93 protein-coding genes and 4 tRNA genes (1 of these 97 only partly in view) are annotated in these 115343 nt (G+C 63.1%); 37 read left to right on the plus strand and 60 right to left on the minus strand.

From position 1 onward, the window contains the following. Nucleotides 1-329: 329 nt before the first annotated feature. The 12 genes from rplT to galE all read right to left on the minus strand — a co-directional run bounded on the left by rplT (nucleotide 330) and on the right by galE (nucleotide 13360). Nucleotides 330-683 carry a 50S ribosomal protein L20 gene (gene rplT / locus HXS65_RS05375; RefSeq protein WP_043335644.1) on the minus strand — a complete coding sequence of 118 codons (354 nt, stop codon included), beginning with the start codon at nucleotides 681-683 and terminating at the stop codon, nucleotides 330-332. A gap of 45 nt (nucleotides 684-728) precedes the next feature. Then, nucleotides 729-923, minus strand: coding sequence for a 50S ribosomal protein L35 (rpmI, locus tag HXS65_RS05380; protein WP_043335648.1), 195 nt, complete (start codon nucleotides 921-923; stop codon nucleotides 729-731). 100 nt (nucleotides 924-1023) lie between these two features. Beyond that, entirely contained in the window at nucleotides 1024-1563 is a 540-nt protein-coding gene (gene infC, locus HXS65_RS05385; RefSeq protein ID WP_077374638.1) for a translation initiation factor IF-3, read from the minus strand. A gap of 34 nt (nucleotides 1564-1597) precedes the next feature. Continuing rightward, a complete protein-coding gene (gene thrS, locus HXS65_RS05390; RefSeq protein ID WP_176493408.1) occupies nucleotides 1598-3496 on the minus strand; it encodes a threonine--tRNA ligase in 1899 nt (632 codons plus the stop codon). Between the two features lie 344 nt (nucleotides 3497-3840). Further along, entirely contained in the window at nucleotides 3841-4716 is an 876-nt protein-coding gene (locus tag HXS65_RS05395) for an OmpA family protein (protein ID WP_065392602.1), read from the minus strand. 278 nt (nucleotides 4717-4994) lie between these two features. After that, on the minus strand, nucleotides 4995-6149 hold the full coding sequence (locus HXS65_RS05400; protein ID WP_084208126.1) for an amidohydrolase: 1155 nt from the start codon (nucleotides 6147-6149) through the stop codon (nucleotides 4995-4997). A gap of 111 nt (nucleotides 6150-6260) precedes the next feature. Then, the gene (locus tag HXS65_RS05405; RefSeq protein WP_077374644.1) at nucleotides 6261-6773 is read right to left on the minus strand and encodes a DUF2489 domain-containing protein; all 513 of its coding nucleotides are present in this window, start codon (nucleotides 6771-6773) and stop codon (nucleotides 6261-6263) included. Between the two features lie 155 nt (nucleotides 6774-6928). Next, a complete protein-coding gene (locus tag HXS65_RS05410) occupies nucleotides 6929-8071 on the minus strand; it encodes a glycosyltransferase family 4 protein (protein ID WP_077374646.1) in 1143 nt (380 codons plus the stop codon). Continuing rightward, nucleotides 8068-9420 carry a UDP-glucose/GDP-mannose dehydrogenase family protein gene (locus tag HXS65_RS05415; RefSeq protein ID WP_176493409.1) on the minus strand — a complete coding sequence of 451 codons (1353 nt, stop codon included), beginning with the start codon at nucleotides 9418-9420 and terminating at the stop codon, nucleotides 8068-8070. The genes HXS65_RS05410 and HXS65_RS05415 overlap by 4 nt, the downstream gene beginning before the upstream one ends. Before the next feature lies 1 nt (nucleotide 9421). Continuing rightward, nucleotides 9422-11317: a phosphoethanolamine transferase gene (locus tag HXS65_RS05420; RefSeq protein ID WP_176493410.1), complete on the minus strand. Its 1896-nt coding sequence runs from the start codon at nucleotides 11315-11317 to the stop codon at nucleotides 9422-9424. 25 nt (nucleotides 11318-11342) lie between these two features. Beyond that, the gene (cysQ, locus tag HXS65_RS05425) at nucleotides 11343-12173 is read right to left on the minus strand and encodes a 3'(2'),5'-bisphosphate nucleotidase CysQ (RefSeq protein WP_176493411.1); all 831 of its coding nucleotides are present in this window, start codon (nucleotides 12171-12173) and stop codon (nucleotides 11343-11345) included. Nucleotides 12174-12340: 167 nt separating this feature from the next. Further along, nucleotides 12341-13360: a UDP-glucose 4-epimerase GalE gene (galE, locus tag HXS65_RS05430; RefSeq protein WP_077374660.1), complete on the minus strand. Its 1020-nt coding sequence runs from the start codon at nucleotides 13358-13360 to the stop codon at nucleotides 12341-12343. Nucleotides 13361-13886: 526 nt separating this feature from the next. Here galE and HXS65_RS05435 point away from each other — a divergent pair. Further along, on the plus strand, nucleotides 13887-15383 hold the full coding sequence (locus HXS65_RS05435; protein WP_077374662.1) for a DASS family sodium-coupled anion symporter: 1497 nt from the start codon (nucleotides 13887-13889) through the stop codon (nucleotides 15381-15383). A gap of 144 nt (nucleotides 15384-15527) precedes the next feature. Here the strand turns inward: HXS65_RS05435 and gltS are convergent, their stop codons facing one another. Further along, a complete protein-coding gene (gene gltS, locus HXS65_RS05440; RefSeq protein ID WP_077374665.1) occupies nucleotides 15528-16718 on the minus strand; it encodes a sodium/glutamate symporter in 1191 nt (396 codons plus the stop codon). A gap of 458 nt (nucleotides 16719-17176) precedes the next feature. Next, nucleotides 17177-18901, minus strand: a complete 1725-nt coding sequence (leuA, locus tag HXS65_RS05445; protein ID WP_077374668.1) for a 2-isopropylmalate synthase — start codon at nucleotides 18899-18901, stop codon at nucleotides 17177-17179. A 511-nt stretch (nucleotides 18902-19412) separates the two neighbouring features. On the opposite strand from leuA, the gene HXS65_RS05450 reads away from it, so the two are divergent. After that, entirely contained in the window at nucleotides 19413-19898 is a 486-nt protein-coding gene (locus tag HXS65_RS05450; protein ID WP_077374671.1) for an Lrp/AsnC family transcriptional regulator, read from the plus strand. A gap of 170 nt (nucleotides 19899-20068) precedes the next feature. Here the strand turns inward: HXS65_RS05450 and hppD are convergent, their stop codons facing one another. Next, nucleotides 20069-21151 (minus strand): 4-hydroxyphenylpyruvate dioxygenase, encoded by a 1083-nt coding sequence (gene hppD / locus HXS65_RS05455; RefSeq protein ID WP_176493412.1) that lies wholly within the window; start codon nucleotides 21149-21151, stop codon nucleotides 20069-20071. A 355-nt stretch (nucleotides 21152-21506) separates the two neighbouring features. Beyond that, the gene (locus HXS65_RS05460; RefSeq protein WP_176493413.1) at nucleotides 21507-22112 is read right to left on the minus strand and encodes a LysE/ArgO family amino acid transporter; all 606 of its coding nucleotides are present in this window, start codon (nucleotides 22110-22112) and stop codon (nucleotides 21507-21509) included. Nucleotides 22113-22273: 161 nt separating this feature from the next. On the opposite strand from HXS65_RS05460, the gene HXS65_RS05465 reads away from it, so the two are divergent. After that, nucleotides 22274-23212, plus strand: a complete 939-nt coding sequence (locus HXS65_RS05465) for a LysR family transcriptional regulator ArgP (RefSeq protein ID WP_077374680.1) — start codon at nucleotides 22274-22276, stop codon at nucleotides 23210-23212. A gap of 46 nt (nucleotides 23213-23258) precedes the next feature. Here the strand turns inward: HXS65_RS05465 and argE are convergent, their stop codons facing one another. Further along, nucleotides 23259-24497, minus strand: coding sequence for an acetylornithine deacetylase (argE, locus tag HXS65_RS05470; RefSeq protein ID WP_308478074.1), 1239 nt, complete (start codon nucleotides 24495-24497; stop codon nucleotides 23259-23261). A gap of 140 nt (nucleotides 24498-24637) precedes the next feature. Then, nucleotides 24638-25516 (minus strand): EamA family transporter, encoded by an 879-nt coding sequence (locus HXS65_RS05475; RefSeq protein WP_077374683.1) that lies wholly within the window; start codon nucleotides 25514-25516, stop codon nucleotides 24638-24640. Nucleotides 25517-25681: 165 nt separating this feature from the next. Between HXS65_RS05475 and HXS65_RS05480 the strand changes: the two genes are divergently transcribed. After that, complete coding sequence (locus HXS65_RS05480) at nucleotides 25682-27058, plus strand: PLP-dependent aminotransferase family protein (RefSeq protein ID WP_176493414.1); 1377 nt, start codon at nucleotides 25682-25684, stop codon at nucleotides 27056-27058. 126 nt (nucleotides 27059-27184) lie between these two features. Here the strand turns inward: HXS65_RS05480 and fdhA are convergent, their stop codons facing one another. Then, nucleotides 27185-28393, minus strand: coding sequence for a formaldehyde dehydrogenase, glutathione-independent (fdhA, locus tag HXS65_RS05485; RefSeq protein ID WP_176493415.1), 1209 nt, complete (start codon nucleotides 28391-28393; stop codon nucleotides 27185-27187). A 419-nt stretch (nucleotides 28394-28812) separates the two neighbouring features. Between fdhA and HXS65_RS05490 the strand changes: the two genes are divergently transcribed. Next, nucleotides 28813-29190, plus strand: a complete 378-nt coding sequence (locus HXS65_RS05490) for a hypothetical protein (protein ID WP_176493416.1) — start codon at nucleotides 28813-28815, stop codon at nucleotides 29188-29190. 451 nt (nucleotides 29191-29641) lie between these two features. Next, nucleotides 29642-30820, plus strand: coding sequence for a cyclopropane fatty acyl phospholipid synthase (gene cfa / locus HXS65_RS05495; RefSeq protein ID WP_077374696.1), 1179 nt, complete (start codon nucleotides 29642-29644; stop codon nucleotides 30818-30820). A 99-nt stretch (nucleotides 30821-30919) separates the two neighbouring features. Here the strand turns inward: cfa and HXS65_RS05500 are convergent, their stop codons facing one another. Next, complete coding sequence (locus tag HXS65_RS05500) at nucleotides 30920-31519, minus strand: MarR family transcriptional regulator (RefSeq protein WP_255304431.1); 600 nt, start codon at nucleotides 31517-31519, stop codon at nucleotides 30920-30922. 232 nt (nucleotides 31520-31751) lie between these two features. Next, a complete protein-coding gene (locus HXS65_RS05505) occupies nucleotides 31752-33311 on the minus strand; it encodes a sigma-54-dependent transcriptional regulator (protein ID WP_084208116.1) in 1560 nt (519 codons plus the stop codon). Between the two features lie 461 nt (nucleotides 33312-33772). Here HXS65_RS05505 and phhA point away from each other — a divergent pair, with 461 nt between their 5' ends. From phhA to HXS65_RS05520, 3 genes are all read left to right on the plus strand, one after another. Further along, nucleotides 33773-34654, plus strand: a complete 882-nt coding sequence (gene phhA / locus HXS65_RS05510) for a phenylalanine 4-monooxygenase (RefSeq protein WP_176493417.1) — start codon at nucleotides 33773-33775, stop codon at nucleotides 34652-34654. Nucleotides 34655-34720: 66 nt separating this feature from the next. Further along, complete coding sequence (locus HXS65_RS05515; RefSeq protein ID WP_077374704.1) at nucleotides 34721-35059, plus strand: 4a-hydroxytetrahydrobiopterin dehydratase; 339 nt, start codon at nucleotides 34721-34723, stop codon at nucleotides 35057-35059. Nucleotide 35060: 1 nt separating this feature from the next. Further along, nucleotides 35061-36254 (plus strand): amino acid aminotransferase, encoded by a 1194-nt coding sequence (locus HXS65_RS05520; RefSeq protein WP_077374706.1) that lies wholly within the window; start codon nucleotides 35061-35063, stop codon nucleotides 36252-36254. Nucleotides 36255-36371: 117 nt separating this feature from the next. Here HXS65_RS05520 and HXS65_RS05525 read toward each other — a convergent pair whose 3' ends face one another. The 4 genes from HXS65_RS05525 to HXS65_RS05540 all read right to left on the minus strand — a co-directional run bounded on the left by HXS65_RS05525 (nucleotide 36372) and on the right by HXS65_RS05540 (nucleotide 41345). Beyond that, nucleotides 36372-37625 (minus strand): LysR family transcriptional regulator, encoded by a 1254-nt coding sequence (locus HXS65_RS05525; protein ID WP_176493418.1) that lies wholly within the window; start codon nucleotides 37623-37625, stop codon nucleotides 36372-36374. 262 nt (nucleotides 37626-37887) lie between these two features. Next, on the minus strand, nucleotides 37888-38271 hold the full coding sequence (locus HXS65_RS05530) for a RidA family protein (protein ID WP_077374712.1): 384 nt from the start codon (nucleotides 38269-38271) through the stop codon (nucleotides 37888-37890). Nucleotides 38272-38431: 160 nt separating this feature from the next. Continuing rightward, nucleotides 38432-39691, minus strand: coding sequence for a D-amino acid dehydrogenase (locus tag HXS65_RS05535; protein WP_136938700.1), 1260 nt, complete (start codon nucleotides 39689-39691; stop codon nucleotides 38432-38434). A 322-nt stretch (nucleotides 39692-40013) separates the two neighbouring features. After that, entirely contained in the window at nucleotides 40014-41345 is a 1332-nt protein-coding gene (locus HXS65_RS05540) for an MATE family efflux transporter (RefSeq protein WP_176493419.1), read from the minus strand. 436 nt (nucleotides 41346-41781) lie between these two features. On the opposite strand from HXS65_RS05540, the gene HXS65_RS05545 reads away from it, so the two are divergent. Then, nucleotides 41782-42741 carry a LysR family transcriptional regulator gene (locus HXS65_RS05545; protein ID WP_077374722.1) on the plus strand — a complete coding sequence of 320 codons (960 nt, stop codon included), beginning with the start codon at nucleotides 41782-41784 and terminating at the stop codon, nucleotides 42739-42741. A 131-nt stretch (nucleotides 42742-42872) separates the two neighbouring features. Here HXS65_RS05545 and HXS65_RS05550 read toward each other — a convergent pair whose 3' ends face one another. Beyond that, complete coding sequence (locus HXS65_RS05550; protein WP_136938702.1) at nucleotides 42873-44597, minus strand: bifunctional diguanylate cyclase/phosphodiesterase; 1725 nt, start codon at nucleotides 44595-44597, stop codon at nucleotides 42873-42875. A 403-nt stretch (nucleotides 44598-45000) separates the two neighbouring features. On the opposite strand from HXS65_RS05550, the gene queC reads away from it, so the two are divergent. The 4 genes from queC to HXS65_RS05570 are packed head-to-tail and all read left to right on the plus strand — an operon-like array spanning nucleotide 45001 to nucleotide 47628. Beyond that, nucleotides 45001-45744, plus strand: coding sequence for a 7-cyano-7-deazaguanine synthase QueC (gene queC / locus HXS65_RS05555; RefSeq protein WP_077374729.1), 744 nt, complete (start codon nucleotides 45001-45003; stop codon nucleotides 45742-45744). Beyond that, on the plus strand, nucleotides 45744-46436 hold the full coding sequence (gene queE / locus HXS65_RS05560) for a 7-carboxy-7-deazaguanine synthase (protein WP_141392331.1): 693 nt from the start codon (nucleotides 45744-45746) through the stop codon (nucleotides 46434-46436). The genes queC and queE overlap by 1 nt, the downstream gene beginning before the upstream one ends. A gap of 8 nt (nucleotides 46437-46444) precedes the next feature. Beyond that, the gene (locus HXS65_RS05565; protein ID WP_176493420.1) at nucleotides 46445-47344 is read left to right on the plus strand and encodes a 6-carboxytetrahydropterin synthase; all 900 of its coding nucleotides are present in this window, start codon (nucleotides 46445-46447) and stop codon (nucleotides 47342-47344) included. Then, on the plus strand, nucleotides 47341-47628 hold the full coding sequence (locus HXS65_RS05570; RefSeq protein ID WP_084208108.1) for a YkgJ family cysteine cluster protein: 288 nt from the start codon (nucleotides 47341-47343) through the stop codon (nucleotides 47626-47628). The genes HXS65_RS05565 and HXS65_RS05570 overlap by 4 nt, the downstream gene beginning before the upstream one ends. Nucleotides 47629-47657: 29 nt before the next feature. On the opposite strand, the gene HXS65_RS05575 is transcribed toward HXS65_RS05570, so the two are convergent. The 3 genes from HXS65_RS05575 to HXS65_RS05585 all read right to left on the minus strand — a co-directional run bounded on the left by HXS65_RS05575 (nucleotide 47658) and on the right by HXS65_RS05585 (nucleotide 51642). Then, nucleotides 47658-48914, minus strand: coding sequence for a GTP-binding protein (locus HXS65_RS05575; RefSeq protein WP_176493421.1), 1257 nt, complete (start codon nucleotides 48912-48914; stop codon nucleotides 47658-47660). Between the two features lie 178 nt (nucleotides 48915-49092). Further along, nucleotides 49093-50244 (minus strand): iron-containing alcohol dehydrogenase, encoded by a 1152-nt coding sequence (locus HXS65_RS05580; RefSeq protein WP_084208106.1) that lies wholly within the window; start codon nucleotides 50242-50244, stop codon nucleotides 49093-49095. A 399-nt stretch (nucleotides 50245-50643) separates the two neighbouring features. Next, entirely contained in the window at nucleotides 50644-51642 is a 999-nt protein-coding gene (locus tag HXS65_RS05585; protein ID WP_077374747.1) for an NADP-dependent oxidoreductase, read from the minus strand. A 264-nt stretch (nucleotides 51643-51906) separates the two neighbouring features. On the opposite strand from HXS65_RS05585, the gene HXS65_RS05590 reads away from it, so the two are divergent. Then, entirely contained in the window at nucleotides 51907-52863 is a 957-nt protein-coding gene (locus HXS65_RS05590) for a LysR family transcriptional regulator (RefSeq protein WP_167592974.1), read from the plus strand. A gap of 191 nt (nucleotides 52864-53054) precedes the next feature. Here HXS65_RS05590 and HXS65_RS05595 read toward each other — a convergent pair whose 3' ends face one another. From HXS65_RS05595 to HXS65_RS05640, 10 genes are all read right to left on the minus strand, one after another. Continuing rightward, nucleotides 53055-54869 (minus strand): SurA N-terminal domain-containing protein, encoded by a 1815-nt coding sequence (locus HXS65_RS05595; protein ID WP_176493422.1) that lies wholly within the window; start codon nucleotides 54867-54869, stop codon nucleotides 53055-53057. A 259-nt stretch (nucleotides 54870-55128) separates the two neighbouring features. Further along, nucleotides 55129-55401: an HU family DNA-binding protein gene (locus HXS65_RS05600; RefSeq protein ID WP_065392603.1), complete on the minus strand. Its 273-nt coding sequence runs from the start codon at nucleotides 55399-55401 to the stop codon at nucleotides 55129-55131. A 178-nt stretch (nucleotides 55402-55579) separates the two neighbouring features. Beyond that, entirely contained in the window at nucleotides 55580-57988 is a 2409-nt protein-coding gene (lon, locus tag HXS65_RS05605) for an endopeptidase La (RefSeq protein WP_084208104.1), read from the minus strand. Nucleotides 57989-58222: 234 nt separating this feature from the next. Further along, the gene (gene clpX, locus HXS65_RS05610) at nucleotides 58223-59515 is read right to left on the minus strand and encodes an ATP-dependent Clp protease ATP-binding subunit ClpX (protein WP_077374762.1); all 1293 of its coding nucleotides are present in this window, start codon (nucleotides 59513-59515) and stop codon (nucleotides 58223-58225) included. Between the two features lie 84 nt (nucleotides 59516-59599). After that, on the minus strand, nucleotides 59600-60220 hold the full coding sequence (gene clpP / locus HXS65_RS05615) for an ATP-dependent Clp endopeptidase proteolytic subunit ClpP (RefSeq protein ID WP_065392597.1): 621 nt from the start codon (nucleotides 60218-60220) through the stop codon (nucleotides 59600-59602). A 136-nt stretch (nucleotides 60221-60356) separates the two neighbouring features. Next, the gene (gene tig, locus HXS65_RS05620; protein WP_077374765.1) at nucleotides 60357-61706 is read right to left on the minus strand and encodes a trigger factor; all 1350 of its coding nucleotides are present in this window, start codon (nucleotides 61704-61706) and stop codon (nucleotides 60357-60359) included. Between the two features lie 314 nt (nucleotides 61707-62020). Then, nucleotides 62021-62095, minus strand: a tRNA-His gene (locus HXS65_RS05625). A 68-nt stretch (nucleotides 62096-62163) separates the two neighbouring features. Beyond that, a tRNA-His gene (locus HXS65_RS05630) sits at nucleotides 62164-62238 on the minus strand. Nucleotides 62239-62331: 93 nt separating this feature from the next. Continuing rightward, nucleotides 62332-62408: transfer RNA gene (locus HXS65_RS05635), tRNA-Arg, on the minus strand. Nucleotides 62409-62495: 87 nt separating this feature from the next. Further along, a tRNA-Pro gene (locus HXS65_RS05640) sits at nucleotides 62496-62572 on the minus strand. A gap of 694 nt (nucleotides 62573-63266) precedes the next feature. Here HXS65_RS05640 and folD point away from each other — a divergent pair. Together folD and mtnN are read left to right on the plus strand one after the other, a co-directional pair. Then, nucleotides 63267-64136 (plus strand): bifunctional methylenetetrahydrofolate dehydrogenase/methenyltetrahydrofolate cyclohydrolase FolD, encoded by an 870-nt coding sequence (gene folD, locus HXS65_RS05645; RefSeq protein WP_176493423.1) that lies wholly within the window; start codon nucleotides 63267-63269, stop codon nucleotides 64134-64136. 79 nt (nucleotides 64137-64215) lie between these two features. Next, nucleotides 64216-64926: a 5'-methylthioadenosine/S-adenosylhomocysteine nucleosidase gene (gene mtnN, locus HXS65_RS05650; protein ID WP_176493424.1), complete on the plus strand. Its 711-nt coding sequence runs from the start codon at nucleotides 64216-64218 to the stop codon at nucleotides 64924-64926. A 104-nt stretch (nucleotides 64927-65030) separates the two neighbouring features. On the opposite strand, the gene cysS is transcribed toward mtnN, so the two are convergent. Continuing rightward, nucleotides 65031-66413 carry a cysteine--tRNA ligase gene (gene cysS, locus HXS65_RS05655; protein WP_077375600.1) on the minus strand — a complete coding sequence of 461 codons (1383 nt, stop codon included), beginning with the start codon at nucleotides 66411-66413 and terminating at the stop codon, nucleotides 65031-65033. Nucleotides 66414-66615: 202 nt separating this feature from the next. Further along, nucleotides 66616-68295, minus strand: coding sequence for a glutamine--tRNA ligase/YqeY domain fusion protein (locus HXS65_RS05660; RefSeq protein WP_077374771.1), 1680 nt, complete (start codon nucleotides 68293-68295; stop codon nucleotides 66616-66618). 236 nt (nucleotides 68296-68531) lie between these two features. On the opposite strand from HXS65_RS05660, the gene HXS65_RS05665 reads away from it, so the two are divergent. Further along, nucleotides 68532-69026, plus strand: a complete 495-nt coding sequence (locus HXS65_RS05665) for a peptidylprolyl isomerase (RefSeq protein WP_043331309.1) — start codon at nucleotides 68532-68534, stop codon at nucleotides 69024-69026. A gap of 156 nt (nucleotides 69027-69182) precedes the next feature. Further along, complete coding sequence (locus tag HXS65_RS05670; protein ID WP_176493425.1) at nucleotides 69183-69950, plus strand: UDP-2,3-diacylglucosamine diphosphatase; 768 nt, start codon at nucleotides 69183-69185, stop codon at nucleotides 69948-69950. A gap of 131 nt (nucleotides 69951-70081) precedes the next feature. Here HXS65_RS05670 and HXS65_RS05675 read toward each other — a convergent pair whose 3' ends face one another. From HXS65_RS05675 to HXS65_RS05685, 3 genes are all read right to left on the minus strand, one after another. Beyond that, nucleotides 70082-73996 carry an AAA family ATPase gene (locus HXS65_RS05675; RefSeq protein WP_176493426.1) on the minus strand — a complete coding sequence of 1305 codons (3915 nt, stop codon included), beginning with the start codon at nucleotides 73994-73996 and terminating at the stop codon, nucleotides 70082-70084. A gap of 94 nt (nucleotides 73997-74090) precedes the next feature. Further along, nucleotides 74091-74792: a tRNA-(ms[2]io[6]A)-hydroxylase gene (locus tag HXS65_RS05680; protein ID WP_176493576.1), complete on the minus strand. Its 702-nt coding sequence runs from the start codon at nucleotides 74790-74792 to the stop codon at nucleotides 74091-74093. A gap of 70 nt (nucleotides 74793-74862) precedes the next feature. Further along, a complete protein-coding gene (locus tag HXS65_RS05685; protein ID WP_375782204.1) occupies nucleotides 74863-75306 on the minus strand; it encodes a DUF1289 domain-containing protein in 444 nt (147 codons plus the stop codon). A 450-nt stretch (nucleotides 75307-75756) separates the two neighbouring features. Between HXS65_RS05685 and acnB the strand changes: the two genes are divergently transcribed. After that, a complete protein-coding gene (acnB, locus tag HXS65_RS05690; RefSeq protein ID WP_077375609.1) occupies nucleotides 75757-78360 on the plus strand; it encodes a bifunctional aconitate hydratase 2/2-methylisocitrate dehydratase in 2604 nt (867 codons plus the stop codon). A gap of 172 nt (nucleotides 78361-78532) precedes the next feature. Here acnB and HXS65_RS05695 read toward each other — a convergent pair whose 3' ends face one another. Further along, a complete protein-coding gene (locus HXS65_RS05695; protein ID WP_077374780.1) occupies nucleotides 78533-79153 on the minus strand; it encodes a porin family protein in 621 nt (206 codons plus the stop codon). Between the two features lie 332 nt (nucleotides 79154-79485). Here HXS65_RS05695 and rraA point away from each other — a divergent pair, with 332 nt between their 5' ends. Next, complete coding sequence (rraA, locus tag HXS65_RS05700; protein ID WP_077374783.1) at nucleotides 79486-79986, plus strand: ribonuclease E activity regulator RraA; 501 nt, start codon at nucleotides 79486-79488, stop codon at nucleotides 79984-79986. A 100-nt stretch (nucleotides 79987-80086) separates the two neighbouring features. On the opposite strand, the gene HXS65_RS05705 is transcribed toward rraA, so the two are convergent. Further along, on the minus strand, nucleotides 80087-81352 hold the full coding sequence (locus HXS65_RS05705) for a dicarboxylate/amino acid:cation symporter (RefSeq protein ID WP_218015057.1): 1266 nt from the start codon (nucleotides 81350-81352) through the stop codon (nucleotides 80087-80089). Nucleotides 81353-81814: 462 nt separating this feature from the next. Beyond that, on the minus strand, nucleotides 81815-84202 hold the full coding sequence (gene ppsA, locus HXS65_RS05710) for a phosphoenolpyruvate synthase (RefSeq protein ID WP_255304432.1): 2388 nt from the start codon (nucleotides 84200-84202) through the stop codon (nucleotides 81815-81817). A 394-nt stretch (nucleotides 84203-84596) separates the two neighbouring features. Between ppsA and HXS65_RS05715 the strand changes: the two genes are divergently transcribed. Both HXS65_RS05715 and HXS65_RS05720 read left to right on the plus strand, forming a co-directional pair. Next, nucleotides 84597-85430, plus strand: coding sequence for a pyruvate, water dikinase regulatory protein (locus HXS65_RS05715; RefSeq protein ID WP_077374789.1), 834 nt, complete (start codon nucleotides 84597-84599; stop codon nucleotides 85428-85430). A gap of 102 nt (nucleotides 85431-85532) precedes the next feature. Next, on the plus strand, nucleotides 85533-85820 hold the full coding sequence (locus HXS65_RS05720; RefSeq protein ID WP_176493428.1) for a pyrimidine/purine nucleoside phosphorylase: 288 nt from the start codon (nucleotides 85533-85535) through the stop codon (nucleotides 85818-85820). 111 nt (nucleotides 85821-85931) lie between these two features. Here the strand turns inward: HXS65_RS05720 and HXS65_RS05725 are convergent, their stop codons facing one another. From HXS65_RS05725 to HXS65_RS05755, 7 genes are all read right to left on the minus strand, one after another. Continuing rightward, entirely contained in the window at nucleotides 85932-87317 is a 1386-nt protein-coding gene (locus HXS65_RS05725; RefSeq protein ID WP_176493429.1) for an MATE family efflux transporter, read from the minus strand. Nucleotides 87318-87483: 166 nt separating this feature from the next. Then, on the minus strand, nucleotides 87484-87897 hold the full coding sequence (locus HXS65_RS05730) for a rhodanese-like domain-containing protein (RefSeq protein WP_077375616.1): 414 nt from the start codon (nucleotides 87895-87897) through the stop codon (nucleotides 87484-87486). Nucleotides 87898-87960: 63 nt separating this feature from the next. Further along, nucleotides 87961-88875: a 3-hydroxyisobutyrate dehydrogenase gene (mmsB, locus tag HXS65_RS05735; protein ID WP_084208097.1), complete on the minus strand. Its 915-nt coding sequence runs from the start codon at nucleotides 88873-88875 to the stop codon at nucleotides 87961-87963. Between the two features lie 85 nt (nucleotides 88876-88960). Continuing rightward, complete coding sequence (locus tag HXS65_RS05740) at nucleotides 88961-90145, minus strand: enoyl-CoA hydratase/isomerase family protein (RefSeq protein ID WP_077374801.1); 1185 nt, start codon at nucleotides 90143-90145, stop codon at nucleotides 88961-88963. Further along, nucleotides 90142-90960: an enoyl-CoA hydratase gene (locus tag HXS65_RS05745; protein WP_176493430.1), complete on the minus strand. Its 819-nt coding sequence runs from the start codon at nucleotides 90958-90960 to the stop codon at nucleotides 90142-90144. Before HXS65_RS05745 ends, HXS65_RS05740 begins: the two co-directional genes overlap by 4 nt. Before the next feature lie 53 nt (nucleotides 90961-91013). Then, entirely contained in the window at nucleotides 91014-92180 is a 1167-nt protein-coding gene (locus HXS65_RS05750) for an acyl-CoA dehydrogenase family protein (protein ID WP_176493431.1), read from the minus strand. Nucleotides 92181-92320: 140 nt separating this feature from the next. Beyond that, nucleotides 92321-93901: a CoA-acylating methylmalonate-semialdehyde dehydrogenase gene (locus tag HXS65_RS05755; protein ID WP_176493432.1), complete on the minus strand. Its 1581-nt coding sequence runs from the start codon at nucleotides 93899-93901 to the stop codon at nucleotides 92321-92323. A gap of 355 nt (nucleotides 93902-94256) precedes the next feature. Between HXS65_RS05755 and HXS65_RS05760 the strand changes: the two genes are divergently transcribed. The 3 genes from HXS65_RS05760 to HXS65_RS05770 all read left to right on the plus strand — a co-directional run bounded on the left by HXS65_RS05760 (nucleotide 94257) and on the right by HXS65_RS05770 (nucleotide 97594). Further along, on the plus strand, nucleotides 94257-94694 hold the full coding sequence (locus HXS65_RS05760) for a MerR family DNA-binding transcriptional regulator (RefSeq protein WP_077375619.1): 438 nt from the start codon (nucleotides 94257-94259) through the stop codon (nucleotides 94692-94694). Nucleotides 94695-94875: 181 nt separating this feature from the next. Beyond that, a complete protein-coding gene (locus tag HXS65_RS05765) occupies nucleotides 94876-96585 on the plus strand; it encodes an AMP-binding protein (protein ID WP_176493433.1) in 1710 nt (569 codons plus the stop codon). Between the two features lie 34 nt (nucleotides 96586-96619). Next, nucleotides 96620-97594: a cyclopropane-fatty-acyl-phospholipid synthase family protein gene (locus HXS65_RS05770; RefSeq protein ID WP_176493434.1), complete on the plus strand. Its 975-nt coding sequence runs from the start codon at nucleotides 96620-96622 to the stop codon at nucleotides 97592-97594. A 489-nt stretch (nucleotides 97595-98083) separates the two neighbouring features. Here HXS65_RS05770 and HXS65_RS05775 read toward each other — a convergent pair whose 3' ends face one another. From HXS65_RS05775 to HXS65_RS05785, 3 genes are read right to left on the minus strand one after another with little or no spacing between them, the layout of a single operon-like run. Continuing rightward, nucleotides 98084-99049: a biotin-dependent carboxyltransferase family protein gene (locus HXS65_RS05775; RefSeq protein ID WP_218015058.1), complete on the minus strand. Its 966-nt coding sequence runs from the start codon at nucleotides 99047-99049 to the stop codon at nucleotides 98084-98086. Further along, nucleotides 99046-99792 (minus strand): allophanate hydrolase subunit 1, encoded by a 747-nt coding sequence (locus tag HXS65_RS05780; protein WP_176493435.1) that lies wholly within the window; start codon nucleotides 99790-99792, stop codon nucleotides 99046-99048. Before HXS65_RS05780 ends, HXS65_RS05775 begins: the two co-directional genes overlap by 4 nt. Next, the gene (locus HXS65_RS05785) at nucleotides 99792-100559 is read right to left on the minus strand and encodes a 5-oxoprolinase subunit PxpA (RefSeq protein ID WP_084208091.1); all 768 of its coding nucleotides are present in this window, start codon (nucleotides 100557-100559) and stop codon (nucleotides 99792-99794) included. The genes HXS65_RS05780 and HXS65_RS05785 overlap by 1 nt, the downstream gene beginning before the upstream one ends. Nucleotides 100560-100848: 289 nt before the next feature. Here HXS65_RS05785 and HXS65_RS05790 point away from each other — a divergent pair, with 289 nt between their 5' ends. The 7 genes from HXS65_RS05790 (at nucleotide 100849) to HXS65_RS05820 (ending at nucleotide 107736) form a co-directional block, all read left to right on the plus strand. After that, nucleotides 100849-101289: a VOC family protein gene (locus HXS65_RS05790; protein WP_077374827.1), complete on the plus strand. Its 441-nt coding sequence runs from the start codon at nucleotides 100849-100851 to the stop codon at nucleotides 101287-101289. A gap of 109 nt (nucleotides 101290-101398) precedes the next feature. Beyond that, entirely contained in the window at nucleotides 101399-102310 is a 912-nt protein-coding gene (locus HXS65_RS05795; RefSeq protein WP_176493436.1) for a LysR family transcriptional regulator, read from the plus strand. Nucleotides 102311-102523: 213 nt separating this feature from the next. Beyond that, entirely contained in the window at nucleotides 102524-103543 is a 1020-nt protein-coding gene (locus tag HXS65_RS05800; protein ID WP_176493437.1) for a TRAP transporter substrate-binding protein, read from the plus strand. A gap of 186 nt (nucleotides 103544-103729) precedes the next feature. Next, nucleotides 103730-104287 (plus strand): TRAP transporter small permease, encoded by a 558-nt coding sequence (locus HXS65_RS05805; protein WP_077374836.1) that lies wholly within the window; start codon nucleotides 103730-103732, stop codon nucleotides 104285-104287. 1 nt (nucleotide 104288) lies between these two features. Then, nucleotides 104289-105593: a TRAP transporter large permease gene (locus tag HXS65_RS05810; protein WP_077374839.1), complete on the plus strand. Its 1305-nt coding sequence runs from the start codon at nucleotides 104289-104291 to the stop codon at nucleotides 105591-105593. Nucleotides 105594-105754: 161 nt separating this feature from the next. Continuing rightward, entirely contained in the window at nucleotides 105755-106882 is a 1128-nt protein-coding gene (locus HXS65_RS05815) for an iron ABC transporter permease (RefSeq protein ID WP_240499675.1), read from the plus strand. After that, nucleotides 106879-107736: an ABC transporter ATP-binding protein gene (locus HXS65_RS05820; protein ID WP_176493438.1), complete on the plus strand. Its 858-nt coding sequence runs from the start codon at nucleotides 106879-106881 to the stop codon at nucleotides 107734-107736. Before HXS65_RS05815 ends, HXS65_RS05820 begins: the two co-directional genes overlap by 4 nt. 196 nt (nucleotides 107737-107932) lie before the next feature. Here the strand turns inward: HXS65_RS05820 and HXS65_RS05825 are convergent, their stop codons facing one another. From HXS65_RS05825 to HXS65_RS05835, 3 genes are all read right to left on the minus strand, one after another. Next, nucleotides 107933-108097, minus strand: coding sequence for a hypothetical protein (locus HXS65_RS05825; RefSeq protein ID WP_167592973.1), 165 nt, complete (start codon nucleotides 108095-108097; stop codon nucleotides 107933-107935). A 181-nt stretch (nucleotides 108098-108278) separates the two neighbouring features. Next, complete coding sequence (locus tag HXS65_RS05830) at nucleotides 108279-109844, minus strand: glycine betaine ABC transporter substrate-binding protein (protein ID WP_218015059.1); 1566 nt, start codon at nucleotides 109842-109844, stop codon at nucleotides 108279-108281. A gap of 8 nt (nucleotides 109845-109852) precedes the next feature. After that, complete coding sequence (locus HXS65_RS05835; protein WP_077374845.1) at nucleotides 109853-110593, minus strand: ATP-binding cassette domain-containing protein; 741 nt, start codon at nucleotides 110591-110593, stop codon at nucleotides 109853-109855. A 396-nt stretch (nucleotides 110594-110989) separates the two neighbouring features. Between HXS65_RS05835 and HXS65_RS05840 the strand changes: the two genes are divergently transcribed. The 4 genes from HXS65_RS05840 to HXS65_RS05855 form a co-directional block, all read left to right on the plus strand. Next, a complete protein-coding gene (locus tag HXS65_RS05840; protein WP_077374848.1) occupies nucleotides 110990-112159 on the plus strand; it encodes an isovaleryl-CoA dehydrogenase in 1170 nt (389 codons plus the stop codon). 42 nt (nucleotides 112160-112201) lie between these two features. Next, nucleotides 112202-113809, plus strand: a complete 1608-nt coding sequence (locus tag HXS65_RS05845; RefSeq protein WP_176493439.1) for a carboxyl transferase domain-containing protein — start codon at nucleotides 112202-112204, stop codon at nucleotides 113807-113809. 83 nt (nucleotides 113810-113892) lie between these two features. Next, complete coding sequence (locus HXS65_RS05850) at nucleotides 113893-114711, plus strand: enoyl-CoA hydratase-related protein (protein ID WP_176493440.1); 819 nt, start codon at nucleotides 113893-113895, stop codon at nucleotides 114709-114711. A gap of 106 nt (nucleotides 114712-114817) precedes the next feature. Next, on the plus strand, nucleotides 114818-115343 hold the start of the coding sequence (locus tag HXS65_RS05855) for a biotin carboxylase N-terminal domain-containing protein (protein ID WP_176493441.1). The gene runs 1736 nt beyond the window's last position; only the first 526 of its 2262 coding nucleotides appear in the window; it begins with the start codon at nucleotides 114818-114820; its stop codon lies beyond the right edge, outside the window.

Below are 115343 nucleotides of genomic sequence, written 5' to 3' on the forward strand. Positions count from 1 at the left end.
ACGTGGTAGAGCCCACGTCAATGGAAGTCGCGCCGACCCGAGGGTCGGCAGGGAGAACGCTCCGTCCGCGGTGAGTCACACAGACGGTCGCGCCCTTGCCAGAGACCGGCCCACAACGCGGCCAGCCTCATTCATGTTCACGCTGGCACCTCTCCCGAAATCCGAGGGAGACACCAAACAAAAACAGGGGAAGAGCGGCTGCTCTTCCCCTGTGACGTAACACGTCATCTCGATGCCACCTGAGCTGTCCAATGCAAGCATTCGACAGTCGCGCCTCGACTCACCACTCGCGTGGCTGGCCGGTGCCGGGCGACATCTGATCCGGTCACTTACTGAGCAGCCTTGGCCTTCTCGACGATGGCAGCAAAGGCAGCTTTTTCGTGAACCGCGATATCGGCGAGGACCTTGCGGTCGATCTCGATATTGGCCTTCTTCAGGCCAGCGATGAAGCGGCTGTAAGACATGCCATTGATGCGGGCCGCAGCGTTGATACGCGCGATCCACAGGGCACGGAACTGACGCTTGCGGACACGACGGTCACGGTAAGCGTACTGGCCGGCCTTGATGACAGCCTGCTTGGCTACGCGGAAGACGCGTGAACGCGCTCCGTAGTAACCCTTGGCCTGCTTCATGATCTTCTTGTGACGGCGACGTGCGACGACGCCACGCTTGACGCGGGACATAGCGTACTCCTGATATTAAGAAAGTTGGACCGAGGTAAGGACGGCTTACAGGTTCGGCAGCATGCGCTGGATCAGCGCCTTGTCTGCAGCGTGAACCTGCTTCATGCCACGCAGCTGACGCTTACGCTTGGTCGACTTCTTGGTCAGGATGTGGCTACGGAAGGACTGCTTGTGCTTGAAGCCGTTGGCAGTCTTCTTGAAGCGCTTGGCAGCGCCGCGGTTAGTCTTGATCTTCGGCATGAGTATTAACTCCGCTCGGTTTCTTGAGAAAATCCAAGGCCGACAAAAAGAGCCACGCCCGCAAGCGTGACCCTGATGTGTCCGTTCTACTGCCTGTGGATCACTTCTTTTTCGGCGCGAGAATCATGATCATCTGACGGCCTTCCATCTTCGGGAAGGACTCGACGGTCACGAGTTCACCGAGGTCGCCGGCGATACGTTCCATCAGCTTGCGGCCGATGTCCTGATGCGCCATTTCACGACCACGGAAGCGCAAGGTAACCTTGCCCTTGTCTCCGCCTTCGATGAAGCGAGTCAGGTTACGCAGCTTGACCTGATAATCGCCTTCATCGGTACCAGGACGGAATTTGACTTCCTTGACCTGGATTTGCTTCTGCTTCTTCTTCTGAAGATTCTTCTGTTTCTTCTCATCGAAAAGAAACTTGCCGTAATCCATGATCTTGCAGACGATGGGATCGGCATTGGAAATCTGGACGAGGTCGAGCCCTGCCTCTTCGGCCTTGGTGAGCGCTTCTTTCGTCGGCACTACGCCGACCTGCTCTCCATCTGCGTCGATGAGGCGGACTTCGTCCGCACGAATACGGTCATTGATGGGAGCCCGCTTTTCCTGGGGGCGTCCGCGCTGATTATTCCGCTTGATCGTTGCGTCTCCGTTTGGCTGAAATTCGTTACTGTCAGACCTGTTCTTCCTTCAGGCGTTCCATGAATTCTGAAACTTTCATGGTGCCGAGGTCTTCACCGGAACGGGTTCTGACAGCTACTGCATCAGCTTCCACTTCCTTGTCGCCGACGACGATGAGGTAAGGAACCTTCTGCAGAGTATGCTCACGGATTTTAAAGCCGATCTTCTCGTTCCTCAAGTCTGCTTTGACACGGATGTCATGTTTCTCGAGGCGAGAGACCAGATCCTTGGCATATTCTGCCTGGGAATCCGTGATGTTCATCACGACAATCTGCTCCGGGGCGAGCCAGAAAGGCATCGCGCCAGCGTGGTGCTCGATCAGTATGCCGAGGAAGCGCTCGAAGGAGCCGAGAATCGCACGGTGCAACATGACCGGAGTGCGACGCTCACCGCTTTCATCGACAAACTGGGCACTGAGACGCTCAGGCAGATTGAAGTCGAGCTGTAGCGTACCACATTGCCAGACACGATTCAGGCAATCTCGCAGGGAGAATTCAATCTTTGGTCCATAGAAGGCGCCTTCGCCCGGCTGAAGCTCCCACGGCAGGCCGGTCGCATCCAGTGCCGCCTGCAGGCCAGCCTCGGCCTTGTCCCAGGCTTCCGGCTCACCGATGAACGACTCGGGGCGTGTCGAGAGCTTGAGCTCGACATCCTCGAAGCCGAACTGACGATAGACTTCCAGCGTCAGTCGGATGAAGTCTTCCGCCTCGGACTGCACCTGATCATCGGTACAGAAGATGTGAGCATCGTCCTGAGTGAAACCACGCACACGCATCAGGCCGTGCAGAGAGCCTGAAGGCTCGTTGCGATGACAGGAGCCGAACTCGGCCAGACGCAGCGGCAGGTCGCGGTAGCTCTTGAGCCCCTGATTGAAGACCTGGACGTGGCACGGGCAGTTCATCGGCTTGACGGCGTACTCGCGCTTCTCGGACTCGGTGGTGAACATCAGCTCGTTGTAATGCCCCCAGTGCCCGGACTTCTTCCAGAGCGAAAGATCGACGACCTGAGGGGTCTTGATCTCCTGGTAGCCGTTGGCTCGCTGGATCCGGCGCATGTACTGCTCGAGCACCTGATACATGGTCCAGCCATTCGGGTGCCAGAACACCATGCCCGGTGCCTCTTCCTGCATGTGGAAGAGATCCAGCTTCTTGGCCAGCTTGCGGTGGTCGCGCTTCTCGGCTTCCTCGAGACGCTTGAGGTAGGCCTTGAGCTGCTTCTTGTCCGGCCAGGCGGTGCCATAGATACGCGTCAGCATCGGCTTGGTGGAATCACCACGCCAGTAGGCACCTGCCAGCTTGAGCAGCTGGAAGTGCTTCAGGTGACGCGTGTTCGGCACGTGCGGGCCACGGCACATGTCGGTGTATTCTTCATGGTGATACAGGCGGATGGTATCGCCCTCACCGATGCCTTCGATGATTTCCTGCTTGTACGGCTCTTCACGCTTCTCGAAAGCGGCCATGGCCTCGTCACGCGAGACGTACTCGCGGACCACGTCGTAATCGCTGTCGATCAGCTGCTTCATGCGCTTCTCGATGGACTCGAGGTCTTCCGGCGTCACGGAGCGACCGAAATCGATGTCGTAATAGAAACCGTCATCGATGACCGGACCGATGGCCATCTTGGCATCCGGATAGAGCTGCTTGACGGCATGACCAATCAAGTGGGCGCAGGAGTGACGGATCACGTCCAGGCCTTCGGCATCACGGGCCGTGAGAATGGCGACGTCAGCATCTTCGGTGATCATGTCGGCGGCATCGACTTCGACGCCGTTGATCTTGCCGGCGACACACGCCTTGGCAAGGCCGGGACCGATGGATTCGGCCAGCTGCATCACGGAAATCGGAGTATCGAAGGTACGCTGGCTGCCGTCAGGCAGGGTAACGATAGGCATGAAGGAATCCTTGCATTCAGTGGTGGCCCTTACCAAGGGTCACGTGAAGCGAATTTAGCCGAGCGCCCGGGGCGTCGGCTCGATGGGGTGGTACGGATCATGGACGGAACGGTTGCCGTCCCCGGCCTACGATGCCAGGGGAAGCTGCCGTGATGGCGCAGAGCGCTGACGCGCCGGCCACACATCACGGACGCACGGACCGATGGCCCATGATCGAGACAAGACCTTAGCAGCCCACTCAAATAGCGTAAAGACACACTCATGAGCAGGTACATGATCATGAAGGGGAAACGCAGACGGGGCGCCCGAAGGCGCCCCGTCTGATTCAGCTTACCGCGATGGGCTTACTTGACTTCAGCAAGCTCGACGCGACGGTTTTCAGCACGACCTGCAGCGGTGTCGTTGCTGGCAACCGGCTGCTCTTCACCGTAACCCATGGTTTCCATGCGGTTGGAACCGACACCTTCAGAGGCCAGATACGCCTTGACGGAGTCAGCACGCTTCTGGGAGAGCTGCTTGTTGTAGGAGTCAGAACCCACGGAATCAGTGTGACCTTCGATACGGACACGAACGTTCTCGTTGGACACCAGCTTGGCAGCCACACCGTTCAGCACTTGCTCAGCGCCGGAGGTCAGCTTGGCGGAGTCGAACTCGAAGTTCACGTCGCGCAGCACGAGGTCAGCGACACAGCCCAGGGCGTTGACCTTGGCACCTGCCGGAGTGTTCGGGCACTGGTCCTGGTAGTCCGGCACGCCGTCACCATCGGAATCCAGCGGGCAGCCTTTCGCGTCAACAGTGACGCCGGCCGGGGTACCCGGGCACTGGTCCTTGTAGTCAGCAACGCCGTCACCGTCGGTGTCCAGCGGGCAGCCTTTCGCATCGACTGCGACGCCTGCCGGAGTACCCGGGCATTCGTCACGATCGTTCGGCACGCCATCGCCGTCGTCGTCCATGGACTTCGGAGCGTCGTCAGCACACAGCAGTGCACCGGCAGTCGCGCCGCCCACGGCACCCAGAGAAGCGCCGGTGTCTTCGTCGCTGTCGCCAGAGACGCCGTAACCAATCCCCCCACCGATCAGGCCACCGGCCAGACCGCAGACGAACGGCTGGCTGTACCACGGCTTCTCAGCGGATGAGGACTGGGAAGCAGAGCTTGCACAGCCAGACAGGCCAACAACCAATGCAGACCCCAGAACCAGGCCAGTCGTAGATCTTTTCATGTAAGACTCCTTCTTTACACAGCGCTATTTGTAACGGGGTGTTACGCAGCGGCTCCGAGTATAAGAGCCGAACTCGTTACGGTGAAAGGAATTTTATATACCTCATCCCTTTAGAAGAAAGCACATCTGAGTGCGTCCTTCCAGCTCTGATCGGGTCTGTTTCCCTTGAAAACGGTACCGATCCTCATGCATACGTTGAAGGAAAACAGTGTTTTTTGCAACGTCGAAAAACTTTGACACTACCTGTATCATTTAAGAGACGCTGTAAAAGTCACGATTCATGCACCGTTCAGGTGGTGACGCACCAGTCCCTCGAAGAGCGCGACACCCGGCATGATCAGGTCATCCGGGAAATCATAGCGGGGATGATGGAGTCCCGGGAGCGCTTCACCGGCCCCCAGCGTGAACATGGCGGCATGGCATTCTCGCCCCAGCACTCCGAAATCTTCCGACCAGCGATGTGCCTGATCCAGCTCATGACAGGGCTGCCCCACCTGCGCCGCCACGCGACGAATCACCGCGTTCGCCTCAGCTGAATTCCAGGTCGCCTCAAAGGCATCGCACCAGTCCACCTCGATGCCGAGATGGTCCTCTTCCGCCTCACTGCGGGCCAATGAGACCGCCGCCTCGGCGAGGGCCTTCATCATGTCGTTGCTTTCCGTGCGCAGGGTCGCCATCACCTCGGCATCCCCCGGCGCGGTGCCGAAGGCGACCTCCCCCAGCCGCGCGTGCACCAGAGTGACCATGGCAAGCCCCGTCTCGTCCGCGAACTGCAGCGGCAGTCGAGAGAGTCCCTGCATGATGCGACACATGGCCATGGCGGGACTGCGCCCATTCTCGGGATGGGCTGCGTGGGCGCACAGTCCGGAAAGCCGCACGATCATGCCCCGCGAGGCACAGGTGAAGGCGTCATCACGGACGCTGACCTCTCCCAGCGGCCGCCCCGGCAGATTGTGGCAGGCATAGAGGAAATCCGGCTTGATGGTCTCGAAGGCCTTGGTGCGTACCACCGCACGCGCGCCCTCTCCGGTCTCCTCGGCGGGCTGGAACAGCAATACCACCTCGCCCCTGGCTACCGGGCGCCTGGCCAGACGCTGCGCCACTCCCAGCAGCCACGTCATGTGCCCATCGTGACCACAGAGATGGCCGACATGCTGGTGACAGGATGACCAGTCTCCCCGTGGCACCTCATCGATGGGCAACGCATCGAGCTCACAGCGCAACATGACCCGCGGACCGGGCGCGGCGCCGCGGAAGATGGCCGCCAGACCATGCCCCCCCAATCCCGTGACCACCTCGGCGCCTGCCTCTTCCATCCAGCCGGCGATCAGGGCCGAGGTAGCTTCCTCCTGCCCGGACAGCTCCGGTGCCCGATGCAGCGCATGACGCAGCTCGATCAGTTCAGTTCCCAGCAGCGGGAGCGTATTGTTCATGCCAGCCTCTCAATGGCCTGATACCACCCGAATTCACACGATGCCTTGCGGCTCGTGACCCGCGGGTCCGAAGCGAATGCTCTCCCCGCCCGTGCGCAGCACCCGATGCCGCTATAGCGCCTGACCCAGATCCGTCGGTGCCACGGGCCGTTCACGTCCCAAGTACTCGCGATACCACACCGGCATGCTTTCCAGCACGCATTGCGCTGCCTGCTGAAGAGGCTTGGCCATCTCTTCCTCGACGGCGATGCGCTCCTTGTCCTCTGCCAGCCGCTCACGCGGGCTCAGTGCCTTGCGTGCCGAGTGGGTATGCAGGTGGGACACTCGCCCGTGCAGGGTGCCAAAGGCCCCCAGGACGTCATCCTCTGCCAGCGAGGTATCCAGTATCTCGATCAACACCTTGCAGCGCAGCCCCCCTTCCACGAGGTCCACCTGGCCGGCCTGCATGGCACGGGCAATCGCTTCAAGACTCTCCAGGCAATTGGCGCGTGCACGCGTCAACTCCTCTGCACGCAACGCCTCGCGCTTCCTCACCTCACGGCGCAACTTGAGCGCATACGCCGTCAGACCGGCGATGATGATGAGTGCAATGACGATCAGAATGATGCTGGTACTCAGGGACATGCGATTCTCCTGCCGAAATCAAGTGACGAGTATAGGGACTGCGGACGGGACACCCAAGGCGGCGCGATGCCCCAGGGACCCCCGCGCGATGCCTGACAGAAAAAAAGCCCCGTATCCAGCGGGATACAGGGCTTTCTGATCAGCAGGTGATTCGCTCAGCGTCCCGCCATCAATGCCTCGAAACTGGCCTTGAGCTTGAGGTTCTGGGCCTGATGGGAGTAGCCCGTGGCAAGTGCGGCCAGGGTTCTGCTCAGCGCATCGGAGTCGCTCTCCAGCAGATGGGTACAGCGCTCGGCCCACTGCGTCGGGCTGGATTGCGCGGCCATCACCAGCGAGGGGTGATCGTCGAGCAACTCGGCCGAGCCGACACGCGCATTGAGCAGTACCGGGGTACCACAGGCCATGGCTTCCAGCGCGACACGTCCGAATTCCTCGATATGTGCCGGCAGAACGAACAGGTCCAGCGCGCCATAGAGCGTTTCGACCTCGGCGATGGTCGAACGCCAGATCATGCGCTCAGCCACACCGGCCACCTGTGCCTGCTGCTGGTAGGGCGCGGCATCATCCTTGCCCACCACCAGAAAACGATAGCGTCCGGGGCTGGCCTGCTCCATCAGCGCGGCCATGGCGACGAATCCGGCCACATTGCGCTTGGTGAAGTTCCCTGAGGTCACCAGCCCGATCAACTGCTCTTCCCCACTGACGCCAAGCGCCTCACGCTGGGCTTCACGGCCGGCACGTGCACGCTCGGGCGTGAACTGCACCGGGTCATAGCCCGGGTAGCTGATCTCGATCTTGTCCGGCGAGATCGCGTAGCGCTCGACGAGATCATCGCCCATCATGCGCGAATTGACCGCCACCTGACGGAACTTGCCACCGTTGAGCACGTGATCATGGATCGCGGCCACTTCATGATTCTCAGGCAGATCACGGCCATGGATGCACTGTGACGCCAGATGCACGCAGTTGTGCAGATAGACGGTATCCGGGCTCTCGCAATCCCCATGGCTGACCAGCAGGTCCGGCGTGTGGCGACGGGCCCATGCCTGAACCCGACGATTGAACCAGAAGCGCCGATAGGCCCCCTTGAACGGCCAGCGCCACAGACGCACCAGCTCCGCGCCATGCTCCCGCGCCAGCTCAGGCTTGCCACGTTCGGCGAGAATCACCACGCGATACCCCAGCGCGGTCAGGGCGTCCGCCTGCTCGAAGGCGTTGCGACTGGCACCGGTGCTCTTCTCGACCTGACGAATGGCAATCGCGGCCAGCTTTTCTGACCTCGCGAGACCCGCGCTCACGAGGCCTCCGGAGCTTGATGCATGGAATCACCACGGCCGACCGCGTAATACATCAGGCCGGCAGACTTCATGGCGGACGGCTCGAAGAGGTTGCGGCCATCCACCACCACCGGGAAGGCCAGCTGCTGCTTCAACCACTCGCCATCCAGCGTGCGAAATTCCTTCCACTCGGTGCACACCACCAGCGCATCCGCACCCTTGACCGCCTGGATGCGATCCGCGACCAGCACCAGGTCATCGCGCTCACCGTAGATACGACGGCATTCCTTCATCGCTTCCGGGTCATAGGCCTGCACCTTGGCACCCGCCGCCCACAGCGCTTCCATCAGCGTGCGGCTCGGCGCATCGCGCATGTCATCGGTGTTCGGCTTGAAGGCCAGCCCCCAGACGGCGATGGTCTTGCCGGCGAGATCGCCATCGAAGGCGCGTGACAGCTTCTCGAACAGCGTGACCTTCTGACGCTTGTTGACGGATTCCACCGCGGTGAGCAGCTCGGCCTCATAGCCTACCTGACTGGCGGTACGTGCCAGTGCCTGGACATCCTTCGGGAAGCAGGAGCCACCGTAGCCACAGCCCGGGTAGATGAAGTGGTAGCCGATGCGCGGATCACTGCCGATCCCGCGGCGCACTTCCTCGATATCCGCGCCCAGGCGCTCGGCCAGGTTGGAGATCTCGTTCATGAAGCTGATCTTGGTGGCCAGCATCGCGTTGGCGGCGTACTTGGTCAGCTCGGCGGCGCGCACATCCATGAACATCAGCTTTTCATGATTGCGGTTGTAGGGGGCGTAGCATTCGCGCATGCGCTCGCGCACCTTCTCGGAATCGGTGCCGACCACGATGCGGGCACCGCGCGTGAAGTCCTCCAGCGCCGCGCCCTCCTTGAGGAATTCCGGGTTGGAGCAGACATCGAAATCCACGCTCACGCCGCGGTGCTTGAGCACTTCAGCCACGCGGGCGTGCACGCGGTCTGCCGTGCCCACCGGCACGGTGGACTTGTCGATGATGACCTTGTAGTCATCCATGTGCTCACCGATGGTGCCCGCCACGGCCAGCACGTACTTGAGATCGGCACTGCCGTCTTCATCCGGCGGCGTGCCCACGGCGATGAACTGCAGCACGCCGTGCGCGACGGCCTCGCGGGCGTCGGTGGTGAAGTTGAGACGCCCTGCCTCCACGTTGCGCGTCACCATGCTCTCGAGCCCCGGCTCGAAGATGGGGATCTCACCCTGCTTGAGGCGCTCGATCTTGGCGGCGTCCACGTCCATGCAGATCACGTCATGGCCAACATCCGCCAGACAGGTGCCGGTGACCAGACCTACGTAACCTGTTCCGAAGACAGTGATTTTCATGTCAGTCCTTGGGTGTCTCTGAGGGTAGTGAAGGGGGTGACAGGGTGATCGGCGCGGAGGTTTCCCTCGCCGTCACGCCAGAAGATTGTGCACGAGCGGATGACGCGCCATCCGAAGCGCTGTCGAGCAAGCCATCCGGACTTTCCAGCAGACGCGTCGTGGCCTCTACGGCCTCTTCCAGTTCTTCGGCACCGGGGGCCAGCGGCCGGGCAAGAAAGTCCGACGGCAGATCCTCGAAGAAGTTCAGACGCCCCAGTTGATCCAGCACCGGATGGCGCTCGCGCGGCTGATAGCAGGCCGACCAGGGTGACAGACATGGCTTGTCCCCCGAGAAGTGGATTCCCATCCAGTCACTGGCCAGATAGGGAAGATCAAAACTGGCGAACGGCTGATGGGCATGCTCGCGCAGATGCACCATCTCACGCTCGGGATTGGGACCACGCCCCGCCTGCCACAGCCACAGGGGAATGCGATAAGGCGCCTGGCTGGGGCGATCACCGCCATGCACGTAAGCATCGCTGAGCGGATCATGCTCAAGACCATGATCGGAAAGGTAGAGCACGCCGGCATGGCGACCCTCGAGACGTTGGAAGACGCCCTCCAGCACCTGGTCCGTGAAGCGGATACTGTCGTCATAGGCATCGGTCAGCGGCGAGGTACTGTCCGGTGTCAGGAAGTAACGCAGCGAGTCGGGGTACTGCAGGCTGGCCGGCGGATGGCTGCCGTACAGATGCAGCACGATCAGTCGCGGCCCTTTGACCTTGCGCGCCAGTGCCTCATCGAGTGCATCCAGCAGTCCGTCGTCGTACTCCGTCATGATGGTTCTGGCGACGTCGGCACGCTGGGCGATGGCGGTGATCCAGGTGCGCTCGGAGGTGATATCGAGCCCCTGACGTGACAGCCACTCCGTATGCATGCCGGCCTGATTGGCCAATGAAATCAGGTTGGCATCCAGATAGCGCGGCGAGAAGGTGCGCGGGTCCATCAGACTGGAAAGCATCGGCACCGCCAGCACCGTCTGCGGCGCCGGCGCGATGGCCTGGTCAAAGACCACCAGCTGATCACGACGGGCGTCGAGATTGGGCGTGGTCGGGCGCGAATACCCGTAGAGCGACAGCTGATCACGCCGCTGGGACTCACCGATCACCAGCACGAAGACCGCATCATCCGGCACATCAGGGCTGAGCGTGACCTTGCCGAAATCGTAGTCATCCGCCATCAGTGCCTTGAAACGCTCCTTTTCCCACCAGGCATGTGAGGTGGTGGCCAGGTTCCAGCCCGGCGATACCGACAGCGTGGTGATGGCCAGCGGCACGCTGGCACGCCCCCACTGCCAGCTACCTGCCAGCAGCATCAGCATCCAGAGCACGAAGGCGATTCCGCTGCGCCCCCCCAGCCGGGCGCGAGCCAACCCCGCCCCATGGCGATTGGCCAGTGACAGGGCCAGCAGGAAGAACCCCAGCGGCACGATGAGTGCCAGCGGGAACTTGAACAGCATCGCCATCGACTCGCTGCGACTGGTATCCAGCGAACTCAGCGCGAAGGCCAGGCCATAGCGCGAATCGTAATAGACGGCGCTGACCACACTGGCCGAGAGATTGACGCCCAGTGCGGCCATCAGGCCAAGTGCCGGCCAGCGCCAGCGTGGGCGATGGGCTGCCGCCAGCAGACACGGCCACAGCAGCAGGTTACCGACCAGGATCAGACCGCCCTCGAGCAGCCCGTGGTAGATCAATGGCACCAGACTGGCCAGCGATGACAGCAGCACGGCGCTGATCAGCCCACCGGCGACACCGCCATCGGTGCGTCTGGCAAAGAGAGCACGCCCCGCGCGGCGCAGCATGCCTTCGCCACCACCGGCCCCGGGCCGCTCATTGTCATGGGTTTCACGCATCATGAGTCATCTCGCTCAGGCGCAAGCGTCAGCACTCCAGCACCTGGCGCCAGCGGCCGTCAGACTGGCCACAGGCAATGAAGAAAGGATTTCTGAGGGTGTCACGCGCGTTGTAACGCAGCACATCCGGCTGACCATCGGTCAGGCTCTGCGCATCGAAGACACACCCGCCCGCCGCTTCCAGCACGGCCTGCGCCGCGGCGGTGTCCCACTCGCAGGTCGGGGCATAGCGCGGGTAGAGATCCGCGTCGCCTTCGGCGATACGACAGAATTTCAGCGAACTGCCGCAGCTGACGGTCTCGACCGGCGTCAGACGCTCGATCAGCGCCGCCGTCTGCGCATCGAGATGCGACTTGCTGGCCACGACTCTCAACACCTCGGGCTCCGGGCTGACGCGAATGGTCGTTCGTCCATTGGCGTCCTCGCGAAACGCGCCCACGCCATCAAGCCCGCTCCAGGTCGCCCTGAGCACCGGCGCATCCACCACGCCCAGCACGCTGCGCGTCCCCTGGATCAAGGCGACATTGACGGTGTATTCGCCACTGCCGTTGACGAACTCGCGGGTGCCATCCAGCGGGTCCACCAGCCAGAAGGTCTGCCAGTCACGGCGCGCCACGATATCCGCCTTGTCGCTTTCCTCGGAGAGCACCGGAATCTGCGGCGTCAGGCGGGCCAGCCCCTCCACCAGCACACGGTGTGCCGCAAGATCCGCGGCCGTCACCGGACTGTCATCGGCCTTGGCGCGTGTCTCGAGATCGCCGCCCTGCGCAACGGCGAGTATCGCCTGCCCCGCTTCACGGCAGAGCGTCTCGATGGCCGTCAGAAGTTCAAGATCAGGGGTGACATCAGACTGATTCATGGAAGTCTCGCAGATAATTCAAGGGAGTCAGCACGCGGCTTTCAGCTCGGGGCCATCATACGCAAAAGCGGCCGCGGATTCTGCCCACGGCCGCTTCCAGGAAGCCATTGATGACGGGGTGCGAGCTCACTCGCACGCCCATCTCAATCGGTGCTGCTATGCCTGCTTCAGTTGCTGCGATAGCCATTGGGGTTGCGTGACTGCCAACGCCAGCTGTCAGCCATCATGCGATCCAGCCCCAGCTCCGCCTTCCACTTCAATTCCTTGAAGGCCTTGTCCGGCTCCGCCCAGCATTCGGCGATATCACCGGAACGCCGCGGCGCGATGCGATAAGGCACAGGGCGACCGCTGGCCTTCTCGAAGGCCTTGACCATGTCCAGCACGCTATAGCCAGTGCCGGTGCCCAGGTTGTAGGTGTGGACGCCATCACGCGCTTCACCGGCCAGATAGTCCAGCGCCTTGAGGTGGCCATCGGCCAGGTCGACGACGTGGATGTAGTCACGCACCCCGGTGCCATCCGGCGTCGGATAGTCATCACCGAACACGGCCAGCTCTTCAAGGCGACCCACCGCCACCTGGCTGATATAGGGCACCAGGTTGTTGGGGATGCCGTTGGGGTCCTCACCGATGGTACCGGACTCGTGGGCACCCACCGGATTGAAATAGCGCAGCAGCGCGATGCGCCAGCTGTCATCCGCCACGGACAGGTCACGCAGCACTTCCTCGACCATCAGCTTGGAGCGGCCGTAGGGGTTGGTCGCGGACGTCGGGAAGTCTTCACGGATCGGCGTGGACGCCGGATCGCCATACACGGTGGCGGAGGAAGAGAACACGATACGCTTGACGCCGGCCCGCGCCATGGCATCACACAGCACCAGGGTGCCATTGACGTTGTTGTCGTAGTAGGCCAGCGGCTTGGCGACGCTCTCGCCCACCGCCTTGAGCCCGGCGAAGTGGACCACGGCCTCGATATCATGACGCTCGAACAGGCTGTCGAGCAGCGCGCCGTTGCGGATATCCCCTTCGACGAACGGCACTTCGCGTCCGGCAAGCGTCGCCACACGCGCGAGGGAGGCTTCGCTGGCATTGGACAGGTTGTCCAGCACCAGCACCTGATGGCCGGCCTCCATGAGCGCCAATACCGTATGAGACCCGATGTAGCCTGCACCACCCGTGACCAGAATCATCCATCATCTTCCTTGTGAAAGTAACGCGACAGTGGGCCGCGCAGTTGACCTGCGCCGGCCCCGTTCATGGCTGCTAACCCTACCTTCCAGCCCTTGCGCTCACAAGTCCACAGCCAACGACAGCGTCTGTCGCCAGACAGCAACCTGACCCGTGCAGGATGGCGTCACGCAAGGCCTCGCACGCGACCTGAGCGCCTCGGATCGAGCGTCGCGCTTGCGCGGCGTCAAGGTTTCACCCACGGGAGTTTCGAAACAGGCAATGAAGGCTATTGAGCCGTGGCGCAATGCTGAGACAATGGCGCCGCCTGCCGGCCCGAAAGCCCCACCTGACCGACTCTCGGCGGCGATCGACCGACGCAGGCAGCATGACACGACGTGCATGACCTCCCGTTCAGGAACGAATGCATGCCGTGCAGTGAACAACGCCAACACGACAACGTGCCATCACCTACCATGACCCATACCAACAACACGATGACCAACATGATGAGGAAGCCTGTCGCCAGCGGGCTTCTCTGGAGTCGACATGCCTGAGCAACCTACCGATCACGTCGTTGATCAATCCTCCACGCCGCCACAAGCGCCACTTGCGGCGCGTATCGGTCTGATACTCGGTCCGCTCCTGCTGCTGCTGACCTGGCTGACCCCTGCCCCGGGCGACATGCCGGACACCGCCTGGCTCTGCGTGGGCCTGGCGCTGTTGATGGCGACCTGGTGGGCCACCGAAGCATTGCCGATACCGGTGACATCGCTGTTGCCAATCGTGCTGGTGCCCGCACTTGGCATCGACGACATCAAGAGCACCACGGCAGCCTATGCCAATCCGACTATCTACCTGTTCCTCGGTGGCTTCCTGCTCGGGATCGCCATGCAGCGCTGGGACCTGCATCGCCGCGTGGCCCTGCATACGCTGAAGCTTGCCGGCCATTCACCCCGCCGTCAGATCGCCGGTTTCATGATCGCTACCGGCTTCATCAGCATGTGGGTATCCAATACCGCGACCAGCATCATGATGCTGCCCATCGGCATGTCAGTGGTCAGCCTGATGTCCAGTGGCCGGGATGAGCGCGACAGCGACGACCCGGAGCTGAAGCGCTACGCCGCCGCCCTGCTGCTGGCCATCGCCTACTCCGCCAGCCTTGGCGGTATCGCGACACTGATCGGTACGCCGCCGAATGCCCTGCTGGCGGGTTACCTATCCAGTGACCAGGGCATCGAGATCGGCTTCGCCCAGTGGATGGTCGTCGGCCTGCCGGTGGCCATCGCGATGTGCACCATCACCTGGTGGTGGTTGACGCGCACGCCCTTCTCCTTCGCATCCGAGACTTCGGACAGTGGCGAGATGATAAAGCGTGAGCTCAAGGCACTGGGTGTCATGAGCAGCGCCGAGAAACGTGTCGGCATCGCCTTCCTGGTAGCCGCCCTGCTGTGGATGTTCCGCCCGCTGATCAATCAGAGCGGCCTTGAGTGGCTGTCGGATACCGGCATCGCCATGGCCATCGGCGTCGGGCTGTTCGCGATTCCCTCCGGCACCTCACGCGGTCGTCGCCTGCTGGTGTGGGAAGACGCGCGTGACCTGCCCTGGGGCGTATTGCTGCTGTTCGGGGGGGGACTGGCACTGGCGGGCGTCATCAAGAGCTCGGGTCTGGCGGAGTGGATCGCCGGACAGCTGTCGATGTTCAGCGTGCTGCCGCTCATCGGGCTCGTGGGCATCGTGGTACTGGTGATCATCTTCCTGACAGAGGTCACGTCCAATACCGCGACGGCCGCCGCCTTCCTGCCCCTGCTGGGCGCGCTTGCGCTGTCGCTGGACATCGACCCGCTGCTGATCACCGTGCCGGCGGCCATCGCGGCCAGCTGCGCCTTCATGATGCCGGTGGCCACGCCACCCAACGCCATCGTGTTCGCCACCGGGCACCTCAAGATCCAGACCATGATGCGCGCCGGCTTCTTCCTGAACCTGGCAGGCACCGTGGTGGTCACGCTGCTGGCCTATGGCCTGATCGTGGCACTGTGGAGCTGATTCCCTGACAGCGTGACGTGACCCATCACTCGCGCCGCAAGGGGGATCCCTTGAAACGACAACGCCGGACTCCCATGGAGTCCGGCGTTGTCGTTCATGCCAGGCAGATTCTGCGACATCTCATCATGACACCTGCTGTCATGTTCAGAAGAAGCCGAGGAAGCCCTTGATGATCAGCGAGTTGGCGATATCGATCAGGAAGCCACCCACCACCGGCACGATGATGAAGGCCAGACGTGACGGCCCGTGGTGCTGCGTGACCGCCTGCATGTTGGCGATCGCCGTCGGCGTGGCGCCCATGCCGAAACCACAGTTACCCGCGACCAGCACCGCAGCGTCGTAGTTCTTGCCCATCAGGCGGAAGGTGACCTGGGTGGTGTAGAGGAACACCAGCGCGACCTGTGCCAGCAGGATGGCCAGAATCGGCAGTGCCAGATTGGCCAGATCCCAGAGCTTGAGCGTCATCAGTGCCAGTGCCAGGAAGATGGACAGACTGATGTTGCCCAGCACATCCACGGCATGGGTATTGAGGTGCTTGTCGCCGAAGGCGCGCACCACGTTGCCGATGACGATACAGCTGAACAGCACCCACACGAAGGTCGGCAGCGAGAAGGCCGTATCCGCCGTGAGTGCCTGCAGCTGCTGACCGCTGACGACCCCGAGCAGCAACATGAAGAGCGTTTTCAGAGCATTGGCGGTATTCAGCGGGTGCTGGACTTCCGTCTCGTCATACTCGGAATCGCTGACCTGGGCATTGATGTCCTGTCCTTCACGCTTCATGCGATTGATCAGGAAACGTGCCGTCGGCCCACCGATCAGCGACCCGAACACCAGGCCGAAGGTGGCACAGGCCATCGCGACTTCCATCGCGCCATTGATGCCATATTCATCGGCGAAGACGTTGGCCCAGGCAGCCCCTGTACCGTGACCACCGGACATGGTGATGGAACCGCCGAGCAGCCCCAGTACCGGGTCGAGGCCAAACAGGCTGGCAACACCGACACCCAGCAGGTTTTGCAGGATGAGCAGGCCGATGACCAGCACGAGGAACAGGATCAGCTTGCTGCCGCCGGCACGAATCATGCGGACGTCCGCCGACAGGCCGACCGAGCCGAAGAACAGCAACATGAAGGGGGTCTGGAGACCGGCGAAGAACTGGAACTCGTAGCCCAGGCCACGCAGGCCGGTGACGATGAGGGTGGCGATGAGACCGCCGACCACAGGTTCGGGGATGTTGAACTCGCGCAGCACGCGTACGCGCTCGACAATCAGATGACCGACGACGAGGACAAGCGCCGCCAGCAGCAGGGTAGTGATAGCATCAAGTTGAATCATGCGATACCGATGAGTAGTTGTGGGTTGTTCTAGCGGACCTCCTGAACGAGAGGTGCACCGGCGAATCCCGACCGACGAGGGGATGGGGACACATCCATTGTCTCGTCACTCAGGGGGGTTGCCCTTGCACCGCTTGGAATTGTTGTGCTCTCGAATCCGTTGTACCACCAGATCGTTATCATTTACGCGGATGCAGCGATGATACGCAGGGATGGCACCGGTGCAAGTCCGGATATTGACTCGTCAGACAACTTCCGACAAAAGTCTATATCCGCTCGCCATGCCAAGGCCGGGGTTATCAGCTACTGACATTGCGCTCATCCCTTGCCATGACTGGGCTGGGGAGTGATCGACCTTGAGAAACGACGAAGCCCTCGCCGCAAGGGGCGAGGGCTTCGTGGACCGTCACTGCAAGCAGGATTTCCGCCTTTCGTGGACGCTCGTGTCGCTCATTGCCGTCAGACGGCGACGGGACCCGCCTCTTCGGCACGTTCCGCTTCACTGCGTGCACTGCTTTCCAGGCCGCGATTGACCGCCGACAGCACCGCCTTGAGTGACGCGCTCACGGTGTCACCATCCTCGGCCATGCCGCAGACGCGCTTGCCATCGAGATTGAGCATCACGAAGGCCACCGCCACGGCGTCACTGCCTTCCCCGAGCGCATGCTCGCCGTAGTCCACCACGCTGACGGTGGCACCGGTGTGGCGCTGCCAGGCATCCATGAAGGCGGAGATGGCACCGTTGCCTTCACCGGCCAGGGCAATCTGCTCACCCTTCTCGTCAATCAGTGTCGCGGTGAGCTGCTCGGCCCCCTCACGATCCAGTCGATAGCCCTTGAGACTCAGCGGTGCCTCGCGCTTGAAGCTGGCATCGAGAATCGCGCGGATCTGGTTGCTGGACAGCTCACCACTGACCTGCTCGCTGGCCTTCTGCACGTGCGGGGCGAGCTCGAGGCTCATCCAGCGCGGCAGGCTGATGCCGTGATCGCGTTCGAGCAGGAAGGCCATGCCGCCCTTACCGGACTGGCTGTTGACGCGAATCACCGCCTGGAAGTCGCGACCCAGATCCTGCGGGTCGATGGGCAGATAGGCGACCTGCCACGGCTCGTCCGCCTGCTGCTTCTTGAGACACTTGCGAATCGCGTCCTGGTGACTGCCGGAGAAGGCGGTGTAGACCAGCTCACCGACCCACGGGTGACGCGGGTGAACCGGCAGGTTGGTGCACTCGGTGTAGACCTGGATGATCTCGTCCGGATTGGAGAGGTCCAACTCCGGGTCAATGCCCTGGCTGTAGAGATTCATCGCCAGGGTGATCAGGTCCATGTTGCCGGTGCGCTCACCATTGCCCAGCAAGGTCCCTTCGATGCGGTCCGCCCCGGCCAGCAGGCCGAGCTCGGCAGCGGCAGCGGCACCGCCCCGGTCGTTGTGGGTATGCAGCGAGATGATCGCGCAGTCACGACGACTGAGGTGCTTGATGAAGTACTCGACCTGATCCGCGAAGTGATTGGGCGGGCCCACTTCCACCGTGGCCGGCAGGTTGAGGATGCAGCGATTGTCCGGTGTCGGCTGCCAGACATCCATCACCGCTTCGCAGACCTCGACGGCGTAATCCATCTCGGTGGAAGTGAAGCTCTCCGGCGAGTACTGGAACACCCAGTGGGTGTCCGGGTAACGCGCAGCGTAGTCCTTGACCAGCTGCGCACCTTCGACGGCGATGGCCTTGATGCCCTCACGATCCATCTCGAACACCCGCTCGCGCTGAACGGTGGAGGTGGAGTTGTAGACGTGCACCACGGCATCGCGCGCCCCGACCAGTGACTCGAAGGTACGGGCGATCAAGTGCTCACGCGCCTGCACCAGCACCTGGATGCTGACACCCTCCGGCACCTGGTCTTCCTCGATCAACCAGCGCACGAAGTCGAAATCGAGCTGACTGGCGGACGGGAAACCGACTTCGATCTCCTTGAGGCCGATCTTGACCAGCAGCTTCCACATCAGCTTCTTCTGCTCGACCGTCATCGGCTCAAGCAGCGCCTGGTTGCCATCGCGCAGGTCGACACTGGCCCATAGCGGCGCCTGGGTCACGGTACGCGACGGCCATTGGCGGTCGGTCAGCGCGACAGGCGTGACGGGGCGATATTTGGTGTGGTCGAAGGCAGCACTTGGCGTGGATGCAGCAGTCATGGTCGTGTCCTTGGCGTGGTGGGCGTGGAAAGCAACGTTCGACATCCGGATGCGGATTCGATGGCACCTTTCCCGCTCAACAGTGTCCCAATCGGGGCGCCTGAGTAAATGTGAGATGACGAGGGCATCAAGGCCCTCGCATCCGAAAGCTTGCCGCCAGCGCGACAGGCAAGCAAGTCGGAGGTAGAGAACATGGCCGCTACCTGCGACAGGACGTGGCTCCGGATCACGGTTGCCAGCGCGGAAGGAGAGATCGCGGGATCACCGTCGAATGCCTCTCAGCGGCCTCGCATCGATCAGAAGCGAGCCGGGTTCCGCAGGAAGCGGGCTGGACAGGGTGGCCAGTCCACCTGCTCGCACGACCCTGATGGTCGAACATCTGAATCGCTGAACAGTGATTACAGTATATGCTTCATATCGGGGTGCATGATTGCGAAAAACCCACTAAACCGCCATCTTGAAAGCATTTTATTTCATAATTCACACCTTCACCGCCAATGGATTGCGAAAAATGAGCCAGAACATTTCTCTCCCGACACTGGACCGCTTCGATCGACGGATTCTTGACGAACTCCAGCAGTCGGGACGCATCAGCAATCAGGAGCTCGCCGAGCGCATTGGCCTGTCACCGTCACCTTGCCTGCGCCGGGTACGTGCCCTGGAAGAAAGCGGCATGATCACGGGGTATCGGGCACAGGTCGATGCCCGCAAGCTGGGCCTGAGCCTGATGGCGCTGCTGCATATCTCGATGGACCGCCATACCCCGGAGCGCTTCGCCAACTTCGAGGAAACCATCGCGGCGCTGCCCCAGGTGATGGAGTGCCTGCTGATCACCGGTCAGGAAGCCGACTACCAGCTCAAGGTGGTCGTCAATGACATGGATGACTATCACGACCTGCTGCTCAAGCAGATCACCCGTATCGAGGGCGTCACCGGCGTGCATTCAAGCTTCGTGCTGCGTCAGGTGATCGACCATCAGCGCGTGCCGACGATGTGATGACGCCATGAGGGCCAGTTGACCAAACGACGACGCCCCGCCGAATCTCGGCGGGGCGTCGTCGTTTCAAGGCGGAAGGTTCATCAGGCGGAAGGTTCAGGCTGACGGCCACGCTAGCTGGTCACTCCGGCGGGCCAGCTCTGGTGAGCGCCCGCTGCTCGCGATGAAGCTCACCGCTCGCCCTCCAGCACCCCGCGACGAATCTGGTCTTCCTCGATGGATTCGAACAGCGCCTTGAAATTGCCTTCACCGAAACCGTCATTGCCCTTGCGTTGGATGATCTCGAAGAAGATCGGCCCGATCACCGTCTCGGTGAAGATCTGCAACAGGATTCCTTCACCCGGTGCGCCATCCACCAGCAGGCTCAAGGCCTTGAGATCCTCGACGTTCTCTTCATGGTTGGGCACCCGTGCATCGACCTTTTCATAATAGGGTTCGGGTGTGGTCAGGAACTTGACGCCATTGGCCTTGAGCGCCTTGACGGTGGCATAGATGTCATCCGTCGCCATCGCCAGATGCTGGATGCCTTCCCCGTTGTATTCCCGGATGAATTCCGCGATCTGGGAGTTGTCGTCGGCGGACTCGTTGATGGGGATGTGCATCTTGCCGCAGGGCGCTGTCATGGCTCGCGAGAAGAGCCCGGTCATCTTGCCCTCGATATCGAAATAACGGATCTCGCGGAAGTTGGCGATGCGGGCATAGAAGTCCGCCCACACATCCATCTGGCCGCGTCCGACGTTGTGCGTCAGATGATCCAGCGTATGCAGGCCGACGCTGTTGGCATTCTCGATTGCGCCATCTAAGGCGACGAAGTCGGTGTCGTAGATCGAGCGTTCCCGGTGATGATCCACGAAGTACAGCACCGAGCCGCCAATCCCCTCCACCGCCGGGATACCGACCTCTCCCGGGCCGACAGGGTGCTCGACACTGCGTGCGCCGTGCGCCAGCGCGTAGCGATGCGCCTGCTCGGCATCTGCCACGCGCCAGGCCATCGCACAGGCACTCGGGCCATGAATCGCCGCGAAGCGTGCCGCGGGGCTGTTCGGCTCGGCGTTGAGCACCACATTGATGCCATGCTGCTGGAACAGGAACACCTGCTTGGAGCGATGACGCCGCGTCTCGGTAAAGCCAAGCTGGCAGAACAGCCCACGCAGGGCATCGATCCCGGCGGCATCCGGTGCCGTGAACTCGACGAACTCGAAGCCGTCCGTGCCGATGGGATTGTGCTGTTCGATACGCGCCGGTGCGTTCATGAAGTACTCCTGAGTCAGGCTGCCGACAAGGCAGGCAAGGTAGAGAAAGGCGGGCGACATCCTTCATGACAGGCGAACGCGCCGCACATCACCTGTGATGTCCCGATTCCGTTATCGGGAATCTATGCCTTGCCTGCCGCCCTGCCCATGCACCTTGCGCCCTCATTGGTGCCGTATCCTGCCTCCCCCCACGCCAGACATGTAACGAAACTCTGCCATAGTGCTGACGGCCATCTCGACACTGCTCACCCGGGGCGCTCTCACTGCCGCGAGCGCCTGACACTGCGTCATGCTTTCTTTACACCTATCGGCGCGTCGCGCCTGCGACTGCCACATGCCCGTCTTGCGTTGGCCACTAGAGCCAGGCGCCACTGCCCAGCTGCCAGGCGACGGCCAGCAGAATGGCCGCGATGAAGGCTTCGATGACCTGCCAGGCACGCGGACTGGTCAGGCGGGGTGCCAGCCAGCCAGCACAGGCCACCAGCCCGAAGAACCAGACCATCGAGGCCAGGCTGGCTCCGGCGATGAAGCCCGCCGGCGAGTTCTGTTGTGCCCCGATGGCACCCAGCATCACCAGGGTATCCAGATAGACCTGCGGATTGAGCAAGGTCACCGCCAGAGTCGCCATCAGCACCTTGCCAAGGCTCGCCTTGAGCGCCGTACTCGCCGTGAGCTGCCCACCACTGCGCATGCGCCCCAGCGCCTTGACCGCTTGCCAGAGCAGGAAGGCGACACCTCCCCAACGCGCGATGCTCATCAACATGGGGGATTGCTGCATCAAGGCCCCCAGCCCCAAGACCCCCGCCACGATCAGCAGCCAATCACACAGCGCACAGAGCCCCGCGACCCACCATTGATGTTCGCGCTTGAGCCCCTGACCCAGCACGAAGGCATTCTGGGCGCCGATGGCGATGATCAGCCCGGCCCCGACACCTGCTCCATTGAACACTGACCACCACATGACACTGCCCTTCCCTTGCTTGACTCTCTGATTCAGCGCGTTGCGCCCCTGTCTGTCTTCGGCGCGCTTCCGGACTTCCCGGCGCTGCAGCCGCAGGCAGAGTACGCTAGGATGAATACATCATGGAAATTGATTCAGGGAATGACTCATAAGGATTTCTGATGCTGGACTACAAACTGCTGGAGGCGCTGGCCGCCGTCATCGACCAGGCAGGTTTCGAGCGCGGGGCACGCGCGCTGGGCCTGACACAATCAGCGGTCTCGCAGCGCATCAAGCTGCTGGAGGCCCGTCTGGGTCAGCCGGTACTGGTGCGCACGCCACGCCTGGGGCCGACTCCGCTGGGGCGGCGTCTGCTCAATCATGTGCAGCAGGTGCGCCTGCTGGAGCATGACCTGCTGGATCAGATCCCCGCTCTCGGTGACAGCGAGCAGCGCCTGCGCATCGCCATCAATGCCGACTCGCTGGCCACCTGGTGGCCACAGGTCACCGGTGCCTTCTGTCAGACGCACGAGCTGCTGCTGGACATGCTGGTGGAAGATCAGGAGGTCGCCCTCAAGCGCATGCGCGATGGCGAGGTGGCGGGCTGCATCTGCTCGACCCCACGCCCGGTCCAGGGGGCTCGCTCACACCCGCTGGGCAGCATGCGGTATCGCGCATTGGCCAGCCCGGATTTCGTGCGCCGCCACATCGCCGGAGAGGATGGCGTCATCCCGTCACGTCTGCCTGCCGAGAAACTGCGCAGTATGCCCGCCATCGTCTATGGCCGGGATGACCGTCTGCAGCATCGGCTGCTGGCCGAGATGGGCTTCGACGAGCCTTTCCCGCATCACCTCTGTCCCTCCTCAGAAGGCTTCGTTCACCTGGCCTTGAGTGGCATGGGCTATGGGATGATTCCCGAGCAGCAGGCGCGCCACCTGCTGGACAGCGGTGAACTGGTCGATATCGCGCCGGACCACGCGCTGGACATCCCGCTCTACTGGCATCACTGGCGCCATGGCGGCAGCACCCTCGAACAGCTCACGGATCACCTGCTGCGTCACTGCAGCGCCATGCTGCTGCCCATACCGGAGCAGCAACCGCCACGCCCGGGGACCCTGTGATCCTGTAAGCTTATGACCCTGTCCGCATCACGCCAGCCCCTCGCACTCAGCTCGTCTGCTGCTCACGCACCAGCTGAGCGAGAAAGCGATCACAGGCCGCCAGCTGGCGGATGTCGATGTACTCGTTGGCCTGATGGGCCACGCTGATGGAGCCGGGCCCGCAGACCACCGTCGGCCAGCCTTCGCGCTGGAACTGGCCCGCTTCGGTGGCATAGGTCACCGCCTGACTGGCACGCGCCTCCCCCAGCAGACGCTGACAGAGATGGATCGCCGGATCACGTTCGCCCTGCCCCAGCGCCGGCACCGTCTCCACCGTGCGCTCACTGTGGATCGCCACCTCGGGCGCCCGCTCGCGATAGGGCACGAGCAGACGCTCCGCGTAGGCATCGATCTCCGCCAGCATCGCCTCGACATCCTCGCCCGGCAGATGGCGCAACTCCCAATCGAAGATGCACTGCCCTGCGGTGATGTTGACGGCCGTGCCGCCTTCGATGCGCCCGACATGCAGGCTGGCATGCGGCACCTCGAAACGCTCGTCGAGATGCCCACAATCGATGCGCGCCTGCATGCGGTCCTCGATGAAGGTGACCATGCGTGCCGCCAGATGAATCGCGCTGACCCCCAGATTGACCTGACTGGAATGCGACGGCTTGCCGGTCACCGTGGTGCGGATGACCGTGATGCCCTTGTGGGCATCGACGACGCTCATCAGGGTCGGCTCCCCCACCAGCACCGCCGCCGGGCGCGGCAGGCGATCACGCAGACGCGCGATCATGCGCGGCGCGCCGAGACAGCCGATTTCTTCATCATACGAGAAGGCGAAAATCACAGGCCTTTCAAGCTTGCCATCACGCGCTGCACTCACCAGCGCCGGCACCGCCGCCATGCAGCAGGCGATGAAGCCCTTCATGTCGGATGAGCCCCGCCCATACAGGCGGCCATCGGCCTCGCGCAGCGTGAAGGGATCACTGTCCCAGGCCTGCCCTTCCACCGGCACCACATCAGTATGCCCGGACAGCACCACACCGCCCTCCACGTCAGGGCCGATCACCGCGAGCAGATTGGCCTTGTCACCGCCATCATCATGAATGATCTCGGCGCTGACACCGGCCACTTCCAGAGCATCACGCAGGCAATGGATCAACGCCAGATTCGAGTCACGTGACACGGTCGCGAAATGGATCAGATGCGCCAGCCATTCACGGCTGTTCGGCCAATCGGAGAAGTCGGCGTGCTGAGGCATCAGGCTGGCGGTATCGACGGCGCTGGTGGCGGAAGCGTGCATGGGGGCATTCCTGTTCGGGGACATCTGAGCGGAGAGCACCATGCGCAACGCGCTGGCCTCATGTGCTCACCGGTATAGCGCAGCGCACCTTTGACAACAAGCGCCAGGCCACGCCAGGCACCGGGCCAGGAGTGCCGCGATCAGCCACAGGCCGCAAGCGCCTTGCGACGCGGGGGATAGAGCACCAGCGCGATCCCGAACAGGAAGATGCTGCACGAGAGCCACTGTGCCAGCGACAACTGCTCATCAAAGATGGCGTAACCACTGAGCAACGCGAACACCGAGACCAGCAAGGTCATGGGGGCCAGTTGACTCATCGGATACTTGAGCAGCATCCGGTTCCAGACCCAGTAACCAAAGAGGGTCGTCGGATAGGCCTGGAACAGCACCGAGACCCAGGCATCCATCCCCCACTGTTGATAGGTGGCACTCAGCACCCCCCAGCCATTCATCGCGACGCTCAACGCCATTAGCGGTAGCGGCGCAAACAGCATGCCCCAGAGGTTGAAGGCGAAAGGTGTGCGCGTGCCGGAGCTGCGCAGAATCACGCCAGCCAGGGGCCAGCAGATCGCCGCCAGCAGGATGAAGGCAAGTCCCGCCAGGGTCACGTTGCCGTTGGTGGTGAAGACGGAGACCACCAGCCCCACCAGCGAGACCAGAATGCCTGCCGCCATGCGCGGCGAGATGATCTCCCGGTAGAGCAGCACGCCGACCAGCACCGTGGTCAGCACATCGGTCTGCAACAGGACCGCCGCCATGCCAGAGGACAGTCCGAAGGTGATCGAGCATGAGGCCATGCCCCAGATACCGGTACCGAACACCAGCCCGTAGGCCATCAGGTAGCGCCACGGCACCTGCGGCTTGCGGATGAAGAAGATGAGCGGAAAGGTGGCACACGCGAAGCGCGCCGCGGCGATCAGCAAGGGATCCATGTCACTGACCCCCAGCTTGATCATCGAGAAGTTGAAGCCCCAGATTGCCATCACGCTGGTGATGAGCAATAGATCGCGTCCCTGCATGGCGTGTCTCCTGATCGAGGTTCCCTTGACGACGGGCAATGACCGCCGCTGTCCACGACCGTGGAACATCACGGTGATGCGTGCGGCATACGAGGGCCAGTCTCGCTTGCCGCACCAAGGCCGTACAGATACAGTTTCTGGACATTCCACCAGTACAGTTCGCTCATGGCACGCTATCGACAGCTGGCAGAGAAGTGCATTCAGGATATTCAGGCCGGCAGACTCAGTACCGGGGATCGCATGCTGTCGCTGCGCCAGTTTGCCCGCCAGCACGGCATCAGCGTGTCGACGGCGGTCAGCTGTTATGCGGAGCTGGAATCGCAGGGCTGGCTGATGGCTCGCCCACAATCGGGGTTCTTCATCGCCGAGCCCTCACGTGTCATGCCCGCGCCCACCTGGCAGTCCTTCGAGAGCCGAGTCATCACGCCCGCCACGCATCGCCATCGCACGCAGAGGTGGTGCGGGCCGCTGGGCACTGCGCATCTGGCGCTGGACAAGGCGACCCGGCAGGCACTGGATCGCAGCCTGCGCCGCGCCATGAAGCGGGCCGTGCATACCCTCACCCAGTATCCCGCCGCGCAAGGCGAACCCGCACTGTTGAGCGCCCTGGCGAGCCATTTCACCCAGGCCGGCTTTGCGCTGGGCAGTGAGGAGCTGGTCATCACTCACGGCTGCATGGATGCGGTCAGGACGGCGCTTGAGGTCTGCACGCAACCCGGCGACACGGTGGCAGTCAGCTCACCGTGCTACAACGGCCTGCTGGATCTGCTCTCGCAGCTGTCCCTCGACGTCATCGAGATTCCCTCGAGTGCACAAGGCATCGATCTCGATCAGTTCGAACAGCATCTCGCCAACGGTCAGCTGCGGGCCGGGCTGTTCTGCACCACTCACATGAATCCCCAGGGCATCACCCTCACTCCCGCGCAGAAACAGCGCCTGGCCAGGCTTGCCAATCACTACCGCGTGCCGGTGATCGAGGATGATGTCTATCTCGAGCTCACCCATCGCGAAGCGCCGCCACTGCCAACGGCCTGCCACGACGAAGGTGGCTTCGTCATCTGGTGTGGTTCGGTCTCCAAGACCCTGTCACCGAGCTACCGACTGGGCTGGTGTCGGCCCGGTCGATTCCTTCCGCCATATCTCAAGCGCGCGCTGGGTGTGCCGACGCTGGTACAGTGCGCCGTCGCGGACTTCATCGATTCCGGCGCCTATGCCAGTCACCTCAAACGTGTCCGTCACCAGCTCAGCCAGCACAAGGCCCACTACCTCAACTATCTGAGTCAGCATCTGCCCGAGGGCAGTCGCGTGACGCAACCACAAGGTGGCCTGGTGCTGTGGATCGAGGTGCCCGGCCTCGATGCCAGGGCCCTCGGCAAGGCCGCCGAGCAGGCACAGCTTGATATCCGGATCGGCCCCTGGTTTACCGAATCTGCGCGCTATCGCAATTGTCTGCGTCTCAATATCGGCCTTGCACCGGATGAGCGGATCGAGCAGGAACTCGCCCGCCTGATGACGTTGATCGCGAATCACTGCAAACGCTGAAGGTTGTCGTGCTCACATGCGCCTGTCAGACAATGCAGACGACGCTGCCACGCCCCGGTCAACAGGGCGTGGCAGCGTCGTCTGTAGCGAAAGCCTCCTGTCACGAAGGGTCTCTCATGCCCGATATCAGGCAGCGTGCCCGTTGCGCACCATGGCATGGGGGTCGATGACGAATTTCTTGGCAGCGCCACCGTCGAAGTCCGCGTAGCCCTGCGGCGCTTCTTCCAGACTGATGACCTGCACGTTGACCGCATCGGCGATATTGACGCGCCCGAACAGGATCGCCTGCATCAGCGGGCGGTGATACTTCATCACCGGACATTGCCCCGTGTGCAACGAGTGAGACTTGGCCCAGCCCAGTCCGAAGCGCATGGAGAGTGCACCGACCTTGGCGGCCTCATCCTCGGCGCCCGGGTCTTCGGTGACATAGAGGCCGGGAATGCCGATCTGGCCGCCGGCACGCGTCAACGCCATTGCCGAGTTGAGCACCGTCGCCGGCTGCTCACGTCCATGATCACACCCACAGCCATGCGCCTCGAAGCCGACGCAATCGACGAAGCAATCCACTTCGCGCTCGCCGAGAATCGCCTCGACCTTGTCCTCCATCGAGCCTTCCTGACGCAGGTCGATGGTCTCGCAGCCGAAGCTCTCGGCCTGCTGCAAACGCTCGGGAATCATGTCGCCGACGATGACGCAGGCCGCCCCCAGCAGCTGGGCTGACACCGCCGCCGCCAGCCCGACCGGCCCGGCCCCCGCGATGTAGACCGTGGCGCCCGGCCCGACCCCTGCAGTCACGCAGCCATGGAAGCCTGTCGGGAAGATGTCGGAGAGCAGCGTCAGGTCACGGATCTTCTCCATCGCCTGATCGGCATCCGGGAACTTGAGCAGGTTGAAGTCGGCATAGGGCACCATGACGTAATCCGTCTGACCGCCAGTCCAGCCGCCCATGTCGACATAGCCATAGGCTGCACCGGGACGCGCCGGATTGACGTTCAGACAGATCCCCGTCTTGCCTTCCTTGCAGTTGCGGCAGCGCCCGCAGGCGATGTTGAACGGGACCGAGACGATGTCGCCGACCTTGATGAATTCCACGTCGCGGCCAGCCTCGACGACCAGTCCGGTGATCTCGTGGCCCAGCACCAGGCCCTGGGGTGCCGTGGTCCGGCCACGCACCATGTGCTGATCGCTACCACAGATATTGGTCGAGACGACCTTGAGAATGACGCCGTGTTCACACTTGCGATTTCCCAGCGCCAGGGTCGGATAGTCCAGTGATTCGACACTCACCTTCCCCGCTCCCTGGTAGACGACTCCGCGATTGGCATTGGCTGACATGACGTGCTCCTGCTGGCATGGGATTTGGTGCATGGACGGCGTCAGACAGGCACGCTGACGACATCTTCCGTCACTTGCCGATACGCCGACCACCCGCCCCCTGTCGGTGGCGTCCGACCTGAAGGGCCCCTGCAGACTAGGCCACTTGCCACGGGTGAGCTGTCCAGATGAGGCATCGACATGCCCATGCGAGACATGCCACGACCAAAGTGGCAGTGCGCATGACCGAGGTCGTCGCGCCTGGCCGACAGGATGCGTCGATGCATCGCCACACTTGAAGCCAGTGATACTGCCCCCACGTCAACCAGCAGAGCACGATGGGTAACCCATTTCGCCATGGCAATCGCTCGCGCCAGCCCTCGCTCCGTGAGCGGCGTCTCGCTGCGAGCCATTGGCCTGATTCATTCCAAGGAGAGACCATGACCATGACATCCAACGCCCTGCGCACCGCCTGCATGACCGTCGCCATCGCCGGAACCGCCTTCATTGCGGGCTGTGGCAACACCAGCGTGATCGAGAAGCAGGACACGCGTTACGAGGTCAGCGCCGTCGATGAGGACCGTGACGATGCCATCGCTCAGGTCAAGGAACGCGCTCTGGAAGTCTGCGAGGAGCAGGATCGCGACAAGTACGACGTGCTTGATTCTCGTGTCTTCGGCCCGCAGGACAGCATGTCCAAGGCAGCCGAAGGCAACGAGCAGCTGGAAGGCGGCACCATCAATGAGGATACCGAGATGGCCGCCGCCACCCACGAAGGTGAAGGCTACAAGGTCGCCTGGACCATCCGCTGCCGCTGAGGCGCCTTCCCGTCAGCCAGCCCGAGCTGACAGCAAGGCCATGTGCATGAATGCAAGAGCGCATGAGCACAAGAGCGCATGAACGCAAGAAAGCCGCCCCTGAGGGCGGCTTTCTTGCGTTCATGCATCACGAAACCCCGGAGACGGACGGCCGTTCGGAACGCGCAACCTCGGGTTGCCGCCCACGACGGGATATTGCAGCGCCGCATTAGACGACTCTTGACTATGCTGAGACGAAAGCGCTCGCCAGTTCGGCGCCTGCCATCCCCCCAGGACAGCGCAGCACGCGGGAGCGGAGGCGAAGCTTTTGCGTACCAGACAGCCGTGACACCCGAGCATTGCCATGCGAGACGCTCGACTGCCCCAACGCCCGGGGCGGTCGATCACTGCCATTTGCCATGACGAATCCATCAGGACTCTACGCGCCCAGCGCCGTCAAGGAGGCTTTTCCATGAGTATCGAACAACGCCTGGCCCCCGTTGCACTACCCGAAAACCGTCAACGACAGATCGTCGAGCGCCTGCTCTCTGGCTCCGGGGTCAGTCTGAATGGCCCTGACCCCTGGGATATCTGCGTCCGCCATCCGGATCTGTTCCGGCGGGTGCTGAATCAGGGCAGTCTGGGGCTGGGTGAGGCTTACATGGAAGGCTGGTGGGATTGCGAACGGATCGACGAGATGATCCATCGCCTGCTCAAGCATGGGCTGGGGGAGCGAGCCCACACCTTTGGTGAGCGCATCGCCTACCGCCTCCAGGCGGGAGTCATCAATCTGCAGAGCCGTCGTCGTGCCGAGGTGGTGGGCAAGGTGCATTACGACTTCGGCAATGACCTCTTCACCCGCATGCTGGACCCGACCCTGTGCTACAGCTGCGGATACTGGAAAGGATTGCCGATCGCGCCGGAGAACCTGGAGCAGGCCCAGCAGGCCAAGCTGGATCTCGCCTGTCGCAAGCTCGGGCTGACACCCGGCATGCGCGTGCTGGACATCGGCTGTGGCTGGGGAAGCTTCGCCGCCTACGCCGCGCGCCACTATGGCGTGGAAGTCGTCGGCATCACCATTTCCGCCGAGCAGGCGGCGCTGGCGCGGGAACATTGCCATGGCCTGCCAGTGGAGATCCTGCTCAAGGATTACCGTGACGAGCAATTCCGTCACGAGGTCGGCACCTTCGATGCCATCGTGTCCATCGGCATGTTCGAGCACGTCGGCCACAAGAACTACGCGACCTACTTCACCCGTGTCGCGCAGCTGCTGCGCCCCGGCGGACGCTTCGTGCTGCACACCATCGGCTCCAACCTGAGCGACATCTCCGCGGACCCCTGGGTCAATCGCTACATCTTCCCCAACGGCGTGCTGCCCAGTGCCAGTCAACTGATCCAGGCCAGCGAGCATCACCTGATCATGGAGGACTGGCAGAATTTCGGTGCCGACTACGACCCGACGCTGATGGCATGGCGTGCCAACCTCGATGCCAGATGGCATGAACTGGCCGACACCTACACGACGCGGGACAAGCGCATGTTCGAGTATTATCTGGGTGCCTGTGCCGGGGCCTTCCGCGCCCGCCAGCTTCAGCTCTGGCAGGTGGTCTTCACCCACGGCAATCCGGGGCGTTACGACGCACCACGCTGATCCGCTTGCGCCCTCCGTGCGCCTGGCACTCTCCAGCCGTGCCAGGCGTCCGGCAAGGCGACTCACCAGGGGACGACTTGCCCCTTGGTGACCCATGACTCATGACTCACGATGCGTCGCCGGTGACCGGGAGCGCGTCCCTCTGGCACCTGTCAGTGATGCCGGGGCATTGCCTGCCGACTCGGCCTGCGAGCGGGAGATGCTGTGCCTGGCATTGCGCTCCAGCGCCTGAAGCATGCCGGCCAGCTGATCCAGCGATTCATCCTCGAAGCCGACATATAGCTCCTCGCGAACTCGCGCGATGCGCTCACCCAATTGCACAAGGCATTCATGCCCCGCCTCGGTGAACCACAGGCAGCGAGCACGACGATCCGTGGCGTGGGGTTCGCGACGAATCAGCTGCTGACACTCGAGCTGATTGAGCGTGCGCGTCAACGACGGCATCTCGATTCCCAGCTCGCTGGCCAGCATCTGCTGGGTACAGCCCTCGCCAAGCTTCTCCAAATGCACCATCACCGTCCAGCGGGCTTCCGTCATCCCCAATGGCTCGACCGCGGTCGTGATCGAGGTACGCCACAGGCGGTGGACACGCCCGAGCAGGCCTCCCAGGGAGGGCTTGATGGTCTCGTGAAGGGGTTGAGCATCATCACAGGCTTTCATCGCCTGCAGCGCCACTTCGTCGTCAGTGCCTTGTTGCATGATGATTCTCCGTCTCCACGCCACGGGGCTCACCCCCTGGATGAGCCCCGCGATGCCAACGTCAATTTAGCTTGCTAATGAATGGCGGAATCATACGCTTTATTAGCGGGCAAATCAAAACACGCGTGACGGGACGCGCTCGGCAGCATCCTGCCACTCCCCTTTCCGATGGCGCGCTGGCCTGTTTGCGTGCCTGAGCGCCCGCGTGAGCGTTCGCGTGATCCTCGCGCGGCTAGTCCGCCTCCGAGCCGATCCCGTGGCGCTTGAGCTTGTTGGCAATGGTGGTGTGCGAGACACCAAGACGCTTGGCCAGCAGTCGGCTGGAGGGGAACTCCGGATAAAGACGCGCCAGCACGCGCCGCTCCACCTCGTCGTGGATATCGCCGAGGCTGCCTGCCAGATCGATGCTGTCCAGACCTTCATCGCGCACCTCGCCAATCAGGCGCAGATGCTGCGCCTCGATCACCTCGCCCTCGCACAGCGAGACCGCCTGGAACAGCACGTTTTCCAGCTGGCGCACGTTGCCGGGCCAGTGATAGCCGCGCAGGCGTGCCATCGCCTCCGGTGAGAGAGTGCGAACACGCGCTCCGATCTGGCGCACGGCACGTTCGAGAAAGTGATGTGCCAGCTCCTCCAGTCCATCCAGGCATTCCCTGAGTGGCGGAATCTGCACGCACAGCACATTGAGACGATGGAAGAGGTCGTGGCGGAAGCGCCCTTCGCTGCTCAGCGCCGGCAGGTCCTGCTGGGTCGCGCAGATGACGCGCACATCCAGAAAGGTCTCTTCATCGCTGCCGACACGCCTGAAGCCACCATCCTGCAGAAAGCGCAGCAGCTTGACCTGCATGCGCGGGCTCATCTCGCCGACCTCATCGAGGAAGATGGTGCCACCACTGGTCAGCTCCAGCAGACCCAGCTTGCCTTCCGGCCGTGCCCCCTCGAAGGCGCCCGGGGCGTAACCAAACAGCTCCGTCTCGGCCATTGACTCCGGCAGGCCCGCACAGTTGAGCGCCATGAACGGTGCCTGCCCGCGTGGACTGGCCAGATGGCAGGCGCGCGCCAGCAATTCCTTGCCGGTGCCGGTCTCGCCCTCGATCAACAGCGGGGCATCCAGCGGCGCCATGCGCCTGGCCTCCTTGACCACGGCGGACAGCTGACGGCTTGCCTGGAAGATGGCCTCGAACCCCCGCACCTCGGTACGCTGGATCTGATAGATACGCGAGCCCAGACGGTCCGCACGATGCAGGGTGACTACGGCCCCCGCCAGCGAGGCCACGTCCTCGTTCTCGGTATGCAGCGGCGCGATGTCGGCCAGGAAGGTTTCCTCTCCGACACGCAGGCGCAGGCCGTTGACGCGGGCATTGTTGCGCCGGATCAGCTCCGGCAGGTCGACATCCTGGATGTGACGCGTCAGTGCCAGCCCCGGCACCTCATCGATGCGGACGCCCAAGAGCTTGCCGGCCGCACGATTGGCCGCCACCACGCGTCCCTCCATGTCGATGGACATCACCGGATCAGACAGCGATGACAGCAGTGCATTGAGCTCCAGATGACGCCGTTCGGTGGGCATCAGGCTGACCCGGGTGACCTTGAAGACCCCGGGAATTTCCTCCAGTGCTGGCTTCAGGGTGGAGAGCTGCATGCGCAGCATGTTGGGAACATGCAGATAGATGGAATTGTTGGCCTCCCCACCGACCTCACCACGCAACACGTTGAGGCCGTAATCGGCAAAGGGGGCCAGGATGTCGCGCAGAATCCCGATCCGGTTCTGACAGGTCAGTTTGAGGCGCATGGCGTTCTCGGCATTGTCGTTGGCATATCGTCGCTGTCAGGGTGGCTCTGACGGCACGGCTCTGAGGGTCAGGCGCTTGAGGATCACAAGCGCGGAGGGGAAACGCTGATGACCCGAGGACATCATTCGAGCTACCGCAGGGCAATGCGGCACATCGATGACGTTAACGTAAGCGTTATCAAAAACCTCGTAAAGCATTCCTTACAATAGACGGTATTGCCGGCACGCAAAACTGCCCGAATGGCACTGATCGAGGCCATCAGCCGCACAGGTGTCAGGATTATGTGACAAGAGACGGGGCATCGCACCGCTATCTGCCGCGCAAAAGCAGGCCGTGGCACTGGTCAAGGCTGTCCGACAAGGCCTAGCGTAGTCATCGACATGCAGGGACTGACATGTCCGCCATGATGACAATACGGCAGCCTGCCCACGCAGCGCCGCCATACCGTTCGGGAGGTTGCATGAACGCACCGCAGGGTCGTGACTGGCCACAGGCATCCCAGGTATCTGCGCCCGGATCGCAGGCTCAGGCCAAGGGCACCCGCTACGTGGCGCATGAACCGGATAGCCAGGGCAGGATCCATTACAGCGATCAGGAGCACGCCACCTGGCAGACGCTGATGACGCGCCAGCTGGCGCTGGTCGAGGGACGCGTCTGCCGCGAGTACCTGCAAGGGCTTGAACATCTTGACCTGCCCCGGGATCGCATCCCCCAGCTGGACGAGATCGACCGGGTGCTCGAGGCCGCCACCGGCTGGCGAACCGCACGAGTACCAGCCTTGATCCCCTTCACCCGCTTCTTCGAACTGCTCGCCGAGCGGCGTTTCCCGGTTGCCACCTTCATTCGCCGTCCCGAAGAACTCGATTACCTGCAGGAACCGGACATCTTCCACGAGATCTTCGGTCACTGCCCGATGCTTACCCACCCCGCCTTCGCGGAATTTACCGCCACCTACGGTCGACTCGGTCTCGCCGCCAGCAAGGAAGAGCGCGTCTACCTGGCCCGCCTCTACTGGATGACGGTGGAATTCGGCATGCTGCGCGAGGTTCAACCCGATGGCAGTCGTGCGCTGAGCCTCTACGGCGGCGGCATCATTTCCTCGCCACGCGAGACCTGCTATGCACTGGGCGAGCTCGAAGACAGTCTCGAGCGCCCCGAGCACCTGCCCTTCGATGCCGTCGAGGCACTGCGCACTCCGTATCGCATCGACATCCTGCAGCCGCTCTACTATGTCCTGGAGTCACTGGACGATCTGCATGAACTCGCCAGTCGCGACATCATGGCGCTGGTGCACGAGGCCATGGCGCTCGGTCTCAAGACGCCGCGCTTCGCACCACGCTGATCGCACCGGCGCCTTGCGCTTCTTTTCACCCGCCCCACCCTCGTTCCTCAAGCCGGAGATAGTGACATGACCGAACTCGCCAGACAGTCCTGTGAAGCCTGCAGTTTCGATGCCCCCAAGGTCAGTGACAGCGACATCGAGACGCTCAAGACCGCCATTCCCGAGTGGCAGTTGCTCAATCGCGATGGCATCATGCAATTGGAGCGATGCTTTAAGTTCCGCAACTTCAAGCAGGCACTGGCATTCACCAATCGCGTAGGCGAGATTGCCGAGGACGTCGGGCATCACCCGGCACTTCTCACCGAGTGGGGCAAGGTCACCGTGACCTGGTGGTCCCACGAGATGAAGGGTCTGCACAAGAACGATTTCATCATGGCCGCCAGAACCGACGAGGTAGCGAAATAAGATGTTCGAGCAGATTGCGCGTGTACCCGGGGATGCCATCCTCGGCCTGATCGAAGCCTTCAACAAGGACACCAACCCGCAGAAGGTCGACCTCGGCGTGGGCGTCTATCGCGATGCCAACGGCAATACGCCGGTCATGCGTGCGGTCAAGCAGGCCGAGGACCGCCTGGTCGAGAGCGAAGTCACCAAGACCTACATCGGCTCCCACGGTGACCCGCGCTTCGGCAAGGTCGTGCTGCCGATGGTGCTGGGCGCCGAGTCGCCGGTGCTGGCTGCCAACCGTGCCAGCGCCACTCAGGCGCCCGGCGGTACCGGTGCCCTGCGTCTGGCGGCAGACTTCATCGCCAGCAACCTCAAGGGTCGTGATATCTGGCTGTCCACTCCGACCTGGCCGAATCACCTGGGCATCTTCGATGCCGCAGGCGTGACGCGTCACAGCTACCCATATGTCGACGAGAACAATCGCCTCGACTTCGACGGCATGCTGGCGACCCTCAAGACGATTCCGGAAGGCGACGTAGTGCTGCTGCACGCCTGCTGCCACAACCCGACCGGGTTCGACCTGAGCCGCGAGCAGTGGGACCAGGTGCTGGAAGTCGTCCAGTCACGCAAGCTGCTGCCGCTGATCGACTTCGCCTATCAGGGCTTCGGTGATGGTCTGGAAGAAGATGCCTACGGAGTGCGCCTGCTGGCCGAGAATGTCGATGAAGCCATCATCACCAGCTCCTGCTCCAAGAACTTCGGCATCTACTGCGAACGTACCGGCTGCCTGATCCTGATCGCCAAGGACGAGGACAGCATGCTGGACGTGCGCTCCCAGGCCGCGATCACCGCGCGTGAGAACTACTCCAATCCGCCGGCACATGGCGGTGCGGTAGTCATCGACATTCTCGAGGACGAGACGCTGCGCGCGGAGTGGAAGAGCGAGCTGACCGAGATGCGCGAGCGCATCAATGGCCTGCGTCGTGAGTTCGTCGAGGCGCTCAAGCCGTATGGCCTGGATGAGCAGTTCGCCTTCATCGCCGAGCAGCGCGGCATGTTCTCCTACACCGGCCTGACACCGGAGCAGGTCGATCGCCTGCGTGACGAGTTCGGCATCTACATGGTGCGCTCCGGACGCGCCAACGTGGCCGGCTTCTCCAGCGAGAATCTGCCCTACGTCGCCAAAGCCATCGCGACCGTCGTCAAGGGCTGAGCCTGACCGAACGCTTCGTGAAAGATGAAAAACCCGCCGATTGGCGGGTTTTTCATTGCTGGGGGCGAGACATTGTCAGGCGCCCTCAGTCGGCAGCCTTCGCTGTCACCGCGACCGTCATTCCTCGCGCTCGACAGGCAGCGTCGCGAGACTCGCCGCCACCGCCTCTTCCAGCAGGCTGACCAGCAAGGCCTGCACCTCATGCAGCGATTCATCGTCCTGCGCTGCCTGCCACTGCCACTTGAGCGCCAGATAGCGCTCGCTGCGCATCGAGAGCGGCATGCCGATCAGGTCGCCTCCGGCATCCTCGAGTACCTGATGCGCCGACAGGGCATCGATAATGGTGGCAGCACTGCCTGAGCGCGCCAGACGCCCGGCGCTGGCAGGCGTGGCCACCTCCACCAGACTCGCCGGCGTCACGCGCTCTCGCTTGAGAAGTCCACGGACCAGCCGCCCCTGACTGCTGGTTTCCGGCAGCTCCACGAACGGCCGCTCATTGAGGCGTTCCACCGTCAGCGGCTTGTCGAGCAGTGGCCAGCGCGAAGGCCACAGCAATATCAGTGGCAGCTTGAGCGCAGTAGTCTGGCCTGCAGCGTCGCGCTGCTCGTCGGCAGCCTCGACGGGAGGCTGTGCCGCCGTTGTCGTGTCGTCCAGAGAGGACAGCAGATCATCCTGGCGAGTGATACCGACCTCCGACAATGCGGCATCGTCTCCCAGCTCCGGCATGCCTGAGGAGACACCCTGCGCCGCAGGGATGCCGGCGCCCTCCTCGGTGCCCTCCACCAGCACGGTCTCCTCACGGGCCCGGGCGCGCAGACTCTGCTTGAGTTCGCGTGCGCGTGCGGCCGCTGTCCTGGCACGCTTGCCGCCCTGAGGCTCCTCCGGCGCTTCCAGCGTGACGGCCATGTGTATCCGCCCCTCGGCCAGCGCCGCGGCATGTGTCGAGGCTTCCATCACCTCAAGGCTCGGCAGCCAATCACTCAACGACTCGCTGGCCGCGATGCGCTCAAGCCATCCGGTGCTGAAGGCTTCCAGAGACGGCGTCACTGCCAGTACCAGGCGCGGGCGCTTGCCACTGCCCGGCCCGAAGGCCAATCGCCTGAGTTCGGACTGCGCGGTGAACATCCGGGCCAGTGACGGGGTCAGGCGTTCGGCTTCCGGCGTGGGCACCAGGCGGCCACCTTCACGCAGGAACAACGAATAGCCCAGCGTCTGCTCAAGCTGTGCCAAGCCCCGCGAGACCACCGGCACGCTGATGCCCAGCTGCGCCGCGCCACCCTTCATCGATCCGCACTCGATCACCGCCCATAGCATTTCCAGCTGACGCAGCCGTATGCCGGGTTCACGTGTGCCTGTGTCTGACTGCGCCATGATGTTGCTCCTTGAAGGGGTTCGTCCGCGATGCTCCGAGAGTCAGCAGTGGGCGCCGGCTCATTTAGCCTTACGCTAATCATGCTGGCGCCAAATGTCACGCTTCACCTGCCTTCAAGACGTCATGCCCCTGAAACGACACTCCCCCCGCTGATGAGTCAGCGAGGGGAGTGAGGGACAAGGCATCGATGCGCCAGTCATTCGTTCAGACCGGCCACTCGTTCAGGCCGGTCATTCCTTCAGACCGGCAATGGGCGAGCCATCACGAGAGTGCCAGAACGCCTTCTGCTTCAAACAGCACGCCCTTGGGCAGCTCCTTGACGCCGACGGCAGCACGCGCCGGATACGGCTGGCTGAAGTACTGCTCCATCAAGGTGTTGACCACGCCGAAATTGCTGAGATCGGTCAGGAACAGGTTGACCTTGACCAGCTGATCCAGGCTACCGCCTGCCGCTTCACATACCGCCTTGAGATTGCGGAACACCTGATCGGCCTGAGCCTCGAATCCGCCCTCCACCACGTCCATGGTGGCCGGGTCCAGCGGGATCTGGCCGGACAGGAACACCAGGTTGCCGGTACGCACCGCCTGGGAATAGGGACCGATGGCGGCAGGTGCGGCGTCAGTGGAGATGATCTGCTTGGTCATGCGGGCTTCCTTGTATCGAGTGGTGAAAGAGAGGTCTTGAAGCGTATGGGAGACGCGTCACCAGACAGCGTGCTCAGCGGCTCCCTGATGACACGAGACGAGAAACGGGTGCGATCCGGGCCCGCCGACACCGGCAGGCCCTGACGACGGCACATGGCATTCAGGCAGCGTAACGACCGAGGTTCAGCCCGTTCGGGTCGATGCCGGGCGTACGCCCGCCGACCAGGTCCGCCAGCAGGCTGGCGCTGCCACAGCTCATGGTCCAGCCGAGCGTGCCGTGTCCGGTGTTCAGCCACAGGTTGTCATACTTGGTGCCACCGATGATCGGCGTGGAGTCCGGGGTCATCGGACGCAGGCCGGCCCAGAATTCCGCCTTGGCGTAGTCGCCCGCTTCCGGGAAGACATCACGCACCACCATGTTGATGGTCGCACGGCGCTTCTCGAGCAGGGACAGGTCGAAGGACGCAAGCTCCGCCGTACCGCCCACGCGGATGCGATCATCGAAGCGCGTCAGCGCGACCTTGAAGGTCTCATCCATCACCGTGGACTGCGGCGCGGCATCGGCATTGATGATCGGCACGGTCAGGCTGTAGCCCTTGACCGGGTAGATCGGCAGATCCAGATCCAGATCACGTGCCAGGAAGGGCGAGTAGCTGCCCAGGCACATCACATAGCTGTCGGCGCTCATCTCGCCGCGGTCGGTGATCACCTTCTCGATCCGGCTACCAGTACGCTGGATGCGCTGGATCGTGGTATTGAAGGCGAACGTGACGCCCAGGGTGTCACGGCAGTAATCCGCCAGCCGGTTGGTGAACAGATGGCAATCACCGGTCTGATCGTCCGGCAGGTGCAACCCGGCGATGAACTTGCCCGGTACGCGCGCCAGGGCCGGCTCGACGGCGGCGCAGGCCTCGGCATCCAGCAGCTGGTGACGCACGCCACATCCGGCCAGTACCTTCATGTCCTTCTGCACGGCCTCGACCTGGGCCTCGTTGCGGAACAGCTGCAGCAGGCCCTTCTGACGGTCCTCGTAGCGCAGCCCTGTCTCTTCACGCAGCGAATTGATGCACAGACGACTGTATTCCGCGACGCGAACCATGCGCTCCTTGTTCACGGCATAACGGTCCGCATTGCAGTTGGCGAACATCTTGACCATGAACTTGGCCATCTGGGGGTCCATGCGCGGCTGGATCTTGAGAGGCGCGTGCTCCTGGAACATCCACTTGACGGCTTTCTGCGGAATGCCCGGTGCCGCCCAGGGAGAGGAAAAACCGAAGGACACCTGGCCGGCATTGCCGTAGCTGGTTTCCATCGCCGGACTGGCCTGACGATCCACGACCGTGACCTCATGGCCCTGACGCGCCAGATAGTAGGCACTGGTCACGCCGACGACACCGCTTCCGAGCACAAGAATCTTCATGTTGTTCTACTCCGTGACTGCAACCGCGCTCGGCGGTGGAAGAAAGGGGGGTTCCGTGCGCCGCGCACGAAACGTATCGCTTGATCCAGCCCCGAGCAGCAGCGCTGCCTTCAGTGACTTGACCTCAATTACCCCAGTATAAGAGTGAAATCCGTCACGAATATTCTGTTATTGGCCTCCAATACAGATGATTGATAGCTAATTTTGCCAACCTGCCAGCAATTACGCACAAAAAAGCGGCCATTTTTAGAATGGCCGCTTTTGCACTACGTCAAGGATTCGTCCTGGCAGTCTCACCCTCTCGAACACACCCTCATCGGCATCACGCGGTGGCGCTCTCGACAGGCCCTCGGGAGGGCTTGCCCAGCCCGCCGATCGCCTGACGATAGAGACGCCAGGCCACGATACCGGCCAGCAGATTGCCGATGGCCGCCCCGATCGCGACGCCGCGCAGGCCATCGAGCTCAGCGCCCAGCCAGACGGCTGGCAGGAAGCACACGAAGAGACGCAGGAAGGACAGCAGCGTGGCCCGTAGCGGCCAACCCAGCGCATTGGCGGCCGAGACCACCAGCATGCAGATTCCCAGGAAGGCATAGCTTGGCAGCATCCAGGGGATCAGCAGGACCAGCGCCGCGCCGACCTCCTCATTGCCGACCAGCAACCGGGACAAGGGGACGGCGAGGAGCGCTACCACCACGCCCAGCACCAACTGCCAGATGATCACGATCCTGGCGACCAGATTCATCAGTCGGCGCACTTCCTGCCAGCGACCTGCGCCGTAGCACCGCCCCAACCAGGGGGGCAATGACATGGTGAGCGCCAGCACCACGATCAAGGAAAAGGTCTCGAGCCGGCAGGCGATCCCCCAGGCGGCCACCTGGGTCTGTCCCAGCGTCGCCACGATGGCCGTGACCAGCATGGCGGACACGGCCGGCATCATCTGCGAAAGGATGGCCGGTGCCGCGATCCCCGCCAGCTGACGCCAGGAGTCCCGCCATTCCTGAACCAACCCCTGCACCGCGATCCACTCTTCCTGCAACAGCTTGAAGGTCGTCACCATCAGGCCGAACACGAAGGCGATCAGCGTCGCCCAGGCAGCCCCCGCCAATCCGAACCCCGGCACGGGGCCGAGACCGAAGATCAGCAGAGGGTCCAGCGCCAGATTGAGCAGACTGGTCACCAGCATCATCATGCCGGGCAACCGCGTGTTGCCGTGGGCACGAAACAGGCTGTAGAGCACATAGGCCATGGCGCCCACCCAGCTGGCCACCAGCCAGGGGCCCCAGTACTGCTCGATCAGCGAGAGCTCCTGGTCATTGGCGCCCAGCAGATGGAAGGCCGGCGCACGTATCAGCCATAGTCCTACCATCAACAGTGCCAGCAATCCGCCGGAGACCAGCACCACCACACTGCCGAGCCGCCGGGCACGAGCGTCCTCCCCTGCCCCCAGCGTGCGTGACACGATGGCGGCAATGGCGATGCCCATGCCGACCTGGACCCCGATGATCAGGAAGGTCAGCGGGAAGGTGAAGGACTGAGCCGCCAGTGGCGCCGTTCCCAGGCGCGACACGAAGGCGGCATCCACCAGATTGAAGCCCAGCAATCCCATGATGCCGATGGTCATCGGCAGTGTGGAACGCCAGAGACGGGACATCAGCTCGCCGGTACTCGGACAGGATGAAGGCGAGGATGTCGAAGAAGTACGAGTCGAAGACATGCAATCACTCCCAGGATGCCAGGCATCGCTGGTCTGAAGAAGAGAACGAGGGCGCTTGAGCTACGCGACGACAGCGCTTGAACGTTGATTCTAGGGATTCCGCCGTCAGGCAGATACCGCCAGCCAGACATGTCTTTGATGCAGTAACGGCAACACGAAGGCGAGAAAATCCGTTGATGCGTAGTATTAGCGGAAACATTGGCCGTGCTAAGCTTCGCCTGTTGACGATGCTGACCCGCTGGGCGACCGGTCTGTCCCTACCGATTGTCCTGCCATCTGCGGGCGGCGTCCCTGTCTGCTGAAGCGCGCCGCAACCCTGAAGAGCAGGACGGCTGCGTGAGCCTTTTCCTGTTGCATCACGAGAGGTCATACCGTGGATAAAGCATCCCGCTTGTTGCTGTTTCTGGATGTCGTGGAAGCACAGAGCTTCTCCAAGGCAGCCGATCATCGTCAGGTCAACCGCTCGGTGGTTTCCAAGCAGATCAGTCGTCTGGAAGAAGAGTTGCAGATTCGTCTCTTCAACCGCTCGACCCGCTCGCTGGCCCTGACCGATGCCGGCCGCGAGATCCATCAGCATGCCTTGCGGCTGCGCGAAGTGCTGGAAGACACCGATGATGTCGCGGGCGCCTACCAGGACGGGCCACGGGGGGTGCTCAAGATCACCAGCCCCAGCCACTTCGGTCGCACCTACGTGGCTCAGGCGGTGCGCCTCTACATGGAGCGCTATCCGGACACCCAGGTGGAAGTCCGTCTGGAAGACCACCTGACCGACCTGATCGGTGGCGGCTATGATCTCGCCATCCGCATGTCGGAACTGGAAGACTCCAACCTGATCGCGCGTCCCCTGGCCGCGCATCGCCATCTGATCTGCGCATCGCCTGCCTTCATCGAACGTCACGGCATGCCGAAGACCCCCGCGGACCTCTCGGGGCTGCCGGCGGCCGTCTATTCACGGGATGGCTTCATTCTCGACCGCCTGCGGGTGTGCAGTGAAAGTGGCGTCGAGGAAAAGGTGGCGCTGGATTCTCGCCTCAAGGTCAATGATGCCGACGTGCTGATCGGAGCCATCAAGTCCGGTGCCTGCTATGGCATGATCTCCGCCATCAACATCAAGGATGAGGTACTGAATGGCGAGCTGGTCCCGCTGCTTACCGACGTGCCGATGAAGCCGCTGCCATCCATCCATCTGGTCTACCCGCATCGCCAGTATCTTCCCCAGAAGACGCGTCGCTTCAGTGATTGCCTGCAGGAAGTCGTCGGGACTCCGCCGGTGTGGGAGCAGCGCATTCCGGGCTTCGAGAACATGTACGGCTACGGCAAGACCTGCAGCTGAGCGCGTCACTTGCCTGTCTGGCGCCCGCTTCTGCTGCATGAAGCACCGAAGGAAAAACGAAAACGCCCGTCATGCGACTGCATGACGGGCGTTTTCGTTTCCTGTGCCAGACAGGGCTTGCACCCGTCAGCTCAGGCGGCCCCGGGACAGGGGCGAATGCAGGGCTTGTTGCCAAGCCACTGCTTGAGCTCCGGCAGGCGCTTGGGCCGCGCGTAACGGAAGCCCTGCACCAGATGGCAACCCATCTCCACCAGCAGGCGTTCCTGCTCCACCGTCTCGACGCCCTCGGCCAGCACTTCCATGCCGAGGCTATCGGCCAACGAGATGGCATGCGAGACGATGGCGCGGTCACGCGCATCATGATCCAGGCTACGGACGAACTGCTGGTCCACCTTGAGGCGACAGGCGCGTAGATCCCGGACATAGAGCAGCGAGGCAAAGCCGGTCCCGAAGTCATCGATGGCAAGCCTGACACCTCGGTCGATCAGACCGGTCAAGCGCTCGACGACGCGATCCAGATCCGGCACCCGTGAGGACTCGGTGATTTCCAGCTCCAGCCGCTCGGGGGCGAAGTCGTGCAAGGCGAGCGCCTGTGAGACTCGCTCGGGAAAGCCGGGGTCACGAAATTCCTGGGCCGAGACGTTGATCGCCACCGACAGCGGCTTGCCGTCCGGGGTCACCAGATCCCGCGTCGCCTTGAGAGCAGCATCCATGACACGAGCCCCGACGGTACCGATCAAGCCGTACTGCTCCGCCAGCGGAATGAAGCGCCCAGGCCCGATGGTCCCGAGCTCCGGATGGTCCCAGCGCACCAGCACCTCCACGCCGACCGCCTGACCACTGGCCAGATCGAACTGGGGCTGGAAGGCAAGATCGAGCTCTTCGAGATGCTCGCGCAGGTCACTGGTCAGCCGGTAATCGTTGAGGTGACGCATGTGGGCACCGGGCGAGAAGACATGCCAGGCCCCGCAGACATCGATATCGTCCTGCTCGCCATGCAGCATGGCCAGTTCAGCCAGGTGCAGCAGCCGATGCGCGCGACGCGCGTGCTGAGGCGCCAGGCTGATGCCCACCCGCGCGGTGACGGGCAAGGACTTGCCATCCAGGCGCATCAGCGTGACCAGCTGCTCGCACAGCTCGCTGGCCCGCGCGATCAGGGCGACTTCATCGCCGGTGAAGAACAGCGCGAAGGCATTGCCCAGCGGACGACAGACCAGTGCATCGCGGTATTGCAACGACATCGCTTCCGCCACGCGCTCCAGCAGCGGGTCGATACGCTCCGCGCCATGCGCCGAGTTGATGATCTCCAGATGGGTCAGCGAGAGATAGATGATGCCGCCATCGACCGCCTCACCGGACAGCAGCTCGTCCACCTGGGCATTGAAGCGATCACGCGACAGCAGGTTGATCGGCTGCAGTCGACGCAGCGCGATCAGCACCTTGTCGTCCAGTCCGGCAGCGCGCGCTTCGGCCAGACCCGAGAACGGCGCCTTGAGGCGCACGCGGCGCTCACTGACCGGTTCAAGCCGCGGACGCGCCTCACCGAACAGCTCCTTCCAGCCACAGGTATAGGCGACGAGTCGTTCTTCATCGAACACCGCCATTCGCCAGGGAAGATTGGCCTGCTGCACCAGCAGCCAGTGGCCCAGCTCCCCGTCGATCCCCATCATCCACATCCCCGGCTGGCCGCTGAGCCCACAGGGCTCCGGCAGATGCGACAGGGTTCTCGGCAGTTCAGGCTGGTGTTCTGCCTGACGGGCACGGGGTGAGCTCCAGGCGAGCTGGCCGAAGCGGTCGAAGATCCACAGCGGCTCTTCGATGGAGGACAACAACTTGATCAGAATATCGAGAGGCACGCTCACCCCACTGCAGTCACAATGAATAAGGGTCTTGCTATCCCGCCCGCTGACGGTGCAACCGTTACCGCCATCGAGCCCACCTCCGGTCCTTCACATGCCGTGTCTCACTTCAACGGCATGTCCTGCACTTTCACCATTACTGCAATCTTTCGCTAATACACTGAGTCTATGTCAGGGCATGGGGCAGGTACCAAGGCTATTTTCTCGCCCCATCAACGCTTGCGATGTCTCGACGCTTTTCCTGAGCCAATGCGGCATGCGACTCCCGGCCATCCAGAATGTCCTGGTGGCATCAAAGTGTCCTGGTGGCATCAACACCGCGGGAAGAGTAGGATAGGCGCCCGTTTCGCCCGGACCGGATCCCGGGCGCCGAATCCATCGGTCAAAGAAATTCTCCGTCATGACTCTCAACGTCCCGAATTCCGCTGTATCCGCTCCTGCCTCCTCTGCAGAGCGCCCCCGCGCCGTCGTCATCTACTCCGGTGGCATGGACTCCTACACCGTCCTGCACCAGGCGCTGAAGGAAGGCTTCGAGGTACACGCCCTCTCCTTCCATTACGGCCAGCGCCACTCGCGTGAGCTCGACGTCGCACGCCAGGTCTGCGAGTCACTGGGCGTCGCCCACGAAGTCGTCGACATTCGCGCCATCCATGGCCTGATCGACAACTCCGCGCTGACCAACAGTGACCAGGCGATGCCCAAGGCCGACTACGACGAGGACTCCATGACCTCGACCGTGGTGCCCAATCGCAACATGATCCTGCTGTCCCTGGCGATCGCCAAGGCCGTCAATATCGAGGCTGGCGTGTGCTTCTATGGTGCCCACGGCGGGGATCACGTGCTCTACCCGGATTGCCGTCCGGAATTCGTCGAGAAGATGAATGCCGTCGCCGCGATCGCCAACTTCTCGCCGGTGGAGATTCGCGCGCCCTTCCTGCACGCCAGCAAGGACGAGATTCTGGCCGCCGGCATCGCCATGCAGCTCGATTACGCCCAGACCTGGACCTGCTATGAAGGCCGTGAACTGGCCTGTGGGGAATGCGGCAGCTGCCGTGAGCGCCTCGCTGCCTTTGCCGCCCATGGGCTGAGCGATCCGCTCGGGTATGACACGGCCGATTCGGCCAAGGGCGCAGGCACTCTCTGATGTATACGGTAAAGGAAGCGTTCTACACCCTGCAGGGCGAAGGTGCTCGCGCAGGGCGCGCCAGCGTGTTCTGCCGCTTTGCGGGCTGCAATCTGTGGAGTGGTCGTGAGCAGGATCGCGACACCTCGGTCTGTCGCTTCTGCGACACCGATTTCGTCGGCACCAATGGCCAGAATGGCGGCAAGTTCCGCACGGCAAGCGAGCTGGCGGACTTCCTGGCCAGCCTGTGGCCGGAACACACCGGCATCGCCACGCCCTATGTGGTCTTCACCGGCGGTGAGCCACTGTTGCAGCTCGACCGCGAACTGGTGGACGCGATGCACGCCCGCGGCTTCGAGATCGCGGTGGAGACCAACGGCACCGTCGCGCCGCCCGCCGGCATCGACTGGCTATGCGTCAGCCCCAAGGGTGCCAGCGAGCTGGTCCTCACCGGCGGCGATGAGCTCAAGCTCGTCTACCCGCAGCCGGAGGCGCTGCCGGAGCGCTTCGTCAGTCTGGACTTCGCGCACTTCTATCTGCAGCCACTGGATACCGCCGCCCTGGATGCCCTGCCCGCGCCAGCCGCCGCTCGCGAGCATTATCGCGAGGTACTGGCGACGGATACGCCGATGAACCAGTGCGTCAGTTACTGCATGGCCAATCCCCAGTGGCAGCTATCGCTGCAGACTCACAAGATCAGTGGTATCGATTGATGACGGCAATGACTTCCAAGACCCTGTTCGTCAGGGCCCTCACCGCGGTGGATGCCTCGGTGTGGAGCAATACCCGCGGCCTGCATGGCATCAGTCAGCATCTGGACCTGGAGCTGGACGGCGCCGTCGGCCATGACGGCATGCTGTTCGACTTCGGCGACGTCAAGCCGTGGGCCAAGCGCATGATCGACCAGGACGCCGATCACACCTTGATCGTGCCCAGTCAGGCCGACGGCGTGAGCGTCACGGACTGCCCGGAAGGACTGTGTCTGCGCTTCACCCAGCCCTATGCCATGGAAGTGCGCGGCCCGCGCCAGGCCTTCTGCCTGCTGCCGGTGGCCGAGGTCACCACCCTGGTGCTGGCCAACCACTTCGAGAAGCTGCTGACGCGCCGTCTGCCGCCGCGCGTCGAGGCGCTGCGCGTGCGCCTGCGCGATGAGTGCATCGAGGGTGCCGCCTACACCTACAGCCATGGCCTGCGTCATCACAGCGGCAACTGTCAGCGTATCGCGCATGGTCACCGCTCCCCGCTGGTCATCGAACGCAATGGCGTGCGTGACACGGCACTGGAAGCCGAGTGGGCCGAGAAGCTCAATGACCGCTACCTGGCCGAAGAAGGCGATCTGATCGACCGTCCCGGCCGTGAGCTGGTGTTCAGCTATGAGGCACCGCAGGGCAGATTCCGCATTCGCCTGCCGCGCAAGCAGGTCTGGTTGCTGCCGACACCGACCACCATCGAGTGGATCGCCGACTGGCTGGCGCGCCAGATCGCTCTCGACAGCGGTGACAGCATTCGCGTCGAAGCCTATGAAGGGATCAACAAGGGCGCCATCGCGCGGCACACGCCAGAGACCGCCCGCCAGCCGCTGGTGCTGCCTGAGCATGAGGAAATGCCCGCCACATCATGACGCAGACCGCCCACCACTTCGCGGCCACTCCCGCATCCGGCTGCCGCGCCGGCTGCGGGGGGTGCTGCATCGCGCCTTCCATCTCGAGCCCGATTCCCGGCATGCCCAATGGCAAGCCGGCAGGCGTGCGCTGCGTGCAATTGGATGACGAGAATCTGTGCAAGCTGTTCGGAACGCCACAACGACCGGCCGTGTGTGGCAACTTCGACTTCGATATCGAGCTGTGTGGCAATTCAAGCGAAGAGGCCCTGCGCCTGATCGGCGAGTGGGAGCGCCTGACGTGAGAGACGCCCCCTGAGGGATAGATCTCAGCTCACTCGCCGAAGAAATTGAAGGGCCTGGCGGCACCCTCGCTGCGACAGGCCAGCAAGGCGGCATTCAGCTGACGGGAATCCGCCAGCGGCAACGCAGTCGCCATCCCCTCCTGCCCCTGCTGCTCCAGCGGCGCGATCAACTCGAGTCGTGAGTCCTCGCGCCAGCTGGAAGGCGCAAGTTCGGCTCGTCCCTTGGCACGGTTATAGCTGCGCCAGCCTTCCGTCGTGTGAAAGATGCCCTTCACCCGCCAGTCGCGCGGCAGTCCATCCAGCCACCGGGTCAGCTGATCAAGATCGAACACCTCGCCCGCCACGATTCGCCATCCCAGACTGGCATGCTCAAGCCCTTCGGCCTGCTCGATCACCGGTGCGCCGGGCAATGGCATCACGCCTGAGGCTGACGTCTTTTCACTGGTGGAAGTCTCCTGCGCCAGACGCGCCCTATCCCGCGCAGCGCGATGGGCAGCCGGCATGCTGATCTCGGGCTGGTTCTCACGATCTTCGCTGACGTGATGGGCGTCGCTGGCGTGCAAGCCGCCCTGGCGATGGGATTCACGCCCTGCTGGCAGCAGCCAATCGATCAGCGCGACCTCCTGACCGTCCATGCGTGCCTGGGCCGGCTGACTTTCGCCGTCGGCTCTGCCCAGCTCACCCACCCAGCGCTTGCGCGGCCACATCCCTTCCAGAAACTCATGCGCGGCCGCCAGCTGCTCATCAGTCGCCAGATCCCGCTTGCTGAGCACCACGCCCCCCGCCAGCGTCAGCTGGTCCTGGAAGGTGCCGTGTTCACGCGTGCGGGTATCGTCCAGTGCACGCGGGTCCAGCAGGGTGATGACCTCCTCGAGCTCAAGCGCGGAGGCCAGCCCTTCACTGCGCAGTACATCGATCAACCCTGCGGGATGTCCCAGCCCCGAGGGCTCGATGATCAGACGATCAGGACGGGTCTGATGGATCAGGCTGACCAGTCCCGCCTGCAGCACGAAGGCCAGCTGACAGCACAGGCACCCGCCGGGCAGCCCCTTGACACTGACATCCTCGCGTCCGGCAAACAGCGCCTGATCGATCCCCACCTGCCCGAATTCATTGACCAGGATCGCCCAATGCTCATCCGCCGGCTTGGCCGCGACTAGTGCCTGGATGAAGCTGCTCTTGCCGGTTCCCAGAAAGCCGGTGATCAGATGCACCGGTATCCGCGTGTGACGTGCTAAATCCGTCGAGGCGTCGCCGGTATCGGCGCCGCGTGAAGCCAGAGACATGCTGAATTCTCCGCTGGATGAAGGGCATGCAAAAGGTTATAGAGTAACAAAATAAGCCCGCACATGACGCAATCCGGCAATCGTCATGCCGCCGCCAAGGGGACATACGCAAAACCCCTCGCCACCAGGGGTGACGAGGGGTTTCAGGCTTGCCTTGCGCCCTGACTGACGTGCGTGATCAGGCAGCGCGGGTCAGGATACGACGCGCCACGTCCGGCGTGATGTCACCGTGCTCGCCGATGGCAGTGAAGCCATGACGTGCCAGGTTGTCGACCAGCTGGTCGATGCTGTCGGCACCGATGCCGGCTTCGCTCAACGATACCGGCGCGCCCATGCGGGTGAAGAATTCACGCGTCTTGTCGATGGCAGCGCGGGCGACGCTTTCGTCATCACCGTCCAGCCCCCAGACACGACGACCATACTGCGCCAGCTTGGCACGCTTGGCCTCGAACATTTCTTCCCACAGTGCCGGCATCACGATGGTCAGGGTGCGGCCATGATCGACACCGTGCAGTGCGGTGATCTCGTGACCGATCATGTGCGTGGCCCAGTCCTGCGGCACACCACGCCCGATCAGCCCGTTGAGGCCCAGGTTGGCGGCCCACATGATGTTGGCGCGCACGGCCAGGTCATCCGGCTGGCTCAGTACCTTGGGGCCTTCCTCGATCAAGGTCAGCAACAGACCCTCGGAGAAGCGATCCTGGACCGGCGCGTTGACCGGGTAGGTCAAATACTGCTCGCTGACGTGCACGAAGGCATCGACGACACCGTTGACGCTCTGGCGCTCCGGCAGGGTCAGGGTGGTGGCCGGGTCCAGCACCGCGAAGCGCGGGTAGGCCAGTTCGCTGAACATCGGCAGCTTGTCGTGGGTCTCGTAATTGGTGACCACGGCATTGCCGTTGGACTCGGAGCCAGTGGCCGGCAGGGTCAGCACCACGCCCAGCGGCAATGCCGTCTCGGGATGCTTGCCTTCGGCGAGAATCTCCCACGGATCACCGGCGTGACAGGCGGCCAGCGCGAGGAACTTGCTGCCATCGGCGACGCTGCCTCCCCCGACTGCCAGCAGATAATCGACCTTCTCGCGCTTGATGACCTCCAGCGCTTCCAGCAGGGTGTGATAGCTCGGATTCGGCTCGATGCCGCCGAAGCTCCACCACTGATGGCCCTCCAGTGCCGCTTCCACCTGATCCATCACGCCGTTCTTCTTGATGGAGCCACCCCCATAGGTGACCAGCACGCGGGCATCGGCGGGAATCTCGTCACGCACCTTGGCGATCTGGCCGGCACCAAAGTGCACGCGGGTCGGGTTCTGATAGGTAAAGTCCTGCATGATGCTCTCCTCGCAGAGTCAGGGGCGGCAAGGCGGCAATGCAGAACGCCGCCATGATCAGGCGCCACCTGACACAGGGTGTCGCGTGAGGGTTTGGTGACACGAAAACGAAATGAAGACGTCACCACCCCACGAATGTTGCGCACATTCTAGAGCAGCATCTACGACGAAAGTAGAGCACAGTGCGCACGTCTTTGGTTCGTGTGAATCACCAATCGCGTCGCGACGTGACAGCTTCTCACCAAAGCGAATGGCGCTCACCCACGCTAATGGCTTTCACCAACGCGAAAGGCTTTCACCAACGCGAAAGGCTCGCCGTGGCGAGCCTTTCGTGAATGCCTGAGCACCGCGCGTACGCGAGGCGTCAGGTGTTCGGGGCTTCAGTGCTGCCGTCTCAGGTTACAGACGTACCAGCATCTTGCCCTTGTTGGCGCCTGTGAACAGCTTGAGGAAGGCGTCCGGCGTCTGTTCCAGTCCCTCTTCCACCGTCTCTTCGTAGTCGATATCGCCCTTGGCGACCTGCGGCCCCACTTCCTCGAGGAAGCGGCTGTAGTTGTCCCAGTGATCGAAGACGATGAAGCCCTGCATGCGCGCCCGGCGAATCAGGATCATCGAGATATTGGAGGGGCCCGCCGCCACCTCGGTATCGTTGTAGCTGGAGATCATGCCGCAGACGGCGATGCGTGCACCGACGTTCAGGTTGTTGAGCGCCGCCACCAGGCAGTCACCACCGACGTTCTCGTAGTAGACATCGAAACCGTCCGGGCAGGCCTCCTTGAGCGCTTTCGTCAGCTGCTCAGCATCCTTGCCCTTGTAGCTGACCGCCTTGACGCCGCGCGCCTCCAGCCAATCCAGTTTCTCCTGGCTGCCGGCGATGCCGACGACAGTCCCGCCCTTGGCCTTGGCCAGCTGCACGGCGAGCGAGCCGACCGCACCGGAGGCCGCGCTGACCAGCACGTTGTCGCCCTCTTTCATCTCGGCGATGATGTTCAGACCGGTCCAGGCAGTCATGCCCGGCATGCCCAGCACGCCCAGATAGGCCTGCTCCGGCACGTCGATGCTCGGCAGCGGCTCGACCTGGTCGCCAGACAGCTGTGCGATATCACGCCAGCCGCCCATGTGACGCACCTTGTCGCCGGTCTTGAAGCGAGAGTCGCGTGACTCGATCACCTCACCGACTGCCGCACCCTGCAGCGGCTCATTGAGCTCGAAGGGGTCAATATAGGTCTTGGCGCCACTCATGCGGCCACGCATGTAGGGATCGACGGACAACCAGCGGTTGCGAATGCGCACTTCCCCTTCGCCAAGCTCGCTCAGCGCCTCTTCACGCAAGGTGAACAGGTCGCGTTCCGGAGTGCCTTTCGGATAGTCGGTGATCGTGTAATAGCGTGTCTGCATGAAATGCTCCTTGCGAATGATCTGGTCAAACGTCACGTGATCAGAATCGTCATCAGGCAGGTGGCCCGAGGCCTTGACCGTGTGACGACAGGTCGCCGCAATCGTTCCCCGGCGACGAAGTTCCACCAGATTACTCGCGCTCCCGATATCACACCAATGACAGAAACTGAATTCCGGTATGCATGAGACTGATATCATGCGTGGTTGAAAATACGCACCTTCGTCCCCCGTCCGGGGCCTCTTCACCACCGGAAACTTCCCGCCATGCATCTGGCTGAACTCGCTCGCCATGACCTCAACACGCTGGTCGCGCTGCATGCGTTGCTGGAAACGCGCAGCGTGTCTCGGGCCGCGGAGCGCCTCAACCTGAGTCAACCTGCCGTTTCACGTACCCTGGCTCGGCTGCGCGAGGCCTTTGACGATCCCCTGTTCGTACGTGCGCAACGCGGCCTGCGCCCCACGGCACGTGCCGAGGCGCTCAGACAGCCTCTCGCGCGGCTGCTCCAGGAGCTGGGCGCACTGCTGGCACCCCCCGAATTCTCGCCAGCCGACAGCCAACGCCGCTTCCAGCTGGCCACCACCGACTATGGCATGCACGCCTTCGTGGCACCGCAGATAGCGCCGCTGCATGACCAGGCACCCGGCATCCGTCTGGACATCCAGGCCTATGGGGGCAATGTCGAACAACAGCTGGAGGAAGGGGGGCCGGAGCTTGCGATGTGCGTGCCCACCGCCAAGGTGCCGGCCGGCGTGCATGGGCGCGAGATCGGGGATGACCAGTTCGTCTGCGTGATGCGCAAGGACCACCCGCTGGCAGCGAAGGAGACATTGAGTCTGGAGGACTTCGTCGCCGCCAGCCATCAATTGATCAGCATGGGCGGTGATGAGCGTGGTGCGGTGGATCTCAAGCTGGCGGAGCTGGGCTTGAGTCGGCAGGTCGTCATGCGCCAGCCCCACTTCCTGGCCGCCTTCAGTGTCACCTGCCATAGCGATCTGCTGCTATGCGTTCCGGGCTGCCTGGCCATCAGCATGCTGGATCAGCTACCACTGGTGCTGCGCCCGCTGCCCATCGCCATCAACCGCTTCTCCTACTGGCTGGTGTGGCACGAACGCCTGCATCATGACGCCGGGCATCGCTGGCTGCGTCAATCTCTCTCGACAGGCATTCAAGCCCGCCACCGCGAACTCTCCCATCGGCTGCGTCAACGCCTCACGCCTTGACACTGTCGTGACAGCGGGGATGTGCGCAGGATTGACTCGACACTGCACCAGAAATTGCCCCGACACTGAACCAAAAAAAGACCGCCACCCCATGGGGTGGCGGTCTCTGGTGGCAGAGGTCAGGACGTGATTCTCAAGGGAGGCAATGCCTCGAGTGAGACGTGACGGTACTCACGTCCGTTGCTCCGTGCTCACTTGCGCTCGATATCGGCATTCTCGCGCAAGGATTCCTGCAGCCCCTCGACGGCTGACTGGGCCTGCAGGCGCATCGCCAGACGCGACAGGAACTGGTCCATGTCACCCGGCTCGGCCTCTCCTACATCGGTCAACGCGATCAGGGCGATGCCGCCCTTGAGGGCTGCCTTGCCATACACCGGCTGGTCTGCCTCGGGATGCGGCAGCGCGAAGGCCTGCTTGACCAGATTCTCAGGCAGCTGGGAATCTCCCTGACGGCTGACGTCGTCTGCGTCGCGCCAGTCGATCCCTTCCAGAGACTTGCCTTCACGCAGCGCCTCGATGCGCGTCTGTGCCAATGTCTCAAGCGCCTTGGCGGTCTTGTCCGCCTTGGCTTCACGCTGCACCTGCTGCTTGACCTCGTCGAGGGCCAGCGTCGTGGCCGGACGCTGCTCGAGCACGCGCAGCACCAGACGGCGACTGTCGTCGAGTTCGATCACATCGCTGTTGTAGCCTTCCTTGAGCACTTCGTCATCGAAGGCAGCCGCCATCACGCCCGGCTCGGACAGCAGTTCGTCGTCATTCTCCTGTGCCACCCAGTCGGTCTTCTCCAGCGGAAGATCCAGATCCTCGGCAACGCTGGCCAGATCATCCGCCGCGAAGCTTTCATCCTTGAGCTGCTGCGCCTTCTCATTGAAGGTGTCACGCGAGGCTGACTTGCGCGCCTGGGTGAGCAGTTCATCACGCATTTCGTCGAACGGCGCGATATCGAGCCCGGTCACCTTGATCAGGTGCAGGCTGTCGCCGGTATCGACGATGTCCGAGACCTGCCCTTCATCCAGCGCGAAGGCGGCGTCATCGAAGTCTTCGCCGAAGATACCGCGGGTGATCACGCCCAGCTCACCGCCATCCTCGGCCGTGGAGCTGTCTTCGGAGACCTCGGCCGCCACCTTGGCGAAGTCTTCGCCGTTGGCGAGTGCGTCACGTGCGCCTTCGAGCTTGGCACGCGCAGCCGCCACATCATCGCCCTTCTCGACCATGATGTGCGCGATCTCGCGCGGTGCATCGGCACGCTTGGCGGCATATTCGGCCTTGAGCGTGTCCTCACTGATCTCGCCACCGTCGGCCAGCTCATTCTGATCCAGCAGCACATAGGCCAGCTTGACCTGGGCCGGACGCCGATAGTTGTCCTGATGGTTGTCATACCAGGCGGTCAGCTCATCCTCGCTCAAGGTGACCGGCGACTCGAGGTCGGCCTGACTCAGGGTGGCGTAACGGAAACTGCGCGTCTGACGCTGAAGCTGGCTGAGCGTCTCTTCTTCGCCCGGCAGCACGAAGGCACTGGCAGCGAAGCCATCGGTCAGCTGCTGACGCAGGGTGTCGCTGCGCAACTGCTCGCGGAAGGACGTCGGCGAGTAGCCGGCGCTGGCCAGACGATTGCGGAAGACGTCGGCGTCAAAGCGGCCCTGGTCATCCTGGAATTCCGGGAAGCTGACGATCAGTTGATCGAGCTGTTGTTCTGAGAGGTGCAATCCACCCTCTTCGGCGTACTGGTCCAGCAGACGGGAATCGATCATCTGGGTGATGATCTGATTGCGTGCCTCACGCTCCTGTTCGGGAGCGACCTGTCCGGAACGGATGGCACGTTGCACTTCGGTCTCAACTGACTGACGGCTGATCTTGTCGCCATTGACGCTGGCGATCTCATCACTGCTGCCAGTGAAGGCACCAATGATCGACTCAACGCCGAAGAAGGCAAAGGTGACGACGATAAAGCCAACGATCGTCTTGGCCACCCAGCCATGCGACCGGTCTCGAATTCGTTGCAGCATGCGGGCCTCGAGCTACAGGGAAGGAAATGGCCTCTAGGGCCGCGAATCAGTGACTGTTGATTATACGCATGACGCCGACAGATGCAGGTGCCTTTGGTAGCGGCAGAAGCAGGGTCACCGCAGATTGCCCATGATATCAGTCACAAAAAAAGCGCATCGCCAGGCGATGCGCTTCGATTTCCTGGTGCCGACCTGACAGACAACGACGTCCTGACAGGGCGGCACCACGTCACCGGGTACCTGCAAGAGCAGGCAGACCTCAGTTGACGGCGTCTTTCAGTGCCTTGCCAGCCTTGAAGCTCGGCACCTTGGCAGCACTGATTTCGATCGGATCGCCAGTCTGCGGGTTACGGCCAGTACGAGCAGCGCGCTCCTTGACAGTAAAGGTGCCGAACCCGACCAGTGCCACGGTCTCACCTTTCTTCAGGCTATCAGTGACGGTGTCGACCATCGCATCGAGTGCACGGCTAGCTGCTGCTTTCGGAATATCGGCAGATGCAGCAATGGCTTCGATCAGCTCGGATTTATTCACTCTTCACCCCTTGAATTTGCAAAAAAATTACCAGAAATCAGCGCGAAAATTACGGGTGCTAAACGCGATCGCGACGAAGCGGAGTTTATAGCAACGCCCTCAAACGACTGTCAAGCAACCTCACGCGCAAAACCGCACCACGCCGCCGTTTCGACAACGGCATGGCCAGAAATATCCATCAATGTGTACTGATGACTGACTGACGACCACTGGCATCGTCCTGTCGAGATTCATCCGGCTCACTTGAAGACTTTTCCGCCAGAGCCACCTCAAGAACTTCATCGATCCAACGCACGGGGCGAATGTCCAATGCATCCTTGATGGTGTCCGGGACCTCCTTGAGATCACGGCGATTCTCTTCGGGAATCAATACGAGCTTTATACCACCGCGTCGCGCTGCCAGCAATTTCTCCTTGAGGCCGCCGATCGGCATGACTTCGCCGCGCAGGTTGACCTCACCGGTCATCGCCACATCACAGCGCACGGGGCGCCCACAGTAAGCGGACACCATCGCGGTGACCATGGCAGCCCCCGCACTGGGGCCGTCCTTCGGCGTGGCACCTTCCGGCACGTGAATGTGCAGGTCTTCCTTCTCGAAGCGTTCAGCCTCGATACCGAAGGACTCGGCGCGTGCGCGCACGACGGTATGCGCTGCACTGACCGACTCCTTCATCACGTCGCCCAGCGAGCCCGTTTTGCTGACACGGCCCTTGCCGGGCGTGACCACCGACTCGATGGTCAGCAGCTCACCGCCGACGGACGTCCAGGCCAGGCCCGTCACGCGCCCGATCTGGTCCTCGGCATCCGCGAGACCGAAGCTGTACTTGCGGACACCCGCGTAATGCTCGACCTGCTCGGCCTCGAGGTGCATGGAAGACAGCGCACCTTCCTTGGCCTCGGCGACCACGCGCTCGCGCACGATCTTGCGGCAGACCTTGGCGATCTGGCGTTCCAGCTCACGCACACCGGCTTCACGCGAATAGTAACGAATCAGCTCGAGCACGGAGGCTTCACTGAAGGTCAGCTCGCCCGGCTTCAGGCCATTGGCCTTGAGCTGCTTGGGGGCCAGGTAGCGCATCGCGATGGCCAGCTTCTCGTCTTCGGTGTACCCCGGCAGACGGATGATCTCCATGCGATCACGCAGCGGCCCCGGAATGTTCATCGAGTTCGAGGTACAGATGAACAGGGTCTCGGACAGATCGTAATCCAGTTCGAGGTAGTGATCGGCGAACTTGTCGTTCTGCTCCGGGTCCAGCACCTCAAGCAGCGCCGAGGCCGGATCACCACGGTGATCCATGCCCAGCTTGTCGATCTCGTCGAGCAGCACCAGCGGATTCTTGACGCCGGTCTTGGTCATGCGCTGGATGATCTTGCCCGGCAGGGCGCCGATGTAGGTGCGACGGTGGCCACGGATCTCGGATTCATCCCGCACGCCACCCAGCGCCATGCGAGTGTACTGGCGATTGGTGGCGCGGGCGATGGACTTGCCCAGCGACGTCTTGCCGACACCCGGCGGTCCTACCAGACACAGCACCGGCCCCTTGAGCTTCTTGACGCGCTTCTGCACGGCGAGATACTCGAGGATGCGTTCCTTGACCTCGTCGAGACCGTAATGGTCCTCATCGAGCACCCTGGCGGCGTGATCAATGTCATGACGCACGCGGGTGCGCTTCTTCCACGGCACATCGCACAGCCAGTCCAGGTAGGTGCGCACCACGGTCGCCTCGGCGGACGTCGGGCCCATCATCTTGAGCTTGTTGAGCTCCTGATTGGCCTTTTCCTCGGCGTCCTTGGGCATGCCGGCGTCCTTGATGCGACGCTCATACTGCTCGACCTCATTGGGCACGTCATCCAGCTCACCCATTTCCTTCTGGATGGCCTTCATCTGCTCATTGAGATAGTACTCGCGCTGCGACTTCTCCATCTGCTCCTTGACGCGGGTACGAATGCGCTTCTCGACCTGCAGCAGGTCGATCTCGGCTTCGATCAGCGTCATCAGGTGCTCGATGCGGTCGCGCACCTTGTCCATCTCGAGCAGCGCCTGCTTGTCATCGATGCCCAGTGACAGGTGGGCACTGATGGTATCCACCAGGCGACTCGGGTCCTCGATGCCCTGCAGGCTGCCCAGCACTTCATTGGGCACCTTCTTGGACAGCTTGACGTACTGCTCGAACTGGTTGAGCAGAACGCGTACCAGGGTCTCCTGCTCGCGCTCGGACAGCGGCTGGCTGTCACGCAGCACGACATCGGCGATGCTGTGACCGTCGTCATGCAGACGAATCGCCTGGATATCGGCGCGTGAGCTGCCCTCGATGAGCACCTTGACGGTGCCATCGGGAAGCTTGAGCAACTGCATGATGTCGGCGACGGTCCCGATCGCGAAGAGATCCTCGGCAGTCGGGTCGTCCTGGCTGGCTTCACGCTGTGCCGCAAGCAGGATCTTCTTGTCGCCTTCCATGGCCACTTCGAGGGCCTGGATCGACTTTTCCCGGCCGACGAACAGCGGAATCACCATCTGGGGATAGACCACCACATCCCGCAGCGGCAGCAGCGGAAGTGTCAGGGTCTGATCATCGTTCTGCTCCATGGCAGACGTTCCTCGGTATTCTGTGGGTGGGCCGCCTCACACGGCTCTCTGATACAGAGACCATGGGGGCAAGGTCATGATTTTGCAATGATCCTGAGACGCATGGGCGGTAACTCAACGCTGAATGAAGCCGCACGCGAGTCATGAGGAACATTGCCAGAGAGGCGAGTGACGAAGGCAAACGCAACGGGGGGCCTTGCGGCCCCCCGTTGGTGCGACTCAGGCCTGGACGCTTCAGCCGTCCTTGCCGGCCACCTTGCCCTGACTCTTCTCTTCGCTCTGGGAGTAGATCAGCAGCGGCTTGCTGTCGCCGGCAATCACTGACTCATCCACTACCACCTTGCTGACATTCTCTTCCGAGGGAATGTCATACATGGTATCGAGCAGCACGCCCTCGAGAATCGAGCGCAGACCACGTGCGCCGGTACGACGCTCGATGGCCTTGCGAGCCACGGCACGCAGTGCGTCTTCACGCAGGTCCAGCTCGACATCTTCCATCTCGAACAGGCGCGAGTACTGCTTGACCAGCGAGTTCTTCGGCTCGGTCAGGATCTGTACCAGCGCGTCCTCGTCCAGCTCGGTCAATGTCGCGATGACCGGCAGACGCCCGACGAACTCGGGGATGAGACCGAACTTGACCAGATCGCTCGGCTCGACATCCGCCAGTACGCGACCAACCGTCTTCTCGTCCTGCTTGCTCTTGACCTCGGCATTGAAGCCGATGCCCCCCTTCTCGGCGCGCTCACGGATCACCTTGTCCAGACCGGCGAATGCACCGCCGACGATGAACAGGATGTTGGCCGTGTTGACCTGCAGGAACTCCTGCTGAGGATGCTTGCGCCCGCCCTGCGGCGGCACCGAGGCAGTGGTGCCCTCGATCAGCTTCAGCAGTGCCTGCTGCACACCTTCACCCGAGACATCACGGGTGATGGAAGGGTTGTCAGACTTGCGGGAGATCTTGTCGATCTCATCGATGTAGACAATGCCGCGTTCGGCCTTCTCGACATCGTAATCGCACTTCTGCAACAGCTTCTGGATGATGTTCTCGACATCCTCACCGACGTAACCCGCTTCGGTCAGGGTGGTCGCATCCGCGATGGTGAAGGGAACGTTCAACAGGCGTGCCAGCGTCTCGGCCAGCAGCGTCTTGCCGCTACCGGTCGGGCCGATGAGCAGAATGTTGGACTTGCCCAGCTCCACTTCGTCCGCTGCCTTCTGACCGGCACGCAGACGCTTGTAGTGGTTGTACACCGCGACGGACAACACGCGCTTGGCGCGGTCCTGACCGATCACGTAGTCGTCGAGAGTCGAGCGAATCTCACGCGGCGCCGGCAGGCGATCATCATCACCTTCGGCGTCGGCTTCGAGGACCTCTTCGCGAATGATGTCATTGCACAGATCGACACATTCGTCGCAGATGTAGACGGAAGGTCCCGCGATCAGCTTGCGCACTTCATTCTGATTCTTGCCACAGAAGGAGCAGTACAGCAGTTTGCCGTTCTCGTCCTTGCCTTTGCCGTCAGCCATTCGCGTACCTCTCAATGGCGGTGACTCCCCGGGGAGTCACCGGAAATGCATGTTTACCGACGTCAGGTCAGCCGTGTGCGTGGATCATTCCACGTCCGGACGGCGTTCCAGCACGGCGTCGATCAGGCCGTACTCCATCGCCTGATTGGCGGCCATGAAGTTGTCACGGTCCGTATCGTTGGCGATGGTGTCGAAGTCCTGACCCGTATGGTGCGCGAGAATGCGGTTCAGCTTCTCGCGAATGGTCAGGATTTCCTTGGTGTGGATCTCGATGTCCGTTGCCTGGCCCTGGTAGCCACCCAGCGGCTGGTGAATCATCACACGAGAATTGGGCAGCGCGTAACGCTTGTCAGCGGCACCGCCTGCCAGCAACAGTGCCCCCATGCTGGCCGCCTGGCCGATGCATACGGTGGACACGTCGGGCTTGATGAACTGCATGGTGTCGTAGATCGCCATCCCTGCAGTCACGGAGCCACCCGGCGAGTTGATGTACAGATGGATGTCCTTGTCCGGGTTTTCAGACTCGAGGAACAACAGCTGAGCCACGACCAGATTGGCCATGTAATCCTCAACCGGGCCCACAAGGAAGATCACCCGTTCCTTCAGCAGGCGGGAATAGATGTCATAGGCCCGTTCGCCGCGAGCATTCTGCTCGACAACCATCGGAACCAGACCGCCTGCATTCTTGATGTCGAAGTCGTTCATGGGGGCTTCCTTCATCCGATGACATTGATATCCATTGAGCATGCCACTTTACCCTGCCCACTGACCAGAGACCCGGCCGTAGCCGGGTCCTGGAATCACATGCAGAAAGTCAGCACGCTAGGTCAGCAGACAGGTATCAGGCCTGCTCTTCTGCTTCTGCCGCTTCTTCTTCGGCTTCTTCCTGCTGCTGTGCTGCCTGCAGGGCTTCCTGGTAGGACATGGTAACGTCCTTAACCTGAGCCTGTGTCAGCAGCTTGTCAACGGCCTTCTCTTCGAGCAGGACGGACTTGAGCTGGTTGCGAGCCTGTTCGTTGGAACCATAGTACTCGGTGACCTGAGCCGGATCCTGATACTGCTGGGCCATTTCTTCAACGCGAGCGTTGAGCTCTTCGTCGCTGACGTCCATCTCGTTGCTGCTGACGACTTCGCTGAGCAGCAGGCCAGTCTTGACGCGCTGGACGGCCTGGTCCTGGAACAGCTCACCCGGCAGCTGGGAGACGTCGAAGTCTTCGCCCAGACCGAACTGCTGTGCTGCCTGACGCTTCAGGCCGTCGATTTCCTGATCCGCCAGTGCCTGCGGAACGAGGATGTCATTGGCCTTGGTCAGCTCAGCCAGCACCTGCTGCTTGACGCGATTCTCGATCGCGTTCTTCAGCTCGCGCTGCATGTTCTTCTTCACTTCCACCTTGAAGCTTTCGACATCGGCAGCTTCCAGGCCGAACTGGGCGATGAACTCTTCGTTCACTTCCGGCAGTTCCTGAGCCTTGACGGCGTGGACCTTGACCTTGAAGGTCGCTTCCTGACCGGCGAGGTGCTCGGCCTGGTAGTCAGCCGGGAAGGAAACCTTGATTTCCTTGTCGTCGCCAGCAGAAGCACCGACCAGCTGCTCTTCGAAGCCCGGGATGAAGCTGTTGGAACCCAGCACCAGCTCGTGGCCTTCAGCGCTGCCGCCTTCAAAGGCTTCTTCACCGAGGAAGCCTTCGAAATCGATCTTGACCTGGTCGCCGTCAGCGGCAGCGCGCTCGACGTCGGTCCAGGAGGCATTCTGCTTGCGCAGGGTCTCGATCATCTCTTCGACGTCGGCGTCGGTCACTTCGGCCTGCGGACGCTCGATTTCAGCGCCTTCGATCGGCTTCAGTTCGATTTCCGGGTAGATTTCCAGAGTCGCGACGAACTCCAGATCCTTGCCGGCTTCATCGACGGTGGCATCGATCTTCGGCCAGCCAGCCGGGTTCAGTTCGTTTTCGGTGACGGCGGTCACGTAATGCTGGCGCATGATCTCGCCAACGATCTCGTTGCGCACGTCCTTGCCGTAACGCTGTTGCACCACTGCCATCGGCACGTGGCCCTTGCGGAAGCCGTTCAGACGAACGGTCTTGGCGGTTTCCAGAAGACGGGCGTTGACGGCCTGGTCGACTTCAGAAGCCGGCACCGTGATGGTGACCTTGCGCTCGATCGGAGAAGTCGTTGCGACAGAAGCTTGCATGAAAGTTCCTCTACCCACTGGTGGCGTTCGAATCATAAAGGCGAAGATTGTAGAAACCCCGCCACGCGCTGGCAAGCGCGGATATGACCTGCCATATGGTGCCTTGGTCCAAGATATTCAAGGAGCCAGGCCTTTTTCTGCTCCGTCCTCCCGCCTGACAGGCGCATGGAGCGCCCGTCAACCCGGTCAGATCGCAGACGAAGCAGTGCGAAAAAACACGAAAAAAGGGGGAGAAAGCCATTGGCCTTCTCCCCCTTTTGCGGCATGCCGCCCGCCCAAGCGGGACAGGCAGCATCCTGATATTCATCGAGACGTGGGGTGGATGATGGGGTTCGAACCCACGACCACCGGAGTCACAATCCGGGGCTCTACCACTGAGCTACACCCACCACTTCTGGAGATTGGACAGAAAGCCTGCCGTCTCCATCTCGTTGATACTGCTCAAGCTGACATGCAATGGGGTGGATGATGGGGTTCGAACCCACGACCACCGGAGTCACAATCCGGGGCTCTACCACTGAGCTACACCCACCACTGCATGAACACCTTCACATCGTCTGGTCGCCATCATCAGGCTCAATGAAGAGCAATCCGATTCCCATCATGACAACAATCGCTATCGTGATGGCACGCCCAGCAGGACTCGAACCTGCAACCTACGGCTTAGAAGGCCGTTGCTCTATCCGGTTGAGCTATAGGCGCAGAAACTGATGCTGCGAGTCAACCTCCGGACAAAGCCTTGAATGCGCGTCTCGAAAGACCGAAGTCTTGCGAGGTGCTGCATTCAAATGGTCGGGATAGAGGGATTCGAACCCCCGACATCCTGCTCCCAAAGCAGGCGCGCTACCAGACTGCGCTATATCCCGAAACCGTCTTCAACCGACCGTCGAACCCCGTCGATGCGAGGCGTATTCTACCGAACTTTCGTCTGCGGTCAAGCCCTTACGTGAATTCTTTCCAAAAGAATCGTTTCCCTTCCTGCTGTCACGCCACTGTCATGTCAGCATCCAGTGATACACGCGGGGTGCGCTACCACCGCCATACGGGCACCTCACTCTCGCCCCTACCCTGGCACCGGGCGAGATCAGTGACGACTCACTTCCACTGAGCGGCATCCGTGGCCCGACCATCGGGTCTGAGCTTCTCCTTCTCCTTCTCCTTCTCCTCGAAGCTGATCACGTCGATCGTCCCTTCTACTTCTACTTCTACCTCTACCTCTACCTCTACCTCTACCTCTTTCTATTTCTCTTCCCCGATCAGGCATCTCGCGAACGCCTCGTCTGACGGATCCTTGGAAAACTGACAGAAAGGTCTGACAGAGAGAACTGGCTGAGAGAACTGGCTGAGAGAACCGACAGCTGTGGTCTCACGACGTCGAGTTCCAGACTCGTGGGCAATCAGCACCGCTGCCTGCCCACGAGATGCCTCCAAAAGAGGCGATACTTGCATCTGCTTTCGACCAAGGTCGTCATTCGGCGTTGACTGCCAGACAGGGCATGCGAAAATTGTCCCCGGTTTCTCCCCTCCTGCATTTTTGCCTATGAGAAGGAATGATCGCTGATGGCAGCACAACTGATTGATGGCAAGGCCATTGCCGAACGCGTACGCCAACAGGTCGGCCGCCAGGTCGAAGCGCGCCGCGATGCCGGTGAACGAATCCCGGGGCTTGCCGTCGTGCTGGTCGGCGAAGACGCGGCATCCGAGGTCTATGTCCGCAACAAGCACCGCGCTTGCGAGAAGGCAGGCATCCACTCCACCCAGCACCGTCTGCCTGCTGACACGACCCAACAGGAACTTGAAGCCCTGGTCGACTCGCTGAATGACGATGCCAGCATTGATGGCATCCTGGTCCAGCTGCCGCTGCCGGAGCACCTCGACTCACGCCCGATCCTCGAACGGATCCGCACCGACAAGGATGTGGACGGCTTCCATCCCTACAACCTCGGTCGTCTGGCACAGCGCCTGCCGGTGATGCGTCCCTGCACGCCCAAGGGCATCATGACGCTGCTGTCCGAGAGCGGCCTGCAGGTGCGCGGCATGGACGCCACCATCGTCGGCGCGTCCAACATCGTCGGCCGTCCGATGGCGCTGGAGCTGATGCTGGCTGGCTGCACCACCACCGTCTGCCACCGCTTCACCAAGGACCTTGAGAGCAAGGTCCGCCAGGCGGATCTGGTCGTGGTCGGCGTGGGCAAGCCGGGCCTGGTCAAGGGGGAGTGGATCAAGGACGGCGCCATCGTCATCGATGTGGGCATCAATCGTCTCGAGGACGGTTCGCTGGTCGGCGATGTGGAATTCGCGCCAGCCGCGGAGCGCGCCGGCTGGATCACGCCGGTCCCCGGCGGGGTAGGCCCGATGACCGTGGCCTCGCTGCTGGAGAACACCCTGTTCGCCGCCGAGCTGCACGACGCGCGCCTCACCGCCGAGTAACCCCCTCGCCCTTCTCTCTAGCTCGTGATGGAGGCCCGACATGAACGGGCCTTCATCGCGTCTGACTCAGGATCGCATCATGACCCTCAAGACTCTTGGCATCATCGGCGCCATGGCCGAGGAAGTGGCCATTCTCGCCGAGCGCCTGGAAGACAGCACCACCAGCACCCACGCCGGCTCCACCTTCCATGTCGGCCAGCTGCACGGAATGAAGATCGTGCTGCTGCAATCCGGTATCGGCAAGGTGAATGCCGCCGTCGGTGCCTGCCAGATGATCGAGCGCTACCAGCCGGATGCCATCATCAATACCGGCTCGGCCGGTGGTTTCGCGTCTGATCTCGAGATCGGCGATGTGGTCATCTCCAGAGAAGTGCGCCATCACGATGTCGATGCCGTGGTCTTCGGCTATGAGCACGGACAGGTGCCGCAGATGCCGGCGGCCTACCCGTCAGCCCCTGAGCTGGTCAAGGTCGCGCGCGAGTGCGTCGAGGCCCAGGGAGAGATCAAGGCGCGTGAAGGCCTGATCTGCACCGGCGACATCTTCATGTCCGACCCGGAACTGGTCGCGCTGACCCGCTCACGCTTCCCGAGCATGCTGGCCGCCGAGATGGAAGCCGCCGCCATCGCCCAGACCTGCTACCTCTACGACATGCCGTTCGTGGTCATCCGTGCGCTGTCCGACATCGCCGGCAAGGACAACAACAGCCAGTCCTTCGAGGAATTCCTGCACGTGGCCGCACGCCAGTCCTCGCGCATGGTCGATGCCATGGTCAAGCGACTCGCCAGCTGATCGCAGACGGTTCGAAAGCGGTGCTGGTCGACAGCGCACAAAAAACCGCCGCCCCTCATGGGACGGCGGTTTTTTCATGCTGACATCGCATCACGCCAGTGACATCAGCCTTCCAGCACCCAGGTCGTCCCCTCACGGGAGTCCTTGAGGATGATGCCCTGTGCGGCCAGCTCGTCACGGATGCGATCCGCCCCCGCGAAATCCTTGGCCTTCTTGGCGGCGGCACGCGCCTCGATCTGCGCCTGGATCTCGTCTTCAGACAACGCCAGTGCCGCAGTATCGCCCTTGAGGAAGACTGCCGGGTCCTGCCCGAACAGACCCAGCAGACCGCCCAGCGAGATCAGCTCGAAGGCCAGCGCCGGCGCCTGCTGCGGTGCTTCCTTCTTGGCACGGTTCAGCTCGCGTGCCAGCTCGAACAGCACCGACAGCGCACCCGCCGTATTGAAGTCGTCATCCATGGCGGCCACGAAGCGTGCCCGCCAATCGCCTGACACCTCGCCTTGCTCGGGCGTGACAGTCTCGAGCGCATTGTAGAAGCGCTCCAGCGAGCGACGCGCCTCATCCAGCGAGTTGGCTTCATAGCTGATCGCGCTGCGATAGTGGCTGGCCACCAGCAGGTAACGCACCACTTCCGGGTTGTGCTGCTCCAGCACGTCACGAATGGTGAAGAAGTTGCCCAGCGACTTGGACATCTTGTCCTGACCGACACGCACCGCGCCGGCATGCATCCACACGTTGGCGTACTGCTGGCCCGTGGCGGCCTCGGACTGGGCGATCTCGTTCTCGTGATGGGGGAAGGTCAGGTCCGGCCCGCCGCCGTGGATATCGAAGGTGTTGCCCAGGCAGCAGGTCGACATCGCGGAGCACTCGATATGCCAGCCAGGACGCCCCTCCCCCCAGGGCGACGGCCAGCTGGCCTCGCCCGGCTTGGCAGCCTTCCACAGCACGAAGTCGAGCGGATCTTCCTTGGCTTCCTCGACCTCCACCCGCGCACCGGACTGCATGTCGTCCAGCTGACGGTTGTTGAGCTTGCCGTAGCCCTCGAAGCGGCGCACACGGTAGTAGACATCACCGTTGCTGGCCGCGTAGGCAAAGCCCTTGTCGATCAGCGTCTCGGTCATCGCGATGATGTCAGCGATGTGCGCGGTGGCACGCGGCTCGAGGTCAGGACGCAGAATCCCCAGGCGCCCTTCATCTTCATGCATCGCCTGGATCATGCGCTCGGTGAGCGCATCGAAGGCCTCGCCATTCTCGTCGGCGCGCTTGAGGATCTTGTCGTCGATGTCGGTGATGTTGCGCACGTAGGTGACGTCATACCCGCGCGCACGCAGGTAGCGCGTGATGACATCGAAGGCCACCATCACACGCGCATGCCCGATGTGACAGAGGTCATAGACCGTCACGCCACAGACGTACATGCGCACCTTGTTGCCTTCCAGTGGCACGAAAGGTGCCTTGGTCCGGCTCAGGGTACTGTAGATGGACAGTGTGCTCGCGGCATCTTCGAGTGGAATCATTCAGTCATCGCCCTTGGCTACTTTGCTGACAGAAAGCTGTCAGCCTTTCAAAATGGAACGGCCCGCAGGCCGGTCATGCAACTTCGTCACAGAAGGTACAGGATCAGACTGCGGGCCGTGAAGCAGGTCACGAAAGCGTGACGACAGGGCTCCCGCGGGAGCCCGCCGACCATCACCCCTTCTTCTGTGCCTTGGCCCAACCGTCCTTCAGGCTGACGGTGCGGTTGAAGACCAGCGCGCCATCGACGCAGTCATGACGATCCGCCACGAAGTAGCCGATACGCTCGAACTGGTAGCGCGTTTCCGGCGCGGCATCGCGCAGACTCGGCTCACCGAAGCCCTTGACGATGCTCAGCGACTGCGGATTGAGGTGCTCAAGGAAATCGACATCCTTGTCACGGTCCGGCTCGGCTTCCAGGAACAGATTCTCGTACTGACGCACCTCGACCGGCACTGCATGCTCGGCGCTGACCCAGTGGATGACACCCTTGACCTTGCGGCCTTCCGGGTTCTTGCCGAGGGTATCGAGGTCGACACTGCACCGCAGCTCGACGATCTCGCCGGCGTCATCCTTGATCACTTCATCACAGCGGATGACGTAACCGTTGCGCAGACGCACTTCCTTCTCGGGCGCGAGACGGAAGAACTTCTTCGGCGCGTCTTCCATGAAGTCATCCGCGTCGATCCACAGCTCACGGGTCAACGGAATCTGACGCGTGCCCATGTCATCACGCGCCGGATGGCCGGGGACCTCGAACACTTCCTCATGGCCTTCCGGCAGGTTGGTCAGCACCACCTTGAGCGGGTTGAGCACGCACATGGCACGCAGCGCGTTGTCTTCCAGGTCAGAGCGAATGGCGTGGTGCAGCATGCCGATCTCGACCATGCCGCCGTCAGCACGGCTCACGCCGATCATGTCGCAGAACTTGCGGATGGAAGCCGCGGTATAGCCACGACGACGCATGCCGGAGATGGTCGGCATGCGCGGATCATCCCAGCCATCGACCACGCCTTCATCCACCAGCAGCTTCAGCTTGCGCTTGGAAGTGACGGTGTAATCCAGGTTCAGACGCGCGAACTCGATCTGACGCGGCGTGCTCGGCACCGGCAGATTGGCGAGGAACCACTCGTACAGCGGGCGGTGGTCTTCAAACTCCAGCGTACAGATGGAGTGCGTCACGCCTTCCAGTGCATCGGATTGACCGTGGGTGAAATCATAGGACGGATAGATCTTCCACTTGTCGCCGGTCTGATGGTGGCTGGCATGACGGATGCGGTAGAGGATCGGGTCGCGCAGATTGATGTTGGGCGCGGCCATGTCGATGCGCGCACGCAGCACCTTCTCGCTCTCGCCGAACTCGCCCTTCTTCATGCGCTCGAGGAGATCGAGATTCTCCTCGGGGCTACGCTCACGATACGGGCTGGGACGTCCCGGCTCCTTGAGCGTGCCACGGTATTCACGGATCTCGTCCGGCGAGAGGTCATCGACATAGGCCTTGCCTTCGCGCACCAGGTGTTGGGCCCAGGCATAGAGCTGATCAAAATAATCGGAGGCGAAGCGCACCTTGCCGGCCCACTCGAAGCCCAACCACTCGACGTCTTCCTTGATGGCGTCGATATAGGCCTGCTCTTCCTTGGCCGGGTTGGTGTCATCGAAGCGCAGGTGACAGTCGCCACCGAGCTGTTGCGCCAGACCGAAGTTCAGACAGATCGACTTGGCGTGCCCGATGTGCAGGAAGCCGTTGGGCTCCGGCGGGAAACGCGTGACAACCTTTTCGGCGCGGCCGGCGTCGAGTTCTTCGCGGATCTGGTTCAACACGAAGTTCGGGGCGCTCTGGGTCTCGGTACTCATGAAGTTTCGCTGCACCTCTGTGTGGTTCTTGGGCGTCGTGTTCCGGGACGTCACGGGGACTGGCACTGGGTAGCAGGCGATCGTGACGCGCGCTGGCGTGCGTCTCCGGGGCCTGCCGCCCCCTCAGGCTTTCGTCTCAGGATACAAAGCCGCTATTATAGCGCGACGCCCGCAGGCGATGCCATGAGGCCCCGCCTGCCTGACACTTGAGCAAGACAGATGACCGGGAAATTCGCATGATCGTTCTTCACACCAACTACGGCGACATCACCCTCGAACTCAACCACGAGAAGGCCCCGAAGACTGCGGCCAACTTCGAGCAATACGTGCGTGAAGGCCACTACAGCAACGTCCTTTTCCACCGCGTCATCCCGGGTTTCATGGTTCAGGGCGGTGGCTTTGACACCGACTTCAACCAGAAGCCGACCAACGGCGTGATCGAGAACGAAGCCGACAATGGCCTCAAGAACGACCGCGGCACCGTGGCCATGGCACGTACCATGGATCCTCACTCCGCCAGCGCCCAGTTCTTCATCAACGTCAATGACAACGACTTCCTGAACTTCACCAGCAAGACCAGCCAGGGCTGGGGTTACTGCGTGTTCGGCAAGGTCGTCGAAGGCATGGACGTGGTCGAGAAGATCGAGGCGGTCAAGACCACGCGTCGCGACGGCCACGCCGACGTGCCGGCAGAAGACGTGATCATCACCAGCGCCGAAATCACCGAATAAGCGATTTCCGCTGATCGCGCCTCACCGCGCACCTGCCGCCCGGCCTTGCCTCGTGATATCGAGCGTCAGGCCGGGCGGTTTGCGTTGCTCTCTCACTCGGCCTCTTCCGTCGCCTGCTGCGCATGACGACACCCGCCCCGACCCGTGGACCTGACCATGACTGCCACCACTCTGTTCATCTCCGACCTGCACCTGCAGCCCGAGACTCCCGAGATCGCCCAGGGCTTTCTCGACTACATGGCGCGCCTGGCGACCTGCGAACCTGCGGTGGATCGCCTCTACCTGCTGGGGGATATCTTCGAGGTATGGGTCGGCGATGATTATCGCGACGACTTCACCCAGCGCATGAGCGAAGCCATGCAGCGCGTCTCGGCTCGCGGCACCAGGCTCTACTTCATGCACGGCAATCGCGACTTCCTCATCGGCGAGACCTTCGCGGCCGAGGCCGGCGTGACCCTGCTGCCCGACCCGAGCGTGATCGAGCTCGACGGCGAGCGCGTGCTGCTGATGCATGGCGACAGCATGTGTACCCGCGATGAGGCTTACATGAAGTTTCGTGCCATGACGCGCGACCCTCAGTGGCAGGCACAGATTCTGGCCATGCCGCTGGAGCAGCGACTGGCCCTGGCCCAGTCACTGCGCATGCAGTCCGGCGAGACCAACAGCGAGAAGGATGAGGCGATCATGGACGTCACGCCCGAGGAAGTGGTTCGCGAGATGCGCGAGCACGGCGTGCGCACCCTGATCCACGGCCACACCCATCGCCCGGCGGTACATGAACTCGAGATCGATGGCGAAGCGGCGCGCCGCATCGTGCTGGGCGACTGGCGCCCCAATACTGCCTTCGACATCATTGCCTGCGGCCAGGGACCGACCCTGCGGGAATTCGCATTGCCATTGTGTGATGCGATCACCCACGGCTGATCGCCTGCAACGCCCATGAAAAGCCCCCGTTGCCTTGAGTGGCAACGGAGGCTTTTCCTTGTCCAGACTCTGCTTGCGAAGCGACTGGCGCCTTTCAGAGCCTGCTCAGCCCGGAGCGCCGGGCGTGCGCATCAGGCCGGCGAGGACGCCTTGCGACGCGCACGCCCTTCCACCGCCTCCACCAGCTGATGCCACCCCAGTACCGCGGGTGCATCCGTTGCCGGCAGCTCATCCAGCAGTGCCTTGAGGCGCTCGCAGCGCTCGGTATCCTGCGCATCGACCAGCCTCAACCAGGCAGCGAGCCCCATTGCTTCATGATGCGGATTTTCCTGCTCGATGGAGTAGGCCAGGCCCTGCTCGATCAAGGAACGCACCTTCTCGCTCGGCAGACCTTGAGCGGCACGCAACGCGGCCACCAGGTAGCTGACCTCTGCCAGATAGAAGGAGTTGCGCTCCTGAGCCACCAGCAGCACCTTCTCCATGTACTCTTCGGCCGCCGAATGCTCACCCAGCGCCATCACGGCATCCATGTACCAGAGATTGGGCCGCTGATGCCGCTCACGCCCGGTCAGCTCGGCGAACTCGTTGATGCTGGACTGCAGCATCGCGAGCCCGTCGCGGTCGCCGTTCATCGCCCGCGCCCAGCCAAGCACGCCATGCGCCGCCATGTGCCAGAGGTGCAGATCCGCGGAGCGGGTCAGCTCCAGCGCCCGCTCGGCACGCTGGGTGGCCAGATGGGTATGCCCCAGCTGACGATAGAGCGAGGTGGAGAACATCAACGCCATGGCCAACGAGCCCGGCTGACCGATGGCCTCCGCCATGCGGATGGCCGCCTCGGCCTGCTGCTCGGCCTGCACGTAGTCAAAGCGCAGGCAGGACGTCCAGCTCTGCAGACATGCCGCTGCCACCTGAGGGTGATCACTGAACGGCAACCATTCGAGCACCATGGGATTGTGGACCGGATCGATCTCATCGAGATGCTCACCTGCCACGCGTACGCGACCGGCCCAGAATTCGCAGTGTGCCCGCGCATAGTCGGCCAGACGACGATAACGGCCATCCGACAGCTCTTCCGCCAGATCACTCAGGCCCGAGGCCAGCGCGAAGGCATCCGCATGCGCATGGCGCTCACTGCAACCGACCCACAGTCCCCACTTCACGATGAAGGCCTGCTCGAGATCCGGCTCATCATCTTCCAGCAGCGCCGGACTGTTGAGCAGATTGCGCGCCTGCACGAAGCTCTCGTGCGCGATGCGGGAACCATGCCCTTCCAGCGCGAAGCCGGCCTGGCCGCGTACGGTCAGCAGGCTGACCTCACGCTCCTCCTGCCCTTCGACATGCTTAAGACACGCCAGACCACTGTCGGCCATCTTGAGCGCGGTACGGTTGGCGCTGATCTTGAGCGCTTCACGTGCCGACAGCTCGAAATAGCGCGCAGCACGACTGAAGTTCTGTGACTTGCGCAGATGGACGGCGAAATAGCCGGGGTGACGGCTGATCCAGGCAGGATGCTTGTCCTCGATGAGAGCCACGACCTGCAGGTGAATGCGGCGACGCACGTCACGCGGGCAGGACAGATAGGCCGCTTCCTGGATCAGCTGGTGGGTGAACTGATAGTCGAATTCACTATCGTTGCCACAGGCCTCGATGATCTCCAGGCGCTGCATGCTCTCGATGGAACGCTTGAGGCGCCCTTCCTCGAATTCGCAGCTCTGGCGCAGGAAGCTCAGCTTGAAGACACGTCCCAGCACGGCGGCGGCGTGGGCCACATCGCGGCCTTCTTCCAGCTGGTCGATACGGCTGGACAGCAGGCCGATCAAGCCCTTGGGCAGCTCGTCGAGCTGCACCGGACGCCCCTCACGGCGATCCATGTCGAGACGACGACAGATCTCCTGCAGGTAGAGCGGCACACCATCGCAGCGCTCGATGAGCTGGCTGCGCATGCGCGGGCTGAGATGCAGACGATAGCGACGCGACAGATGCGACAGCAGACGCGAGACCTGCATCGGGTCCAGGCGACCCAGCGAGATATGCTGGTCCCAGTTGAGCTTGACGGCAAGGCTGTCGCGGCCGTTGTGACTGGCCGCCAGCATGAAGCCGATGTTGATGGGCAGGCGCGCCTGCAGTCCCGCCAGCACCTTGAGCGACGGTTCATCGAGCCACTGCAGGTCGTCGATCATCATCACCAGCGGGCGCAGGCTTGCCGATTTCTCGATCACCAGATGCAGCACACGCACCACACGCTCGACCGTCTCGCTGCTCTGGATCAGGGATTCATCTTCCGAGGCCTCCTCCGCGGTCCCCAGCACCGCATGGAAGGAGCGACGCACGTCCTCATCGAGAGCCTGCAAGGCCTCGGAGGATTCAAATACCTGTTCGACGCCATCACGATCCACATGACCATCGAGGCGCCAGCGCATCAGGGTGCGCACCACGCTGTAGGGTTCCAGCTGCGAGAGGCGAGTCGTCGGCATCCAGCACAGGCCCACGTCCTGACTCTGTTCGAGCTGCCGGAAGTTGACCATCAGGGCCGACTTGCCCATGCCGGAGTTGCCGCTGACCAGCACGCTCTGACGCAGCCCGATACTGGCACGCGCCAGCGCATCGCGCAGACGGCGCAGCTCGCCTTCACGTCCGATCAGTGTCGGCAGTGACGCCTCACGATGCCCCACGCCGCTGCTCAGGACCAACGCGCGCAGACGCACCCGTCCGTCCGCTGCCAACAGGCGTGACGTGAGACGTGGCTGCAGATCCAGTGCGGGAGGCATGTGCTGACTGGCCTCCTGGGAAATCACCAGCTCGCTGCCTTCGGCCGCCGTCATCAATTCCAGGGAATACTGGGTCACCTGGCCAAGCGGGTCGGCCAGCTGACGCTCCGGCAGATAGATGACCTGCCCGGAGTGGAGGCCCGCCGACAGCGAGAAGACCGGCGGCTTGCCTTCGCCATCCCAGATCCGCTCGATCTCATCCGGCATCGCCTTGCTGCAGTGCTCATAAAGCGCCACGAGCTCTGCCAGCTGATGGGCCGGGCCATGCGTGCCGAAGCACGCCAGGCCGACGCCACCCGTGGCACCCGGCAGCCAGAAACCGCCCAGGTGGTGACATTGCTGCTCCAGCCAGCGCAGCAGCTCGATCTGCAGGGTCAGACTGGCGCGGGCCCAGACGCGATCGCGATGACTGTCCTTGACGCTGAGGCGAATCGCCATGACCGACAGCTGACGGTGGTCGATCTCATCTTCACGCAGCGGCGCGCTGTCCAGCGACAGCGTGCGAGAAATGGCGCCCTGCGGCGTGAGCGCGCCCATCTGCTCGCTCTTGCCATCGGACCAGTAACGGGCCAGCTGCAGGAATCCCGGATCAGGCTGCTGACCGGAGAGTGCCAGCTGTTGCAGGAAGGCATTGAACTGCTCATGCGCCGCAGCCGACTGACCATCTTCCGCGAGCTGACGTACCAGGCGTTCATGGAAGGGGCCATATCCGGAGAAGCGGCTCACCAGGGTTCGCAGCACGTCGTCCGGGACCGGCTCATCGGTCGCCAGTACTCGCTCGGCATACTGGATGACGCGCTGACGCCATTCGCCGCGCACCTTGATCATCCAGCGCTGGAATTCCGGGCACTGGGTCAGGGCAAGCTCTTCGACGAGATCGCCCCGGTAGAGTCCCAGCACCTCGTTGAGCGTCGCCACCGAGGGCGGCGCCAGCAACAGGCCGTTGAGCTCGTCGAGATCCAGCTCCCAGTAATCCGGAATCGACAGCGCGATCGTCTGACGTGAGACCGTCAGAAGATTGTCGGCCTCCTCCCCCAGGCTCTGACGCAGGCAATGCAGGGCATGGCGCAGGTTGGTGCGGCCCGAGGACAGCCCCTGATCCGGCCATAGCAGCTCTGCCAGCCCCGCCCGCGAGACGGCCTGATCATGCAGCAGAAGATGCAGCAACAGTGCCTTGACCTTGTCGTAGCTGAACTGCGTCAGCGTGTCATCGCCCAGGGTCAGCTGGAAATGTCCCAGCAGCGCCAATTGAGCTTGACCAGATGTTTCCTGCGTCATGTGTCATCCATTTCAAAGTCGCGAACGAAACGCCAGCCCAGCCATGGCGCCGGAGGTCCCCTGTTCTTGAGCCTTGCCTTGTGTCTGTACTGCCTCAACTCACCTGGCTTGAGGCGTTTTCCACCCGATTCATGACGGGGATGCCGCTGTGGAAACGGAAGCTGACATCAGGACGCTCGATCAGCTCCTTCTCCACCGCACGCAGTACCGCAAGACGGGATTCCAATGGTTCCTTGCTGTAACGCTCGGCCAACATGAGGTAATCCTCATAATGGCGTCCCTCAGACTTAACCAAAGTGCGATAGAACTTTGCAAGCTCGGGCTCAAGATACGGGATCAGACGCGCGAATCGCTCGCAGGACCGCGCTTCGATCAATGCCCCGATCAGCAGGATATCCACCAGCCGCTGAGGGTCTTCCTTGCGCACCTGCTGACGCAGCCCTTCTGCATATCGGGAAGCCTTGATATGACGATAGACGATTCCACGCCTTTCCATCAGTCCTACCACCTGCTCGAAGTGCAGAAGCTCCTCTCGAGCCAGCTGTGACATCTTGCTCAGCAGCAAGGGGTGGTCCACATAGCGGTACATCAGACTCATCGCGGTGGAGGCCGCCTTCTTCTCGCACTGCGCGTGGTCGATCAGCAACAGCTCAGGATTGTCGAGCGCCGCCTCTACCCAGGCGTGCGGTGTGCGGCAACCGAGAAAGGCCAGCAGGGAGTCCGGCAGCAGTGCATCGGTATCCTCGTTGCTCGGCCCCTGCGGCGCCTTGATGACGCGTGAAAGCTCATGGGCCATCCGAGCGTCATGCTCATCCGTCGCGAAACGCTCGCGGTCAGTCATCAGGGTCATGCCATCGTCCATCATGTCAGTCTTTTCTCTTGCCAGCGTCATCCTGCGTTGCATCAGGAGGATGACCTGCCGGACTCACTTCATTATTGGCCCGCTTTGCCGCTTCCACCATGATTTCATCGTTTATTCGCGAAAAAAGCTGTTCCGGCTCAAGTTCTTCGCCGCCACTGCACGGCGTGATGCCATAGGCAGAGAGGTCACGGATCCTGGTGCGTCCCACCCGCAGAAGCTCCACCGCACGTGACAGCGCCGACTGATCCTCACGAAAACGAATCCGGTGGCGCGTCAACTGTTCCGCCAGCGCCGCCTCGTCATGCACGTACAGCCAGCGCCCGGCGACGTCACTGCGCAGCGCATCCAGCTCGCGCATGCGCTGCGTGCGCTGCTCACTGTCATACCCGAACCAGTCGAGGATCTCCTGGTCATGGCGCTGGCATCCACGACAGACGTTGTCACCCACCGTGGTGGAACACACCCCGACGCAGGGAGAAAGAATACGGCTCATGCTGCCCTCGGCTTGCGGCGAAATTTCAGGAAAAAGGATAACAGCATCATACCGTGCGCCTGCTGAGCTCGACAGCGGTGCCCGGAGACCGCAAGGCTCGAGTCACCTCGACGCGACATTGGGCGATGCGAGCCGCGCCATGCCTGAAGCGCGACAAAGAAATGCAATATCAAGCTGTTAAGGTCGAAATGGTGCCCTGGATGACGACCAAAGTCTCAGCCCCCGCACGGGGGTGCTCCTTAACATTGTCGACAAAGTTGAGTAGACTCGCGTTCGCCCCGTAGCGCCTGATTCGCTCGCAATAAGACGCTTGAATTACCCGCAAGAAGCCTCGGGATGTCTCTGCCGGTTCGCGTGACGACTGGCACACGCATCTCGACACGATTACAGATGAGGGTCTCCCACGTGCTTGAAGCCTACCGTCAACAGGTTGAAGAACGCGCCCAGCAGGGCATCCCGGCGAAGCCGCTGAATGCAGAGCAGACCGCTGATCTGGTCGAACTGCTCAAGAATCCGCAGGCCGGTGAAGAAGAGTTCATCCTCGACCTGTTCACCAATCGCATCCCGCCGGGCGTCGATGAAGCCGCTTACGTCAAGGCTGGCTTCCTGACCGCCATCGTGCGTGGCGAAGCTTCTTCACCGCTGATCGACAAGACCCACGCCACCAAGCTGCTCGGCACCATGCAGGGCGGCTACAACATCGCCACGCTGGTCGAGCTGCTGGACGACGAGTCCATGGCCAAGGAAGCCGGCGAACAGCTCAAGCACACCCTGCTGATGTTCGATGCCTTTCACGATGTCGCCGAGCGCGCCAAGGCCGGCAACACCGTCGCGCAATCCGTGCTGCAGTCCTGGGCGGACGCCGAATGGTTCCTGTCAAAGCCCGCCCTGGCGGACAAGATCACCCTGACCGTCTTCAAGGTGCCGGGCGAGACCAACACCGACGACCTGTCCCCGGCACCTGACGCCTGGTCACGTCCGGACATCCCGCTGCACGCCAACGCGATGCTCAAGAACCCGCGTGATGGCATCATCCCGCAGGAAGAAGGCGTCATCGGCCCGCTGGCCCAGATCGAGGAAGTGAAGGCCAAGGGCTTCCCGGTCGCCTACGTCGGCGACGTGGTCGGTACCGGCTCCTCACGCAAGTCCGCCACCAACTCCGTGCTGTGGTTCTTCGGTGACGACATCCCGAACGTGCCCAACAAGCGCGCTGGCGGCTTCGTGTTCGGCAACAAGATCGCGCCGATCTTCTTCAACACCATGGAAGATGCCGGTGCCCTGCCGGTGGAAATGGACGTCGAGAAGATGGCCATGGGCGATGTCATCGACATCTACCCGTACGAAGGCAAGGTCTGCCGTCACGACACCGACGAAGTCATCTCCACCTTCTCCCTCAAGACGCAGGTCCTGCTGGACGAAGTGCGTGCTGGCGGTCGTATCCCGCTGATCATCGGTCGCGGTCTGACCGACAAGGCACGTACCGAGCTGGGACTGGACGCCTCTGACGTCTTCCGTCTGCCGGAGCAGCCGAAGGATACCGGCAAGGGCTTCACCCTCGCGCAGAAGATGGTCGGCAAGGCCTGCAACATGGAAGGCGTGCGTCCGGGCATGTACTGCGAGCCGAAGATGACCACCGTCGGCTCCCAGGACACCACCGGCCCGATGACTCGCGACGAGTTGAAGGATCTGGCATGTCTGGGCTTCCAGGCCGACCTGGTGATGCAGTCCTTCTGCCACACCGCCGCCTACCCGAAGCCGGTCGATGTCGAGACTCACCACACCCTGCCGGACTTCATCATGAACCGCGGCGGCGTGTCGCTGCGCCCGGGTGACGGCATCATCCACTCGTGGCTGAACCGCATGCTGCTGCCGGACACCGTCGGTACCGGTGGTGACTCCCACACCCGCTTCCCGATGGGCATCTCCTTCCCGGCAGGCTCTGGCCTGGTGGCCTTCGCCGCCGCGACTGGCGTGATGCCGCTGGACATGCCGGAATCCGTGCTGGTGCGCTTCAAGGGCAAGCGTCGCCCGGGCATCACCCTGCGTGACCTGGTCCACGCCATCCCGCTGTACGCCATCAAGCAGGGCCTGCTGACCGTCGACAAGTCCAACAAGAAGAACGCCTTCTCCGGCCGCATTCTGGAAATCGAAGGTCTGGAAGATCTCACCGCAGAGCAGGCCTTCGAGCTGTCTGACGCCTCTGCCGAGCGCTCCGCCGCGGGCTGCACCATCACGCTGTCCGACGAGAGCGTGACCGAGTACCTGACGTCCAACATCACCCTGCTCAAGTGGATGATCGCCAACGGTTACGGCGATGCCCGTACCATCGAGCGTCGTATCGCCGGCATGGAAGAGTGGCTGGCCAACCCGAGCCAGATGCGTGCCGACAAGGACGCGGAATACGCCGAGATCATCGAGATCGACCTCGACGAGATCGATCAGCCGGTGCTGTGCGCCCCGAACGACCCGGACGATGCGCGTCTGCTGTCCGACGTGGCCGGCCAGAAGATCGACGAGGTCTTCATCGGCTCGTGCATGACCAACATCGGTCACTTCCGTGCCGCCGGCAAGCTGCTCGAGAAGCAGCCGGCCGGTAGTCTGAAGACCAAGCTGTGGCTGGCACCGCCGACCAAGATGGACCAGCACCAGCTGACCGCCGAAGGCTATTACGGCATCTACGGCCGTGCCGGCGCGCGCATGGAAATGCCGGGCTGCTCACTGTGCATGGGTAACCAGGCACGTGTGGCTGCCAAGTCCACCGTGGTGTCCACCTCCACGCGCAACTTCCCGAACCGTCTGGGCGACGGCGCCAACGTCTTCCTGGCGTCTGCCGAACTGGCCGCCATCGCCGCGGTCATCGGTCGTCTGCCGAGCGTCGAGGAGTATCAGGGCTACATGGGCGAATTCGATGCCATGGCCGGCGAGATCTATCGCTACCTGAACTTCCATGAGATCGAAGAGTTCCAGAATGCCGCCTCCAACGTGATTCCGGTCACTCAGGAAGCCTGATCAGGCGAGGCGCCGGGCTCCAATGTCCGGCGCCTCTCTGGACAGCAGCCGTCACTGGTCACGCCAGAGCTGCCAGCGAGACAACGAAACGGGCCGCCCCATCAGGGACGGCCCGTTTTTTCATGCCTGGCGTTTCGCCCGCCGCCTGAGACGGCCTGACGATCTGCTCGGCCTAGAACTTGTAACCGACAGAGGCCGTGAAGGCATCTACCTGATAGTCGCTGTCGAAGTCATAACGCTCGTATTCGGCACGGATCAGGAACGGATCGAGATTGACCTGGGCACCGGCACCATAGACCGGGTCGAAGCCGTCATTGTCCTTCAGGTCGACACTGGAATCGCCCAGATTGCCGTCGACATCGGTTTCCCACTTGGCCATGCCCGCCTTGGCGAACAGCGAGAAGTACTGGCCGATCGGCAGGATACCCACCACGTTGACGCCGTAGGCCTTGGACTTGAGATCGGTATTGCCGAAGTCATTGCCCTTGAGCTGAACGGTCCCGAGGTCCGTATAGAAGGCTTCGGTGGCGAAGTACGGGTTGTACTGATAGCCCACGAAGGCCTTGTAGACGTTGTCGTCATCATCCACGTCGAAGTCATCGCTGCCGGAGTCGATGAAATCGCCGGCCTCATCGGAATCATCGTTCTTCAGGCTGGAAAAACCGGTACCGGCACCGATATAGAGCCCTTCGGTGGCATTGCCTGCCGCCTGGGCGTGACCACTGAGCGCCAGAGCGAGAGCGGCGAAGGAAACGGTGGCCAACGGGGCGGCCAGAAGACGTGACTTGCTCATGTGTTGCTCCTTGATCCAATGGGCGGCACAGGCGGATGCCTGCCAGAGGCAGTCTGGTTCAACGTCGCCTGCCATGGGTGCAGGAGCATCGTGGTAGATATCGAACGGTGTTTCAAGAGTGGCGTTTTCACTACTTCCCACGTCGCCAGTCAGCAACATGCCCTCGTGACCCTCCCGTCCCTCGCTTGCACGCGCCCGAGGCCCGCTTAGCCCTTCGCACAGGTGCAAAGCCTTGGCGTATCGGGCATTCTCGACGTTGTGGCATTGCAGCAATCGCCAGCGCTCCGTCCCCAAGCGACCCTCACCGGGCCGCCCAGCACAAGGAATCCGACATGACGCACTCCATCTCCACCCCCGATCTCTGCGATGAGTTCCCTGATGTGCAAGTCCTCGAGCCCCTGTTCATCAACTACGGCGGCGTCGAGTCCTTTGGTGGCGAAGTCGTGACCATCAAGTGCTTCGAGGACAACTCGCTGGTCAAGGCGGCAGTCGCGGAACCCGGTGCAGGGCGCGTGCTGGTCGTCGATGCCGGTGGCTCGATGCGCTGCGCCATGCTGGGCGACATGCTCGCCGAGCAGGCCGCCAAGAGCGGTTGGGCCGGCGTGATCATGTATGGCTGCATCCGTGATGTCGACGAGATCCACGCCACCCAGCTCGGCGTGCAGGCACTCGGCTGCTATCCGCGTCCCAGCATCAAGCGTGGCGAAGGCCAGCGCGATATCCCGGTCACCTTTGCCGGTGTCACCATCGTGCCGGGCGACTTCCTCTACGCCGACAACAACGGCATCGTCACCTCGAAGGAAGCCCTGATTCGCACCCAGCCGACGCCCTGACCGGTTCCCGCCCACCGGTCGAACCGTTCAAGCCCCCCAATGAAAACGCCCCCGCAACCATTCTGGCTGCGGGGGCGTTTTCCTGTCAGTCGTGTCTGTCTCAGCGCACGCTGACCGGCTCACCTGATGCGGTGTCGTGGCGCTCGGCGACCGCATCATCGGCACGCGCAAAGCGATCCACCACGGCGGCGCAGGCCGCGTCACCGGTGATGTTGAGCGCGGTACGCGTCATGTCGAAGATACGATCCAGCGCGAACAGCAGCGGCAGGCCCTCGATGGGAATGCCGGCCGCCAGCAGCACGGCAACCACCAGGAACGACGGCCCCGGCACGCCAGCCTGACCGATGGCACCCAGGGTTGCGGTGAACACGATGGCGGCGTAGGCGGAGAAGCCGAGATCGACGTTGAAGACCTGGGCGAAGAACATCGCCACCAGCCCGTAATAGATGGCGTTGCCGCTCATGTTGATGGTCGCGCCCAGCGGCAGCACGAAGGCCGTCGTGGCGTTCTTCAGGCCCAGCTCCTTCTCGCAGACTTCCATGTTGACCGGCAGGGTCGCCATGGAGGACGCCGTGGACAGCGCGACGGCCTGCGGCTTCTTCATCACCGACAGGAAGCGACCCAGCGGCACGTCAGAGCCGAACTTGACCACCAGCGGGTAGAACACGAAGCCATAGATGAGGATGGCGCCCATGTAGACGAGGAACAGCTTCATCACCAGGGTCAGCACATCGAAGCCGAAGGTGCCGACGGCATCCGCCATCAGACCGAAGACGCCGATCGGCGCGATCAGCATCACCACATTGATCATCCACACGAAGGCCTCGATGACGGTATTCAGGCCTTCGATCAGCGGCTTGCCACGCTCGCCGGTCTTGGACAGGCCAATGCCGAGAAACAGGCAGAACACCAGAATCTGCAGGATGTTGGCATCGGTGAGTGCGCCGAAGATATTGGTCGGCACCATGCCCAGAATGGTATCCATCACGCCCGGCACGCTGCCCTTGTCGGCGTAGGCGTTGGAGAACATGCCCTTGGCGCTTTCCAGATCCACCCCACTGCCCGGCTGGAACACATGCCCCATCACCAGCGCCAGCATCACCGCCACGGCTGAGGTGAGCATGAAGAAGGCAAAGGTGGAGAGACCGATCTTGCCGGCAGAAGGGCTATCGCCCAGATTGGCGGCTCCCGACACGATGGAGACCGCGATCAGCGGTACCACCAGCATCTTGATCAGGTGAATGAAGAGCTCACCGAGTGGCGCGAACATCGCGGCGCTCTCGCCCATGTAAGCGCCTACACCAGCGCCCAGTATCATGGCGATGACTACCTGGACGCCGATGTTCTTCCATAAAGACTGTTTCACGTTACGACTACCTTGGATTGTGTCTGAAAGGTCGGTTGTTGCGTGCCACCGCATTGCTGGCTACCGGTGAGGCCTGCCGTCATGGTCACCATAGATTCATAGCTACCATGGATTCATAGCCACCATGGATATTGTGGTCAGCGGGGTGGCTGGGATTATAAATGACTGCCTTTTCCACACGAGGCAGGATGATCATCATTTAGTCGCGGATTCGAGATCATTTTGTTGCTATTTGTTACGAACTGACATGCTTCTGCCGGTTTCTACACCATTGGTCTAGTGTCGCGAGCTGACCATCCATTCAGTTTTCGGGCGAGAAAATGAAAAGCGCCCACCGCACATGATGTGCAGTGGGCGCTTGATCAGCCGGCGACTGGCGCCAGCATCTGGTAGTACGCCAGCCTAGGGCCTCTCACGGGATCAGATACCGAGGCTGGGCATCACATCCGCTCGCGAGCGGGATCAGGCCAGTTCCTTGTCCGCCAGCATGAACCAGGTTTCCAGCACGGAATCCGGGTTGAGGGAGACGCTGTCGATGCCCTCTTCCATCAGCCACTTGGCCAGCTCCGGATGGTCCGACGGGCCCTGACCACAGATGCCGACGTACTTGCCCTGCGCCTTGCAGGCACGGATCGCCATCGACATCAGCTGCTTGACCGCCGGGTTACGCTCATCAAACAGGTGAGCGACGATGCCGGAGTCGCGATCCAGCCCCAGGGTCAGCTGGGTCAGGTCGTTGGACCCGATGGAGAAGCCATCGAAGTGCTCGAGGAACTGATCCGCCAGCAGCGCGTTGGTCGGCAGCTCGCACATCATGATGACGCGCAGGCCGTTCTCGCCACGTACCAGACCATTCTCGCCCAGCAGCTTGATGACCTGCTCCGCCTCGCCGGTGGTGCGCACGAAGGGCACCATGATCTCGACGTTGGTCAGCCCCATCTCGTCACGCACGCGCTTGAGGGCACGGCATTCGAGATCGAAGCAGTCGCGGAAGGTGTCGGACACGTAGCGCGAGGCGCCACGGAAGCCCAGCATCGGATTCTCTTCGCCCGGCTCGTACATCTTGCCGCCGATCAGGTTCTCGTACTCGTTGGACTTGAAGTCCGACATGCGCACGATGACCTTCTGCGGATGGAAGGCGGCTGCCAGGGTGGAGATACCCTCGACCAGCTTGTCGACGTAGAAGTCGACCGGGCTTGCGTAGCCGGCGGTGCGCGCATCGATGGTCTGCTGCAGATCGATGGGCAGGGTGGCGTAGTCGAGCAGCGCCTTGGGGTGCACGCCGATCATGCGGTTGATGATGAACTCGAGGCGCGCCAGGCCCACACCGGCATTCGGCAGACGCGAGAAGCTGAAGGCGCGGTCCGGGTTGCCGACGTTCATCATGATCTTGAACGGAATCTCCGGCATCTCGTTGACGCTGGTGACGGTGCGGTCGAAGTTGAGGATACCGTCATAGACATGACCGGTATCGCCTTCGGCGCAGGAGACCGTCACTTCGCGGCCTTCGGCGAGCACCGAGGTGGCATCGCCACAGCCGACGACGGCCGGAATGCCCAGCTCACGCGCGATGATCGCCGCGTGGCAGGTACGGCCGCCACGGTTGGTGACGATGGCGGAAGCGCGCTTCATGACCGGCTCCCAGTCCGGGTCGGTCATGTCGGTGACCAGCACGTCGCCGACCTGCACCTTGTCCATCTGCTCGGGATTGTCGATCACGCGCACCGCGCCCTGGCCGATACGCTGGCCGATGGCACGCCCCGTCACCAGGGTGCGGCCCTTCTCGCGCAGCTGGAAGCGCTCGAGGTTGCCGCCCTCTTCCTGGCTGACGACCGTTTCCGGACGCGCCTGGACGATGTAGAGCTTGCCGTCATCGCCGTCACGCGCCCATTCGATGTCCATCGGACGCTGGTAGTGCTTCTCGATGATCATGGCCTGGCGCGCCAGTGCCTCGACATCGGCGTCGCTGATGCAGAAGCGATGACGCTCCGGCACCGGCACGTCGACGGTCGCCACGGAACGCCCGGCGCTGGTGTCGTCGGTGTAGACCATCTTGATCAGCTTGGAGCCCAGGTTGCGGCGCAGTACCGCCGGGCGGCCGGCGGCCAGCGTGGTCTTGTGGACGTAGAACTCGTCAGGGTTGACCGCGCCCTGTACCACGGTCTCGCCCAGGCCCCAGGAGCCGGTGACGAAGACGGCGTCGCGGTAGCCGGATTCGGTATCCAGCGTGAACATCACGCCGGAAGCGGCCGTCTCGGAGCGCACCATCTTCTGCACGCCGGCAGACAGCGCGACCAGCGAGTGATCAAAGCCCTTGTGCACGCGGTAGGAGATGGCGCGGTCGTTGAACAGTGACGCGAACACCTCGTGCACCGCACGCTTGATGTTGTCGAAGCCTTCGATGTTGAGGAAGGTTTCCTGCTGACCGGCGAAGGAGGCGTCCGGCAGGTCTTCCGCGGTGGCGGAGGAGCGCACGGCGACCTTCAAATTCGGGTGTCTGGCCTGCAGCTCGGCATAGGCACGTTCCATCTCGGCCTCGAAGGCCGGCGGCAGCGGCGTATCGATGATCCACTGACGAATCTCGGCACCGACGCGCGCCAGTTCGACCACGTCATCCACATCGAGAGCATCGAGGGCGGCATTGATACGCTTGTCGAGGCCTTCGTGAGCCAGGAACTCGCGATAGGCAAAGGAGGTAGTCGCAAAGCCGCCGGGCACGGTGACACCGGCATCGGCCAGATTGGAGATCATCTCACCGAGCGAGGCGTTCTTGCCGCCAACGCGATCAACATCGTTCATGCCGAGCTGATCGAAATCGACGACGTATTCGGATGTGGCTTGCTGTGACAAGGGAACCCCCTGGTACCAATGGATGGAAACGAATGACCGATGGAGGACGTTGAACCGCCTTCCGTTCAGCAATGACGCCACCCTAACAAGCTCTCTCTAGTATTAGCCATTGGTCTAACCGGCTAGTCAGTGGAGGAGGACTACAACCCTGAGACTGTTTCAGGCGTTCTGTCGCCATCGTCGCCGAACATGTCGACAAGCCAGAAACGGCTGCTACAGGAATGTAGTCATGGGCCGCTTTGCCGGAGAACGGGAACACGAGATTTCCCATATCGCGCCACTGGCCATCCGCCGGATATTGCAAGCACGACAGTGAACGCCGACACTTGGGACTTCACGAGACGACACCCTGCGCCGGGTTGTGTCTTCGATTCGTTCTTCACGAGTGCCCGTCATGACCCGAACCGCCTTCTTCATTTCCGATGGAACCGGTATCACCGCCGAGACACTGGGACGCAGTCTGCTGGCCCAGTTCGAGAACACCGACATCCGCATGGTGACCAAGCCCTACATCGACTCCTCGGAGAAGGCCACGGCGCTGGTCAAGGCCATCGAGAGCGCCCACGCCACGGACGGTGAGCGCCCCATCATCATCGACACCATCGTCGATCAGGACATCCGTGACATCATCTCGGAATCCTCCGGTTTCAAGGTCGACATCTTCTCCACCTTCCTCAAGCCACTGGAAGAGGAGCTGGATACCCACTCGTCCTACAGCGTCGGCAAGACCCACTCCATCGGTCAGGATGATGTCTACATGAACCGCATCGATTCGGTGCATTTTGCCCTCGACAACGATGATGGAGCGCGCACCCACCAGTACGACAAGGCCGACGTCATCCTCATCGGCGTCTCACGCTGCGGCAAGACCCCGACCTCGCTGTATCTGGCCTTGCAGTTCGGCATCCGCGCGGCCAACTACCCGCTGACCGAGGATGATCTCGACGAATCCGGCACCCTCAAGATGCCGGCGTCACTGGCGCAATATCGCCACAAGCTGTTCGGACTGACCATCGACCCGCGCCGCCTGGCTGCCATCCGTACCGAGCGTCGCCCCAACAGTCGCTACTGCTCGATCGACCAGTGTCTGCAGGAAGTCGAGCAGACCGAGGCGCTGTTCCGCCGCTCCAAGGTGCCCTACATCGATACCACGCGCTTCTCGATCGAAGAGATCTCGACGCGCATGATCGCCGAGACCGGCCTGGCACGCCGCTTCTCACCGCGCTGACCCCGACGCCAGATCATCACAAGTCGAACACAACAACACACGTCGACCACAACTACAGACATCGATCACAACAACAGCGCTACTCACCCAGGAAATCCTCCCATGTTCCACACCAACCACTACTTCGACGGCCAGGTGGCCTCCATCGCCTTCCAGAGCGCAGATCTGCCTGCCACGGTCGGCGTGATGGCCATCGGCGAATTCGTGTTCGCCACCAGCCAACGCGAATACATGACCCTGATCAGCGGCGACATGCAGGTACTGCTGCCGGGCGCGGAAGAGTGGTATCAACTGGCAGACGGGGAAAGCTTCATCGTCGAAGCCAACCAGAGCTTCGAGGTGCGCACCACGGTCGAGTCCGCCTATCTGTGCAAGTACGAAGACGCTTAAGGCACTGGGAAAACAGCCGCCTGAGGCACTGAAAGCCAGACATGAAGAAGCCGCCGTGCCCTCAAGCACGGCGGCTTCTTTCGTCACGACGACTGCCTCTCGATACCAGGCTCAGGCGCGTCGCCTGAGCACGGAGCGCAGCGTCAGATAACTGATACCGCCCATCAGCAGATAGCTTGTCGCCACCCCGGCAAAGATACCGACCACACCGTGAAGCGTCCCCCCCAGCCAGGCCAATGGCACCAGCAGAGCGAACAGTCGCACCAGCGAGAGTGTCATCGCCCGGCGTGGCTCGTGCAGCGCATTGAGGCTGGAATTGGCGAGGATGATCACGCCCTGGGCGCCGAGTGCGGCGGGAATCAGCCACAGGTAGGTGACCACCAGCTGCGCGACTTCCGGGCTTTCGGCAAAGCGCGCCGCGATCCACTCACCGCCAAGCCCCAGCCCCAGCCAGACCGCCAGCTGCCAGACGAGAATGAAGCCGAGTATGCCGTGGATGGCTCGCCATACCCGCCGGTGCTGCCCGGCACCATCGTTCTGGCTGATGAAGGGTGACAGCGTCATCGAGAGTGCCAGCACCAGAATCAGTGCCAGTGACTCGATGCGTGAACCGATGCCATAGGCCGCGACGGCGGCATGACCATGCTGACTGACGATCCGCGTGACCAGCGCCGTGGCGATCGGCGTCATCACGCTGGTCATGGCCGCAGGCAAGCCGATGGCCCCCACTTCTCGCCATGAGGTGATCAGACGTGTCAGCGACAGCTGATGCAGATCCAGCCGCGCGCGCAGCAATGGCAATGCCAGCAAGCCCAGCGTCATCGCCAGCCACGACAGCACCGTGGCCAGCGCCGCCCCCGCCACGCCCATGCCCTGCCAATCTCCGATGCCGAAGATCAGCAGCGGGTCGAGCAGCGCATTGAGTCCCCCTGCCGCCGCCATCACCAGCGAGGGCACCAGGGTATTGCCCTCGGCGCGTAGCACGCTGCCCAGCACGCGTGGCAGCAACACGAAGGGTGCCCCGAAGTACCATACCTGCATGTAGTCCTGGATGTGCGGCATCAGGGTGTCATCGGCCCCCAGCAACCCGAACAGCGGCCCGATGCTGACAAGCCCCGCCACGATCATCACGACGCCCAGCAGCAACCCCAGCAGACTGGCATCCGTGGCCCGCGCCTTGACCGTCTCGAACTCGCCACGCCCGAGCCTGCGCCCCACCACGGCGGTGGTGCCGATGGACAGACCGATGGCGATGCTGATGACGGCAAAGGTCACCGGAAAGGTGAAGGTGACCGCCGCCAGCTCCGCGGTGCCCAGCTGGGCGATGAACCAGGCATCCACCAGGTTGAACAGCATCATGGTGACGATGCCGCCGATCACCGGCCCCGTCATGCGGGCAAGCGTCGAGGCGATCGGATCACGCAGCAGATCACGCCGACCACGCGGGGACGGGTTTCTGGCAGAGGAAGAGGACGTGGGGTTGGCAGGCTCAGGCATGCAGGCTCCGGACAGTAAACGGCCCCGTCAGGCGAGCTGCCTGCGGGGCCATCGGGGGCTATCGATCGTACGATCTGTCGTGCAATCCGTCGTGCAGGACGGGCACAGTGTAAGACATCCGCGCGGCGAGAGCAGTTCCCTTGCGGATCAGGGGCTGCAAGCCGGACTAGTTGCCCTGCATGAAGGGCGAGATGACTTCGCCTCCCGACTCACGCCAGGCCGCGAAGCCGCCCCCGAGATGGGCGACCGGCCCGAATCCCATGTCCTTGAGCGACTTGGTGGCCAGCGCCGAGCGCAGTCCGCCGGCGCAGAACAGCACATAACGTCCCTCACGGGCGAAATCGGCACGGTGATAGGGCGAGGCCGGATCGACCCAGAACTCCAGCATGCCGCGTGGCGCATGGATGGCCCCGGGAATGCGGCCTTCCCGCTCCAGCTCACGCACATCGCGGATATCCACCAGGATCAGGGGCGTACCGCCTGCGCGAGACTCCTCCAGCGCCTGACGCAGCGCCTCAGGCGACAGGGTGTCGATCTCCTTCTCGGCCGCTGCCACCAGCTCACTGACCGGTCGAATCATGGGGTCCTCCTTGCAGATGATATCGTCCTGATGATGCATGCCACTCACCGCCTGCGTGACACCTCACACATCCGCCTCGCCGCAACGATAGAAACGCTGGATGCTCGAGAAATCGAGACGTCCCGCACCCTGGGCGGCATGCTGGGCGAACAGGTTACGCGCCTGGGAGCCCATTGGCACTGCCGATTTCGAGCCCAGCGCCATTTCCCAGGCAAGGCCGAGATCCTTGGCCATCAGGTCCACCAGGAAGCCGCCCTGATAGTCGTTGGATGCAGGTGCCGCCTCCATCACCCCGGGCCAGGGGTTGTAGACGTTGAGCGCCCAGTTGCCGCCGGAGGACTGCTTCATCACCTCCGAGAGCACGGCCGGGTCCAGTCCGTTCTTGACCCCCAGCGCCAGCGCCTCGGCGGTGCCGCTCATCAGGATGCCCAGCAGCATGTTGTTGCAGATCTTGGCGACCTGACCGCTGCCGGCCGGGCCGGCATGGAACAGATTCTTGCCCATCACTTCCAGCAGCGGCACGGCACGCGCGTAGCCGTCGGCCTCACCACCGACGATGAAGCTCAGGGTGCCGGCACGTGCGCCACCGACCCCGCCCGACACCGGGGCGTCCATGAAGGTGATGCCACGCTCGGCGGCATGGCGAGCGACCAGACGTGCATCATCCGGCGCGATGGTCGAGGCGTCGATCACCAGTACCGAAGCGTCGAGTGTTGCCAAGAGGCCTCCCTCGCCGTCTTCCTTGTCACCCAGATAGAGCTTTCGCACGTGCTGCCCCGCCGGCAGCATGCTGATGACGACGTCAACGCCCTCTGTCGCCTGGCGTGGCGACTCGGCGCGTGAGGCACCCGCCTCGACCAGCTGGCTCATGGCCGACTCGACCAGATCGAAGACCTTCACCTCATGGCCGGCCTTGACCAGATTGAGGGCCATGGGGCCGCCCATGTTGCCGAGCCCGATGAAACCGATGGATGTCATGGCAATGTTTCCTCGTGAACAGGTTCTTGTTGTCATTGGCGTCCGGCGGCATGTCCGCACCTGCCGCCCGTGCTGAACAGCGCGCTTACAGATCCATCAGCGGATGCTCGTCCTCTTCCCACAGCGGCGCGAAGAAGCCGTCGATGTATTCCTCGGAGACCTGCGCGATCGAGGCATAGGCCCACTGCGGCTGTCTGTCCTTGTCGATCAGCAGGGCGCGTACTCCTTCAGCAAGCTCGGTGCCCATGCAGCAGCGCACCGACAGGGTCAGCTCGTCGCGGAAGGCTTCCGCCAGCGAGGAGTGGCGATGGCGTGCCAGCATGCGAAATACCAGATGCGGGGAACTGGGGCAGCCGGCTTCCAGACGCTCGCGATTGGCGTTCAGCCATGCATTGCAGTCACTGCGCGCCTGGGGATCATCGAGGATCCGCTGACAGGCCTTCAGCACTTCGCGCCCGGCGACCAGCTGCTGAAGATGATCAAAGAGCGGCATGACCTGTCCCGGCGGCGCCAGCTCACGGCGCTCGAACTCGCTCAGCACCTGGCTCAGATGACGCGACGGATGACGCCCGAATTCCCCCTCGCACAGCGCCTGCTTGAGCGCCTCGCGCTGCGCGTCGGGAATCAGGCGTGTGGCAAGCCCGAGATCCAGCGCATCGCGGGCATTCAGCTGCGCGCCGGTCACTCCCAGATACTCGCCGATGCCACGCGGCAGGCGATTGAGCAGCCAGCTGGCCCCGACATCCGGGTACAGGCCGATGCTGACCTCCGGCATCGCCAGCCGTGAGCTTTCGGTGACCACGCGCTCGCAACCGCCGGCGAACAGCCCCATGCCGCCGCCCATCACGATGCCGCCGCCCCACACCAGCAGCGGCTTGGGGAAGGTATGCAGCCGGTGATCGAGCCGGTATTCCGCGGTGAAGTAGCGGGTGGCGAAGAAATCCTCCAGCGCTTCAAGAGGGTCTGCGCCTTCGCTGGCAGGCGCCGTGGTCATCGCCTGATAGAGCGCCACGATATCGCCACCGGCACACAACGCACGCTCGCCGGCGCCTTCCAGCCACACCATGGCGATGCTGCTGTCCAGCTCCCAGGCATCCAGCTGGGCCTCGATGCGCTCGATCATGGCCAGCGACAGCGCATTCAGCGAGCGCGGCGCATTCAGGCGCATGATACCCAGCTGCTTGCCGTCGCGGGCGCGACGCGTCTCGAACACCACGGGCGCCTCGACATCGGTCGCGGCCTTGGCAGTGACACCTTCTATCTGGCTCATGAGCGCCCTCCTCCCTTCACCTCTTTCTGATGCGAGACCCACTGCGGTGCACGCTTCTCCAGGAAGGCACTCACGCCCTCCTTCTGGTTGGGATCATCGAACAGCTCGACGAACAGCTCGCGTTCCATGCGCAGGCCATCGCTCATGCCGCGATGGCGTGAGGACATGATCAACGCCTTGCAGCGCGCCACCGCACTCGGGCTCTGGTTGGCGACGCTCTCGGCCATCGCCAGCGCGCGCTCGAGGCTCTGGCCGGTCTCGACCACCTCTTCGGCCAGCCCGATGCGACCGGCGGTCTCGGCATCCACCTGCTCACCACACAGGATCATGCGCTTGGCCCAGCCTTCGCCGACCAGCCACGGCAGGTGCTGGGTGCCGCCCGCGCACGGCAGCAGACCGACCTTGGCCTCCGGCAGCGCCAGTTTCGCCTGACGCTCGACGATACGGATATCGCAGGCCAGCGCGCATTCAAGCCCGCCGCCCATCGCGTAGCCGTTGACGGCGGCGATCGTCACGCCGGGGAAGTTGGCCAGCCGCTCGAAGGCCAGCCCGAAGCGGCGCGCCATGGTGGCGGCCACGCCCTTGTCACCGTCGGCGAAGGTCTTCAGATCGGCGCCGGCGGAGAAGAACCTGTCGCCCTCACCGGTAATCACCACCGCACTGACGCTGCCATCGCCCTCCAGCTCATCGAGCAACTGCTCCAGCTCGATCAAGGACGCCTCCGTCCAGGTGTTGGCCGGCGGATTGCTGATGGTGACACGGGCGATATGACGATCCTTCTCGAGAACGAGGCATGGCCCTTGATTGGATGACATCACGTAACTCCCTGAAAGATGGTAACCACTGACGAATTGAAGTGGAGGCGCCGTTACGCCAGCGACTCGATCATGCCCGGCGTCAGAAGACGGCGCGCGATGATCAGACGCATGATCTCGTTGGTGCCTTCCAGAATCTGGTGCACACGGGTGTCACGCACCAGCCGCTCCAACGGGTACTCGCGGATATAACCGTAGCCGCCATGCAGCTGGAGTGCCTGATTGCAGACCTCGAAGCCCATGTCGGTGGCAAAGCGCTTGGCCATCGCACAGTGGGCGCTGGCCTCGCCGTCACCCTCATCGAGCTTGAAGGCCGCCAGTCGCACCAGGGTGCGTGCGGCGGTCAGTTCGGTGGCCATGTCGGCCAGCTTGAACTGCAGGGCCTGGAACTGCGCCAGCTCGCGCCCGAACTGCTTGCGCTCGCCGAGATAATCCCGCGACAGCTCCAGCGCCTTCTGGGCCGCGCCCAGCGAGCAGGTGGCGATGTTGATGCGCCCGCCATCCAGCGCCTTCATCGCGAAACGGAAGCCCTCGCCCTCCTCGCCCAGACGATTGGCCGCCGGGACCCGCACGCGATCGAAGCTCACCAGCCGGGTCGGCTGGCTGTTCCAGCCCATCTTGTCTTCCTTCTTGCCGTAGCTGATGCCGTCGGCATCCGCTGGCACCACGAAGGCCGAGATACCCGCCGCGCCGCTGTCCGGCTCGCCGGTGCGCGCCATCACCACCAGCACGTCCGTCGCCCCGGCACCGGAGATGAACATCTTGGAGCCACTCAGGTAGTAATCATCGCCGTCACGCTCGGCGCGGGTGCGCAGGCTGGCGGCGTCACTGCCGCTGCCCGGCTCGGTCAGGCAGTAGGAGCCGAGCTTGTCACCCGCCACCATCGCCGGCACCCACTGCTCGCGGCACTCGTCACTGGCGAAGCTCGCGATCATCCAGCCGACCATGTTGTGGATGGTGATGTAGGCGGTGGTCGAGATGCAGCCGGTGGCCAGCTGCTCGAGAATGATGGAGCTGTCCAGACGCGGCAGGCCAAGACCGCCATGCTCCTCGGGGACATAGAGCCCCATGAAGCCAGCCTCGCCTGCCTTCTTCAGCGTCTCGATAGGGAAATGGGCCGTGGCGTCCCACTCGGCGGCATGCGGGGCAAGCTCGGCATCCGCGAAGGCACGCGCGCCCTCCTGCAGGGCACGCTGGTCATCGGTCAGCGAAAAGTTCATGCAGCTGCCTCCTGTTGTCCTTGTTCTTTATCTCCAGGCCCGCCGAGTCCTCGGCGAGCCTGTGAAGAGCCCTCAGCGCATCTGAAGAGCCATCAGCGGTCTTGTGAAGAGAGCCATCAGCGGTCTTGTGAAGAGAGCCATCAGCGCATCTGAATAGAGAAGTTGGGCTGATTGCCCTCGGCCGGCGCATCATCGAACCAGCGCGCCGTCACCGTCTTGGTCTCGGTATAGAAGCGCACCGCCTGCTTGCCATAGGCATGCAGATCGCCGAAGAAGCTGCCGCGCCAGCCGGTGAAGGAGAAGAACGGCAGCGGCACCGGAATCGGCACATTGATGCCGACCTGGCCCACCGCGATCTCATTCTGGAAGCGGCGTGCCGCGCCGCCGGAGCGCGTGAAGATGGAGGTGCCGTTGCCGTAGGGGTTGTTGTTGATCAGCTCGATGGCCTCGGACAGATCCGCCGCCTCCATGCAGCACAGCACCGGCCCGAAGATTTCCTCGCGATAGAGCACCATCTCCGGCGTCACCTTGGAAAACAGGCACGGCCCCAGCCAGTTGCCGTCGGGATAGCCCGCCACCGAGATGCCGCGACCGTCCAGCAGCAGCTCGGCCCCTTCCTCGACGCCCTGCCCGATCCAGCCCGTCACGCGCTCCAGTGCCTGCGGCGAGATCAGCGGTCCGTAGCTGGCGCCCTTGTCATTCCAGGCACCGGGGCGCACCTCGGCCAGCGCATCACGCACCCGCGCGATCAAGGCCTTCGAATCACCGACGAAGACCGCCACCGAGATCGCCATGCAGCGCTGACCCGCCGCACCGACACTGGCCCCGACCAGCGCATTCACCACCTGGTCCGCCGGAGCGTCCGGCATGATCACCATGTGGTTCTTGGCACCCGCGAAGCACTGGGCGCGCTTGAGGTTGTCGGTGGCGGTACGATAGATGTGCTGCCCCACCGGTACCGAACCGACGAAGCTCACGGTGCGCGGTGTCTCGTGGGTCAGCAGGTGATTGACCTGATCGCGCCCGCCCTGCACCACGGTCAGGATGCCCTCGGGCGCTCCCGCTTCCATGAACAGCTCCGCCAGACGCAGCGTGGTCAGCGGTACCTGCTCGGAAGGCTTGAGCACGAAGGCATTGCCGCAGGCGATGGACAGCGGGAACATCCAAAGCGGTATCATGGCGGGGAAATTGAACGGCGTGATGCCCAGGCAGACACCCAGCGACTGGGTCACGGAGTAGCTGTCGATGCCGGTGGCGACGTTCTCCACCGTCTCGCCCATCAGCAGACTCGGAATGTTGGCGGCATGCTCGACCACCTCGATGCCGCGCCAGACATCGCCCTTGGCGTCCTCGAAGGTCTTGCCTAGCTCATGGGAGATGATCTCGGCCAGCTCGTCATGGTGCTGCTTGAGCAGATGCTGATAGCTGAGCATCAGACGGGCACGGGTCGGCACCGGGGTGTTGCGCCAGCGCTGGAAGGCCTGCTCGGCATGCACCAGCGCCTCGTCCAGTTCGCTGAGCGGCGTCAGTGGAACACGCGCCACTTCAGCGTTGGTGGCCGGGTTGGTCACGCTCAGGTGCTGATCGGCGGAGCTTGCGACAAACTGGCCATTGATCAGCTGTGGCAATACCAGTGGTGCGCTGTCACCGGCGACGACGGCGCGCAGTCGTGACAGCAACTCAAGCGAGCCGTTTGCGGACGTGAGGGTAGTCGAAGACATGACGTGGCATTCCTGTGTCTGTTGTTATTGGGTGAAGGACGGCGTGTCAGCAGAGCCGGAGACGTCAGCCAGAGCCATCTTGCCGAAAGCGGCAAGCCGACATTGCGATCTGACTCAACCTAGCATCTGCTTGGTTGGCTGCAAATACTATTACCCTTTACGTTAACGTAAACAATGCTAGTCTGTAGAAAATTCACGGCCAGACGCCGCTGGCATCCACTGCGCAGAGGGGCATGCCATCTCCTCGGCGCACACAGCATTCGGAGCGGCAGTGCCCATGACGGATACGATGATTACCTCAACGCCTGACACCCAGACCCCGACAGCCTCCGAGAGTCCGGACGATGGCGTCGGCATGGAAGGCCTGCTGAGTGCCACCAGCACCAGCGACGCCATTCGCCCGACCCAACGCACCTGGAGCATCGGCGAGCTGGCACGTCATTTCGACGTGACCACACGCACCATCCGCTTCTATGAGCAGGAAGGCCTGCTGCATCCCCAGCGACGCGGCCAGACGCGCATCTATCACGACAAGGACCGCGTGCGCCTCAAGCTGACGCTGCGCGGCAAGCGGCTGGGATTCTCGCTGGCCGAGATTCGCGAGGTGGTGGATCTCTACGATGCCGCGGATGGCGGCGGCGAGAAACAGCTCACGAGGCTGCTCGACATCCTGGCCGAGAAACGTGAAGGACTGGAGCGCCAGCTGCGCGACCTCACCGCCATGCAGCGCGAGCTGGACGATGTCGAGACGCGGGCGCGGGAAGCGCTGGCCCGCCTGACGACACACGGATGATGCGCGACACCCGTCACCCTCTTCCAACACCTTTGAGAGCATCACGACAGCAAGACCGATAACGACAACAAGCACCATGACATTCACGCCGCCGCCCCCTGGCGGCGTGACCGCCCGCCGGGCGGCTCCCCCTGAATACGCCTTGCCACACCAATAACAACCAGGGACACAGGACAACGCCATGTCACAGGACGCCATTGCCACACGCCAGTCTCTCAGCTATCTGAGCACCCTCTCCGACACTCCCCTGATGGGGGAAACCATCGGTGACTGTCTCGATCGCATCACCGCGCGCTGGCCCGAGCGCGACGCTCTGATCAGCCGTCATCAGGGGCTGCGCTACACCTGGGCCGAGCTGCATGCAGAGGTCGAGCGCGTGGCGCGCGGCCTGCTGGCGATGGGGATCGAGCGCGGCGACAGGGTCGGCATCTGGGCACCCAATCGCGCCGAGTGGACCTTGATCCAGTACGCCACCGCCAAGATCGGCGCGGTGCTGGTCAATCTCAACCCGAGCTATCGCGGCCATGAGCTGGCCTATGCGCTCAAGCAGTCCGGCGCGGCGACGCTGATCTTCCAGGCACGCTTCAAGGCCTCGGACTACGTCGCGATCCTCGAGGAGCTGTTCCCTGAGGCCAGGGAGGCCCGCGGCCGTGATGGCATTCACAATGGCGCGCTGCCGGACCTCAGGCGTCTGGTCTGCTTCGAGGCCGAGGATGCCCTGCCCGGCATGCTCCACTGGCAGGATGTGCCGGGCGGCGCCGGAGAGGTCAGTCTCGAGACACTCCACGAGCTGCAGGCCAGCCTGACCTTCGATGACCCGATCAACATCCAGTACACCTCCGGCACCACCGGGGCCCCCAAGGGGGCCACGCTCTCGCATCACAACATTCTCAACAACGGCTTCTTCGTCGCCGAGCGCATGAATCTCACGGAGCACGACAAGCTGGTGATGCCGGTGCCGCTCTATCACTGCTTCGGCATGGTGATGGGCAATCTGGGCTGTCTGACCCACGGGGCGACGATCATCTACCCCGAGGCGGGCTTCGATCCGCTGGCCACGCTGCAGGCGGTCAGCGAGGAAGGCGCCACCGCGATGTTCGGCGTACCGACGATGTTCATCGCCGAACTCGAGCACCCGCGCTTTGACGAGTTTGATCTCTCCAGCCTGCGCACCGGCACCATGGCGGGTTCCATCTGCCCCATCGAGGTGATGCGCCAGGTCATCGAGCGCATGCACATGCGCGAGGTCACCATCGCCTATGGCATGACCGAGACCAGCCCGGTGAGTCTGCAGACCACCCGCGAGGCACCGCTGGACAAGCGTGTCTCCACCGTCGGCACCCTGCATCCCCATCTGGAGATCAAGATCGTCGACCCCGAGACAGGCCAGGTGGTCCCGCGCGGCGAGAAGGGCGAGTTGTGCACACGCGGTTACAGCGTGATGCTCGGCTACTGGAACAACCCGGACGCCACCGCCAAGGCCATCGACAGTGGCCGCTGGATGCATACCGGTGATCTCGCCACCCTCGATGAGGACGGTTACGTGACCATCGTCGGGCGCATCAAGGACATGATCATCCGCGGTGGCGAGAACATCTATCCCCGCGAGATAGAGGACTTCCTCTACACCCATCCTGCCGTGTCGGACGTGCAGGTGATCGGCGTGCCCGATGAGCGGTATGGCGAGGAAGTGATGGCCTGGGTCAAGCTCAAGGAAGGCGAGCAGCTGGATGCCGAAGGCCTCAAGGCGTTCTGCCAGGGCAGAATCGCCCACTTCAAGGTGCCGCGCCATATCAAGTTCGTCGAGGAATTCCCGATGACCGTCACCGGCAAGATCCAGAAATTCAAGATGCGCGAAACCGCCACGGCGGAGCTGGGTCTCAAGGCATGAACGGGCACCTCGGAGGGCCACGGAGAACAAGCGCATGAGTCACGACACGCCGGGAGGCGATGACGCCTCCTCCGCTCGCCACCTGAGCACGGCCTGTGCCCAGGTGGCGCACTACGCGCCCCCTCGGCATCACGCGGCACTGGAGGAGGCACTCGAGGCATTGATCAAGGCGCATCCTGAGCCCGTCCTGCCGCCCACGGCGCTGGCAGGGCTGGATCAGCTGCATCTGGGAGGCGCGGCCGGCAGCCGCGAGTTGCTGGCGATGGCGGCTCTCGAGACCCCCGAGGGCATGCCACTCGCGATTCTCGAGCCCGGTGCCGGGCTCGGCGGACTGGCACGCATGCTGGTCAGTCAGCATGCCTGCGCCGGGCATCACGTCACCACGCTGGATCTCTCGGAGAGCCTCTGCCAGCTGGCCGTCGCGCTCAACCGTGCCACCGGCCTGCGCGAGCGTATCCGAGTGCTGGAGGGCGACGCCTGCTATCCCGAGCTGCATCCCGCCCTGACGGGGCGACATGTCGACCGCATCCTGAGCCAGCACCTGCTGGTCCATCTGAGCGACAAGACTGACGTGTTGCGTCAGTGGCATGACTGCCTCAACGATGACGGCTATCTGGTGCTGCATGAGCCGGTGCTCAGCGTCCAGGCGCAAGCCTTCCATGAGCGTCCGCAGCTGCCGGTGCCCTGGGCACTGACGCCCCGCGCCGATCACCTGGCCAGCTGCGAGGAACTGCACGAGGCGATGGCCAACAGTGGTTTCGAGGTCGAGGCGCACGCCGAACTGACGCCTCAGGTGCTCGCCTGGCAGGCGCGGCGTCTGCGCACACCCTCCCCCGGCGCCTCCGGCCAGCCCCCACTCTCGCCCGCCCAGCGTGCCAGCCAGGCGCTAACACCGGAGCTGATCTTCGGGCCGCATTTTCCGACGATGCAGCACAATCTGGCCGAGGCGCTGGAGGCCGGCTGGCTGGAAGTGCACCTGTGGCGACTGCGCAAGCGCCGCCATCCGTGACGGTGATGAGCCTGGAGGTTTCCCGCGTGAGACCAGTCCGACACCGGCGTGAAAAAAATTAGAAAACACCGCTCGCAAATGACTGGCATCCGCCTGCCTCAACCGTTATTCTTGCCAGTACAGTCCCGTTCGGGGGATAAGCCGTTCGTTACCCGTCAGCATGTGAGGGTAATGTGCCCGACATGATGACCGCATTGCTTCGTGTTTCATCGATACCCACGAGTCAGTGCAACGTTTCCCGATGCTCGCGCAACGTTTCTCCGGGAATCTGTTCATCAAGGGCGTGATCTGATCAATCACTCCCAACAGCATCAAAGATTCCCTCACGGGAAAACCGAAAGGGCCTCCACTTGGAGGCCCTTTTTTTGTCTGCGCGCCTTGATCCAGTCGCTCAGGTCTGCACGCGTTGATCTGCAGGCTCGGGTCTGCACGTTCAGATCTAGACGCTCTGGCCTGCAGGCGTCGAGCTGAAAGCTCCGCTGCGGCGCATCACGACTGCCAGCCTGCCAGCACCTCGAGGTGATCACGACGCGCCTGACCCGGCGTCACGGCCGCCAGCCGCACCCTGGTGCCCGGCACGCATTGGGCGAGCTGCGCGCAGGCCAGCGGCGTCAGTGCGCCAAGGCGCGGATAGCCGCCGATGGTCTGGCGATCATTGAGCAGGATGATCGGTTGGCCATCGGCGGGCACCTGTACCGCGCCCAGCGGAATGCCTTCGGAGACCATCCCGGCTCCATCACGCTCCAGACGCGGGCCGGTCAGACGCACGCCCATGCGATCCGCGCGACCATCTACCGCCCAGTCGCGGTTGAAGGCGCGAAAGAGGCTGTCGCCACTGAATTCGGCAATCTGGGCGCCTACCACCAGCGCCAGTTCGAGCGCCTCGCCCTCCTCGGGGGTCAGCGACTGCTGCCATGCCTGTGCCGACGCCGGCAATTCGCGCAGCGACAGCTCATTGCCGGCCGCCGTCAGCACATCGCCGCTGGCCAGTGCATGGCCTTCGCCATCCAGCCCGCCCAGACCATCACGCACGGTACAGGCCGCACTGCCCAGCACCGGGGCGACATCCAGCCCCCCCGGGAAGGCCAGATAGGCGCGCAGCCCGGCGACCGGACGCTCGAACTTGAGCACCTGCCCCGCCGTCACGGCGAAGGCCTGCCCGGGCAGCAACGCCTCACCATCCAGTGTCGCCGCCAGATCAGCGCCACACAGCGCCAGCGTGCCCGCCTGCCCGACCTTGAGGGTCAGGCCGCCGCCCATGGTGATCTCGAGTCCCGGCGCATCCGGGGCATTGCCCAGCAGCCAGTTGGCCCAGCCCAGTGACACCCAGTCCGCTGCGCCGCCCTGGGTCACGCCCAGATGGCGGACACCCAGGCGTCCCGCATCCTGTACCAGTGCCAGGGCACCGCTGCGCTCGACGTCGAGTCTCACGCGCTTGTCGTTGTCGGCACTCATGCGCGCTCCTCCAGCGGGGTGACATCGCCGCCCAGGCGAACGAATTCCTCTCGGCTCACGGAAACGAAACGCACGCGATCACCGGGCATGAAGCGACTGGACGGCTCACCGGCCTCGTTGCGACAGAACAGCGTGATGGGCGTGCGGCCCAGGATGTTCCAGCCACCGGGAGAGCGGGACGGGTAGATCGCGGCCTGACGGTCGGCGATACCGACGCTGCCGGGGGCGATCTTCTGGCGCGGCGTCTTGAGGCGCGGTGTGGTCAATGCCTCCTCCAGCACGCCCATGAAGGCGAAACCGGGGGCGAAGCCAAGCGCGAACACGCAGTAATCATGCGCGCCATGCCGTTCGATCAACGCCTCGACACTGATGCCGAGACGCGCGGCGATCGGCGCAAGCTCCGGACCGACACTGTCGTCGTACCAGACGGGCACCTCGTGCAGCTGGCCCTGCTGACCGCTCTGCGGAGCGAGGTTCTCGAGGGACGCCTGGATACGGGCACGCACCTCGCCTTCTTCCAGTGCCGCCACGTCATAGTGCAGCAGCAAGGTGGTATAGGACGGCACCAGATCCACCAGCGCCGTGCCGAAGGCCTCACGCAAGGCCCCGTCAGCGGCCAGAATCCAGGCCATGTTGGATTCCTCGATGCGGTCGAACAGCCGGATGATCAGCGAGTCCATGCCGACGGTCTCGAGGCGCAGTTGCGGTGACGAGCCGCGTTCGTGGCTATTCCCCCCAGCCATCAGGCACCCGCCAGCGCATCGAAGGCGTCACGGATGGCACGCACCGCGGCCACGGACTCGGCGTTGTCACCGTGCACGCACAGGGTGTCGGCACTGAGCACCAGATCACCGCCGCTGCTGTCGGTGAGGGCTTCACCGCGCGCCAGCGTCACCGACTGGGCGATGATCACCTCGCTGTCGTGATGCACGGCGCCGGGCTCACGACGCGAGACCAGGTGACCGCGCGAGTCGTAGGCACGGTCGGCGAAGGCCTCGAACCACAGCGTGATGCCCATCTCGTCGGCCAGTGCCTGCATCGGTGCCGGATTGGCGGTCGCCATCACCATCAGCGGCAGGCTGGCGTCATAGCGCACCACGGCCTGCATGACGGCGCGCAGTAGCGTCGGGTCAGCGGCCATGTCGTTGTAGAGCGCACCGTGCGGCTTCACGTACTGGACGCGAGTGCCTTCGGCGCGACAGATACCGTCGAGCGCGCCGATCTGATAGAGCAGCATGTCCTCGACTTCGGCAGGCGAACAGGCCATGGAACGGCGCCCGAAACCCTGCAGATCCGGATAGGCGGGATGCGCGCCGATGCGCACGTCGTGCTTGACCGCCAGCCGCACGGTGCGGCGCATGATGGTGGGGTCAGAGGCGTGGAAGCCACAGGCGATGTTGGCGCAATCGACGTAGGGCATGACCTCGTCATCGAGGCCGATCTTCCAGTTGCCGAAGCTTTCGCCCATGTCGCAATTGAGCAGAGGGAGGGAGGGAGCGGAACGGGACATTGAGACACCTCGCAGGATGATCTTGTGTGTTGTTATCCCTCCACTCTAAGTAAGGCCATGCCTCGGTATCCAATCGTATTTTGTGATTCGTTATATCGATGAAATCTTTCATTACCATAAGGTATGAAAGCCCAGTCAATCATCCGCTTGCCTGTCAGACCGCCACATGCTTCTGTCTGGGGCACCCCGGACAGCCACGAAAGGGCCGTCATCTCTGAATGCCGGCCTGACTCAGGCGACCGACGCGTCCTGTCTGGCGGAACCACCCACAACAACAGGAATTTCCCACATGGCCGTCAGTGATCCGTTCCACCTCGCGATTCAAGTGCGTGACATCGCCGAAGCCCGGCGCTTCTATGGCGAATTCCTCGGCTGTCCGGAGGGACGCTCCTCGGACAGCTGGGTCGATTTCGACCTCTACGGCCACCAGTTCGTCTGCCACCTGAACCCGGCACTGGCCGACCCTGACAACCCGCTCGCCCAGCACCGCAATCCGGTCGATGGGCATGGCGTCCCGGTGCCGCACTTCGGGGTGGTACTCGAGATGGAGGCCTGGCAGGCACTGGCGGATCGTCTCACTGCCGAAGGCGTGACATTCGAGATCGCACCTCATGTGCGCTTCAAGGGCGAGCCCGGTGAACAGGCCACGATGTTCTTCCTCGACCCCACCGGCAACGCGCTGGAGTTCAAGGCCTTCAAGGACCGCGAGAGCCAGCTGTTTCGCAAGTGAAGGTCCCGCGCCCCGTCTCGTGCGGGGCATGCCCGGTGATGAAAGCTGACGCCCTGCACGGCATGCGGCAAGATGGTCGGTCTCAACGATTCATCACGGGGCATCTGTCATGTTCGATTTCAAGGAACTCGAGGCCTTTGTCTGGGTCGTGCGGCTCGGCTCGTTCCGCAAGGGCGCGACCAAGCTGCACCTCACCCAGCCCTCCATCTCGGACCGCATCAACCGTCTTGAGGCCGCCGTCGGCGAATCGCTGCTCGAGCGTGCCACCCGCCCCATCCAGCCCACCCTGCGCGGTCGGGAATTCTTCGCGCATGCCGAACGCCTGTTGAGCGGGCGCGAAGAAGCCATGCGCCTGTTTCAGGAGGAAGGCGCCTTTTCCGGCACGCTGCGTCTGGGCGTCATCGAGACCATCGCCAACAGCTGGTTCCCGGCCTTCATGCGCCAGCTGGCCGAGCGCTACCCCAAGCTGACGCTGGAAATGACCGTCGACATCTCGCCCTTTCTGCATCAGCGCCTGGCCGACAATGACCTCGACATGCTGTTCGCGATGGACAGCGTCGCCATGGGCCCCTACGCGACCCAGACACCGCTGTGCACCTTCGAGATGGGCATGTTCGCCTCGCCGACCCTCGCCGAGCAGCTGGCCCAGGACGGCGAATGCTTCGCCAGAACCCCCTTCATCTCCTTCAGCAAGCAGGCCCGTCCCTATACGGAGCTTGTCAGCTACCTCGCCGAACAGGGCATCACCCAGCCCAAGGTGCACTGCACCAGCACCCTGATGACCATTCTGCGCATGAGCAGCGAAGGACTGGGCATCGGTGTCCTGCCGGTCGCCACCGTCGAGGACGTGATCAATCACGGCGAACTGGTGCGTCTGCCACTCGAGACCCCGCTGCCGCCAATGGTCTATGAGGCCATCTGGCGCAATGCCAATTACCCCGACTTCTGCGCCAGTGTCGCGCGCCTGGGTCGCCAGTGTGCCGAGACCTACTCTCGCCAGCACGCGCCTCCCGCCGACTGATCGAAGCGTCATGCATGCGCTGAGACAGGGTTGATCGTGCGCCAGGGCACGCCATACCAAGGTCTAACAATATCGCCAAAGGCTTTCATGCGACGACACGATGAAAGATTTCATCGATACTGTGAATCAGAATTAACGATTGGACGGGATGGCCTGTCACTTGAAGAATGAAATCGTCTGCCGACAACATTCAATAATAATGAGGAACTAGACATGCGTAAGCCCAGCGACTCCCTCACCCGCAAATCTGCCACCTCCAGTACCCTCATCGGACTGGCAGCCGCCGGTGCCCTGGCCTTCAGTGGCTCGGCCCTCGCGGCACAGTGGAACCTCGCCACTCCGTATGGCGATGCCAGCTTCCACACCAAGAACACCAAGCAGTTCGCCGAGGAGGTCACCGCGGCCACCGATGGCGAGCTGAGCATCACCGTGCACAGCGGCGGTTCGCTGATCTCCCACGGCGAGATCAAGCCGTCCGTGCGTCGCGGCACCGTCCAGGCCGGCGAGATCTTCCTGTCGATCCTGTCCAACGAATCGCCGGTCTACGAGCTGGACACCCTGCCGGGCGTCGCCTCCAGCTACGAGGAAGCCTTCGCTCTGTGGCAGGCCTCCAAGCCGGACATCACCGCGCTGTTCGCCAAGGAAGGCCTGATGCCGCTGTACGCGGTCGCCTGGCCGGCCCAGGGCATCTACACCGACTTCGACCTGACCGACGTCTCCCAGCTCAAGGGCCTGCGCATCCGCGCGCCCAACATCAACACCCAGCGCTTCGTCGAGAACGTCGGCGGCAAGCCCACCGAGACCGAAGAAGCCGACATCCCCACCGCCTTCAGCACCGGCCGTGTCGACGCGATGATCACCTCCAGCTCCACCGGCAAGTCCATGTCGGCCTGGGATTACGTCAAGCACTACAACGACGCCAAGCTGTGGCTGCCGAAGAACATCGTCTTCGTCAACAAGCGTGCCTTCGATCGCCTCGACGAGAGCACCCAGCAGGCCGTGCTGGACGCCGCCAAGGCCGCCGAGACTCGCGGCTGGGAAGCCAGCAAGGCCGATGCCGACGAGAGCGCCAAGGTGCTGACCGAGAATGGCTTCACCATCAGCGAGCCGGACGAGAAGCTGTCCGAAGACCTCAAGGCCGCCGGTGACAAGCTGTTCCAGGACTGGAAATCACGCGCCGGCGATGAAGGCCAGCAGCTGCTCGAGCGTTATCGCGCCGATCTCGATGCCTGAGCCCCGCCTGCCAGCGCCGGGCGTTCGTCCCATCAACTGAACGCTCGGCACCTGGCTGGTCTCGTCACCCCGCCACGCGATGATCACGTCGCTCCCCTGTCAGCCTCTGCCCGCTGGCAGACGCGACACGGGTCTCCCCGACACGGCATCGCGTGGCCACCCTCACCTTCCCTGTGAGTGCATGTCATGACCTACTTCCTCGACAGACTCTATCGCCTCGGCGCGTGGGGTGCGGCAGCTTGCATGCTGCTGATCTGCACCCTGGTCAGCCTGCAGGTCTTCCTGCGCCTGATCGACGCCATCCTGGTGATGTTCGGTGCCGAACGTCTCGGCTTCGAGATCTCCGGCGTCTCGGAAATGGCCGCCTTCCTGCTGGTCGGCGCCACCTTCCTGAGCCTCGCCTATACCTTCACGCACCACGCGCACATCCGCGTGACGCTGGTCATCAATCGCCTTCCACCCGCCGTGCGTGTGTGGGTCGAGAGCCTGGCGCTGCTGATCGCACTGAGCCTGAGCGTGTTGATCACCCATGAACTGGTACTGCTGGTCGGCGAGAGCCTCGAGTACCACGACATTTCCTCCGGCCTGCTGGCCCTGCCGCTGTGGATTCCGCAGAGCGTGCTGGTCGCCGGTACCGGCCTTCTGTGCCTGGCGATTCTCGAGACACTGATCGCCACGCTGCGCACCGCCTTCACCGCGCCTTCACGCTACGTGGCGCCCGAGCCCGAAGACGGAGCCGAATGACATGCTGACACTCATCCTCGTCACTCTGCTGGCCCTCGCCTTGCTGCTCGGCGGCGGCGTGTGGGTCGCCTTCTCGCTGATCGGCACCGGCTGGATCGTGCTGACCTTCTTCTCCAGCTTCGAGACCGGCCCGATCCTGGCCTCGGACTTCTGGGGTGCCAGCTACGGCTGGGACCTGACCGCCCTGCCGATGTTCGTGTGGATGGGCGAGATCCTGTTCCGCTCCGGACTCGCCGACAACATGTTCCGCGCGCTGGCACCGTGGCTCAATCGCCTGCCGGGCCGCCTGCTGCACTCCAACATCATCGGCAGCGGGCTGTTCGCCGCCGTGTGCGGCTCCTCCGCCGCCACCTGTGCCACCGTCGGCAAGATGACCCTGCCGGAGCTTGAGCGTCGCGGCTACGACAGCAACCTGGCCATCGGTACCCTCGCCAGCGCCTCGACCCTCGGTCTGCTGATTCCGCCGTCGATCATGATGATCGTCTACGGCGTGGTCACCGAGCAGTCCATCTCGCGCCTGTTCATCGCCGGTGTCCTGCCGGGCATGCTGCTGCTGGCCCTGTTCATGGGCTATCTGGCGATCTGGTCGAAGGTCGTCGGCGAGCCTCAGGGCCGTGCCGGCCATGATGAGCCGCACATGAGCTTCATGGCCAAGCTGCGCAACAGCGCCCAGTTGATTCCGCTGCTGGCACTCATCGGCGGCATCCTCGGCAGCATCTACGGTGGCCTGGCGTCACCGACGGAAGCGGCGGCGGTCGGCGTGGTGCTGTCGCTGATCATCGCGCGCCTCAATGGCCACATGAGCGCCGCCACCTTCAAGGAATCGCTGTTCGCGGCGCTGCGCACCTCATGCATGATCGCCTTCATCATCGCCGGTGCCTCCTTCCTGTCCTCCGCGATGAGCTTCACCCAGATTCCGATGCAGCTGGCCGAAGGCATCGCCACCCTGGGGCTGTCGCCGACCATGCTGCTGGTGGTGCTGACGCTGTTCCTGCTGATTCTGGGCTGCTTCCTGGATGGCATCTCGCTGATCCTGCTGGTGACCTCCATCATCATGCCGGTCATCGAAGCCGCCGGTTTCGACCTGATCTGGTTCGGTATCTACCTGATCATCGTGGTCGAGATGTCGCAGATCACCCCGCCGGTGGGCTTCAACCTGTTCGTGATCCAGAGCCTGACCGGCAAGGACATCATCACCATCACCAAGGCGACGCTGCCGTTCTTCCTGTTGATGATCTTCTCCATCGTGCTGATGCACCTCTTCCCGGAAATCGTGCTCTATCTGCCCCAGGCCATGAACGGCTGATCCGGCCCTCCACGTCCCCGACGCACTGTCACGGCAGACAGATCCCCTCCCGGGACGTCGTCCTCTTCCAGACCTCCCTTCGGGGAGGTCTTTTTCGTGGCTTCTCCTTCCCACGCCAAGTCGCTAGGCTTGTGACACGCAAGCGCTTCAGGCTGCCGCCCGTGCTTCACACTGACACGCCACCGCCGGACCTCACCGTGCCCGACTCCCTGACTTCTCCCGTCACCTCACCCATCGCCGACTGGCGCCGTCGAAAGCGCCATGGTGCCCTGTGGCTCTGGACCAGTGGCCTCGCGGTCCTGGCCGCCTGCCTGCTGGATATCAGCCAGGGCAGTGGCGAGCTGCCCCTGGCACGTCTGCTGCCCGCACTGTGGCAGAGCGAAGCGAACGATCCGCTCGCCCACGCCATCCTCTGGCAACTGCGCCTGCCCATCGCGCTGATGGCGGTGACCGTCGGCGCCTCACTGGCCATGGCCGGTGCCCAGATGCAGACCCTGCTGCACAACCCGCTGGCCGACCCCTTCACGCTGGGAGTCTCGGCGGCGGCCAGCGTCGGTGCCGGGCTTGGCCTGATCCTGCATCTCGACCTCGTGCAGCTGGTGCTGCCCTCATGGCAGAGCCTCGCAGGCGCAGGGCTTGGGGTCACGCTGAATGCCTTCCTCTTCGCGCTGGGGGCCTCGCTGGTGCTGTGGAGCGCACAGCGCCTGCCCGGCGTCGGCGTACAGACTCTGGTACTGCTGGGCATCGCGCTGATGTTCTTCTTCAATGCCCTGCTGGGCGTGCTGCAGTTCGTCGCCTCGCCCGAGGCATTGCAGCAGCTGATCTTCTGGTCGATGGGCAGCCTCGAGCGCAGCAGCTGGTCACGCCTGGCCGTGTTGAGCCTGGTGATCGCGCTGTGTGCGGTGGTCTTTCATCGTCGACGCAGCGAGCTGACCGCCCTGAGCCTGGGGGAAGCCCAGGCCCGTGCGCTAGGCGTGGACGTGCGCCGCCTGCGTCTGAGCGGCCTGATGTGCACGGCGCTTCTGACCGCCACCGCCGTCTCGTTCGTCGGCAGCGTCGGCTTCATCGGCCTGGTCGCGCCCCACATCGCCCGCCTGCTGGTAGGTGAGCAGCAACAGCGCCTGCTGCCCCTCTCGGCGCTGATCGGCGCCCTGCTGCTGTCGCTGACCTCGATCCTCAGCCGTTCGCTCATCCCCGGCGTGCTGCTGCCACTGGGCATGATCACCGCGTTGATCGGTCTGCCCTTCTTCGTCAGCCTGACGCTCAAGCGCCGAGGACACGACGGATGAACCAGCGACATGACGTGCCCACCGCCGAATCCAACGCGCCAGCCCGCCTCGCGCAGTCTCGCGTCGAAGCCGCTCTCGATGACCAGGGGCTCGTGCTTCAGGATCTCAGCGTCCTGCGCGGGGGGCATCCGGTGCTGGACATGCCGGGCACGCTGCGCGCACACCGTGGCGAGCTGACCGCCCTGCTCGGCCCGAACGGTGCCGGAAAATCGACCCTGTTGCAGACGATCGCCGGGCTGCTGCCGGCCAGCGGCCAGCTGTGTCTCGACGGGGAGGCACTGGCGTCCCTCACGCCACGCGAGCGCGCGGCACGTATCGGCTACCTGCCGCAGCTCAGTGAAGGCGGCGCGATGCTTGAGGTCTTCGAGTCGTTGCTGCTGGCGAGACGCCTGGCCGGCCATCTGGACGAGCAGGCCAATCTGCGCCACTGCGAGGCGCTGGTCAGTGCACTGGAGCTGACCCCGCTGGCCTCCCGACGACTCGGGCAGCTTTCCGGCGGACAGCGCCAGCGTGTCGCCATCGCGCAGGCGCTGGTACGCGAGCCGGCGCTGCTGATGCTGGATGAACCCACCAGCGCCCTGGACCTGCATTTCCAGCTGGCGGTGCTCGACTGGCTTGGCCGCGATGCCCGCGACCGTCAGCGCATCGTGATCGTCGCGCTGCATGACCTGAGCCTGGCCGCGCGGCATGCCGCCCAGCTCTGGCTGCTGTATCGCGGGCGTCTGGCGGCCAGCGGCCCGCCGCGCGAGGTACTGAGCGTCGAGCGACTGCGCGAGGTCTACGCCATCGAGGCACGGGTCGACTGGCCAGAGGATGGCAGCCCGCCCGCCATCGTGGCCCTTCATGCACTCTAGGCCTGCCAGCTCTTCCCGCTCTTCCAGCCCTGCCGGCTCTTCCCGTCCCTTCTGGCGCTTTGCGTTCTGTCAGGCGCTCCGCGTTCGCAAGCGCTCTTGGCCAGCCGCCTCTTGCCTTCTGGCGAAGACAAAAAAACCGCCCCCGACGCATGCGTCGGGGGCGGTTCTTCACGGGGCCATCAGCCCTCACGCAGACTCAGGACAGGTGAGAGGCCTGAGAGCCGGTGTCGATCATGCCGTGCTGCTGGCCGCCACCATGACCGCCGCCGTGGCCGCCATGACCATGATCGAACAGACCACAACCGCCGAGTGCCAGGGTGGCCGCGACCAGCGCGATCGGGAACAGATTCTTGATACGCATGAGACGTCTCCAATTCAAGGTTCGCTACACAAGACTCCCGTCAGCGAGTCTTCACTATGGCGTTCACTCTACTCACATCGGTGGCCAACGATAATCCTGCGCAACGCCTTTCCTTGATTGCTGCACACCGTGTACAACAATCGCGACAGGCCTGTCTGGGTTTTTCCGGCCCCCGTCCAGGTCAACGCGCCTTGAGCCCGCGCATATGCGCCGGAATCACCATGCGCTCGAACAACTCGAACAACAGCTCCGCGCAGATGGCCAGCAACGCCGCCGGAATCGCGCCGTACAGCACCAGATCATAGTCGTTGAGCGAAAGTCCCGTGACGATGGGTTCGCCCAGCCCGCCCGCGCCGATGAAGGCCGCCAGGGTCGCGGTACCGATGTTGATGATGGCGGCGGTCTTGATCCCCGTCAGCAGATTGGGCGTCGCCAGCGGCAAGATGACGTGACGCAGCTGCTCACGGCGCGTCAGCCCCATCCCGCGCGCCACCTTGACCAGCAGCGGGTCCACCGTCAGCAGTGCGGTGATGGCCGCGCGGATGATCGGCAGCAGGGAGTAGACGAACAGCGCGATCACCGCCGGCACCACCCCGATCCCGAACAGCGGAATCATCAACGCCAGCAGCGCGATGGAGGGGATGGTCTGCAGCAGGCCGGTGACGTAGAGCACGACCCGCGAGACCTTCGGATTGCGGTAGACCAGCAGTGACAACGGCAGACCGACCAGACACGCCAGCAGCAGCGCGGACAGCGTCAACTGCAGATGCTCGATGAGATTGGTCCCGAGCTTGTCCCACTTGGCGCCACTGACTTCGCGTTGCTCGGTGGTGATGCCCTGTTCCTGAATGAAGCGGCTGGCCACCTGGGCGAAGCTCTGCTCCTCGGTGGAGACCTCGGCATTCAGCGCCTGCATGCTGTCCTCATCGAGACTGCCCGCCAGCTGATCCAGCGCCGCGACAGCCTTCTCCGGCAAGGCGGCATTCACGAAGGGCACCGCCAGATACTCGGGGAAATAGCCCTGGTCGTCGTCGAGCAGCACGAAGTCGAAGCGCTGGATGTCACCCTCGGTGGAGTAGGCATCGGTGGCGTCGATCTTGCTCTCGCGCAGCGCCTGATAGGCGATGCCGTGTTCGATGCCACGGGGCACCTGCGGCAGCGCGTAGGCATCCGCCAGCCCCGGCCAGCCATCCGAGCGCTTGATGAACTCATGCGACATCGCGATCGAGAGCTCCGGGTGATCCGCCAGATCACCGATCGTCCTGATGCCCAGCGACTCGGCCTGCTCACGCCGCATGCTCACGGCATAGGTGTTGTTGAAGCCCAGTGGCTTGAGCACCCTGAGCCCCCGTTCACGACTCAGAGCATCGAGCTTGTCGAGCGGCGGCACGCTGTCCAGATTGAGGATGGCGTGCGCCAGGGTGCCGGTGTACTCGGGATAGACATCCAGCTCCCCCTCCGCCAGCCCCTGATAGGTGATGATGGTCTGCCCCAGCCCGAGGCGACGCTCGACCGTGAAGCCGGCATCCTCGAGTACCTGGGCGAAGATCTCGCCGAGCAGATGCCCTTCGCGATCCGCCTTGGAGCCCACCACGATGGGCTTGTCCTCGGGCCATGCCGCGGCTTCCTCTTCCGCGCCGGCAAGCGGACTGCTCACCAGGGCCCCCAGACTCGCCAGCGCCAGGCCGGCGATCATCAGCGCGCCGGACAGCCCGCGGCGCGAACGTTGCAGGACGGGAGTCGTCATCAGCATCTTCATGCGCGTGCCTCCAGCAGTCGGGCCACGCGCTCATCCGCAGGCGCCCTGGCGATCGTCTCGGGACTGGCAGCCTGCAGCACCACGCCGGGTGCCATCACCACCATGTGGTCGGACAGACTCAGTGCCTCATTCATGTCATGGGTCACCATCACCACGCTGCGCGGCTCTTCCTGCTGCATGCGCTGGAACTGGGCATGCACCTCGATGCGCGTGATCGGGTCCACCGCCGAGAAGGCCTCATCGAGCAGCAGCAACGGTGGCTCCAGCATCATCGCGCGACACAGACCGACCCGCTGCGCCTGCCCGCCGGAAATCTCATGCGGATAACGCGTCAACAGCGCCAGATCCAGGTCCATCATCTGGAACAGCCGCGTGATGCGCGCCTTGACCCTGTCCGCCGTCCAACCTTCGCGGTCCGCCAGAATGGCGATGTTGTCGCGCACGCTGAGGTGCGGAAACAGGCCGATCTGCTGGACGGCGTAGCCGATGCGTCTGCGCATGGCGGGCAGATTGGCATAGTCCACCCCCTTGCCGAAGACCTGTACCTCGCCGCTGTCCGGACGTATCAGCCCGTTGATCAGCTGCAGCAAGGTGGACTTCCCGCAGCCACTGGCACCGACCAGCGCGGTAATACGATCACGCGGCAGTTCGAGGTCGATGCCTTCGAACAATCGCTGACCCGAAAAGCCCTTGTGCAGATCGCGAAAGCGAACCGCCGGGGCGCGAGCATCACTCATCGAGAAGATCCTTCTTGCAGGTGAGAGGTGGGCAACGATGACGGCGCCTGCCCGTCGGTCAGGCCTTTTGCCTGCCATTCAGATTAACAGTGACACGCAGGTCAGGCGACTCTGGTCACGGCGTGAGTGCCGGCGTGAGTGCCCGCGCGATCCCAAGAGCCAGCACACGTCAGCTGACACTGCCTGCGACCTTGGTCAAAGCGCATGATGATAACCTTTACGTTAACGTCAACTTTACTCTAGAGTGATTCCAGAGCCACCTCAGGCGGGCTGTCACTGACGAATCTCCCACCGCCTGCACCGGCCATGAACACTGCCTCGCCTGTCGCGTGGCTGCACGCACAGTCAAGACGCTCGAAGCGCTTCTCATCTCATCGCTGCAAAGGATGCCCGCTCATGCACAGCCTCTATACGCCGCTGGATTTCGGACTCGACGAGACACACACCCTGCTGCGTGAGCAGATCAATGCCTTTGCCCGCGACGAGATCGCACCACGCGCCGCGGAGATCGACGCCAGCAATGCCTTCCCCGATGACCTGTGGCAGAAGTTCGGCGACATGGGCCTGCTGGGCATCACCGTCCCCGAGGAAGATGGCGGCAGTGGCATGGGCTATCTGGCGCACTGCATCGCCATGGAAGAGATCTCGCGGGCCAGTGCCTCGGTGGCGCTGTCCTATGGGGCCCACTCCAACCTGTGTGTCAACCAGATCAAGCTCAACGGCAGCGCGGAGCAGAAGGCGCGCTACCTGCCCAGGCTGATGAGCGGTGAGCATGTCGGTGCCCTGGCGATGTCAGAGCCCGGCGCAGGCTCGGACGTGGTCTCGATGAAGCTCAAGGCCGAGAAGCGCGGTGACCACTACGTGCTCAACGGCAACAAGATGTGGATCACCAATGGCCCGGATGCCCACACGCTGGTCGTCTATGCCAAGACCGACCCGGACGCCGGTTCCAAGGGCATCACCGCCTTCATCATCGAACGCGACTTCCCCGGCTTCTCCACCGCGCAGAAGCTCGACAAGCTGGGCATGCGCGGCTCCAACACCTGCGAACTGGTCTTCCAGGACTGTCAGGTGCCGGCCGAGAACGTGCTCGGCGAGGTCAATCGCGGCGTGAAGGTCCTGATGCGTGGACTGGACTTCGAGCGCACCGTGCTCGCCGCCGGCCCCATCGGCATCATGCAGGCCTGCATGGACATCGTGGTGCCCTATCTGCATGAGCGCCGTCAGTTCGGCCAGGCGATCGGCGAGTTCCAGCTGGTGCAGGGCAAGATTGCCGACATGTACACCACGCTGAATGCCTGCCGCGCCTATCTCTACGCCGTGGCCGGCGCCTGTGATCGCGGCCAGACCTCGCGCAAGGACGCCGCCGGCGTCATCCTCTATTGCGCCGAGAAGGCCACCCAGATGGCGCTGGATGCCATCCAGCTGCTGGGCGGCAATGGCTACATCAACGAGTACGCCACCGGCCGTCTGCTGCGCGATGCCAAGCTCTACGAGATCGGTGCCGGCACCAGCGAGATACGCCGCATGCTGATTGGCCGCGAGCTGTTCAATGAAAGCGCATGACGCCCCACACCATCCGTTTCCCTTCGCTGATGGAGCTGCCGCATGGCCATTCTGACCTCCCTGATCAATCCGCGTAGCGACCAGTTCCGTGCCAATCATGCCGCGATGCAGGCCGAGGTCGAGCGCCTGCACCAGCTGCTGGACGGTGTCGCCGCCGGTGGTGGCGACAAGGCCCGTGAACGCCACGAATCGCGCGGCAAGCTGTTCGTGCGGGAACGTATCGACCACCTCATCGATGAGGGATCACCCTTCCTGGAGCTGTCGGCACTGGCAGCGCATGACGTCTATGACAGCCCGGTGCCCGGCGCGGGGCTGGTCACCGGCATTGGCCGCGTCAGCGGTGTGGAATGCGTCATCGTCGCCAACGATGCCACCGTCAAGGGCGGCACCTATTTTCCGCTGACGGTGAAGAAGCACCTGCGCGCCCAGGAAGTGGCCCGCAAGCATCGCCTGCCCTGCCTCTACCTGGTGGATTCCGGTGGCGCGCATCTGCCCCATCAGGACGAGGTCTTCCCGGACCGCGATCACTTCGGCCGCATCTTCTACAACCAGGCGACACTCTCCGCCGAAGGCATTCCGCAGATCGCCGTGGTGATGGGCTCGTGCACCGCCGGTGGCGCCTACGTTCCGGCGATGGCCGATGAATCCATCATCGTGCGCAAGCAAGGCACCATCTTCCTCGCCGGCCCGCCGCTGGTGAAGGCGGCCACCGGCGAGGACATCAGCGCCGAGGCACTCGGTGGTGCCGAGGTGCACTGCAAGATCAGCGGCGTGGCCGATCACTTCGCCGACAATGACGCCCACGCCCTGCAACTGGCACGGCGAGCCGTCTCGCGCCTCAACTGGCAGCGCAAGGGGCAGCTCGCGCTGCGCGAATCCCGCCCGCCACGCCTGGACCCCAACGAGCTCTACGGCATCGTCGGCACGGACCTCAAGAAGCCCTATGACGTGCGCGAAGTGATCGGTCGGCTGGTGGATGATTCGGACTTCGATGAATTCAAGCGCTACTACGGCGAGACACTGGTGACCGGCTTCGCTCACCTGCACGGCCATCCGGTGGGCATCCTCGCCAACAACGGCGTGCTGTTCTCGGAAAGTGCCGTCAAGGGCGCCCACTTCATCGAGTTGTGCGCCCAGCGCAAGATTCCGCTGGTCTTCCTGCAGAACATCACCGGCTTCATGGTCGGCTCACGTTACGAGCACGAGGGCATCGCCAAGCACGGTGCCAAGCTGGTGACGGCGGTGGCCTGTGCCAGGGTCCCCAAGTTCACGGTGCTGATCGGCGGCAGTTTCGGCGCCGGCAACTACGGCATGTGTGGCCGCGCCTACGACCCCAACCTGCTGTTCATGTGGCCCAACGCACGCATCTCGGTGATGGGCGGCGAGCAGGCGGCCAACGTGCTGGCCCAGGTCAAGTATGAGCAGCATGCGCGGGAGGGCCGCGACTGGCCGCAACAGGCACAGGAGGACTTCAAGGCACCGGTGCGCGAACAATACGAGCATCAGGGCCACCCCTGCTATGCCAGCGCCAGACTCTGGGACGATGGCGTGATCGACCCGCTGCAGACCCGCGACATTCTCGGCCTGTCCCTGGCCGCCGCGATGAATGCCGAGATAGAGGAGAGTCGCTTCGGTGTCTTCCGCATGTGATTCGCTCAACCATAGTGGCGCCCTGACAGCCGACTCACTGGATGAATGATGATCCATTGGCTAACTGATTGGACAAGGTGACGATGACTGAATTCTGCCGACTCGAAATCGACAAGCGCGGTGTCGCCACTCTGACCCTGGCGCGCCCCGAGGTGCACAACGCCTTTGATGACCGGTTGATCAAGGCGCTGAACGGCCATCTGACGCACCTGCACGCCCTGGCGAGTCAGGGCGAGGTACGCGTGATGGTGCTGGCCTCCGAAGGCAAGAGCTTCTCGGCCGGGGCCGACCTCAAGTGGATGCAGCGCATGGTCGAGTATTCGCGCGAGGATAACCTTGCCGATTCCCGGGAGCTTGCCCGCCTGATGCAGCTGCTCGATGAACTGCCCTGTCCCAGCGTGTGCCGCGTGCAGGGGGCCACCTTCGGCGGCGCCGTGGGTCTGGCGGCCTGCTGCGACATCGTGCTGGCGGCCGAACGCGCCCGCTTCTGTCTCTCCGAGGTGCGCATCGGCCTGGCACCGGCGGTGATCAGCCCCTACGTGCAGCGCGCCATCGGCATGCGCCAGATGCGCCGCTATGCACTGACCGCGGAAGTCATCGATTCCCACACCGCCCACCAGCTGGGGCTGGTGCATGACGTGTGCAGTGATGAATTGCTGGAGGCGCGCGTCGCCGACATGGTGAGCACGCTGCTGGCGACCTCGCCCGAGGCCAGCCGCGCCACCAAGGCCCTGCTCGCCGAGGTGGCCGTCGCCGCCGACGACACCCGGCGTCAGACACGCTGCTGTGAGGTGATCAGTCAGCTGAGGGTCAGTGAACAGGGACAGGCTGGACTGGCGGCATTCTTCGCCGGGACTCGCCCGCCCTGGGCGCCATCCGACGACGACAGCGCATCATCATGACGCGCCCTTCATCGACTCGCGGACAACGTCCTGAGCCACCCTCGGTCTTCTGCTGAGACACGCCTTGCGACCGCCCCCTTTTTCCACTTCGCCACGGGATCTTGCCATGAACGTCAATCGCGATACTGAACAGCGACTGCCCACCGGTTGCGGTGAGATCCGCAAGCTGCTGATCGCCAACCGAGGTGAGATAGCGGTCCGCGTGATGCGCACCGCTCGCGCCATGGGCATCCAGACCGTTGCGGTCTACTCCGATGCCGATGCCAATGCCCTGCACGTGCGGGAAGCCGACGAAGCCGTGCGCCTCGGCCCTGCCAGCGCCAGGGAGAGCTATCTGGATGTCGACAAGGTCATCGCGGCAGCCCGCCAATGTGGCGCCGATGCCGTGCACCCGGGCTATGGTTTCCTGTCCGAGAATGCCGGCTTCGTGCGCGCCCTGGCCGAGGCCGGACTGATCTTCGTCGGCCCGCCGGAAAGTGCCATCGCGGCCATGGGCGACAAGTCGGCCGCCAAGGCGCGCATGCAGGCCGCCAGCGTGCCGTTGGTGCCCGGCTATCACGGCGATGACCAGAGTGACGCGCTACTGCAGTCCGAAGCCGACCGCATGGGCTACCCGGTCTTGATCAAGGCCT

The sequence above is a fragment of the Cobetia sp. 5-25-4-2 genome, assembly GCF_013374075.1.
Lineage (GTDB): Bacteria > Pseudomonadota > Gammaproteobacteria > Pseudomonadales > Halomonadaceae > Cobetia > Cobetia marina.

Bases quoted from the DNA above. Each gene is read 5' to 3' on its own strand.
- rplT (WP_043335644.1), bottom strand. From the start codon at position 683: ATGTCCCGCGTCAAGCGTGGCGTCGTCGCACGTCGCCGTCACAAGAAG.
- rpmI (WP_043335648.1), bottom strand. From the start codon at position 923: ATGCCGAAGATCAAGACTAACCGCGGCGCTGCCAAGCGCTTCAAGAAG.
- thrS (WP_176493408.1), bottom strand. From the start codon at position 3,496: ATGCCTATCGTTACCCTGCCTGACGGCAGCCAGCGTACCTTCGATACT.
- HXS65_RS05395 (WP_065392602.1), bottom strand. From the start codon at position 4,716: ATGAAAAGATCTACGACTGGCCTGGTTCTGGGGTCTGCATTGGTTGTT.
- HXS65_RS05400 (WP_084208126.1), bottom strand. From the start codon at position 6,149: ATGAACAATACGCTCCCGCTGCTGGGAACTGAACTGATCGAGCTGCGT.
- HXS65_RS05405 (WP_077374644.1), bottom strand. From the start codon at position 6,773: ATGTCCCTGAGTACCAGCATCATTCTGATCGTCATTGCACTCATCATC.
- HXS65_RS05415 (WP_176493409.1), bottom strand. From the start codon at position 9,420: ATGAAAATCACTGTCTTCGGAACAGGTTACGTAGGTCTGGTCACCGGC.
- HXS65_RS05420 (WP_176493410.1), bottom strand. From the start codon at position 11,317: ATGATGCGTGAAACCCATGACAATGAGCGGCCCGGGGCCGGTGGTGGC.
- cysQ (WP_176493411.1), bottom strand. From the start codon at position 12,173: ATGAATCAGTCTGATGTCACCCCTGATCTTGAACTTCTGACGGCCATC.
- galE (WP_077374660.1), bottom strand. From the start codon at position 13,360: ATGATTCTGGTCACGGGTGGTGCAGGCTACATCGGGTCTCATACGGTA.
- HXS65_RS05435 (WP_077374662.1), top strand. From the start codon at position 13,887: ATGCCTGAGCAACCTACCGATCACGTCGTTGATCAATCCTCCACGCCG.
- gltS (WP_077374665.1), bottom strand. From the start codon at position 16,718: ATGATTCAACTTGATGCTATCACTACCCTGCTGCTGGCGGCGCTTGTC.
- leuA (WP_077374668.1), bottom strand. From the start codon at position 18,901: ATGACTGCTGCATCCACGCCAAGTGCTGCCTTCGACCACACCAAATAT.
- HXS65_RS05450 (WP_077374671.1), top strand. From the start codon at position 19,413: ATGAGCCAGAACATTTCTCTCCCGACACTGGACCGCTTCGATCGACGG.
- hppD (WP_176493412.1), bottom strand. From the start codon at position 21,151: ATGAACGCACCGGCGCGTATCGAACAGCACAATCCCATCGGCACGGAC.
- HXS65_RS05460 (WP_176493413.1), bottom strand. From the start codon at position 22,112: ATGTGGTGGTCAGTGTTCAATGGAGCAGGTGTCGGGGCCGGGCTGATC.
- HXS65_RS05465 (WP_077374680.1), top strand. From the start codon at position 22,274: ATGCTGGACTACAAACTGCTGGAGGCGCTGGCCGCCGTCATCGACCAG.
- argE (WP_308478074.1), bottom strand. From the start codon at position 24,497: ATGCACGCTTCCGCCACCAGCGCCGTCGATACCGCCAGCCTGATGCCT.
- HXS65_RS05475 (WP_077374683.1), bottom strand. From the start codon at position 25,516: ATGCAGGGACGCGATCTATTGCTCATCACCAGCGTGATGGCAATCTGG.
- HXS65_RS05480 (WP_176493414.1), top strand. From the start codon at position 25,682: ATGGCACGCTATCGACAGCTGGCAGAGAAGTGCATTCAGGATATTCAG.
- fdhA (WP_176493415.1), bottom strand. From the start codon at position 28,393: ATGTCAGCCAATGCCAATCGCGGAGTCGTCTACCAGGGAGCGGGGAAG.
- HXS65_RS05490 (WP_176493416.1), top strand. From the start codon at position 28,813: ATGACCATGACATCCAACGCCCTGCGCACCGCCTGCATGACCGTCGCC.
- cfa (WP_077374696.1), top strand. From the start codon at position 29,642: ATGAGTATCGAACAACGCCTGGCCCCCGTTGCACTACCCGAAAACCGT.
- HXS65_RS05500 (WP_255304431.1), bottom strand. From the start codon at position 31,519: ATGCAACAAGGCACTGACGACGAAGTGGCGCTGCAGGCGATGAAAGCC.
- HXS65_RS05505 (WP_084208116.1), bottom strand. From the start codon at position 33,311: ATGCGCCTCAAACTGACCTGTCAGAACCGGATCGGGATTCTGCGCGAC.
- phhA (WP_176493417.1), top strand. From the start codon at position 33,773: ATGAACGCACCGCAGGGTCGTGACTGGCCACAGGCATCCCAGGTATCT.
- HXS65_RS05515 (WP_077374704.1), top strand. From the start codon at position 34,721: ATGACCGAACTCGCCAGACAGTCCTGTGAAGCCTGCAGTTTCGATGCC.
- HXS65_RS05520 (WP_077374706.1), top strand. From the start codon at position 35,061: ATGTTCGAGCAGATTGCGCGTGTACCCGGGGATGCCATCCTCGGCCTG.
- HXS65_RS05525 (WP_176493418.1), bottom strand. From the start codon at position 37,625: ATGGCGCAGTCAGACACAGGCACACGTGAACCCGGCATACGGCTGCGT.
- HXS65_RS05530 (WP_077374712.1), bottom strand. From the start codon at position 38,271: ATGACCAAGCAGATCATCTCCACTGACGCCGCACCTGCCGCCATCGGT.
- HXS65_RS05535 (WP_136938700.1), bottom strand. From the start codon at position 39,691: ATGAAGATTCTTGTGCTCGGAAGCGGTGTCGTCGGCGTGACCAGTGCC.
- HXS65_RS05540 (WP_176493419.1), bottom strand. From the start codon at position 41,345: ATGTCCCGTCTCTGGCGTTCCACACTGCCGATGACCATCGGCATCATG.
- queC (WP_077374729.1), top strand. From the start codon at position 45,001: ATGACTCTCAACGTCCCGAATTCCGCTGTATCCGCTCCTGCCTCCTCT.
- queE (WP_141392331.1), top strand. From the start codon at position 45,744: ATGTATACGGTAAAGGAAGCGTTCTACACCCTGCAGGGCGAAGGTGCT.
- HXS65_RS05565 (WP_176493420.1), top strand. From the start codon at position 46,445: ATGACTTCCAAGACCCTGTTCGTCAGGGCCCTCACCGCGGTGGATGCC.
- HXS65_RS05570 (WP_084208108.1), top strand. From the start codon at position 47,341: ATGACGCAGACCGCCCACCACTTCGCGGCCACTCCCGCATCCGGCTGC.
- HXS65_RS05575 (WP_176493421.1), bottom strand. From the start codon at position 48,914: ATGTCTCTGGCTTCACGCGGCGCCGATACCGGCGACGCCTCGACGGAT.
- HXS65_RS05580 (WP_084208106.1), bottom strand. From the start codon at position 50,244: ATGCAGGACTTTACCTATCAGAACCCGACCCGCGTGCACTTTGGTGCC.
- HXS65_RS05585 (WP_077374747.1), bottom strand. From the start codon at position 51,642: ATGCAGACACGCTATTACACGATCACCGACTATCCGAAAGGCACTCCG.
- HXS65_RS05590 (WP_167592974.1), top strand. From the start codon at position 51,907: ATGCATCTGGCTGAACTCGCTCGCCATGACCTCAACACGCTGGTCGCG.
- HXS65_RS05595 (WP_176493422.1), bottom strand. From the start codon at position 54,869: ATGCTGCAACGAATTCGAGACCGGTCGCATGGCTGGGTGGCCAAGACG.
- lon (WP_084208104.1), bottom strand. From the start codon at position 57,988: ATGGAGCAGAACGATGATCAGACCCTGACACTTCCGCTGCTGCCGCTG.
- clpX (WP_077374762.1), bottom strand. From the start codon at position 59,515: ATGGCTGACGGCAAAGGCAAGGACGAGAACGGCAAACTGCTGTACTGC.
- clpP (WP_065392597.1), bottom strand. From the start codon at position 60,220: ATGAACGACTTCGACATCAAGAATGCAGGCGGTCTGGTTCCGATGGTT.
- tig (WP_077374765.1), bottom strand. From the start codon at position 61,706: ATGCAAGCTTCTGTCGCAACGACTTCTCCGATCGAGCGCAAGGTCACC.
- folD (WP_176493423.1), top strand. From the start codon at position 63,267: ATGGCAGCACAACTGATTGATGGCAAGGCCATTGCCGAACGCGTACGC.
- mtnN (WP_176493424.1), top strand. From the start codon at position 64,216: ATGACCCTCAAGACTCTTGGCATCATCGGCGCCATGGCCGAGGAAGTG.
- HXS65_RS05660 (WP_077374771.1), bottom strand. From the start codon at position 68,295: ATGAGTACCGAGACCCAGAGCGCCCCGAACTTCGTGTTGAACCAGATC.
- HXS65_RS05665 (WP_043331309.1), top strand. From the start codon at position 68,532: ATGATCGTTCTTCACACCAACTACGGCGACATCACCCTCGAACTCAAC.
- HXS65_RS05670 (WP_176493425.1), top strand. From the start codon at position 69,183: ATGACTGCCACCACTCTGTTCATCTCCGACCTGCACCTGCAGCCCGAG.
- HXS65_RS05675 (WP_176493426.1), bottom strand. From the start codon at position 73,996: ATGACGCAGGAAACATCTGGTCAAGCTCAATTGGCGCTGCTGGGACAT.
- HXS65_RS05680 (WP_176493576.1), bottom strand. From the start codon at position 74,792: ATGGCCCATGAGCTTTCACGCGTCATCAAGGCGCCGCAGGGGCCGAGC.
- HXS65_RS05695 (WP_077374780.1), bottom strand. From the start codon at position 79,153: ATGAGCAAGTCACGTCTTCTGGCCGCCCCGTTGGCCACCGTTTCCTTC.
- rraA (WP_077374783.1), top strand. From the start codon at position 79,486: ATGACGCACTCCATCTCCACCCCCGATCTCTGCGATGAGTTCCCTGAT.
- HXS65_RS05715 (WP_077374789.1), top strand. From the start codon at position 84,597: ATGACCCGAACCGCCTTCTTCATTTCCGATGGAACCGGTATCACCGCC.
- HXS65_RS05720 (WP_176493428.1), top strand. From the start codon at position 85,533: ATGTTCCACACCAACCACTACTTCGACGGCCAGGTGGCCTCCATCGCC.
- HXS65_RS05725 (WP_176493429.1), bottom strand. From the start codon at position 87,317: ATGCCTGAGCCTGCCAACCCCACGTCCTCTTCCTCTGCCAGAAACCCG.
- HXS65_RS05730 (WP_077375616.1), bottom strand. From the start codon at position 87,897: ATGATTCGACCGGTCAGTGAGCTGGTGGCAGCGGCCGAGAAGGAGATC.
- mmsB (WP_084208097.1), bottom strand. From the start codon at position 88,875: ATGACATCCATCGGTTTCATCGGGCTCGGCAACATGGGCGGCCCCATG.
- HXS65_RS05740 (WP_077374801.1), bottom strand. From the start codon at position 90,145: ATGAGCCAGATAGAAGGTGTCACTGCCAAGGCCGCGACCGATGTCGAG.
- HXS65_RS05745 (WP_176493430.1), bottom strand. From the start codon at position 90,960: ATGTCATCCAATCAAGGGCCATGCCTCGTTCTCGAGAAGGATCGTCAT.
- HXS65_RS05750 (WP_176493431.1), bottom strand. From the start codon at position 92,180: ATGAACTTTTCGCTGACCGATGACCAGCGTGCCCTGCAGGAGGGCGCG.
- HXS65_RS05755 (WP_176493432.1), bottom strand. From the start codon at position 93,901: ATGTCTTCGACTACCCTCACGTCCGCAAACGGCTCGCTTGAGTTGCTG.
- HXS65_RS05760 (WP_077375619.1), top strand. From the start codon at position 94,257: ATGGAAGGCCTGCTGAGTGCCACCAGCACCAGCGACGCCATTCGCCCG.
- HXS65_RS05765 (WP_176493433.1), top strand. From the start codon at position 94,876: ATGTCACAGGACGCCATTGCCACACGCCAGTCTCTCAGCTATCTGAGC.
- HXS65_RS05770 (WP_176493434.1), top strand. From the start codon at position 96,620: ATGAGTCACGACACGCCGGGAGGCGATGACGCCTCCTCCGCTCGCCAC.
- HXS65_RS05775 (WP_218015058.1), bottom strand. From the start codon at position 99,049: ATGAGTGCCGACAACGACAAGCGCGTGAGACTCGACGTCGAGCGCAGC.
- HXS65_RS05780 (WP_176493435.1), bottom strand. From the start codon at position 99,792: ATGGCTGGGGGGAATAGCCACGAACGCGGCTCGTCACCGCAACTGCGC.
- HXS65_RS05785 (WP_084208091.1), bottom strand. From the start codon at position 100,559: ATGTCCCGTTCCGCTCCCTCCCTCCCTCTGCTCAATTGCGACATGGGC.
- HXS65_RS05790 (WP_077374827.1), top strand. From the start codon at position 100,849: ATGGCCGTCAGTGATCCGTTCCACCTCGCGATTCAAGTGCGTGACATC.
- HXS65_RS05795 (WP_176493436.1), top strand. From the start codon at position 101,399: ATGTTCGATTTCAAGGAACTCGAGGCCTTTGTCTGGGTCGTGCGGCTC.
- HXS65_RS05800 (WP_176493437.1), top strand. From the start codon at position 102,524: ATGCGTAAGCCCAGCGACTCCCTCACCCGCAAATCTGCCACCTCCAGT.
- HXS65_RS05805 (WP_077374836.1), top strand. From the start codon at position 103,730: ATGACCTACTTCCTCGACAGACTCTATCGCCTCGGCGCGTGGGGTGCG.
- HXS65_RS05810 (WP_077374839.1), top strand. From the start codon at position 104,289: ATGCTGACACTCATCCTCGTCACTCTGCTGGCCCTCGCCTTGCTGCTC.
- HXS65_RS05820 (WP_176493438.1), top strand. From the start codon at position 106,879: ATGAACCAGCGACATGACGTGCCCACCGCCGAATCCAACGCGCCAGCC.
- HXS65_RS05825 (WP_167592973.1), bottom strand. From the start codon at position 108,097: ATGCGTATCAAGAATCTGTTCCCGATCGCGCTGGTCGCGGCCACCCTG.
- HXS65_RS05830 (WP_218015059.1), bottom strand. From the start codon at position 109,844: ATGACGACTCCCGTCCTGCAACGTTCGCGCCGCGGGCTGTCCGGCGCG.
- HXS65_RS05835 (WP_077374845.1), bottom strand. From the start codon at position 110,593: ATGAGTGATGCTCGCGCCCCGGCGGTTCGCTTTCGCGATCTGCACAAG.
- HXS65_RS05840 (WP_077374848.1), top strand. From the start codon at position 110,990: ATGCACAGCCTCTATACGCCGCTGGATTTCGGACTCGACGAGACACAC.
- HXS65_RS05845 (WP_176493439.1), top strand. From the start codon at position 112,202: ATGGCCATTCTGACCTCCCTGATCAATCCGCGTAGCGACCAGTTCCGT.
- HXS65_RS05850 (WP_176493440.1), top strand. From the start codon at position 113,893: ATGACTGAATTCTGCCGACTCGAAATCGACAAGCGCGGTGTCGCCACT.